The sequence below is a fragment of the Bradyrhizobium sp. RDM12 genome (assembly GCF_051917485.1).
Classification (GTDB): Bacteria; Pseudomonadota; Alphaproteobacteria; order Rhizobiales; family Xanthobacteraceae; genus Bradyrhizobium.
Map to the genome: position 1 here is coordinate 7,329,661 of NZ_CM133064.1, position 115,343 is coordinate 7,445,003.

The 115,343-nt window shown below is 59.5% G+C and carries 89 protein-coding genes, 16 pseudogenes and 2 other annotated features (2 of these 107 only partly in view); of the genes and pseudogenes, 43 read left to right on the plus strand and 62 right to left on the minus strand.

Annotated elements, in window-relative coordinates; genetic code table 11:
• The 4 genes from ACTGJ9_RS35745 to ACTGJ9_RS35760 form a co-directional block, all read left to right on the plus strand.
• Window positions 1-1,179 carry the 3' portion of a lipopolysaccharide biosynthesis protein gene (locus tag ACTGJ9_RS35745; RefSeq protein WP_456674870.1) on the plus strand. It extends 528 nt beyond the left edge of the window, so the window shows 1,179 of its 1,707 coding nt (coding positions 529-1,707); the start codon falls outside the window, past its left edge; the stop codon is at window positions 1,177-1,179.
• Window positions 1,180-2,112: 933 nt separating this feature from the next.
• Window positions 2,113-3,645 carry a hypothetical protein gene (locus tag ACTGJ9_RS35750; RefSeq protein ID WP_456674871.1) on the plus strand — a complete coding sequence of 511 codons (1,533 nt, stop codon included), beginning with the start codon at window positions 2,113-2,115 and terminating at the stop codon, window positions 3,643-3,645.
• A 44-nt stretch (window positions 3,646-3,689) separates the two neighbouring features.
• Complete coding sequence (locus ACTGJ9_RS35755) at window positions 3,690-4,712, plus strand: TAXI family TRAP transporter solute-binding subunit (protein ID WP_456674872.1); 1,023 nt, start codon at window positions 3,690-3,692, stop codon at window positions 4,710-4,712.
• Window positions 4,709-5,326, plus strand: coding sequence for a hypothetical protein (locus ACTGJ9_RS35760; RefSeq protein ID WP_456674873.1), 618 nt, complete (start codon window positions 4,709-4,711; stop codon window positions 5,324-5,326). The genes ACTGJ9_RS35755 and ACTGJ9_RS35760 overlap by 4 nt, the downstream gene beginning before the upstream one ends.
• A 24-nt stretch (window positions 5,327-5,350) precedes the next feature.
• Here ACTGJ9_RS35760 and ACTGJ9_RS35765 read toward each other — a convergent pair whose 3' ends face one another.
• The 3 genes from ACTGJ9_RS35765 to ACTGJ9_RS35775 form a co-directional block, all read right to left on the minus strand.
• Complete coding sequence (locus ACTGJ9_RS35765) at window positions 5,351-6,838, minus strand: HlyD family type I secretion periplasmic adaptor subunit (RefSeq protein WP_456674874.1); 1,488 nt, start codon at window positions 6,836-6,838, stop codon at window positions 5,351-5,353.
• 9 nt (window positions 6,839-6,847) lie between these two features.
• Entirely contained in the window at window positions 6,848-8,674 is a 1,827-nt protein-coding gene (locus ACTGJ9_RS35770) for a type I secretion system permease/ATPase (RefSeq protein ID WP_456674875.1), read from the minus strand.
• Window positions 8,675-8,878: 204 nt separating this feature from the next.
• Entirely contained in the window at window positions 8,879-10,069 is a 1,191-nt protein-coding gene (locus ACTGJ9_RS35775) for a calcium-binding protein (RefSeq protein ID WP_456674876.1), read from the minus strand.
• A gap of 1,287 nt (window positions 10,070-11,356) precedes the next feature.
• On the opposite strand from ACTGJ9_RS35775, the gene ACTGJ9_RS35780 reads away from it, so the two are divergent.
• The 3 genes from ACTGJ9_RS35780 to ACTGJ9_RS35790 all read left to right on the plus strand — a co-directional run bounded on the left by ACTGJ9_RS35780 (window position 11,357) and on the right by ACTGJ9_RS35790 (window position 13,624).
• The gene (locus ACTGJ9_RS35780) at window positions 11,357-12,187 is read left to right on the plus strand and encodes an outer membrane protein (RefSeq protein ID WP_456674877.1); all 831 of its coding nucleotides are present in this window, start codon (window positions 11,357-11,359) and stop codon (window positions 12,185-12,187) included.
• Between the two features lie 288 nt (window positions 12,188-12,475).
• Window positions 12,476-13,042: a hypothetical protein gene (locus ACTGJ9_RS35785; RefSeq protein ID WP_456674878.1), complete on the plus strand. Its 567-nt coding sequence runs from the start codon at window positions 12,476-12,478 to the stop codon at window positions 13,040-13,042.
• A 294-nt stretch (window positions 13,043-13,336) separates the two neighbouring features.
• Window positions 13,337-13,624, plus strand: coding sequence for a hypothetical protein (locus ACTGJ9_RS35790; RefSeq protein WP_456674879.1), 288 nt, complete (start codon window positions 13,337-13,339; stop codon window positions 13,622-13,624).
• Window positions 13,625-14,633: 1,009 nt separating this feature from the next.
• On the opposite strand, the gene ACTGJ9_RS35795 is transcribed toward ACTGJ9_RS35790, so the two are convergent.
• On the minus strand, window positions 14,634-15,464 hold the full coding sequence (locus ACTGJ9_RS35795; protein ID WP_456674880.1) for a tetratricopeptide repeat protein: 831 nt from the start codon (window positions 15,462-15,464) through the stop codon (window positions 14,634-14,636).
• Entirely contained in the window at window positions 15,458-16,093 is a 636-nt protein-coding gene (locus tag ACTGJ9_RS35800; protein ID WP_456674881.1) for a FecR family protein, read from the minus strand. The genes ACTGJ9_RS35795 and ACTGJ9_RS35800 overlap by 7 nt, the downstream gene beginning before the upstream one ends.
• A 241-nt stretch (window positions 16,094-16,334) precedes the next feature.
• On the opposite strand from ACTGJ9_RS35800, the gene ACTGJ9_RS35805 reads away from it, so the two are divergent.
• Complete coding sequence (locus ACTGJ9_RS35805) at window positions 16,335-18,461, plus strand: VCBS domain-containing protein (RefSeq protein WP_456678733.1); 2,127 nt, start codon at window positions 16,335-16,337, stop codon at window positions 18,459-18,461.
• A gap of 1,353 nt (window positions 18,462-19,814) precedes the next feature.
• On the opposite strand, the pseudogene ACTGJ9_RS35810 reads toward ACTGJ9_RS35805, so the two are convergent.
• From ACTGJ9_RS35810 to ACTGJ9_RS35820, 3 genes and pseudogenes are all read right to left on the minus strand, one after another.
• Window positions 19,815-20,678 (minus strand): annotated as a pseudogene (locus ACTGJ9_RS35810) (IS3 family transposase); the annotation flags it as partial.
• 15 nt (window positions 20,679-20,693) lie between these two features.
• A pseudogene (locus ACTGJ9_RS35815) lies at window positions 20,694-21,389 on the minus strand (transposase); the annotation flags it as partial.
• A complete protein-coding gene (locus ACTGJ9_RS35820) occupies window positions 21,325-22,287 on the minus strand; it encodes an IS110 family RNA-guided transposase (protein WP_456674882.1) in 963 nt (320 codons plus the stop codon). The gene ACTGJ9_RS35820 and the pseudogene ACTGJ9_RS35815, both read right to left, overlap by 65 nt.
• A gap of 592 nt (window positions 22,288-22,879) precedes the next feature.
• On the opposite strand from ACTGJ9_RS35820, the pseudogene ACTGJ9_RS35825 reads away from it, so the two are divergent.
• Window positions 22,880-24,056 (plus strand): annotated as a pseudogene (locus ACTGJ9_RS35825) (IS3 family transposase).
• Window positions 23,107-23,223 (plus strand) — a sequence feature (AL1L pseudoknot). (Overlaps the previous pseudogene by 117 nt.)
• Window positions 24,057-24,636: 580 nt before the next feature.
• Here ACTGJ9_RS35825 and ACTGJ9_RS35830 read toward each other — a convergent pair.
• Window positions 24,637-24,771 carry a hypothetical protein gene (locus ACTGJ9_RS35830; RefSeq protein ID WP_456674883.1) on the minus strand — a complete coding sequence of 45 codons (135 nt, stop codon included), beginning with the start codon at window positions 24,769-24,771 and terminating at the stop codon, window positions 24,637-24,639.
• A gap of 22 nt (window positions 24,772-24,793) precedes the next feature.
• Between ACTGJ9_RS35830 and ACTGJ9_RS35835 the strand changes: the two genes are divergently transcribed.
• The 7 genes from ACTGJ9_RS35835 to ACTGJ9_RS35865 all read left to right on the plus strand — a co-directional run bounded on the left by ACTGJ9_RS35835 (window position 24,794) and on the right by ACTGJ9_RS35865 (window position 29,601).
• A complete protein-coding gene (locus ACTGJ9_RS35835; RefSeq protein WP_456674884.1) occupies window positions 24,794-24,955 on the plus strand; it encodes a hypothetical protein in 162 nt (53 codons plus the stop codon).
• A complete protein-coding gene (locus ACTGJ9_RS35840; protein WP_456674885.1) occupies window positions 24,955-25,239 on the plus strand; it encodes a hypothetical protein in 285 nt (94 codons plus the stop codon). Before ACTGJ9_RS35835 ends, ACTGJ9_RS35840 begins: the two co-directional genes overlap by 1 nt.
• 714 nt (window positions 25,240-25,953) lie before the next feature.
• Window positions 25,954-26,175, plus strand: a complete 222-nt coding sequence (locus ACTGJ9_RS35845) for a hypothetical protein (protein ID WP_456674886.1) — start codon at window positions 25,954-25,956, stop codon at window positions 26,173-26,175.
• Between the two features lie 775 nt (window positions 26,176-26,950).
• Window positions 26,951-27,808 carry a YqaJ viral recombinase family protein gene (locus ACTGJ9_RS35850; protein ID WP_456678734.1) on the plus strand — a complete coding sequence of 286 codons (858 nt, stop codon included), beginning with the start codon at window positions 26,951-26,953 and terminating at the stop codon, window positions 27,806-27,808.
• Complete coding sequence (locus tag ACTGJ9_RS35855) at window positions 27,795-28,979, plus strand: ERF family protein (RefSeq protein WP_456674887.1); 1,185 nt, start codon at window positions 27,795-27,797, stop codon at window positions 28,977-28,979. Before ACTGJ9_RS35850 ends, ACTGJ9_RS35855 begins: the two co-directional genes overlap by 14 nt.
• Window positions 28,980-29,005: 26 nt before the next feature.
• Window positions 29,006-29,329, plus strand: coding sequence for a hypothetical protein (locus ACTGJ9_RS35860; protein WP_456674888.1), 324 nt, complete (start codon window positions 29,006-29,008; stop codon window positions 29,327-29,329).
• Between the two features lie 80 nt (window positions 29,330-29,409).
• Window positions 29,410-29,601, plus strand: coding sequence for a hypothetical protein (locus ACTGJ9_RS35865; RefSeq protein WP_456674889.1), 192 nt, complete (start codon window positions 29,410-29,412; stop codon window positions 29,599-29,601).
• A 348-nt stretch (window positions 29,602-29,949) separates the two neighbouring features.
• Here the strand turns inward: ACTGJ9_RS35865 and ACTGJ9_RS35870 are convergent.
• The 6 genes and pseudogenes from ACTGJ9_RS35870 to tnpA (ACTGJ9_RS35895) form a co-directional block, all read right to left on the minus strand.
• Window positions 29,950-31,343, minus strand: a pseudogene (locus ACTGJ9_RS35870) (mannose-1-phosphate guanylyltransferase/mannose-6-phosphate isomerase).
• 63 nt (window positions 31,344-31,406) lie between these two features.
• Complete coding sequence (locus ACTGJ9_RS35875; protein ID WP_456674890.1) at window positions 31,407-32,729, minus strand: UDP-glucose dehydrogenase family protein; 1,323 nt, start codon at window positions 32,727-32,729, stop codon at window positions 31,407-31,409.
• A 159-nt stretch (window positions 32,730-32,888) separates the two neighbouring features.
• The gene (locus ACTGJ9_RS35880; RefSeq protein WP_456678735.1) at window positions 32,889-33,908 is read right to left on the minus strand and encodes an NAD-dependent epimerase/dehydratase family protein; all 1,020 of its coding nucleotides are present in this window, start codon (window positions 33,906-33,908) and stop codon (window positions 32,889-32,891) included.
• A 715-nt stretch (window positions 33,909-34,623) separates the two neighbouring features.
• Window positions 34,624-36,213, minus strand: a complete 1,590-nt coding sequence (tnpC, locus tag ACTGJ9_RS35885) for an IS66 family transposase (RefSeq protein WP_456674891.1) — start codon at window positions 36,211-36,213, stop codon at window positions 34,624-34,626.
• Between the two features lie 69 nt (window positions 36,214-36,282).
• Entirely contained in the window at window positions 36,283-36,636 is a 354-nt protein-coding gene (gene tnpB, locus ACTGJ9_RS35890) for an IS66 family insertion sequence element accessory protein TnpB (RefSeq protein ID WP_456674892.1), read from the minus strand.
• A complete protein-coding gene (tnpA, locus tag ACTGJ9_RS35895) occupies window positions 36,633-37,055 on the minus strand; it encodes an IS66-like element accessory protein TnpA (RefSeq protein ID WP_456674893.1) in 423 nt (140 codons plus the stop codon). Before tnpA (ACTGJ9_RS35895) ends, tnpB (ACTGJ9_RS35890) begins: the two co-directional genes overlap by 4 nt.
• Window positions 37,056-37,532: 477 nt before the next feature.
• Between tnpA (ACTGJ9_RS35895) and ACTGJ9_RS35900 the strand changes: the two genes are divergently transcribed.
• On the plus strand, window positions 37,533-37,751 hold the full coding sequence (locus ACTGJ9_RS35900) for a hypothetical protein (protein WP_456674894.1): 219 nt from the start codon (window positions 37,533-37,535) through the stop codon (window positions 37,749-37,751).
• A gap of 85 nt (window positions 37,752-37,836) precedes the next feature.
• On the opposite strand, the gene ACTGJ9_RS35905 is transcribed toward ACTGJ9_RS35900, so the two are convergent.
• Entirely contained in the window at window positions 37,837-38,688 is an 852-nt protein-coding gene (locus ACTGJ9_RS35905; protein ID WP_456674895.1) for an SGNH hydrolase domain-containing protein, read from the minus strand.
• Window positions 38,616-39,776: an acyltransferase family protein gene (locus ACTGJ9_RS35910; RefSeq protein WP_456674896.1), complete on the minus strand. Its 1,161-nt coding sequence runs from the start codon at window positions 39,774-39,776 to the stop codon at window positions 38,616-38,618. The genes ACTGJ9_RS35905 and ACTGJ9_RS35910 overlap by 73 nt, the downstream gene beginning before the upstream one ends.
• Before the next feature lie 723 nt (window positions 39,777-40,499).
• Between ACTGJ9_RS35910 and ACTGJ9_RS35915 the strand changes: the two genes are divergently transcribed.
• The 6 genes and pseudogenes from ACTGJ9_RS35915 (at window position 40,500) to ACTGJ9_RS35940 (ending at window position 45,729) form a co-directional block, all read left to right on the plus strand.
• Complete coding sequence (locus ACTGJ9_RS35915; protein WP_456674897.1) at window positions 40,500-41,885, plus strand: hypothetical protein; 1,386 nt, start codon at window positions 40,500-40,502, stop codon at window positions 41,883-41,885.
• A gap of 70 nt (window positions 41,886-41,955) precedes the next feature.
• Window positions 41,956-42,264: a DUF393 domain-containing protein gene (locus tag ACTGJ9_RS35920; RefSeq protein ID WP_456678736.1), complete on the plus strand. Its 309-nt coding sequence runs from the start codon at window positions 41,956-41,958 to the stop codon at window positions 42,262-42,264.
• Window positions 42,265-42,886: 622 nt separating this feature from the next.
• A complete protein-coding gene (locus ACTGJ9_RS35925) occupies window positions 42,887-43,933 on the plus strand; it encodes a glycosyltransferase (protein ID WP_456674898.1) in 1,047 nt (348 codons plus the stop codon).
• Between the two features lie 336 nt (window positions 43,934-44,269).
• A pseudogene (locus ACTGJ9_RS35930) lies at window positions 44,270-44,976 on the plus strand (IS21 family transposase); the annotation flags it as partial.
• An 88-nt stretch (window positions 44,977-45,064) separates the two neighbouring features.
• Window positions 45,065-45,376, plus strand: coding sequence for a transposase (locus tag ACTGJ9_RS35935; RefSeq protein ID WP_456674899.1), 312 nt, complete (start codon window positions 45,065-45,067; stop codon window positions 45,374-45,376).
• The gene (locus tag ACTGJ9_RS35940; protein ID WP_456674900.1) at window positions 45,373-45,729 is read left to right on the plus strand and encodes an IS3 family transposase; all 357 of its coding nucleotides are present in this window, start codon (window positions 45,373-45,375) and stop codon (window positions 45,727-45,729) included. Before ACTGJ9_RS35935 ends, ACTGJ9_RS35940 begins: the two co-directional genes overlap by 4 nt.
• A gap of 8 nt (window positions 45,730-45,737) precedes the next feature.
• Here the strand turns inward: ACTGJ9_RS35940 and ACTGJ9_RS35945 are convergent.
• Window positions 45,738-46,142 (minus strand): annotated as a pseudogene (locus ACTGJ9_RS35945) (ATP-binding protein); the annotation flags it as partial.
• A 77-nt stretch (window positions 46,143-46,219) separates the two neighbouring features.
• Here ACTGJ9_RS35945 and ACTGJ9_RS35950 point away from each other — a divergent pair.
• Together ACTGJ9_RS35950 and ACTGJ9_RS35955 are read left to right on the plus strand one after the other, a co-directional pair.
• Complete coding sequence (locus ACTGJ9_RS35950) at window positions 46,220-46,654, plus strand: hypothetical protein (protein ID WP_456674901.1); 435 nt, start codon at window positions 46,220-46,222, stop codon at window positions 46,652-46,654.
• Window positions 46,635-48,701: a recombinase family protein gene (locus ACTGJ9_RS35955; protein WP_456674902.1), complete on the plus strand. Its 2,067-nt coding sequence runs from the start codon at window positions 46,635-46,637 to the stop codon at window positions 48,699-48,701. The genes ACTGJ9_RS35950 and ACTGJ9_RS35955 overlap by 20 nt, the downstream gene beginning before the upstream one ends.
• A 34-nt stretch (window positions 48,702-48,735) precedes the next feature.
• Here the strand turns inward: ACTGJ9_RS35955 and ACTGJ9_RS35960 are convergent.
• From ACTGJ9_RS35960 to ACTGJ9_RS35975, 4 genes and pseudogenes are all read right to left on the minus strand, one after another.
• Window positions 48,736-49,056, minus strand: a pseudogene (locus ACTGJ9_RS35960) (ATP-binding protein); the annotation flags it as partial.
• Window positions 49,034-50,555: pseudogene (gene istA / locus ACTGJ9_RS35965) on the minus strand (IS21 family transposase). The pseudogenes istA and ACTGJ9_RS35960, both read right to left, overlap by 23 nt.
• 144 nt (window positions 50,556-50,699) lie before the next feature.
• Window positions 50,700-51,931, minus strand: a protein-coding gene (locus ACTGJ9_RS35970; RefSeq protein WP_456674903.1) for an IS3 family transposase whose coding sequence is annotated in 2 segments (ribosomal slippage) — window positions 50,700-51,640 and window positions 51,640-51,931 — 1,233 coding nt in all. Because the reading frame shifts where the segments join, the coding sequence is not laid out codon by codon here.
• Window positions 51,531-51,647, minus strand: a sequence feature (AL1L pseudoknot). Its footprint overlaps the gene before it by 117 nt.
• Window positions 51,932-53,941: 2,010 nt before the next feature.
• Window positions 53,942-54,625, minus strand: a complete 684-nt coding sequence (locus ACTGJ9_RS35975; protein WP_456674904.1) for a hypothetical protein — start codon at window positions 54,623-54,625, stop codon at window positions 53,942-53,944.
• A gap of 990 nt (window positions 54,626-55,615) precedes the next feature.
• Between ACTGJ9_RS35975 and ACTGJ9_RS35980 the strand changes: the two genes are divergently transcribed.
• The 7 genes and pseudogenes from ACTGJ9_RS35980 to ACTGJ9_RS36010 all read left to right on the plus strand — a co-directional run bounded on the left by ACTGJ9_RS35980 (window position 55,616) and on the right by ACTGJ9_RS36010 (window position 60,897).
• Window positions 55,616-56,332, plus strand: a complete 717-nt coding sequence (locus ACTGJ9_RS35980) for a class I SAM-dependent methyltransferase (RefSeq protein WP_456674905.1) — start codon at window positions 55,616-55,618, stop codon at window positions 56,330-56,332.
• Window positions 56,333-57,387: 1,055 nt separating this feature from the next.
• Complete coding sequence (gene tnpA / locus ACTGJ9_RS35985; RefSeq protein WP_456673958.1) at window positions 57,388-57,810, plus strand: IS66-like element accessory protein TnpA; 423 nt, start codon at window positions 57,388-57,390, stop codon at window positions 57,808-57,810.
• The gene (tnpB, locus tag ACTGJ9_RS35990; RefSeq protein ID WP_456673959.1) at window positions 57,804-58,157 is read left to right on the plus strand and encodes an IS66 family insertion sequence element accessory protein TnpB; all 354 of its coding nucleotides are present in this window, start codon (window positions 57,804-57,806) and stop codon (window positions 58,155-58,157) included. Before tnpA (ACTGJ9_RS35985) ends, tnpB (ACTGJ9_RS35990) begins: the two co-directional genes overlap by 7 nt.
• Window positions 58,158-58,208: 51 nt before the next feature.
• Window positions 58,209-59,772, plus strand: a pseudogene (gene tnpC / locus ACTGJ9_RS35995) (IS66 family transposase).
• On the plus strand, window positions 59,769-60,371 hold the full coding sequence (locus ACTGJ9_RS36000) for a plasmid pRiA4b ORF-3 family protein (RefSeq protein ID WP_456674906.1): 603 nt from the start codon (window positions 59,769-59,771) through the stop codon (window positions 60,369-60,371). Before tnpC (ACTGJ9_RS35995) ends, ACTGJ9_RS36000 begins: the two are co-directional and overlap by 4 nt.
• Window positions 60,372-60,557: 186 nt before the next feature.
• A pseudogene (locus ACTGJ9_RS36005) lies at window positions 60,558-60,614 on the plus strand (hypothetical protein); the annotation flags it as partial.
• A gap of 115 nt (window positions 60,615-60,729) precedes the next feature.
• Window positions 60,730-60,897: a hypothetical protein gene (locus ACTGJ9_RS36010; protein WP_456678737.1), complete on the plus strand. Its 168-nt coding sequence runs from the start codon at window positions 60,730-60,732 to the stop codon at window positions 60,895-60,897.
• A 308-nt stretch (window positions 60,898-61,205) separates the two neighbouring features.
• Here the strand turns inward: ACTGJ9_RS36010 and ACTGJ9_RS36015 are convergent, their stop codons facing one another.
• The 5 genes from ACTGJ9_RS36015 to ACTGJ9_RS36035 form a co-directional block, all read right to left on the minus strand.
• Window positions 61,206-61,457 carry a hypothetical protein gene (locus ACTGJ9_RS36015; protein WP_354133149.1) on the minus strand — a complete coding sequence of 84 codons (252 nt, stop codon included), beginning with the start codon at window positions 61,455-61,457 and terminating at the stop codon, window positions 61,206-61,208.
• Window positions 61,454-63,103, minus strand: a complete 1,650-nt coding sequence (gene tnpC, locus ACTGJ9_RS36020) for an IS66 family transposase (protein WP_456674907.1) — start codon at window positions 63,101-63,103, stop codon at window positions 61,454-61,456. Before tnpC (ACTGJ9_RS36020) ends, ACTGJ9_RS36015 begins: the two co-directional genes overlap by 4 nt.
• A 69-nt stretch (window positions 63,104-63,172) precedes the next feature.
• The gene (gene tnpB / locus ACTGJ9_RS36025; RefSeq protein WP_027564512.1) at window positions 63,173-63,520 is read right to left on the minus strand and encodes an IS66 family insertion sequence element accessory protein TnpB; all 348 of its coding nucleotides are present in this window, start codon (window positions 63,518-63,520) and stop codon (window positions 63,173-63,175) included.
• Complete coding sequence (tnpA, locus tag ACTGJ9_RS36030; RefSeq protein WP_456674908.1) at window positions 63,517-63,924, minus strand: IS66-like element accessory protein TnpA; 408 nt, start codon at window positions 63,922-63,924, stop codon at window positions 63,517-63,519. The genes tnpB (ACTGJ9_RS36025) and tnpA (ACTGJ9_RS36030) overlap by 4 nt, the downstream gene beginning before the upstream one ends.
• A gap of 161 nt (window positions 63,925-64,085) precedes the next feature.
• The gene (locus ACTGJ9_RS36035) at window positions 64,086-64,499 is read right to left on the minus strand and encodes a hypothetical protein (protein WP_456674909.1); all 414 of its coding nucleotides are present in this window, start codon (window positions 64,497-64,499) and stop codon (window positions 64,086-64,088) included.
• 2,060 nt (window positions 64,500-66,559) lie between these two features.
• On the opposite strand from ACTGJ9_RS36035, the pseudogene ACTGJ9_RS36040 reads away from it, so the two are divergent.
• A pseudogene (locus tag ACTGJ9_RS36040) lies at window positions 66,560-66,946 on the plus strand (hypothetical protein).
• 79 nt (window positions 66,947-67,025) lie between these two features.
• On the opposite strand, the gene ACTGJ9_RS36045 reads toward ACTGJ9_RS36040, so the two are convergent.
• Window positions 67,026-67,202, minus strand: coding sequence for a hypothetical protein (locus ACTGJ9_RS36045; protein WP_456674910.1), 177 nt, complete (start codon window positions 67,200-67,202; stop codon window positions 67,026-67,028).
• A gap of 1,865 nt (window positions 67,203-69,067) precedes the next feature.
• Here ACTGJ9_RS36045 and tnpA (ACTGJ9_RS36050) point away from each other — a divergent pair.
• From tnpA (ACTGJ9_RS36050) to ACTGJ9_RS36070, 5 genes and pseudogenes are all read left to right on the plus strand, one after another.
• Window positions 69,068-69,490 (plus strand): IS66-like element accessory protein TnpA, encoded by a 423-nt coding sequence (tnpA, locus tag ACTGJ9_RS36050; RefSeq protein WP_456673958.1) that lies wholly within the window; start codon window positions 69,068-69,070, stop codon window positions 69,488-69,490.
• Window positions 69,484-69,837, plus strand: a complete 354-nt coding sequence (tnpB, locus tag ACTGJ9_RS36055) for an IS66 family insertion sequence element accessory protein TnpB (protein WP_456673959.1) — start codon at window positions 69,484-69,486, stop codon at window positions 69,835-69,837. The genes tnpA (ACTGJ9_RS36050) and tnpB (ACTGJ9_RS36055) overlap by 7 nt, the downstream gene beginning before the upstream one ends.
• A 51-nt stretch (window positions 69,838-69,888) precedes the next feature.
• Window positions 69,889-71,452: pseudogene (gene tnpC, locus ACTGJ9_RS36060) on the plus strand (IS66 family transposase).
• Window positions 71,449-72,051, plus strand: a complete 603-nt coding sequence (locus ACTGJ9_RS36065; RefSeq protein ID WP_456674906.1) for a plasmid pRiA4b ORF-3 family protein — start codon at window positions 71,449-71,451, stop codon at window positions 72,049-72,051. The pseudogene tnpC (ACTGJ9_RS36060) and the gene ACTGJ9_RS36065 overlap by 4 nt, the downstream one beginning before the upstream one ends.
• A 403-nt stretch (window positions 72,052-72,454) precedes the next feature.
• A complete protein-coding gene (locus tag ACTGJ9_RS36070; protein ID WP_456674911.1) occupies window positions 72,455-72,643 on the plus strand; it encodes a hypothetical protein in 189 nt (62 codons plus the stop codon).
• A gap of 66 nt (window positions 72,644-72,709) precedes the next feature.
• Here ACTGJ9_RS36070 and ACTGJ9_RS36075 read toward each other — a convergent pair whose 3' ends face one another.
• Together ACTGJ9_RS36075 and ACTGJ9_RS36080 are read right to left on the minus strand one after the other, a co-directional pair.
• Window positions 72,710-72,997, minus strand: coding sequence for a transglutaminase-like cysteine peptidase (locus ACTGJ9_RS36075; protein ID WP_456674912.1), 288 nt, complete (start codon window positions 72,995-72,997; stop codon window positions 72,710-72,712).
• The gene (locus ACTGJ9_RS36080; RefSeq protein WP_456674913.1) at window positions 72,952-73,314 is read right to left on the minus strand and encodes a transglutaminase-like cysteine peptidase; all 363 of its coding nucleotides are present in this window, start codon (window positions 73,312-73,314) and stop codon (window positions 72,952-72,954) included. The genes ACTGJ9_RS36075 and ACTGJ9_RS36080 overlap by 46 nt, the downstream gene beginning before the upstream one ends.
• 424 nt (window positions 73,315-73,738) lie before the next feature.
• Between ACTGJ9_RS36080 and ACTGJ9_RS36085 the strand changes: the two genes are divergently transcribed.
• Together ACTGJ9_RS36085 and ACTGJ9_RS36090 are read left to right on the plus strand one after the other, a co-directional pair.
• Window positions 73,739-73,888, plus strand: coding sequence for a hypothetical protein (locus tag ACTGJ9_RS36085; protein ID WP_456674914.1), 150 nt, complete (start codon window positions 73,739-73,741; stop codon window positions 73,886-73,888).
• Between the two features lie 406 nt (window positions 73,889-74,294).
• On the plus strand, window positions 74,295-74,495 hold the full coding sequence (locus ACTGJ9_RS36090) for a hypothetical protein (RefSeq protein ID WP_456674915.1): 201 nt from the start codon (window positions 74,295-74,297) through the stop codon (window positions 74,493-74,495).
• A 563-nt stretch (window positions 74,496-75,058) separates the two neighbouring features.
• Here the strand turns inward: ACTGJ9_RS36090 and ACTGJ9_RS36095 are convergent.
• The 21 genes and pseudogenes from ACTGJ9_RS36095 to ACTGJ9_RS36195 all read right to left on the minus strand — a co-directional run.
• Window positions 75,059-75,604, minus strand: coding sequence for a hypothetical protein (locus tag ACTGJ9_RS36095; RefSeq protein ID WP_456674916.1), 546 nt, complete (start codon window positions 75,602-75,604; stop codon window positions 75,059-75,061).
• Window positions 75,605-75,660: 56 nt separating this feature from the next.
• The gene (locus ACTGJ9_RS36100; RefSeq protein WP_456674917.1) at window positions 75,661-75,798 is read right to left on the minus strand and encodes a hypothetical protein; all 138 of its coding nucleotides are present in this window, start codon (window positions 75,796-75,798) and stop codon (window positions 75,661-75,663) included.
• A gap of 1,274 nt (window positions 75,799-77,072) precedes the next feature.
• A complete protein-coding gene (locus ACTGJ9_RS36105; protein WP_456674918.1) occupies window positions 77,073-79,280 on the minus strand; it encodes an Ig-like domain-containing protein in 2,208 nt (735 codons plus the stop codon).
• Window positions 79,241-79,666 carry a hypothetical protein gene (locus ACTGJ9_RS36110; protein ID WP_456674919.1) on the minus strand — a complete coding sequence of 142 codons (426 nt, stop codon included), beginning with the start codon at window positions 79,664-79,666 and terminating at the stop codon, window positions 79,241-79,243. The genes ACTGJ9_RS36105 and ACTGJ9_RS36110 overlap by 40 nt, the downstream gene beginning before the upstream one ends.
• Window positions 79,663-80,256, minus strand: a complete 594-nt coding sequence (locus ACTGJ9_RS36115) for a hypothetical protein (protein ID WP_456674920.1) — start codon at window positions 80,254-80,256, stop codon at window positions 79,663-79,665. Before ACTGJ9_RS36115 ends, ACTGJ9_RS36110 begins: the two co-directional genes overlap by 4 nt.
• Before the next feature lie 280 nt (window positions 80,257-80,536).
• A complete protein-coding gene (locus ACTGJ9_RS36120) occupies window positions 80,537-83,260 on the minus strand; it encodes an Ig-like domain-containing protein (protein WP_456674921.1) in 2,724 nt (907 codons plus the stop codon).
• Between the two features lie 1,152 nt (window positions 83,261-84,412).
• Window positions 84,413-85,345 (minus strand): annotated as a pseudogene (locus ACTGJ9_RS36125) (IS256 family transposase); the annotation flags it as partial.
• A 90-nt stretch (window positions 85,346-85,435) separates the two neighbouring features.
• Entirely contained in the window at window positions 85,436-87,109 is a 1,674-nt protein-coding gene (gene tnpC, locus ACTGJ9_RS36130; RefSeq protein WP_456674922.1) for an IS66 family transposase, read from the minus strand.
• Window positions 87,110-87,156: 47 nt separating this feature from the next.
• Window positions 87,157-87,483, minus strand: a complete 327-nt coding sequence (gene tnpB, locus ACTGJ9_RS36135) for an IS66 family insertion sequence element accessory protein TnpB (protein WP_456678738.1) — start codon at window positions 87,481-87,483, stop codon at window positions 87,157-87,159.
• A gap of 17 nt (window positions 87,484-87,500) precedes the next feature.
• The gene (gene tnpA, locus ACTGJ9_RS36140; RefSeq protein ID WP_456674923.1) at window positions 87,501-87,902 is read right to left on the minus strand and encodes an IS66-like element accessory protein TnpA; all 402 of its coding nucleotides are present in this window, start codon (window positions 87,900-87,902) and stop codon (window positions 87,501-87,503) included.
• A 67-nt stretch (window positions 87,903-87,969) separates the two neighbouring features.
• On the minus strand, window positions 87,970-89,559 hold the full coding sequence (gene tnpC, locus ACTGJ9_RS36145) for an IS66 family transposase (protein ID WP_456674891.1): 1,590 nt from the start codon (window positions 89,557-89,559) through the stop codon (window positions 87,970-87,972).
• Between the two features lie 69 nt (window positions 89,560-89,628).
• Entirely contained in the window at window positions 89,629-89,982 is a 354-nt protein-coding gene (gene tnpB / locus ACTGJ9_RS36150; RefSeq protein ID WP_456673989.1) for an IS66 family insertion sequence element accessory protein TnpB, read from the minus strand.
• The gene (gene tnpA / locus ACTGJ9_RS36155) at window positions 89,979-90,401 is read right to left on the minus strand and encodes an IS66-like element accessory protein TnpA (RefSeq protein WP_456674893.1); all 423 of its coding nucleotides are present in this window, start codon (window positions 90,399-90,401) and stop codon (window positions 89,979-89,981) included. Before tnpA (ACTGJ9_RS36155) ends, tnpB (ACTGJ9_RS36150) begins: the two co-directional genes overlap by 4 nt.
• Window positions 90,402-90,480: 79 nt before the next feature.
• Window positions 90,481-90,846 (minus strand): annotated as a pseudogene (locus ACTGJ9_RS36160) (transposase); the annotation flags it as partial.
• A 100-nt stretch (window positions 90,847-90,946) separates the two neighbouring features.
• Window positions 90,947-92,227, minus strand: a complete 1,281-nt coding sequence (locus ACTGJ9_RS36165; protein ID WP_456674924.1) for a hypothetical protein — start codon at window positions 92,225-92,227, stop codon at window positions 90,947-90,949.
• A gap of 37 nt (window positions 92,228-92,264) precedes the next feature.
• Window positions 92,265-93,341, minus strand: coding sequence for an Ig-like domain-containing protein (locus ACTGJ9_RS36170; RefSeq protein WP_456674925.1), 1,077 nt, complete (start codon window positions 93,339-93,341; stop codon window positions 92,265-92,267).
• A complete protein-coding gene (locus tag ACTGJ9_RS36175; protein WP_456674926.1) occupies window positions 93,323-94,369 on the minus strand; it encodes a hypothetical protein in 1,047 nt (348 codons plus the stop codon). Before ACTGJ9_RS36175 ends, ACTGJ9_RS36170 begins: the two co-directional genes overlap by 19 nt.
• 758 nt (window positions 94,370-95,127) lie before the next feature.
• Window positions 95,128-95,271, minus strand: coding sequence for a transposase (locus ACTGJ9_RS36180; RefSeq protein WP_456674927.1), 144 nt, complete (start codon window positions 95,269-95,271; stop codon window positions 95,128-95,130).
• Window positions 95,272-96,898: 1,627 nt separating this feature from the next.
• A complete protein-coding gene (locus ACTGJ9_RS36185) occupies window positions 96,899-97,810 on the minus strand; it encodes an acyltransferase family protein (RefSeq protein WP_456674928.1) in 912 nt (303 codons plus the stop codon).
• 1,437 nt (window positions 97,811-99,247) lie between these two features.
• Window positions 99,248-100,657 carry a group II intron reverse transcriptase/maturase gene (ltrA, locus tag ACTGJ9_RS36190; RefSeq protein ID WP_456674929.1) on the minus strand — a complete coding sequence of 470 codons (1,410 nt, stop codon included), beginning with the start codon at window positions 100,655-100,657 and terminating at the stop codon, window positions 99,248-99,250.
• 458 nt (window positions 100,658-101,115) lie between these two features.
• Window positions 101,116-101,304: pseudogene (locus ACTGJ9_RS36195) on the minus strand (transposase); the annotation flags it as partial.
• Window positions 101,305-101,907: 603 nt separating this feature from the next.
• On the opposite strand from ACTGJ9_RS36195, the gene ACTGJ9_RS36200 reads away from it, so the two are divergent.
• Complete coding sequence (locus ACTGJ9_RS36200; RefSeq protein ID WP_456674930.1) at window positions 101,908-102,912, plus strand: glycosyltransferase family 4 protein; 1,005 nt, start codon at window positions 101,908-101,910, stop codon at window positions 102,910-102,912.
• Entirely contained in the window at window positions 102,912-103,715 is an 804-nt protein-coding gene (locus ACTGJ9_RS36205; protein ID WP_456674931.1) for a WecB/TagA/CpsF family glycosyltransferase, read from the plus strand. Before ACTGJ9_RS36200 ends, ACTGJ9_RS36205 begins: the two co-directional genes overlap by 1 nt.
• Window positions 103,716-103,749: 34 nt before the next feature.
• On the opposite strand, the gene ACTGJ9_RS36210 is transcribed toward ACTGJ9_RS36205, so the two are convergent.
• Window positions 103,750-104,526 carry a hypothetical protein gene (locus tag ACTGJ9_RS36210; protein WP_456674932.1) on the minus strand — a complete coding sequence of 259 codons (777 nt, stop codon included), beginning with the start codon at window positions 104,524-104,526 and terminating at the stop codon, window positions 103,750-103,752.
• Window positions 104,527-104,691: 165 nt separating this feature from the next.
• On the opposite strand from ACTGJ9_RS36210, the gene ACTGJ9_RS36215 reads away from it, so the two are divergent.
• Window positions 104,692-105,861, plus strand: a complete 1,170-nt coding sequence (locus ACTGJ9_RS36215) for a glycosyltransferase (RefSeq protein WP_456674933.1) — start codon at window positions 104,692-104,694, stop codon at window positions 105,859-105,861.
• On the opposite strand, the gene ACTGJ9_RS36220 is transcribed toward ACTGJ9_RS36215, so the two are convergent.
• The 10 genes and pseudogenes from ACTGJ9_RS36220 to ACTGJ9_RS36265 form a co-directional block, all read right to left on the minus strand.
• Window positions 105,858-106,880, minus strand: a complete 1,023-nt coding sequence (locus ACTGJ9_RS36220; protein WP_456674934.1) for a glycosyltransferase family 2 protein — start codon at window positions 106,878-106,880, stop codon at window positions 105,858-105,860. The genes ACTGJ9_RS36215 and ACTGJ9_RS36220 overlap by 4 nt on opposite strands.
• A gap of 31 nt (window positions 106,881-106,911) precedes the next feature.
• Entirely contained in the window at window positions 106,912-107,868 is a 957-nt protein-coding gene (locus tag ACTGJ9_RS36225) for a hypothetical protein (RefSeq protein WP_456674935.1), read from the minus strand.
• 382 nt (window positions 107,869-108,250) lie between these two features.
• Complete coding sequence (locus tag ACTGJ9_RS36230; RefSeq protein ID WP_456673553.1) at window positions 108,251-109,450, minus strand: IS91 family transposase; 1,200 nt, start codon at window positions 109,448-109,450, stop codon at window positions 108,251-108,253.
• A 10-nt stretch (window positions 109,451-109,460) separates the two neighbouring features.
• Entirely contained in the window at window positions 109,461-110,336 is an 876-nt protein-coding gene (locus ACTGJ9_RS36235) for a tyrosine-type recombinase/integrase (RefSeq protein WP_456673554.1), read from the minus strand.
• A gap of 115 nt (window positions 110,337-110,451) precedes the next feature.
• Window positions 110,452-110,913 carry a hypothetical protein gene (locus tag ACTGJ9_RS36240; RefSeq protein WP_456674936.1) on the minus strand — a complete coding sequence of 154 codons (462 nt, stop codon included), beginning with the start codon at window positions 110,911-110,913 and terminating at the stop codon, window positions 110,452-110,454.
• A 315-nt stretch (window positions 110,914-111,228) separates the two neighbouring features.
• A pseudogene (locus tag ACTGJ9_RS36245) lies at window positions 111,229-112,283 on the minus strand (SGNH hydrolase domain-containing protein).
• 131 nt (window positions 112,284-112,414) lie between these two features.
• Window positions 112,415-113,296, minus strand: a complete 882-nt coding sequence (locus tag ACTGJ9_RS36250) for an acyltransferase family protein (protein WP_456674937.1) — start codon at window positions 113,294-113,296, stop codon at window positions 112,415-112,417.
• A gap of 165 nt (window positions 113,297-113,461) precedes the next feature.
• A complete protein-coding gene (locus ACTGJ9_RS36255) occupies window positions 113,462-113,929 on the minus strand; it encodes a glycosyltransferase (RefSeq protein WP_456674938.1) in 468 nt (155 codons plus the stop codon).
• On the minus strand, window positions 113,911-114,573 hold the full coding sequence (locus ACTGJ9_RS36260; protein ID WP_456674939.1) for a hypothetical protein: 663 nt from the start codon (window positions 114,571-114,573) through the stop codon (window positions 113,911-113,913). The genes ACTGJ9_RS36255 and ACTGJ9_RS36260 overlap by 19 nt, the downstream gene beginning before the upstream one ends.
• Window positions 114,574-114,708: 135 nt before the next feature.
• Window positions 114,709-115,343: the 3' portion of a lipopolysaccharide biosynthesis protein gene (locus tag ACTGJ9_RS36265; protein WP_456674940.1), read on the minus strand. Its footprint extends 34 nt past the window's final position; the window shows 635 of its 669 coding nt (coding positions 35-669); its start codon lies beyond the right edge, outside the window — the gene reads right to left on this strand; the stop codon is at window positions 114,709-114,711.

Below are 115,343 nucleotides of genomic sequence, written 5' to 3' on the forward strand. Positions count from 1 at the left end.
GTCGTCATCGCCGGTCTTTTCCTCGGATCGCGCATCGAGGCACAGGGGATCATGATGGCAACCGTCGCCGGCGCCGGCGTTGGACTCGTGCTCGCCAGCCAAGCCGTTCGGAGATTGTGTCCAGACCCGATCAGGGCGGCAGAGCCTCAATATGCGCCCGCAAGTTGGCGGCAGACTGCCATCCCGTTCATGATCATCGCAGGGGCGGAAGCCCTTCTCAATCGCGCCGGCGTGGTGCTGCTCGGATGGTTCGGAGAAACCAGGGAAGCCGGAATATATAGCCTGGTCTTCAACATCGCGTTCCTTGTGGCATTGCCTCGCACTGCGATCAACACCCTGTTCGCACCGACCATCTCGAGCCTGTTCACAAGGAACGATCGGGCGACCTTGCAGGCGCTCGTGACCAAGGCCGCTTTATGGACCCTCTGTACGTCGGTGTGCATCGCGCTCGGGTTGGCGATCCTGGCCGAGCCACTTCTCTCCTGGTTCGGCGGGGATTTTGTGACCGGCGCCACCGCTCTGCGCATCCTGCTCTTTGGGCAGGTGATCGCAGCCGCCTTCGGATCTTTGCTGCTCATCATGACGATGACCGAGCACGAACGGGGGGCTGCCGTTCTGCTGACCCTGAGCGCTATCATCAACGTTCTCGCCAGCATCGCATTCATCTACTGGCTCGGATTGACCGGCGCTGCGATCGCCAGCGCAGCCGCGCTGATCATCTGGCACATCGCCATGGCCTTCTTCATTTTCCGGCATCTGCGGCTGCTGCCGGGGCTGCTAGGGCTGTTCGTGCCGAGCCGCAGGGAAAGCGCCGCGGCAGCCCGAACGCTCGCGTCAAAGCGTCGTCCGTTTGAGAGTTCGTACCCCGCCGACGCATCACGCCAACGCCCGGCCGGCAGTGTTTCAGGGGCGCAGGTAGCTCCAACCCTGCTCCTGCAGTTCCATCAGCCGGACCACGCCGGATGTGGTGACCTTCGCCTGCGAGATCAGAGGAATCTCCTTGGCTTCGGCCCTCGCCATATTTTCCTTGGTGTTTCCGCATGCGGAGAATGCAACTTCGGGCATGGTCTCGCTCATGGATTTGATGCGTGCCTTCACCGGCGAGGTGTCGTCTCGCAGCATGTGCAACCCTGGTCCGAACGCCACCAGTTCGACCTCGACCTTCTGACCGATTTCTGAATAGTGCTGAACCGTGTTGCTGACGTTGTTCAACGCGAGGTTCATGAGCGCCGGATCATTGACGTCCACCTGGACGACGAGCCGATGCGACTGCACACGCTTGGGACTGACGATCATCTTGGCGTTGTCGTTGAGCTTAGGGCTTGCAGCTTGAGCGGCATGAGTTGTCTGGAGTGCGCTCACCAGAAACGCGCCAGTAAAAGTCAGACTCGCGAAAACGACGATTGTCTTGTTCATTCTGCCTTCCCCTGAATTGTGTGGACACTGCGCAGCCTGGGCTGGCGCTCCAATCTGTTGCGCGCGGCTGCGTTGGTCAAGGAAGGCGCAGCAGCAGCATAGACGATCTACTTTATTCCCGGAGCGGCGCGCCTCTACCTCCTTGTGGCTACCTATACTGCCACATCGACAGAGCACCGACCAAGGCGGTGTCATTGATGAGGCGGAACGACAAGGTGCCCAGGGCCAGGTCTGAGCTATCACGATGAAGTCACAGGCTATCGCGCACGAAATGATCGCTTCGCTGAGCGGCGTTCCCCGTCCTCTCCGACAGGATCGATCGCTTGGCGGAGATCTCGTGCGGACAGCCGCCGCGGCAACGTTCCTCCTGGGACTCCTTGTCGGATTCGCGCATGGCGGCCCGCGGACGCTATCGAGTTCGGCATCCCGGCGGTTGAAGCCGAACAGATCAGGCAGCACGAGGCACTTGAACAGGAGCGTGATCGAGCCGACAGGCTCGCACGTGAGCTGGCAAGTGTCCGAGCAGAGCTCAACGCTGTCCAGCTCGAGCGGGCGCACGCGATGGGGGCCATTGAGCTGGGGATCAGGCAGACCCACGCCCTTGAGCTGGAACGGGACAAGGTGAACGATCTGGCGCGAGACCTCTCATTCCTCGCGGCGGAGCTCGCCGCGGCCCGGATCGCGGCCTCAAAGGCGATGCAGATCTCCGCAGCAGAACCCAAGCAAGAACCGATAGTGGCACCTGGAAGCGGCACAGAGACCGCCGCGGCCGAGCTTGCATCGCTCCGATCGGACCTCGACGTCGCGCGGAGCGCCGCGGCTGAAGCCACAACGGCCCTCGCCGCAGAAGTTGCAGAGAAGCAAGCACTCGAAGTCGAGCTGAAGCAGCGACGCGACAAATCCGAGGGGGCCGTCACCGAGCTGACTTCCCTCAGGGCCGAGCTCAAGACCGCACGGACCGCCGCCAGCGACTCCTCCAAAGCCGCCGCTGCAGAAGCCACGCAAAAGCAGGACGTGGAGCAAAAACTGAAGCTACAACGCGACAGGGCGGATGCCGCAGCAACGGAACTGGTCACCCTCCGGACAGCGGCCGTCACAGCTCAAGCCGAGACCTCCGACGTCGCAAAGGCGGCCGCTGCAAAGTCGGAGCGAAGTCTCGCCCTGGAGAAAGAACTGGCGCAACAGCGAGATCGAGCAGATTACGCCGTGAAGCGGCTCACCTCCGTTCAGGCCGAATTCGAGGCCGCGCAGACCGCCGCTATGAAAGCCCGCAAAGCCGAGGCCCAGCAGAGAGAGACACTGGAACGCGAGCTAGGCCAGCAGCGAGACAGAGCAGACGCGCTCGCACGCGAAACGGTATCGCTGACGAACCAACGTGATGACGCGCGTTCCGCAGCCGGAGAGGCCGCCCGGGCCACCGATGCCGCCCAGGCCGAGAACAAGAAGGCAGCGGTCAGACAGAGGGACAAGAGCGAAGCGCTCCTTCGCGAACTGGCCTCCGCGCGGAAAGAGGTTGAGGACCGTTCCGCGGCCCTCGCCGCTGCCTATGCCGAGATCCTCAGGGCCACGGAACTCAACGCGACGGCTGCGAAGCAGAACGATGCCCTCGTCGGCGAGCGCAAGCGCGCCGACGGTCTCGCACGCGAGCTTGCATCGGCCAGGGCCCAGCTCGCCGATGCGAATGGAAAATTGGCCGCAGCGATTTCCACCGCAAATCGGCCGCCGGAGCGGACCGCACAGGAGCGTGCGCCCGATCTCGCTCCTAACGGCGAAGGAGGAGAGCGCTCACGCGAGCAAGACACCGCCCGGACGGTCGCCTCCAACCCACAAGCTACCTCGAAACCTGGCTCATCGACATCGCAGGCGCAAACGACAAATCGCGCCCCGCCCGCGGATCCCGGTCCGAAAGTCGCCGCGGCATCGGAGCGCTCCGCTCCGGCGAGCGCGACGCCCCGCGCCCCCGCAGACGAGCAGAGGCTGCTTGCACGGGCGACTGCGTTGCTCCGGCAGGTCAACATCACCAGCGCTCGCCAGCTGCTAGAGTTGGCTGTTGCACGGGGCAGCGCGCAGGCCGCCTTCATGCTTGCGGAGACCTATGATCCGCCCGTGCTGGAATCGTGGCGTGCGCGCGGAGTAGCGGGCGATCGGACCAAAGCGCGCGACTTGTATCAAAGAGCAAAGGCCGGCGGCATTGACGATGCAGAGGAGCGCATCAAGGCGCTGAAGTAGCGTCGCACCAGATCCCGAAGCAGCCAGACGACGGAGAACGACACATGCGCATGATCAAGTTGGCGTCCGCAATTTTAGCGGCGCTGGTCGGGTTGCAAATAGCGGCGAACGCCCAGTCTGGCAGGCCCCCCGCAGCGCCAGCCGCGGCGCCGGCAAAGAACGCCGACATAATCGCAAAAGAGCGCATTAATGCTTGGACCGTGGGGCTCGCGGGCGGTCTCATCGAGGGTGCTCCGCTTCGACTTGCGGCGGAGATCGCCCGCGTCGTCAACGAGGAAGACAGGCTCCACGTCATCCCGATCGTGACGACCGGCGCGACGGAGAACGTCAATTCGCTGCTCTATCTGCGGGGGGTGGATGCGGCGATCATCAATACGGACGCCCTCGACGAGTACAAGGCCCAGGTCCCGTCGATCGACCGTCGCATCGTCTACATTCTCAACCTTTTCCCAGCCGAACTGCACGTCTTCGTGCGTCCCGAGATCAAGACGCTCGATGACCTCAAGGGTAAGAAGGTCAACTTCAACACGCAAGGTACAGCAGCCGCTTATTCCGGTCCCCTGATCTTCAGCCGGCTAGGGTTGAATGTCGAGAAGATGTTCATTCCCCATCAGGTCGCATTGCAGCAAATGAAGAGCGGGGAAATCGCGGCGGTTGTGTTCATCACGTCGAAGCCGGTCGATGCGTTTCTCAAGGGGCGTTGGGAGCCCGGATACAAGTTTCTGCCGGTCGAATACGATTCGCGATTCGAAGACTACTATCTGCCGTCCGTGATCAGCTCGGCTGACTATCCTAGCCTCGTGCCGCAGGGGGAACGTATCTCGACTATTGCGGTTCCTACCATTCTCGCGGGCTACAACTGGCCAAAACAATCCGACCGCTATGTGCGCATGGCCCGCTTCGTGGATCAGTTGTTGGGCCGGCTCGACCGGCTGCAGTCGCCGGGCTTTGATCCGAAATGGAAGGACGTGAGCCTCCGCGCCAACGTGCCCGGCCTCGCCCGGTTCGGCCCAGCACAGGAATGGCTCGATCGCTCACAGGGCGCGACGGTGGGACTGTCTCGATGAAGGGCGTAGGTGCGGTGGCTTTGATTACGTCAGCAATCCTGGGCCTGCCGACCTGCGCACGGGCGGACGATGCAGCCGACCGGTTGAAGAAATGTGCCCGGCTTGAGGGCATGGAACGCTTGAAATGCCTCGATGAGTTGCTTGGAGATGCAACGGGACCGACCACCCCGGCACCGCCGGGGCAGAGCTGGGTCATTAGCGAGACGACTTCACCAGTGGACTACAAGCCGCAGATCGAGGCGCAGACCATGGGACGCCCAGCGACAAAGGAGGCGCCCTCCTCGTTTTCCATCCGCTGTCGCGCCAGTCGGACCGAGCTGATGATATCCACCTCGCCGTCCTGGAAGCCATCTCCGGACAGCGTCGTGAAGGTCGAGTACCAGATCAATGACTGGCCATCCATCCAAGAGCGCTGGCGCAGTGCAGAAGGCGGCAAAAGCCTTGCCTTTCAGGGTGACGTCGTTCGACTGTTGCGGTCGATGCCGGAGGGCGGCCAGCTCCTGATCAAGGTTTACGCCGGAAAGGCTCTGCCGTACGAAAGTACCTTTCAGCTGGCCGGCCTGGATTCGGTTCGACGCAAGCTCGCGAAAGCCTGCAACTGGCCGAACTCCTGAGCAACCTCCCTATCTGACCAAACACTAGTTCTCCCGCATGCCGCGCCGTACCGCGTCCGTCATCGGTTGCGTCAGATAGGCCAGAACCGTGCGCTCGCCGGTGGCGATCAGGACGTCGGCCATCATCCCGGGCTTGAGCTTTTCGCGTATCTTCTCGGGAAATTGCGCCACCTGCACCGAGACCTTGACCTCATAGTAAGGTTGATGCGTCGCTTCATCGCGAACCGCATCGGCTGAGATCGAGAGGACCTCGCCTACCGCGATCGGGGTGGAGCGCGCCTTGAACGAGGGGAGTCGGATTTCCGTGGGCAGACCGACTTGCACATGATTGATGTCGAGAGACGACACCCTTGCCGCAACCACGAGCACGTCGTTGTCGGGAACGACCTCCATCAGAACCTCGCCGGCCTTAACCACCGCTCCCACCGTATGCACTTTCAAATTCACAATGCGGCCGGAGCGCGGTGCACGCACCTCCATCCGAGCCAGAACATCGTCGGCGGCCCGCAGCTTCTCGCGCGCATCGGCAAGTTGCGCCCTCGTCTCGGTCAGCTTGCCGGTCGCTTCCTCCAGGACTTTCTGTCCGACCTGCTCGATCTGCAACCGCGACTCGTCGATCACGCGCCCGTACCGCGCGATATCGGCCTCGTAGGCGCCGATCTTGCCATCGAGTTCGGACTTGCTGCGCTCGAGGGTGGCGACACGGGCGAACGCAACGATCCCCTGATCGGCGAGCGGCTTGAGCTTGGCATATTCCTGGCTCACGCTATCGAACTGCGCCCGTGTCGCCCTGCTTTGCGCATCATTTCCCTGAATCTGCCGCTGCGCCTGCGCAATGCGCTCTTCAAGAATCGATACCTCGAGTTTTCGCGCGGCGCGGCGTTCGTCAAAACGCCGCTTCTGGTCGCTCATCGCGCGCTGCGCCGATGGATCAGAAGCATTCTGAGTCAGTTCAGCGGGAAACGTGATCTTATCGCTTCCTTCGGCTTCAGCCTGTAGGCGCGCCTCCTCGCCGATCGCCGAATAAACGGCCGAGCGCGCGATCCCCTCCTTCGCCTGTTCCTGGGTTGAATCGAGCCGCAACAGGACTTGCCCTTCTTCGACATGGGCGTCGCCGGTCACCATCAGACTTTGAACGATGCCGCCTTCAAGGTGCTGCACGGCCTTCTTGTCGCTCTCGACCACGACCGACCCCGTCGCCACCACGGCGCCATCGATCGAGGCCAGGGCGGCCCAACCGCCAAACACGACGAATGTGAAGAACACGATGGCGAAGCCCCGCCTCGCTGGAGTGCGCCAATCGCCGGACGGGCCCCCAGCGGCTTGCCTCGAGCCCCGAAGCGAAAGCAACGGTCCAATGGCCATCGCCAGACGGGGAAGCCGCCTTGCCAGTAATTGCAAGTTGGCGATGGCATCGGGCAGGATTTGGCGCGCGCGAGGCCTACCGCTCGCGCTCAAGCGCTTCAGAAGCTCTGTGAATTCACTTTGGGGCGTGTTCTCTTTGACCGACATCAGTGTCCATTATTGCCTCGTCGCATGAGCTGGACGCGCCGGCTTCGAAAGAGGCACGTTGAGGGGAGCGCCGTCGGCGCGATGATGGGCTTCGGCTTGGAGATGGCGCTCACCCGGCGCTCGCGCACCGCGATGTATCGGCGTGACCGCTTGCCCCAGCAGCACGGGAAGAAGTTCGTCGCGTGTTCCGACCCGCCCGAGGCGTCCTTCATGCATGAAGACGATCTTATCGACCAGGGCAAGCAGGTTGGGGCGGTGATTGATGATCACGACCGTCACGCGCTGCTTCCGGAGCGTCTGGATCGCATCTGCGAGTGCGCGGTCGCCATCGCCGTCCAAATTGGCATTCGGCTCGTCGAGCACGACCAGCACGGGCCTGCCGAACAGCGCGCGCGCCAACCCGATGCGCTGCCGCTGACCGCCGGAGAGACCGGCCCCGTTATCGCCGATGACGGTATCATAGCCCTTCGGAAGCCGCTGAATCATGGCATGCGCGGACGCCAGTTGCGCAGCCTCGACGACCGCTTCATCCGTCGCCTCCTCGCGGAAGCGAGCGATATTGTCGCGCACCGTGCCGGCGAACAGCTCGACGTCCTGCGGAAGATACCCGAGGCGTTGCCCAAGGAAGTTGGGATCGAAATGCCTTGTGTCGTTCCCATCGATGCGCACGCAACCGCGAACGACGGGCCAGGAGCCGACAAGAGCCCGTGCCAGCGACGATTTCCCTGAGCCAGACTGTCCCACTACTGCAACGATCTCACCGGGGGCCAAGTGGAAAGAAACATCTGCGACCGCCGGCATTTGGGATCCGGGTACGAGCACCGTGACGGCTTCGACCGAAACCTCACCAGCCAGTGGCGGCAACCTGGTTGGCGGGCGCTCTGAGGCCCGAGTCCGAAGCGCAGCGTCGAGCCGCGCATACGACGTACGCGCGACGACGAGCGCCTTCCACTGCGATACGGCTGCTTCCACCGGTGCGAGCGCCCGCCCCATGATGAGCGATGCCGCGAACAAAACGCCTCCCGATATCTCCTGCTGGATCGCGAGGTAGGCGCCGACTCCCATGATCGACACCTGAAGAGCCATGCGCAGGAATTTGGAGATAGCAAGGAGCGTGCCTCCGCGTTCACCCGCCCGGGCGCCGTCGAGAAGTGCCTCGCCATGTGTTGAGCTCCAGGCGGTGCGCACGGCAGGTCCCATTCCAAGCGCTCGGATGGCCTCGGCGTTGCGCAGCGAGGATGTCAATCGGTCCAGAGCAAGAAGGTTTTTCGACGCGGCCGCGATGAGCGGCGCCTTGGTGGCGCGCTCATTGAGGAAGGCTAGAAAAAGAATGGCAACTGCACCGGTCAGAGCGACTAAGCCAATCAAAGGATGAAGCAGGAAGCATATTGCCAGGAATATTGGTGTCCACGGCACGTCCATCAACGACGTGATCACACCACCCGACAAGACCTCGCGCAGAGTGTCCACATCACGAAGCAGTTGGACGTGATGCGAGCTGCTCGTGCTCAGGGAATGGCCGAGCGCGGTCTCGAAGACTTCGCCGGAAAGGAGCTGGTCGAACTGGAGGCCGACTTGCACCAGGACCCGGCTGCGAAAATGCTCGAGTGCCGCGTAGCTGACAAATACCGCGAGCGCGATCAGCGAGAGCAGCAGAAGGGTCATTCCGTTCCGGCTGGTCAGCACGCGGTCGTAGATCTGCATCGTGTAGAGCGGCGAAACGAACACCAGCAGGTTTATGAAGATAGATAGTCCACCGGCCGCAAGCAGGCCAGGACGTATCTGACGGAATCCATCCGCGAGCGCGGAAACCTTTGTCGAAGCGTACATGTGCATATCCGGGCGGCCCTTGGACGGGCAGCGGCAAGCAGTTGAAATATTGCATGTGATCGAGCGCGAGCGCTCGCATTCCAACATTCCGCCTTGCGCAGAATGGCACCCCGGCTCGCGGCCACTGCGGCAGCAAGCGATCCCCTAAGCTATTCTCATACGCGGGGCGTGCCCCGCGTATGTCTCTGTTGATGAAAACGATCTTTCAGATCAGAAGTGCCACGCGTGATGGTCGGTGTGATGATTGATCAGATCCGCAAGATGACTTGCGGCATCCGTGTGGGTGAAAGTGGCATCCGTTGCGCCGCTTCCGCTCGCAGCCGCAGTCGGCGTTGTGGCCGTCGGAACGATTGCCGACGAGGCTGTCGTTGCGCTCGTCGCAAGCTGCGAAAAATCGAGCCCGTGATGATGATGGTGATTGTGCTCACCACTATCGCTCGTCGTCGATGTCGAACCACCGGACGAAGTACCGCTGGTCGAGCCCGCGGTCGTGCCACCGGTGGTCGTACCACCACCCGCAGTGGTACCCGTGCCGCCGCTCGAGCCGGTCGTGGTGCCGCCGCTCGAACCCGTCACGGGTGTCGTGCTACCGCCCGAACTGCCCGTCGAGCTTCCGCTGGTGCCTCCGGCCGGCGTCGTGCTCGTGCCGGTGTTGTGATGCAGAAACACGCTCTGTAGCGCTGACGAGCTCCCGAGTGCCGTGTCGCCGTTCTGCGAACCCCACGCATAGGCGTAGTCGAAGGCCGGATGTGGAACGGCCGCCGCCCAATGAGCGAGCATCGTCTGTTCCTGCGCGGCCGTCGGCATCACGTAGTGGCCTCCGCTGTCGTCGGCCCAGTTGCCGCCGCCGAAGGTCTGGAACACCGGGACGATGTGGTCCGCCGAAATCCCCGCGGACTCGGCGGCGGCCACGGCCTTGTCGATCATGCTGTAATCGACCGTGCTCATGTCCGACCGCACCGGATACGGATCGATACCGAACAGATCAATGTGGGTGTTGGTCGGGTTGTAAGTGTTCGCGAAAGTCGGATTTTCCGAAGACCCCATGTTCATCATTGTGATAAAGGTCTTTGCGCCGGGAACGTTGGCGTGGATGTAGTCCGACTCGGCCTTGAGGTTGGCCGCCGTCACCAGCGTATTGTACTGTCCCGTGGGATCCGGCTCATCCTTGAGGTAGAAGCCGTAGACTTTCGGATTTCCGATGTAGGGCTTCACTGCATCCATGAAGCTCTGGGTGACGCCGCTGCCCTGATCAAGATAGATCATGCCCTGGACGCCGGTCGGCAATGCATTCAGCTCGCTCACCGACGAGACGTCGGCCAGGTTGAAGCCTGCCGCAGCTGGAGCGTAGGTGCCCTGCGCACTGATGTTGTTGCCTGCTGTATAGTGTAGTGTTGCCAAATCGATTCCCCTATTGGGTTGAATGCCCCCAGCACCCCAAAAGTCTGAGCGCAACCGACGTCTCATTGCGGGTGAACGTATGTTTACGTTTGAGGCAGGAATCTCGGTTCGATTAGGCGGAACCAAGGGATTATTGTGCCGAAAAGTTGGGCGCCCAATTGCGCCGCAATTTGCCGGAGGTATCTTATCGGGGGTTTCTTCAACAGCGTCAGTACTCTCAGGCGAGATACGCATGTGAGATGCGCGCTGCTAGGTGTGTGGCTGACGTTCACAACCTCGCTCAGCCGCTCCGAGCGCGGCCGTCGGCGGCAACAAGCCGCCAAAGCGAAGTACCCCAGACGAAGCATTCGCATGTACGATCATACCGTTCAATCGAGCGATTCACGAAGCGATTCGCCGCGCATGACCTGCGCCGCTCTTTTCATGGAGAGCAATCGTGCGCTCGGTTGAAGGCGAACCATGCTGATTTATTGCTCCGGATTACTCCCGACGAAGGGTGTTTTCACCGAAGCGTTTCCGTGATTCAGTCGGGGACATGGGGTGTCGGATGTGACTTCATCGCGCGGATTGGTGTTGGGTCGGTATTCTGGGGCCGAAGCCGAGTACCCTTTGACAACATTGAGTATTGCGAAACTTCGGCACGGAAAATTTGGTCTTTTTGAACACTGTTGTCCAAGACGCTCTTTGCGTCGCCGAAATGCGACAGCTGCTATTTTCGCTTCGCGCGCGCAATCGAACTTCCCGCCTGCCCGCGCACCCATCGTCGCTCCGCACGCGTTAGCGAACTTTCGAATAGAACTAGCTTGTTCGTCGTCGAGGAAGTCATGTCAGGATCGGCCCAAACCAACCTCAACTTTCCGCCGGGCTCACAAGTTCGGGTGAAGCCCACAGCCGGTCCTCGCTTAGCCGGAAGGACAGGGACCGTGATCGGGGCCGGACAATACTCGAAGAGCCTCCGCGTGATTTTGGAGGGATCGAAGGGACCAATCACTCTTCATATGGTCTACGTGGCCATGATCGGCAGCTGAAGCGGACGCAACCACTCGCTATGGTTTAGGCGCAAAGGGCATCCTCAGCTGATCGGCACGTTGCGAGTTACCCCTTAAGGATAGTCTGGCTCGAATCCAGAATGCAGCCGCTCTTCAAACCCACTTAACGGAAAGCCGGGTCGGTTAGTCAGAGCAATCAATCTCCGTCACTTGCAGCACTATTCGACAAAGTGTTGCCTGAAGTACACACGCATCGTCTCGCAGTTGTGATTAGATGGGCGCGCGTATGGCAAGGGAGATGGCTTTGCAGAAGTGGTTTCTTGCTGCGATCGGCGCAATCGTGATCACCGGTTCTGTAAACGCGGCAGATCTCGCGCCCGTGTACAAAGCGGCGCCTGCGGGAGCAGCACCGGTCACCTACAACTGGTCTGGGTTCTACCTCGGCGGGAACGTGGGGGTCATATGGAGCGACAGGCGGGCGGACCCAGTGTCATTTACGACCACCGGCGTTGACTTTTCCGGACGCCAGGCCGTTGGCCAATTTCCGAGCTTCGACGTCGGCGATACCGCTTTCACCGGCGGGGGTCAGGTGGGATACAATTTCCGATTCGCGCCCAATTGGGTGGCAGGCATTGAAACCGATATCAACTTCAGCGGTCTGAAGAAGACCGACACGCGCGTGTTCCCGGCGACTCCTTTCATCGGCGGCGGCGTCATCGACGCCAATACCGAATCCGCGACACAAAAGCTGGGCTGGCTCGGGACCGTACGCGGTCGCCTTGGGTTTACAACCCTGGACAACAGGTTGCTTGCGTTCGTGACCGGCGGCCTGGCCTATGGCAAGGTCGATGACAGCCTCTATACCATTGGCGTGCCCAACGGCGCTGGCCCATTTCTGATCGGCGCCAGTTCGGCGGCGGTTCGCATCGGGTGGACGGCGGGCGGCGGCCTGGAATACGCATTTGCCGGTAACTGGAGGGCCAAGTTCGAATACCTCTACTATGATCTTGGCACGCAAAACCTCACCCTGGATTACGCCCCGGTTCCGGGCGATGCAGGCAATACGATCACGTACAGATTTCGCAATAATGGCAATCTGGCGCGCGTGGGCCTGAACTACCGCTTCTAGAGGGGCCGCCGTGCCTCAGAAGCGCTTAATGCCGGTCTCGGTGTCATTCGGCCCGCAATACTGGCTCTGACGCATATTCCATGATCGTGTTTGTTTTTAATGCTCCGATGAGTCTGGCCTGAAAGGAGGTCGAGCTTAGCGCGCACGCACATCTGCCGTTTGACCAGCTTGAGCCTGGTGATCTGAGCTTCCACTTCTCGATTGGACCATGGTTGCGTGAGCCGCGTGCACCGCGGCCCTTATCGTTCGCGATGTCATTCGCGGCATCGGCCAGCAATAGCGGCAACCGTGACGGTCTCGGCGATCGAAGATCTCTGGACGATTGAGCAAATCGCAGGAGTTCAGGGGCCTGTCAGGTGCCTCTCAATCCTCCTGTCGCAAGTGTTATCTCCGCCATTCTCTTCTGCCGCAGACGCGCGAGGCGGCTGCGAAGATGCGAGCCGAATCCGCGCTGCGAAGCTGCTCGGCCTGGCCGAGCCCGCGCGCGAACTCGACAGCAATTGCCACGGCCTCATCGATCGGCAAGCTGGAGTTACGAGCATTCTACAACTAGGCGAAATCGGCTCGCGGCCATCATATGGCGCTCTCGATGATAGCAACGCTCTCAGCGCCGTTCACCTGGGGGCAGGAAAGCCGTTCATCTGTTACGATGCCAAAGACGATGGGAGCTGGGCAGTGACGGTACATCGTGTTTTTCAGAATCTTCCGTTGCAGCCGGAAGACATCAGACTGCTCGAATGTGCCTTTGAACGTGCGCTCAACGCCCTGGAGCTGGTGGATCGCGCAGCCCCTGCGACCAACGTAGTCGCGAAAATTGTCATCGAAAGTCTACCAGACGGGCATCCGCGATCCTGAGCAGGTGTCGGAGCTGACGGTAAGACGTCTCGGACCGGAGCGACAGGGCGCGCATTGCAGTTGATGGTCAGAGCTCCCGGCCAACGCTCATACCGGGATCCTCCCCGGCAACGCTTCTGCTCGCCATAGGCGTGTTCAACAGTTCAACAGCGCATCGATTGAGAATTAAGGGAGCACAAACCTCACGGTCGTGATCAGGCTTCCATACACCACGACTAGCAGTAACTTGCGCCCGGTCCGGACTACTAGTAATCGATAATTTGACTCTCGCCGGCACGGCGCTTCGATGGCGTCATGCCTCGCCCTGCCCGCCGCCACACGCCTACGCAGGCCGACGGCCGGCCCATGAAGATCACATTCGGCGAGATGCGGGACATGGGCTTGCGCGGCGTGCTGATCTATTGCCATTGCGGCCATCACGTTGCCCTGGATGCGGATCGCTGGCCTGACAGTATGAGGCTTTCGGACCTCGAACCGCGGTTTGTTTGCCAGTGCTGCGGTAGTCGCGGCGCTGATGTTCGGCCAGACTTTGAGCGAGGCAATCCGGAGCTTGCAATCGCGGCCTACCAAAACAAGGGATGATTAGGACGCGGAAAGAGACTGCCAAGTGAGGCGGCCTCACTGTTTTTCGAGCGCGCGGAGGTCGTCCAGAAGCTCCGCTTCGATCTCGCGAATATGCTTTGCCGTGGGGCCGTCCGGAAATTCTTTGGCGAGCTTCCGGCAGCATTCCAGCCGCTCCCGCAATGTCCGCCTGTGTCGTTCCGGGTCCATTGCCGACGATATCTAAATCTCCAGCTTCAGTTTGTGAACGAGTGCACACATGCCAAAATGGGCCAGTGCGAAATTCATCTTAAGCCACACGAGGCAGGCTAGTACTCGAATTTTCCTCCCGGACGGAACGGAGCCTGGGGCCGGTTCGCTGGAACTGAATGCACGAAAACAACATTTCGGGTCCTGCGAAATTCAGCTTGCAACTCAGAAAAGGTTAACGCTATATTTTCCGAGCCGGGGCCGGCTGCATATTTCACTTAGACATTTTTTAGGAATTTTTTGACCGCGCTGGGCCGCAGCAGTATGCCCTACGGCGGCCTTGCTGTTTTCCCTCATGAACCGGCGGGCCTCGATCTTATCGCCTCAGCCGTTGGCGGCGCGTCATCAGCCGCTGACGGTCGCGCTTCCGGTGCAGTTGGTGAAGGTACGCCTCAGTCGTCCCAGAAGCGCTTTCCGCACGCGCATTCGAACATGTGAGTGATGCCTCCGCTCGCGGAGTCCACCACCGCTCGCACAAGCTTCATTTTCTGGCCGCAGATTTGACAGACTCTGCTTGAGTTGTCCTCGACAACGAGAACCTGCTCAGCGCGAAATATTTCCATGACTTCGCCCCCCTTCCGAGGCATCGCGCTGAACACTTTGGTGCGATTTCTTTGGCCTTCTTGCGAACGCGCGTCACTGCTGAGCAAGCCGCTCCTCTCGAGCTTTGGGCGTCAAAGGCGCATTCTTGTGGACGTTCGTCTGGCCTTGGAACACTGAAGCTTCGCAACCTCAGCTTCCTCGGTTCAGACCAGATGGACAATCTCCTGAGAGAGCACACCTAGTGCACGCCATAGCGCACGAATTCTTCCGCGATATCGGCCCGGACGGCCCTCGCGGCCGCGACATCGGCATCGCCGGCCGCGATGTCGCCGCGGCGGGTCTTCGCCAGGCCCCGGCCGTATAGCGCGGCCGCCAACTTCGGGTCGATGCGGAGCGCGGAATCGTAGTCGGCGATCGCCGCCGCGAGACGTCCGGCCCTGAGGTTCGCCAGCGCGCGGGAATCGTAGGTCGCCGAGGTGTGGGCGCCGGCGCCGATTGCCCTGTCGCAGGCCTCCATGGCGTCCCGCGCCTCCGTCGAACTTGCCCGGATCCAGCAAAGGCCGCTCCAAGCCCCTTCTAGGTCGGGGTCGAGACGCACCGCTTCGGCATAGTCGCGCTCCGCGCGCGTCGGATCGCCCTTCTTCAGCCGGGCCTCGGCGCGGTTGGCGAAGGCCCGCGCATAGGTCGGAGCGAGGTCGACGGCCCGGTCGAAATCCTCGATGGCGGCGTCGTAGTCGCCCTTTCTCAGTCTGGCTGCTCCGAGGTTGTTGACGGGCTTGACGAAGGCCGGATCGACCGCGATGGCGCTTTCGAAGTCGGCCACGGCATGGTCGTAGTCGGCCTTCTCGGCGTAGGCGACGCCGCGGTTGTTGTAGGCGATGGCGAGGGAGGACCGGCCACCCTGGTTCGCCTCGATAAAGGCCGAGCAGGCCACGATCCGCGTCTCGGGGGCGGCGGCGCCGTTGCACAGCTCGACGTTCCGGAACTGGCCTTCGTTCGGCTTCTGCGCGGCGGCCGGCACGAGTAGCAGGATCACGACCGACGCCGCCGCGAGGCGCACGTTCAGCATCCGCGGCAGATGCCGGGGGTACGCTCGGCCCTCCCCTCCCGCGCCGGAGCGGCCGCCCTGCGCTTCGGAACGCCGCTCTTGTCCAGCACCCGGTCCTTGCCCTCCTCGATCAGGGTGGAGAACCTGGCGGTGCCGTCGTCGGAGACCTCGATGTGGGGCGTGGTGCCCCGGATGCCCATGGTCGCCACTGGAGTGTCGACCTTCATGTCGCCGCTCTTGGCGACGGCACCGGCCACGAAGGTGGCCGTCCCCCTGGTCAGGTTGAACAGACTCGCATTGGATTTGGCGCCCGGGTCGTAGACGAATTCGTTCATCTCCATGCTGGCGTTGCTGGACAGGTTGAACGAAGAGCCGTCGGCGAAATTGATGCCGAGCTTGCCGTCGGCGCCGGTCTTGACCACGTCGCCCTGGTAGACCGGGTCGCCGACCTTGACGGCGGCCTTGTCGTCGGAAAGGGCGGTCTGGACGACAGCCGCGCCGACGTGCTCGATCGCCACCTTGCCGACGATCATCACGATCTTGCCGATCGGTTTGACATCGGATGGCGGCGCGTTCTGCGCCGACGCGCTCCGGGATGCGGTCAAGCCGAGACACAGCAAGCCGAGACACAGGGCCGCGAGGCCCGCCATCGTCCGTCGCCCGTCCATGCCGCTTCTCCCTTCGCGAGAAGAGCCCCATCATCGCCCCCGCGAATGATGGCAGAGCCGCGCGAGACGGGCCAGATCGGGCTTTGGACTACCACTTAATAGTCAGTCGGGCCCGGGCTGATGCTGCGCGGCGTTCCCTGAAATGGCGTATTTCCGAGCGCGCAATGCGGGTAGATGCGGCGGCATCGGCGCGATCCGAAACGACAACATGCGAGATGTGGCGATGTCGCCGGCACGGGTCTTCGACGGTCTACGACGCACGCCGCTCGGCGGCCGGCTCGGCGTCGCGTCCCTGACCGCCGGGATTTCCTTCGTAGGCCTGATCCTTTCCGCGCTGAAGGAGGCGTGGGGCGCCGATCCGGACGTCGCGCTGTTCGACCACGACAGCATCACTTACAAGGATTTCGCGCACGGCTCCTTCGAACTCGTCACGAAGGAGGCTGTGCCGCGCCACATCATCGTCGACGATCCCGGACAGACCGTCATCCTGAGCAAGACAGGGTCCTCGGTCAGCTTCGCCCAGGTCGCCAACAACGCGTCGCAGATGGGCGACCTGCAGGCCCAGCAACAGGACGTGCTCGCGAACTATTCGCGGGAGCACGGGCCGCGCGGCTCCAGCACGCCGCCCGGCGAGACCGATCCGTCGCCGCAGCCGATCAATTTCGAAGCTCCGGACGGACCGACGGCGCCGCATGCCCTTCAGGCACTGGTTGTGCCGGCGAGCTTCGTCGCGGACGCGCCGTTGATCCATTCGGTGCCGATCCTGAACCTCGGCTCGGCTCCCGTCGAGATCGACACGGTCGTGTTCGACGACTTCTCCGTGTCCAGCGGCAGCTTCTGGGCCTCGAGCTTCGGCTCCGGCGGCGCGCCGACCTTCGGCATCGCCGGCGGGATCGGCGGCCCCTTCACGGTGGCGGGCGCGAGCTTTGACATCGAGAAGCCGGGCTCGTTCGGAATCCTCTACGTGAACAGCCAAACCGGCGCCTACACCTACGTACCCGACAACGACGCCATCAACGCGCTGAAGGCTCCCAGCGCCGACAGCTTCACGATCACCGCCTCCGACGGCTTCGCCTCGGCGAGCCAAAGCTTCACCATCGACATCAACGGGACGGACGACGCGTCCGTGATCTCCGGGGCCACGGCCGGATCGGTTGCCGCCGCCGCCATGGCCTTCGCGGCCGGTCACGACGTCCATGCCGCGCCAACCGCGAACGGCACGCTGACCGACGCCGACGTGGACGATCCCGCCAACACGTTCACCGCCGTGAGCACGCCCCACGCCAGCGATCACGGCTACGGTAGCTTCACCATGACGGCCGACGGGCACTGGACCTACACGCTCGACGACGCCAATCCGGCCGTGCTCGCACTGAAGGCCTGCGACACGACCACGGACACTTTCACCGTGACCACGATCGGCGGCACGCCGCAGACGATCACCGTGACGATCCAGGGCGCGGACGATCCGTCCGTCGTCTCTGGTGACACGCATGGACACGTGGTCGAGGCCGGCGGGGTCCACAACGCCGACCACGGCGTCCCGACCGCCAGCGGCGTGCTGACCGCCGTCGACGTCGACGGACCTTCGAACGACTTCGACCCGGTCGCCTGTCCCGAGACCAGCGACAACGGCTACGGCACCTTCACGATGACGCCCGACGGGCACTGGATCTTCGCGCTCGACAACGGCAATTGCGCGGTCCAGGCGCTCAACGTCGGTCAGAGCCTCACCGATAGCTTCACAGTGAAGACGGCGGACGAGACCGCGCAATCTGTGAGCGTCACGATCGAGGGCAGCAACGACGCGGCAACGATCTGCGGGGTTACCCAAGGATGCGTGAGCGAACCGAGCAACTCCTGCCTGCCGCCGCCCAGCGCCACCGGCACGTTGAGCGACAGGGACGTGGACAATCCCGACGATACTTTCATGGCGACGACGGGCCCTCAGGCCGCCGAACACGGCTACGGTAGCTTCATCATGGCGGCCGACGGCACCTGGACCTACACGCTCGAGCCGGGCAACCCGGCGGTGGAGGCCCTGCGGTCCTGCGATACGCTGACCGACTGCTTCACCGTGACCACGATCGACGGGACGCCCCAGACGGTGAGCGTGACCATCCAGGGCGCGGCGGAGGCCGATTCGTTCAGGTTCAAGGAAAGCTTCGGCTCCGCCCATGCGGCCCGCACGCTGGTATCGTCCGCCGAGGTCGTCCATGCGGCTTTCGCCGACGCCGCTCATCCGATGGCACTTCCGCCGGACGACCTGCACTCCGTCGGGCACGACGCGGGCCCATCCGAGGCCGCGGTTGTCGGGTTCCATCCGCCGCAGCACGATCTGATCGTCTGAGAGCACAGTTTCCGGGTAACGGGGAAAGTCTGGCATCCTTGGGGTGGTTCGGAATTAAAGCATGAGGGGCCGTTGTCTCAGAACAGCGGCCCTTTGCTTTGACCGTTGGATGAGCGGAGTCACAAAGCGCCGATCACGCCGAGGGTGGGAGCTTCCGCTTTGCCTTGGTCCGCCGACATTTATGAGTACAGTCTGTTCTAGCGGCCCACTTTCGTGGGTGCTCGCGGTAGCGCCTCACGAGTGCAGGAGACACGGATTTGCGCGGCTTACTGGCGGTACTTCCCCATCTAGCCATTGCTGCTCTTCGGCCAGAGCGCGCCAGGCCGTTTCCATCCGGTGGTAGCGCCGCGCGGCGCGGGCAGTTTCCGCCTGCTCTGCGAGGCTGGCGCAGTTCTCGGCGTTGTCCAGGTACTCTCGGGTGCGATACATGGCGCCTCTTCTTCCTGTCTATTGCGTGCCACTCCTGCCATGCAGCTGGGTGGCCGGCCTCTGCGTGCGCCCGAGCGCGTTTCGCGCAGATGTAACGGAAAGGGAAGCCCTCCGTTCCTATTCGACCCCAGCAACGACAAGTTCTCAAGGGCGTTAACCGGCCATGCAGCGCGTAGCCATATTCGCCTTCATGGTCGCTGTCGCCAAAATGTTCGCTCGCTGGGTCAGGGACAGCAGCGAGCGCACAGCGCAGCACGTCGAGCCCGGCAGAGCAATGACTGTCGGACGAGGGCACTAGCGAGGCCCCGGAAGCCCGACAGGCCATGCGCCACAGGCTAGCCCGCGCCGAGAACTTCTGACTCAATAACGCCGATAGTATCGATGGGCATAAGGCCGACGAACGACGACTACGCCGCGCCGATAGGCAGGACGATAGACGGGGCGAGTTCGGACGCATCCGTGCCGGCCGCACACCAGGGCTACTGTCTCAACGTTCGCGACGTTGTTGGATTGTCCCAGCGGAGCAACTGGCATTGCCGACGCCGTTGCAATTGAGAATGCCGTCCCACCGAGAACAGTCAGGGCGGCAAGAGTTAGTTTGAATGTCATCCATGCTACTCCAGCGGAGCCTATCCCCGCTAACCAAGCTTAGACGTTCCTTCCTGAACCTTGAATGACCAAGCGGCCGTAGCCCGCGCGGTACACGTTGGGCAAATCGGCTCCCGTACTGCGGAGGTCCGCACCTGATCCGTAGCACTGGAGCCGAGCGTCGGCACTGCCGTCGACTGCGAGCCCACCGTGCATGCGCTTTCGTGAGACGCAATAAACTATGTGGGGGGCGGCCTGGTTGCTAGCCCGCCCGGGAGAGCCTCCGGGTCGCTTTGATCTTCCCCCGAAAAAGTGGACGGGTTTAGACGGCTTTAGCTCCATCTCGATCGGGGCGATATATCCGATGGCGGAATGGAGCCTGGTTCGGTTGTAGAAGCCCTCGATGAAGGCGAAGATATCGCGCTGTGCCTCGGCGCGGGTGTTGTAGTCGCGATGATGGACGAGCTCGGTCTTCAAGGTATGGAAGAAGCTCTCCATCGGGGCATTGTCGTAGCAATCAGCCTTGCGACTCATGGATGCGGTGATGTCGGCGCCGGCAAGAGCATCGCGATAGGCATGTGAGGCGTACTGCACACCGCGATCGGAGTGGTGGATCAACCCGGCCTGGGGCCGTTGCTGCTGGATTGCCATCGTCAGGGCTGAGGATGCGAGTTCGACCTGCATGTGATCCCGCATGGCCCAGCCGACGATCTTTCGGCTGAACAGATCCATGACGGCCGCGAGGTACAGCCATCCCTCCGCGGTCGGGATGTAGGTGATATCAGCGAGCCAGACCCGGTTCGGGGCCTCCGCCGTGAAGTTCCGCGCGATCAGGTTCGGTGCGATCGGCAGGTCGTGACGGCTGTCGGTGGTGCGCACCCGGCGCGGCGGCGCCATGATGGCGCGGATACCGTGTCGTTGCATCATCCGCTCGACCCGGCCGCGGCTGGTATCGCGTCCCTGCGCCCGCAGGACGGCGTGGACGCGGGGGCTGCCGTAGCGTCCGCTGCTGTCCCGATGGACCTGCCGGATCACGGCCAGGAGCGTGGCATTCGATTTTGCCCGCTCGCTCACCGGACGCTCGCGCCAGGCGTAATAGCCGGCCGGTGAGACCTCGAGCACGGCGCACATCATGCGGACCGGATAGGTCTCGCGGTGATCCTCGATGAAGCGAAAGCTCATGTCCGGGTTCCGGCGAAGATCGCGATCGACTTCCTAAGAAACAGCCGGATTGGCGTCCCCCGGAATGGTTTGCAACACGAAGCCCAACGATTTGGCCCGGCGCTGAAGGTTTGCGAGGACGCGGTTGCGATATTGTTGCTCATAGTGGTCGGCGCCCGGATCCCTGTAGCTCATGCCGTGCCGAAGTGTGTTGTAGAACAAGACCGCAATCTTGCGGGCGGTCGCCGTCACCGCCTTCGACTTGCCCGCACGTGAGGATAGCCGGCGATAGAATGCGCCAAGTGCCGTATCGCTCCGCCCCACGGTTGTGGCTGCCAACCGCAACAGCGCAGCCGCCCTACTGGACGATCTCCGTGTGCGCGAAGACAGCACCTTGCCGCCCGAGATCTTGTTGCCCGGTGCGAGGCAGAGCCAGGAAGTGAAGTGCTTGGCGCTCGGCCATGCCCTTAAATCCGTGCCGCACTCGCCGATGAGCTTCAATGCGAGCGACGGACTCAACCCATGGATCTCAGTCAAATCGACGCCAAGCACGCCGTACAGCGCGGTCCGGACATCGAAGGTGGGTGTGTTGACCTGCTTGGTCTTGATGCGTGGCTTGGATACCTTTCCCACCGGTCGAGCTCCTTTGTTGTTCAATGCACTGATCAGGACTTCGAGCTTGCGATCACAGTCGAGCATCTTTGCCTGGTAAACGTCGTAGAGCTCCAGCGACTGAGTCAACGCGAAGACAAGGCCGATGGCTCGTGCCATGGATCTTGGCATAGCGGATCACGGCGAGTGCGCCCGCTGTGAACAGGCTGCGTAAATAGCGATCGCCTTGCTTGCCGATACGGCCAAGCTTGTCCTTGCCCCCACTAGAGTTCTGCTTCGGCACGAGCCCGACCCAGGCCGAAAAGTCCCGCCCCGATCGGAAGATTGTGGCATCGGCAACGCTTGCGACTAGCGCCGTTGCCAGTGCTGGACCGACGCCAGGGATCACATCCAGTCGCCTGCTCGTTGCGTTTGATCGATGCCAGGCAATAATGCGCTTATCGAACTCCAGGATCTGAGCCTTCAGTACCCGCAACTGACCGCCGAGAGCCGCAAGACACGCGCGGGCCACCTCCGGGACCCGGCGGTCAGTTGGATCGGCGACGAGTTCCAACAGCTGTTCGACACCCCTGCGCCCGACGGGGGCAACAATCCCGAACTCGGCCAGATATGCACGGATCGAGTTGATGACAGCAGTCTGCTGGCGAATGAAGAGATGGCGTACGCGATGAAGCATCAGACAGCTCTGTTGCTCGTTCGTCTTGGTCGGCACGAGCCGCATGTTGGGCCTTGTGACCGCCTCGCAAATAGCCTCCGCGTCGGTGCTGTCGTTCTTCTGCCGCTTGACGTAGGGCTTCACATAGGCCGGAGGCATCAGACGCACCGTATGCCCCAACGCCTGCAGCTCGCGGGACCAATGGTGCGATGAAGCGCAAGCCTCGATCCCAACTAGACACGGCGGCAACTTCTCAAAGAAGGACAGCACGAAGCGGCGCTTGAGCTGACGGCGTATGACCACCTGGCCGGCTGCATCGACCCCATGTACTTGGAAGACCGACTTCGCGATATCCAGACCAATTGTTGAAACTGACTGCATAGGTTGCTCCTCCGAATCGTGGGAGCCTTAAACGGCGCCCAGTCTTTGGCACTCTCGTGCCCGTGGAGGAGCCGTCCACAGCATCAGAAGCGGAAGTGACAATCCTCATTCGATTACATCGTCAGTGATGGCAACCCACGTCGGCGGGGCGCCGCCTGCCCGATGACGCTCTGCGGATCGTCGCCCGCGCGCGGCGAAAGAAGATCAGGCCGCGGCATGAAGAACTTCGCGGACGCTCGTCCCTACGCCGAGCCCTTTTCTGCAAATCACTGGATTTAACACTCACTGAGATTCCATGGCTTTTGACTCCCAGTGCAAACCGGATCTCGACCGTCAGCCAGACTACCCTAAATAGACATATCTAGGCTATTTCATTTTTTGGTAGCGTCGCCGGATTGCACTCAATGACTTGGAGAATGATATGACGCACCGAACAGGGCGATTTCTATCTCTCCCAGGGCTTGCCGCAATCATCGCACTTGCAACTGAACCGCCCCGGGTTTGCCGGAGGCTCCAACTCCTGAGAGGATGGAGCCATGACGAGCAAGACGAGAACAAGTTCTCATCCGAGGTCCGGACCCGAGCGGTTCGGATGGTTCTGGATCACGCCGGCGAGCACCCGTCGCGGTGGGCGGCAGTGACGTCAATCGCGGCCAAGATCGGCTGCACGCCGCAGACGCTGCATGACTGGGTCAAGAAGGCCGAGGTCGATAGCGGGCAGCGGGCCGGCGTTCCGACGGACACGGCCGAGAGGCTGAAGGCCCTGGAGCGAGAGAACCGCGAGCTTCGGCAGGCCAACGAGATCTTGCGCAAGGCAAGCGCATATTTTGCGATGGCGGAGCTCGACCGCCGGTCCAAGCCATGATCGCCTTCATTGACGATCATCGTGGGGCGCATGGGGTCGAGCCGATCTGCAAGGTCTTGCCGATCGCCCCCTCGACCTACCACGCCCATGTGGCCAAACGGCGCGATCCGGCCAAGCTGTCGGCGCGCGCCAGGCAGGATGTCAGGTTGAAGATTGAAGTCCGGCGCGTGTTCGATGAGAACTTCTCCGTCTATGGCGTGCGCAAGGTCTGGCGGCAGCTCAAGCGCGAAGGCTTCGATGTTGCCCGTTGCACCGTGTCGCGACTAATGAGGGACATGGGTTTGCAAGGTGTTATCCGCGGCAAGCCGGTCAAAACCACGATCAGCGACAAGGCCGCGCCATGCCCGCTGGATCACGTCAACCGCCAATTCAAGGCGCCAAGGCCGAACGTCCTCTGGCTCTCCGACTTCACCTATGTCGCGACCTGGACGGGCTTTGTCTACGTCGCCTTTGTGATCGACGCCTATGCCCGCAGGATCGTGGGCTGGCGAGCCTCGCGCACGGCGCATGCAGGCTTCGTGCTCGATGCGCTGGAGCAGGCATTGCATGATCGTCGGCCGGTCCATTGCGGCGGGCTCGTCCACCACAGCGACAGGGGGCAGCCAATACGTCTCAATCAAATACACCGAGCGCCTGGCTGAAGCAGGCGTCGAGCCTTCTGTCGGCAGCGTCGGAGATTCCCTATGACAACGCTCTCGCCGAAACCATCAACGGGCTCTACAAGGCCGAGGTGATCCATCGGCGCGGACCATGGCGCAGCTTCGAGGCCGTCGAGTTCGCGACGCTGGAATGGGTCGACTGGTTCAACAACCGGCGGCTCCTGGAGCCCATCGGCAACATACCGCCCGCCGAAGCCGAGCAACGCTACTACGCCATGCTGGAACAACCGGCCATGGCGGCATAACTTAAACCAAATGGCCTCCGGCAAACCCGGGGCGGTTCACAACCATATCCGCTTCGCCGCCTGCCCAAGCGGCTTGCCTGCAACTTATGGACAACGGTCAAAACGCCTACTGGCTGAACAATTGCCATTTCACTGTCTCCGTTCGGTGGACATCAGACGATCCTTGCGACAACTGGAGTTGCTCAGACGTTGTCGGTGGCGGTCGCCGATCCTCCATCAACCAGGGCCAAGAGAACGTCAGGTGGAGAGAGTGTCGAGGGAATAGTTGCACGCCAGGTTGCAACGACGCGCGCAACTGCTAAGGCAACCTGGCCGCGCGTTTTCCCGAGGGGCCGCTCCGCGAATCGCGTGACGATGTTTGATAGATCAGGTACGGCTTCTCATTGCAAAAGGGGCACGGATCACACCGGGCCGTACCTAGTCATAGTAACCCGCGCCATGCCCGCCCTCACCCGCCGCCGCTCAGACAATCCGCACCACCAGACCTGGCACGTCTATTTCGATGACGTCCACGTCGGTACGATCGGCGAGCGCGCCGGCGTGCCGGGCCCCGCCGCGCAGTGGGGCTGGTCCTGCGGGTCTATCGTGCCTTCATCCCGGCCAACGCCGGACCGGCATCGGCGGGACCGTCGTGGAAGCCCGCGAGGCCTTCGAGGCGGCCTGGACCGCGTTGCTGGCCGCCATCTCCGAGAACGCCTTCCACGAGTGGCGCCACGATTCGCGATCGCCGCGCCGAGATGGCGGCCAAGCGGGCGCTGGGCGAGAAGCTCGACAGCGAGATCCACAGCACGGTGAGGCGATGCGTCTGCGGTGCGACGTTCGACGAATGGAAGCCGGACGAGAGCGCGCCGCATCGCACCCACATTTACGCCGCGCAGGCGGCAGGAAAGGTTCGCTGATGAAACACGTCGAGGGGCGGCCGTTCGCAGATCCGGAAGCCGCCGCGCGCAAGCTCCTCGAGCTCGCCGCCGGTGTCGAGCGGATCAACGACCACATTCACATCGAGAAGATCAATGGCCGTTCCTCTCGAAAGGCGGATGCAATGCGAGCGGTCCGGAGTTCGGCGCGGGTATCCGCTAGGATTTCAGAGAAAAAGGCGCACGGTAGCTCGGGAATGGGACCGCGGCGTGGACTGGAGAATCAACGCGAACTGAACCTTTACACTCCACGGCCATACTCATGAGTATCCGGGATTTTTGCTGATCCCAATCTCGGGGCTGGATTGGACAAACGCCGCTGGGACGAAGGTACTGTGTGCCCGGCGGCGGTATTTTTTAGAAGTGGCTTCTACCGTTTGTGTGACCGAAAACCTCAGGTGATCGGGGCGTCGAACCATCTCCGCCGCCGCTTTTTGATGGGTTTCATCTCGCCTGTGCTTTCGACCTGCGCGGTCTCTTCATGACCACACCTCGCGCACCGAAACTCAATTTGCGACTGGTTTGGCCATCGCGAGCGGATGAAATTGGCCGGCATCGGCCAAGCACGACAGCTCGGGCAAGCACGTAGGACATGATCTGGAGACAGCACGGGCAGTCATCTCCCAGCTGCAGCCCGCCGGTGACTGCCAACGATGCATTTTTCGGATCGTTCCGATTTGGATGCGCGGAAGCCAAATCCGGAGGGGCTTCTTGTGTGTCGAAATAAAAAAAGGCCCCTGCGTCGGGGAGGCGCAGGAGCCGGGGGTCAAATACTCCGGTTTGCAGGGGGGCTTGAAGCCGGAGCACATGGAGAACGGTGTGCATTGCCATTTGTTCCTGGTCGGAAAAGTGCGGCTCACTCCTATCTTCCGCGCATGCGTATGGCGTACGAGCTCTGCCTGGCAACCTCCGACAAGCCGACGCCAGAGCCCGAGCCAAGTACTCCGGAACGATCGTCGATGCCGACGCTTCGGAGAAGAATGACCGACAAGTCCATTATTGTCTTTCCCGCGATGATCAAGCCGCTGCGGCTGGCGCGCGTCTACGGGTTTTTGATCCAGCGCGGAGACAGCCTCTACCAACCTGGCGGCAGTCAGCCAGCATGCACGATGGCTCTGGCGCGGAAGATCGAAGGCGGTTGGCTAGAACAGCACGGCCGGCGGTATGAGCCGACAGAGCAAGGGCTGCGAGCGGCGGAATGACCTCATCGCATCGCAGCGTGTGCGCCTCAAGCCCAACGAAACGGCCCCAGGCCAAGGTGGCACGCCCCAGGGCTGAGGCCGCTTCCAGCTACCGAACAGATAGCCTCATGCGTCTGAAACGCATGCAGAAGCAAGGTGGGCTGATGGGCATCGTTCCTATTTGCCGGCCTCGCTCCGACAAATTAGGACAGTGCCGATTCACCAATGATGACGAAGCGTGTCCCAGGACGGGCCAAGTTATTCCTCAGCGGATGAGGAGCGTAATGGAGAGGGTTGAATATGGTTTCGCGTAACACGGATGCGCCAGAGATCTACCTGAGCGTTGGCTCCCGTTATCTCTTCTTCCTGTATTCGCTGACCTCCTAGCAAGTGTTCGACCGCACGAAGGATGCGTTCGTCATTTTCGCTCATTGCTTTGCGCGCAGAGGCAAGGCTATGACGTCTTGCGTTTTGACTGGACATCGCCTTTCCCGCCGCGGTCCTCGGACCGGTGCTACGTTTCGCGTTGGCGCGATTGGCTTCGATTTGTCGTTTTGAGGCCATTGCCCTGTCTCCGGCTAGAACGTCCCGCCTGGTCGGCTGCAACATCAAGAACATTCAAGTCCGCGGCGAAAAGAGCAACAAACTTGCTGCAGAAAGGACTGGCTTTGCCGTGCGATCGGAGCGTTACTGATTGAACGGGCGCTCGGACGGCACCGGTATCTCGCCTCGCAGCTGCCGGGCTCGCAGCAGTGCAGCCACGAGCTGCAATTGCAACGCGACAAGGGAGATGCCGGTGGTTTTCGTCCGAGCAAACGGCGCCGATGCGCCACATCATTTCATTCGATTCAATCCCAACGACCGACGTCATTTCATCGGCGGTTCGGACGCCCGCATCATCATGGGCAACGATCAGGATGCCCTCACGCGGCTATGGGCCGAGAAGCGCGGCGAGATCGAGCCGGAAGATCTTTCGGATAACCTCATTGTCCAACTTGGCACCGTGACCGAGGTTTTGAACCGGGCCTGGTACCAGCGCTGCTCTGGCCAGACCATCAAGGATATCCAGAAGCGCGTTCGCCATCCCGTACACAAATGGATGGCGGCAACGCTTGACGGCGTCGTCGAGCAGACCGGGGCCGTCTTCGAAGCCAAGTACATGCTGCCCTGGGCCTTCACGGAAGAAGCCGCGGCCGACAAGCACATGGCGCAGTTGCAGCACAACATGTGGGTGGTAGCGGCGCGTGTGGCCGTGCTGTCGATCATCACCGGCGGGGGCAAATGGGTCGAGATCAAGATCCACGCCGACCCGCTCTATCAGCACCTTCTGCTCACGGCCGAGAAGAAGTTCTGGCGCTGCGTCCAGACCGGAGACCCGCCTGTCTTATTCAACATCGAGACACCACGCCCCCGGCTCGAGGCCATCAAGATTGTGGACATGTCCTCCTCCAATCAGTGGGCAGAGTTGGCGGCCACATATCTGCGCACCCGAGGAGCGCATGGGGAGCACGAGACGGCCAAGGCCGATCTAAAGAAGCTCATGCCGGAGGATGCCAAGGAGGCAACCGGCCACGGGATCAAGGCCAAGCGCTCGAAGTCGGGGGCAATCAGCTTTGACGCGCAGGTAGCGGAGGGCGGCCATGCACCAATCTAGTGAGCGGATTGGGGCAATTGCAGGCGCCCTCGCTCGGGCCCAGGCCGAGCTAATGAACCCTGAGAAGACCCTCACCGCCACGATTCGCTCGCCCTTCCCGCGAGAGGAAGATCGCACCTTCCGCTACGCTTCTCTGGCCTCCGGCCTGGACATCGTCCGGAAGACGCTGAGCCAGCAGGAGATCGCCACCGTCCAGACCACCCGGATCGAGACGGTCACCGGCACCATTCACCTCACCACCTTGCTCGCCCATGCCTCCGGCGAATGGATCTCCTCGGACTGGCCGGTCTGCGACGCCAAGGATGCCGAGGCGCCGCACCGGATGGGGGCGGCGTTGACCTATGCCCGCCGCTACGCCCTTTTTGCGCTGGTCGGGATCGCGGGGGAAGACGATCTGGACGCTCCCGATGCGATCGCCGGGCCTGCTGCAGGGGCCGAAACACAAACGGCTGGGAAATCAAAAGGACAGCCGTCCAAGGGCGTTTTGAACCGAGCGCCTGTCTTGTCGCCCCAATGGTCTACCGAGCTACTGGATCGGCTTCTTGACCAGCTCGCTTCCCGAGACGCCGGCGACGGCCTCCTCGCATGGGCCAAAGCCAGCCTCCCCCTCAAGAACACTCTCCTTGAGGCTGACGCACGCATCCTCGAGGCCGCCTACCAGAACAAACTCGAAATCGCCCATTCCGAAGCCGACCAGGCTAGGCAGGAGTTGGCAGTTCACCGAGAACACGGATCAAACGACCGGCCTCTTCCGGCAGATGTCGGAGCCCATGGCGGGGGTAATAGTCTGCCTGCCCTGGATCAACCGGTTGGTCTTGCCTTTCCGAAGGAGGCCCCCCGGAAGCGTAGCAAGGCGCACCTCGCGTTCGTCCGCGCGCAGCCTTGTCTTGTCTGCAAACAGGCGCCCTCCGATGCCCACCACGTCAAGTTCGCTCAACCGAGAACTCTCGGTCGCAAAGTCAGCGATGAGTTCACAGTGCCTTTATGCCGCCCGCATCACCAACAGCTGCATCACCACGGGAACGAGAAAGCTTGGTGGGCGGACTTGCAGATCTTACCTCTGCCCGTCGCAAAAGAGTTATGGGCGGCAAGCCCGATCCACCAAACAAACACACCCCCCGAAGGAGCGGCTTCTCGAACGAGCGCAGGCATGGAGGCCACAGTTCCATGAATGGGCCTTTCCAACCGACCAACCCAATGCCCGCGGTCGTCATGCCGGGCGAGTTCGACAGCCTTTCACCACCTCCTCTGCTCCTCCCTGGCGAAGATCCCGAACGCTACCGCACGCTGCGACAGGCCATCTTCGACGATCTCGCTCCCCAATTAGCCATCGAATGGCTTTTGGCGATCGATGTCGCAGAACTCTCCTGGGAAATGCAACGTTATCGTATGCTGCGACACAAGCTCCTGGGCATCTACCGTCAAAAGGCGATCGAGGCCTCGCTCCGCCGCATCGATGTTGAGGGAATAGCCCCGAATTCCGGGCCGCAGCAGAGTTCTACACGGTCCGCAACGCCCTAGACTGGCAATTCGATCCGACCGCTGCTCATGATATCGAGGCCCGTCTTGCTTCATACGGCTTTGACCAACATGTCATCAACATGGAGGTCTATGTTCAGGCGCGCGAGGTCTTCTCCCTCTTTGAATCACTGCTGAATGGCGCGCAGCTTCGACGCATGATGCTGCTAAAAGAGCTCTTTGGCCTTCGACAAACAAAAACCTTGCGCCGAAAAAATGAAGCGATCAGCGAAGGATCTAACGCCTCCTACGCTGCCGTAAAAGGGCGCACTTAATGGATAGGACCCGTCATCGAGGGTTCCGTTCGTCGTCATCGGCGAATTGGCGATCTTCTTTTGCTAATTGCTTTCTTCATCACCGTTGGTGTCGTGATGACCGCATGGATTGCCGCAATAGGCTGGGCCATTTGGTGCTTGATCGCATGGATATTAACTTAGGAGATGGAGTTGGGACAGTTTGACGGCCCTTCTGGACATTTCATTCTTCGAATGTATGAGCTTATTCTAAAGGAGGTTATTAGATCGACGCTTCGGCTCTTACGCCTGAATGGCCTGGGCCGCGGCCGAGTTCTTAGTTCGAGCGCTTGTCGATACGCTCGTGTTCAAGCAGACCAATGTTGCTGATTAGGACCTTTGATAGTCGTCTTCAATCCGGATGATGTCGTCTTCCCCGAGATAGGAGCCGGTCTGGACCTCGATCAGTTCCAGCATGATCTTGCCGGGATTCTTCCATCCGGTGGACCGCGCCCATCGGGATGTAGATGGACTCGTTCTCATGCACCGTCTTCACGGTCTCGTTCACGGTGACGCGGGCGGCGCCACGGACCACGATCCAGTGCTCGGCGCGATGATGATGCTTCTGCGACAGACGCCCGCCCGGCTTCACCACGATGCGCTTGACCTGATGGCGCTCGCCATTGTCGACCGACTGGTAGCTGCCCCAGGGGCGATGCACCTTGAGATGCTCCCTCGGTGACCTTCGGCGCGACAGTCTTGAGTTTTGTGACCAGCCGCTTGAGTCCGTTGGCGTCCTTCTGGCGCGAGACGAGGACTGCATCCGCGGTCGCAACAACGATAAGATCATCGACGCCTTCGAGAGCAACCAGCGCGGAATCCGTTGTGATGTTGCAATTGCGCGAGTCCTCGAAGACCGCGGCGCCATGCGAGGCATTGCCTTGCGCGTCCTTGTTCGACAATTCCCACACCGCGTGCCAGGAGCCGACGTCGGACCAACCGCAGGACACCGGCACCACGGCTGCGCGCGAGGTCTTCTCCATCACCGCATAGTCGATCGAGATCGCCTTCGCCGCACCGAAAGCCTGCGCCTCCAGCGTCACGAAGCCGAGATCGCGGCCGGCGTTAGTGACCGCGTTGGACACAGCCTCCACGCTTGCCGCATCAACCTTGCGATATTCGTCGAGCAGCAGGGCCGCGGGAAACATGACGTTGCCGCTGTTCCAGAGATAGCCCGAATTGACGTAGTCGGCCGCCTTCACGGCATCCGGCTTCTCGACGAAGCGCGCGACCGCGTGCACCTCACCGGAGATCACCTCACCCGGGCTGATATAGCCGTATTCGGTCGCCGGCCGCTCCGGCTTGACGCCGAAGGTGACGATGCGCCCGGTGCTCGCGGCAGTGAGGCCCTCGCGGCACGCGGCGACGAAGGCGGCATTGTCCTGCACCACGTGGTCGGCAGCGAGCGCGAGCACGATCGCTTCACTGGTGCGGTTTTGCGCGAACGCCGCGCCGGCAGCGATCGCGGGACCGGAGTCGCGCCGCATCGGCTCGAGGATCAGGTCGGCCTCGATGCCGATCTCGGCGAGCTGCTCCAGCACCATGAAGCGATAGGACGCCTTGGTGATGACGATGGGGCGATCGAACAGCGAAGCGTCAGAGACGCGCAACAGCGTGTCCTGGAAGGTCGAGCGCGCGCCGAACAGCGGCAAACACTGCTTCGGGCGCACCTCGCGCGAAGCCGGCCACAGCCGCGTGCCGGCGCCCCAGACCCTGGATACAATCGGCCCCCGGGGCGATGGTCATTGACCATTGATCGAAGACCCTTTTGACGGAGGTTGGCAGCGCTAGGTTGTATTTGAAGGCGAAGATCGCCCGACGCTCTGATAGACAAAGCCGGCCGCGGCCATGTCCTCCGGGCGATAGATGTTGCGGAGGTCGACGATGGTGGGCTGCGCCATGACGCTCTTCAGGCGGTCGAGATCGAGCCCGCGGAACTGCACCCATTCGGTGACGACGACCAGCGCATCGGCGCCTTGCGCGCACGAATATGCATCTTCGCAATAGGTGATGCTGGGCAACTCTTGCTTGGCCTGCTCCATGCCGACGGGATCAAACGCCTTAACTTTCGCACCCATGTCGAGCAGGCCTGTGACCAGCGGAATCGACGGTGCATCGCGCATGTCATCGGTGTCGGGCTTGAAGGTGAGACCGAGCACGGCAATGGTCTTGCCGCGCAGCGAGCCGCCGAGCGCCTGACTCACTTTCCGCGCCATCGCGCGCTTGCGGTTTTCGTTGACCGCCAGCACGGATTCAACGATGCGCAAGCTCACGTCGTAATCCTGAGCGATCTTGATCAGCGCCTTGGTGTCCTTCGGGAAGCAGGAGCCGCCGAAGCCCGGACCGGCGTGCAGGAACTTGGTGCCGATGCGGTTGTCCAAGCCAATGCCGCGCGCGACTTCCTGCACGTTGGCGCCGACCTTTTCAGAGAGATCCGCAATCTCGTTAATGAAGGTGATCTTGGTCGCGAGGAACGCATTCGCCGCGTATTTGATCATCTCGGCGGTGCGACGTTCCGTGAACATCAGCGGCGCCTGGTTCAGCGACAGCGGGCGATAGATGTCGCCCATCACCTTGCGGCCGCGTTCATCGGACGTGCCGACGACGACGCGATCAGGGAATTTGAAGTCGCGGATCGCGGCGCCTTCGCGCAGGAACTCGGGGTTGGAAGCGACGACGACGTCGGCCTTGGGATTGGCCTCGCAGATGATGCGCTCGACCTCGTCACCGGTGCCGACCGGCACGGTCGACTTCGTCACCACGACGGTGAAGCCGGACAGTGATTGTGCGATCTCTTTCGCGGCCGCGTAGACGTAGGAGAGATCGGCATGGCCGTCGCCGCGACGCGACGGCGTGCCGACCGCGATGAACACGGCATCGGCATCGGCGACCGGCTTCGACAGGTCGGTGGCAAAGCTCAGGCGCTTGGCCTTCACGTTGGTCGCGACCAGCTCGTCGAGGCCCGGCTCGTAGATCGGAATCTCACCGCGGTGAAGCGCCGCGATCTTCTTCTCGTCCTTGTCGACGCAGGTGACGTCGTGACCGAAATCCGCAAAGCAGGCTCCGGACACCAGTCCCACATAACCGGTGCCGATCATCGCAATTCGCATGAAAAACTCTTTCCGTTGACGACGGATGTTCCACCGAGCACCCTAGACCATTTCTCTATCCGGCCGCATGCCCAACATTAGGGCAGGCTGCTTCGGGAGCCGAACAAACCTTAACCGTCGCCACCCGGATTTTTTGTGTCTTGCCGTTCGCTTCGGCGATCACACGCCGTGGTACTTTCGATACCATTCGACGAAACGCGCGAGGCCTTCCGCGATTGGCGTCGACGGCGCGAAACCGACGTCGCGCTGGAGGGCGGAAATGTCGGCGCGCGTCTCCAGGACGTCGCCGGCCTGCATCGGCAGCAGCTTGCGGATCGCAGGCTTGCCGATGATCTTCTCGAGCGTCTCGACGAACTCGAGCAGCTTGACCGACCTATTGTTGCCGATGTTGTAGACCCGATACGGCGCGTAGCTCGACGAATTTTCCGGCCGCTCCGCGTTCCACGCGGGATCTGGAGCTGCGGGCCGATCGAGAGTGCGGATCACGCCCTCGACGATGTCATCGACATAGGTGAAGTCGCGCCACATGTCGCCATTATTGAAGATCTTGATCGGCTCATTCGCGAAGATCGCGCGCGTGAACAGATAGGCGGCCATGTCGGGCCGGCCCCATGGACCGTAGACCGTGAAGAAGCGAAGACCGGTCACCGGCAGCTTGTGAACATGAGCAAAGGTGTGCGCCATCAGCTCGTTGGCCTTCTTGCTCGCGGCGTAAAGGCTGACCGGATGATTCACCGATTGCTCAGTCGAATACGGCAGGGTTCGATTGGCGCCATAAACCGAGCTCGACGAGGCGTAGACCAGATGCGCTAGACCGTGGCGCCGGCCGGACTCGAGCACGGTGACAAAGCCGTCACAATTGGCACGGATGCTGGTGATGGGATCGTCGATCGAGGCGCGGACGCCCGGTTGCGCCGCAAGGTGGAGCACCTGATCGGGCGCGACCTCATCGAATACGCGGATCACCGCGGTAAAATCGGCAAGGTCGATCTCCCGGAAGCCGAAGCCGGGAAGGTGCTTGAGCTTTTCCAGGCGCGCACGCTTCAGTGCCGGATCGTAATACGGCGTGAACGCATCAATACCGACGACCTGTTCGCCACGCGCCAACAGCCGTTCACAGACATGCATTCCGATAAAGCCGGCAGCGCCGGTCACGATCACTGGTCGCAAAGTTGTCATCTTGTTCATTCAGCGAATGCAATGCCAGACCAGGCAAGAGAGGCAAGGTTCCCCGAGTGGACCGGCTAAATACAACGCCCGACTGCAGCAAATCGGGGCCGGGAATGTCTCCTCAATGGCGTTCAGGCGCGAGTGCCGAATCAAGACTTGTGTCATCGCGAGAACAAGACTTGTGTCATCGCGAGAATAAGCCGCCGACAACCGAAACGTAACGGATAAGGCGCGTGTCGTCTTGCTGCTATCGAGTACAAACAGCATGCAGTCTAAGTAGTCACCCATACTGCGAAATCTGATCTCGCCACGCGCAAGCCCTGGCGCAATATGCGACCAAAATCCTCTTTTTGTGAGCACTATAAGCGGCCTTCAATGCGCTTTGGACGACGGTTCTCTCTCAGGGCCTTGAGGCGTTGCTAGGCTTCGCTGTTACGTCCCAGGGCCGTTTGCCATCGCCGTCGCGATCCCACGGCCGCGCAGAAGAACCGCTTTTCATATCTTCGGCTTGTTTGGCGCGGGCCGCCTTAATTTGATCGCGGGTTGAGATTTCAGGCGTGACTTGTTCCGGAGTTTCGGGCTGCGCAGCTGAGGCGGGCGCTAACAGCATGACCGCGATAATCGCAAAATATACCTTCATTCTCGTCAATAGCACATCCGATGCCCCACGTCCGATTTTGTTCTGCCTCTGCTGTCGAAAGTGGGTAAGCGCTTAGCCGCAACCCTATTGAGGCTGGCTTGACGTTTTGCGGAATCGCCACGGCATAAGGTCTTCGATGCGGCTATGGGGATGGCCGTCGATGATCGTCTCGAGTGTTTCGGCGATGTAGGCGGCCGGGTTGATGTCGTTGAGCTTGCAGGTGGCGACGATCGACGCGAGCAAGGCCCAGTTTTCGGCTCCGACCTCATGACCGGCGAAGAGCGCATTTTTTCTAGTCAGGCAGACTGGCCGGATGGCGTTCTCGACCGGGTTCGTGTCAAGCTCGAGGCGCCCGTCTTCGAGGAAGCGGGTCAGCCCTTGCCAGTGATTGAGCGCGTAGCGGATGTCCTCGGCGAGCGTCGAACCACTGGAGATCATCGACAGCTGTTTTTCGAACCATGGCTTTAGCGCGGCGACGATTGGCAGCGAGTGCTCCTTGCGCGCGGCCAGCCGGATGTCCGGCGATGAACCGCGTACCATGGCTTCGATGGCGTAAAGCTGTGCGATGTGCCGAACCGCAGCCTCGGCGATCGGCGATTTGCTGTTGCGGGCCAATTTGACGAAGCGCCGCCGCAAATGGCTCCAGCAATGCACAAGCGTCCACGGCCCCTGCGGTCGAGCGACTTCGGTCAGCCGGTCATAACCGTCATAGGCATCGCATTGCAGGAAGCGTCCGTTAAAGCCATGCAGGAACTGCTCCGCGAAGGCGCCGCTGCGACCGGGGGCATATCGGAACAGCACGATCGGAGGACTTGGGCCGCTGTGGCCGCGGTCGTCGGAGACGATCGCCCAGAAGTAGCCTTTCTTCGTTTGGCCACGCCCGGGATCGAGCACCGGTGCCGTGGTTTCGTCCATGAACAGACGATCTGCCCTCTCCAGATGGCGACGCATGTGGTCCGCTACGGGTTGGAGATGGAAGCAGGCGCGGCCGGACCAGTTGCCCAGTGTCGCCCGATCAAGCCGGATCCCCTGCCGAGCATAGATCTCGGCCTGACGGTAAAACGGCGTATGGTCGCCGAACTTGGAGACGATCACGTGCGCAATGGCCGCTTCGGTCGGCAGCCCACCAGGCACGACGTGCTCCGGCGCGTGGGCCTGCACGACAGGGCCCGAGCAGCGGCGACAGATGTATTTCGGGCGGCGCGTGACCAGCACGCGCCATTGCGCCGGGATCACGTCGAGGCGTTTGCTGACGTCCTCGCCGATCTTTGTCATGGCGCCGCAACCGCACGGACAGAGCGTGCTCGCAGGCTCGATGATCCGTTCCACCCGAGGCAAATGGGCAGGCAAGCAGCCGCGATTGCGATGAGAACCTTGATCCGGCGCGCTCCGCGATCGGCCCTGGATCACAGCCTCGGCTCTCTCCTGAGCCGCGTCCAGGATGCCTTGCGCGATCTCCACGTCTTCCAGCGGCAAGTGATACTGATCTGGCCGTAGCTTCTCGGACTTCGCGCCGAACTTCTCGCGTCTCAATTCCCCGAGAATGACCTCCAGCCGACGTCGCGCTTCCTCCGATGCCGCCAATGCCCCCTGATGCTCGCTCAAGGCTGCCTGCGTTTGCGCCAAAAGCGCCTTCAGGCGTTCGTTTTCGTTGCGCAGCGCCGCAATGCTCATGCGCTATTTCGAGCACGTCGCCACCGCGCCTGCCACGTTCAAAATAGCTCCCGAGTCAATCTGCCGCAGTTATCCAGCCGCCTGGGGACGCCGCGCTTCTTTCGGGCGGACTAACCTCCAATCCAGCCCTTCGAACAGGGCTGCGAACATCGCTGGCGATATGCGCATCACGCCGTCTGCGATCGTTGGCCAAACGAACTTGCAGCCTTCGAGGCGCTTATGAACTAACACCAGGCCCGTTCGATCCCAGACCAAAATCTTGATCCGGTCCGCTCGTTTCGATCGGAACACGAAGGCTGCGCCGCTGAACGGGTCGAGGCCAAGCATCTCCTGCACCTTCGCCGCAACTCCATCGTGGCCACAGCGGAAGTCGATCGGCCGCGTCGCGATGTAAATCTTCAGATCGGCACCGGCCGCGATCATCGTGACGCTCGCACTGCGCGGATCACCCGGGACAGCTGCTCGCCATCTATTGCTGTGTCCGTCCGCAGCACGACATCGCCGATCGCGATCTCAAGCTTGATCGCCGGAACGTGACCCTCCTCCAACGCGCTTTCCACGACCAGCGGCGCGAATGTCGACTGCGACGCCTCGCACGGCGCCAACAGGCCTCGCTGTCGAAAGCGTCGTCGCCAATCGTAAATCTGCCAGCGCGTCGCCCCGTGCTTGCGCGCCACCTCGGAGACCTGGGCACCGGGTAGCAGACTCTCGGCGACGATCCGAGCTCTCTCAGCCTCCGAACGCACGCGGCGTCCCGACGGTCCTTCAAGGACCTCCAGCCGGCTCACCGGCCCTACCGATGAGCCGTCCAAATGGACGTCCTTTTTGCTGTCCAATCCCATCCCAAACCTCCGTCCAAGCCGGAGGCTTCTTCGCACGTTCATTCGAATTCTGAAGCAAGGGTATCGGCTTCGCGCTTACGAAAGTGGGGCCGCGTTTCGGCGCTCGCATTCAACAACTGAGCCTTCGGTCAAGATTGGCTCCCTTGGGACAATGGGGCAGCACCACTTTCAGTAGTATTTACCTCGCTCCGCTAGGGCAGCTCTCGAGCGCAGAACCATGCAAGGTCATTCGGTAGGTCTTACCGGTGTCGCAATTCATGTGAATGGGCCGAACGGCGAGACGCTCCACCCACAGTAGCATTCGCACTACCGGCGCCGGCCTCGCCGAGAATGAAAAAACCGGCGGCTATCTACTGATATGCGCCGGCTATGGGAGCTTGGCAGAGTAACCGCGATCACTTAGAGCGAGTCAGCCGCTTGCCTTTTTATTACAATCTACAGTACCTTGCACCGATATTGCGTACAGGAGTAAAGTTAATGCGTTATGTTTTAGAGCTTGATTGCGATCGTCGAAATGCTGGTTGGGGACAGCATTTCTGGATCATCGATGGTGTCACAGGGGAACGCTTACATCTCTGTCCGTCGGATGTCGCTTTCCATTACGAACTCCAGCAGCGAGAGTTGCTACGCGTCGGCGCCACACTGAATTTGAGGAGGATGCAAAGCGTCGAAGTGCGCGAAGACGCTGTTGCGTGAACCCTGATTAATTGTTCACAACCCTTGAAGTCCGCAACAATCGGCGGAAGGCTTGCTGGCGTCGTTCTCGGGCCCTCCGGCAGATTTACGGCAGTGAGCTTCTTTTCTCTGACTCCAGCAAGAGCTTAGCGAAAAATTCACTCTGACTCAAGGCAATATGGTTTTGATCGGCATAAAGAGGCGCGCCATTGCGGCTCGCGATACATGTTCCTGAGCTACACATGGAACGTCCAATCTCAATTGTCGCAAAAAATTCAGATCGATAGCGATCGAAAAGTGAAAACACAATTCTAGTTCGATCGAAATACTCCTCCCGCGAAAAACTAAGATTAGATGCCCTGGAAAAAAAAGAATCCTTCGCCAAAGTAGAAGGCACGTCGTAACGGGCTTGCGGTAGCGGCTCCATTATCCAAACTCTGGTGCCCAGAGATTTCAACTGCCACAGGGTCGTGACGAAGCTTCGGGTCAAAGCGGCGCGCGACTGTTCGACCGTCGTCGACACTGCTTCACTGTCCGAGAAATCACGATGGTCACCGAACCAATTGGCCCAACTAGACACAAGGACGACGTTTTTGATGTTGCGCGACTTGATCAAATCAAGCGCAGCACTGCCCATGCTGTTGCAGGGTGGCGAGTAGCGCTCCCTCACATAGCCTATCAACGGCGGACACCCCAGTCCGGAGAGCAAAAAGCCGCGCCCTCCATGGGCGCGGAGCCATTGATTAAAGCTTTCCTGCATCGCCCAAGCGTGACTGTCACCCCAGACAATCCAGTCGATAGGCCCGTTTTCGCTCCCGATCTGACAGAGCTCGCCGTTGCGGATGGTCTCCGGTGATGGGTTCGCGCACGCGGGGCTGGGAACATCTAGTGCATGATTTGCGATCGCGACGACATCCGGGGGAAACGGCCGGCTAGCCCGTTGCTTGCGTACATCCACGCCCCTAGTATGCCAATCGCTGCCAACGCCGCGAGGCCAGCTAGAGGCCCAGCATAAATCTGCATCGCAGGCGACCTTCGACGTAGCGGTTGTTCGATCCACCGAAACGATGCAGCCGAGACTAGGGTGGTCACTGACAGAAGGATGGCACCTTCGTAAGGCGACAAATCTCGCGCCAGAATGTAGCGGGCCCCAGCAAGAACCGGCCAGTGCCACAAGTATAGTGAATAGGACCAAAGACCGGTCAGGTGCACCGGGCGGAGCTTGGCGAGATCCTCAACGAATGTTTCTCTTCCACAGACAATGATCAGAACAGCCCCTAGTACTGACGGGACTGCCGCCATTCCGGGAAAGGGCGTCATGGGATCGAGCCACAATGCGGATGATAGAATTAGGACGAGCCCGCACACCGAGATCAATTTTCGATAAAGCGGTCTCTTGATTTGGATCGCTGTCATGCTGACGACACCGCCAGCCAGTAGCTCCCAAGCACGCGAGGGCAAACTATAGAAGGTTTGATTCGGATGGGTGGGAAGATAATAACAACTCAACCCGAATGATACGAGCGCGACAACAATCAAAAGAGATCTTTTGAACTTCCTTAGTTTGACCTGAGCTGCCGCAACCAATAGCGGGAAAATAATGTAGAATTGCTCTTCGACGCCTAAAGACCACGTATGCAGAAGCAGGTTCTGCTCCGATTGAGCGTCGAAATAACCAGACAAGCGTGCCAGGTGAACGTTAGAAAGAAAGCCTGCCGTCGCCACCAGCATCTGTGCATAGTTTTTTAGATCGATCGGCAGCAGGACCAACAAAGCGAAAGCGCTGGTCGCGAGCATCATCGCAACTAAGGCAGGTACGATTCGACGCGATCGATGATCATAGAAGTTCATCAGGGACCAACGACCCTCGTCCATCGCGTTAACGATTGATCTCGTGATCAAAAAGCCGGAGATGACGAAAAATACGTCCACGCCAATGTAGCCCCCGGGAAAGCCAAGGCCGGCATGGAAAAGCAGAATAAGCGTAACGGCTAATGCGCGTAAGCCGTTTACCTCAAACCGAAATTCAGCATTCTTCGTGAACAATCACCACGGTCCCCATAAAGCAAGCACTGACTTAAGCCACTCCAAATCGCAGACTCCGTCAACGTCGAGATTGGATGGTCTGGACGGCGCAAATATGATGCCTACCAACGATTTGGACTACGCATCTGCCGGCAAGACTGGAGCCTAGGGCCGGTCTTTATCTCGGCAGGCTGTCTCCAAATGAACTTAGACCTTTTAAGGCGCTCGTAGCTCACCAAAGTCCAAATTTGAGATACTCGTTCAAAATTTGGTCACAAAATGTGACGCCCGCGGACAGGAACAAACGTCGGCGAACCGCTCATCGAAAGGAGTTGCAGCCCGGTCAAATTGGCCATAATGTTGGTCACAATGATAAAGTCCAGAGCGTCGTGGCGCTAAACGAAGCCGTCTACTTCTGAACTGGAACGTCAGACTAATTTGCAACGGCGTCATTTTGAAACATAGTTTTTGATCGCAGTGCTGTGCGGGGAAGCCATTGTCCGTCGCCACTTCAGGGCAAGCAGTCCAACCCCGTACGTTCTCGCTAAGGGGCCCCTTACAATCCTCGTCATATCGATCGTGTTGTCCGCCGCGTCGCGGCGAGCGGTGACGCATATCGCAGCTTGGTCCGAGATCGCCATTCTCCTTATAATCTGCGCCGCCTTTGCGGGCGCAATTACATTCAGATACGTTCGCTATTCAGACTTTTCTCCGCAGCTACGGATCGTCGCGTTCGGAATCGGAATGATGGTGTTCGTCCAGCAGGTATTCGATCTGCTTGGTCCTTTTCCTGGCCCTCCTAATGTTCTGTTCGGTTCCGGCGACCACGTCCTATTCTTTCGTTACGGTGGGATGTTAGCGATCATAGCGGGTGCGGCATCAATCCGGCGCCCATCGTTCCTCATCCCGTTGTTTTTCTACTACCTTGCATGGCGCCAGATGGTGAGCGTTGTCTCAGGCATCTACGTTACCGAAACTGATTATCTCGGTAAGCTTGACGTCGGCATTCTTATCGTGCTGGGCGTCCTGATCACAATTGTGCTTACCAGCCCACGGACTATAAAGCGCGCTCCTTGGATCGAATGGTCGTCGAATTCTTATGACCTTAAGGGTCTGCGCCAGTGCTCCTATGATCTGATCTGGGCTTGCGCGGTCGGCGCTCACCTCGGTAGCTATTTCTGGTCCGGGATCGCCAAGCTGCAGGCAGGCGGCGCGAAGCCGTGGACCTGGCTGTTCGAAAATCCGACGCAGACATCCATATTGATGGGTCTTGAGCGTGGCGATGCTCCGCTCGCGATGTGGCCCAGCGCGTTGCAATTCATGTGGGACGCCATCGTTCAAAATCAGCTGCTATTTAATATCCTGGTGTTGGGTGCGCAGTTACTCTCGCCGCTCGCGTCACTGTCGACACGCGCGCTGTCAATTTTCTGTCTTCTCTTCGACGCCTTCCATATTGGTGTCTGGTTTACCCTCGGGGCGTTATTCTTTTTCTGGATCGCGTTGAACCTCTTCATCGTTGCAGCCGCAAATAGCCTCCCTCGCGGCGGGTTTACGCTGCCGATGAAACTTGTGATGATTACGACCGTAGTTTGCGGCCGTTTCTTCTTCTATACTAATTACCTTGGATGGTTGGATGGTCCAAAGCTAGCGAGCCAACTGTTCTATGCTGAGACCAGAGATGGCCAAGAAGTCCGGGCGCCCTCAACCTACTTCGGGATTTACTCGTATATGATTGGGGCCGGCACCCTGTACATTCCAGAAAATCACTTCAGAAATCGAGTTGGCGGCAACAACAGAAATACTGAGACCTGGCACGACGCGATAACGTGCGGGCCAGAAGTCCTAACGCGGCAGGAAACCGGCGTTACCTTAAATGCTGTCGAGAACCTGATTGATCAAACTGATATATTCTTCCGCTCCCATCCCTGGGTGAAAGAAAGCAACAGTTTCTACCTCTATCCGCACCACTTGCTCTCCAACCCTTGGATGTTCCCAGAATTCAACAAGCTGCGCATGGACGACATTGTAGCGTATCACTACGTCGTGGAATCGGTTTGCCTCAATCTCGTGCAAGGCAAGCTTGTCCGCGACCTGCGCAAACGAACGGACCACCGAATTGAGCCCCGATAACAACAACGAGATCTTTGTCATCTACGATGGCGAATGCCCGTTCTGCAGTCGATACGTTTTGCTATATCGAATGCGTGAGCAGGGTTTGCGTGTTCACCTTATAGATGCACGTTCCTCAGATCCCATAGTCGACGACATTCGAGCACAGAAGCTTGATCTTAATGATGGGATGGTCGTACGGTGGCGAGAACAATTTTATTATGGCGCCGATGCGATGCACCTTTTGACAGCTCTTGGTGGAAGAAATTCGTTTTTTGCGAGGTTAAATCTACTTATGTTTTCGCAGCCGCGTCTTGCACGTATGCTGTACCCGCTCTTGGTGCGCGGAAGAAAGATTACCCTTCGTCTGCTGGGTCGCAAACTGATTGGTGAATCTTAAGCGTCCCCGCAAGGCGCAGTGACCGCACGCGTTGTCGCGCCCAACATGAACGACGCTCAACACCAGCGGCTGGAGCGCAGTCACTTTCTTTGGTCGAGCCCGCTGACGGAGTGGTGACGTTCACCTCGGCCCAGCTGGCTATTTGCTCGAGGGAATTGACCGGCGAGTGGCGCGAGAGACGTGGCAGCTGCTAGACCAAGCTCACTTACGGCTTGCCGATCTAGAGAAGAACACGGCGCAAGCCGAGACGGCGGCGTAGATGACCATTAAGAAGATTACGGGACCATCGTTCCAGCACCGCAAGCCAGCCCGCCAGGTCATTGCTCGACGCCGGACTGTCTTGTCTAGCTGTTGCCCGCGACTCCCCTGTGTTGCGGGGGATACTCGGTTGCACAAAATCGACGAAGACGCATCGGTACTTTGGAGCTCCTTCCGCAGCAGTCGACACTAGATCAGCCCAGAAGCCTTCCATTATCCCGGGCTGGTAGTATAATTTCAGGCAACTACTCGGTAACACTTGATTTTCAAAGAGGAATTAAGATGCCGCCAAAAGAGCTTTAGTCGGCCGGGTCGCCAATAAGATGACGGCAGTAGATTTTATAAATGTGTATGGAGATCTTTTGTGCCCGTGCTTTTCCGTCGCCGTGGACGCTCAAAGGAAGGCCATGCGAGTGTCTTATATTCCGGCTTCCGCTGGCCCCATCACGACAAAGATTCTGGCTACGATCACGTCGTAATGTCAGCCGCAGATTATGTAAACGGAAACCTCCTGCTTTGGGGCGACGCTCCAATAGGATCGGTCAAGCGACGCTTCAACTTTCTGCTAATTGATTTGATGACGATCTTCAGGTCGTGGCGCTATTCGGCAGTCGTCATTTTCTATCCCGAGCAGACAGTCTTTGTATCTCCAATATGCTTGAGGATTATGCGCAAGCGCGTCGTTTGCGTTCTGCACCTTGGTATAGATTTCTGGTCCCAGCGAGAAAATACCGTCGCTCAACGCCTTAAGCTTATAAGCTTCCGTTGCGTGTCGTGCTTTATCACGCTGTCTCGCCATCAACAGGTTCAATTGAGCAAACTGTTTAACTCGGAAATGGTCGTTATTCCACACGGGATGTTGTGCGACGGCGCAATCAATCTCAACGCGAAGCGCGAAGCGCGAATCACAATCATCGGCGACAATTATCGAGACTACGCGGCTATCGAAGAAATCATCGGCTTGACTTGCAGAAGCCATCCCAAAGTTAAGTTCGACATGATTGGCGTGGATCGGGAGAAACTGATCTCATTGAAAGAGAGCGCGAACGCGGTGTTTTACCCACACCTTTCGTCGTCAGAATACAAAGCAATCGTTCAAAGGTCTCTTTTCATACTGCTTCCGCTGACGTTTGCCTCGGCTAACAACGCCCTGCTGGAGGGAATGTCGTGCGGCATCCCGGTTTACTGCTCCAACATCGAAGGTGTGCGCGACTACTTGCTGGGGGACGAATACCTTTTTGGCAGTCCAACAGATGTAGCTCGGATCATAACCGAGAGACTGCAGCAAGACGAGCCCGCCAGGCTCGCCGAGAGAAAATTGCTTGTTGAATTTGTGCAGAGCAACTTCGAATGGTCAAAGGTTCAGCGCGCTGTCATCGGGGTTGCGCTATCTCCCAATCTACAAAACTAAGCTTTCGGCCGAGCCTTCACTGACGCAAACCTTAAAATCCTAAAGCTCGTTCGTGAAATAGCTGCGTGGTTCGTGCGGCCTATCAATGATCCAATGTTGCCGTGCGATCCCGTCTTACACAAACAAGAGCACTGAGAACCGCAATCGTGGGTTTGGTCCGGAGCGTCGCGAAACCTCGATCTTCACGCTGCTCCAGTTGGGCTGACTTAACGACCTATGTACGCGACCTCGCCCGATTGTTGTCCGCCTAGAACCCACGGTGCCATTCGGCATACAAGATTGCCCCACTATTCGGCTATTGCGCTGCTTGCTTGGGACTAAAACAGGTGGTTGGGGTTGCTGGTTATGGACACCATTGCGCGCATACGGCGAGAGCACTTCATCAAGTGCAAGACGATCAAGGAGATCGCCCGTTACATAAAGATGTCGCGGAACACGATTCGGAAGGTGCTGAGGTCGGGGAGACCTCCTTCGAGTACGAGCGGTTGGTGCAGCCGCGTATCAGGCTGGGACGATGGGCATCCGAGCCCGACGTGCTGCCCGCAGCGAACGCGGCTAAATCCGCGCGTGAACAGCAGACGCTGATCCGGATCTTCAAAGAGCTACGCGGACGCGGGTATGATGGCGCTTACGACGCAGTGCGGCGTTTCGCCAGGCGGTGGAGCAAGAAACGTGAGCAATCGACTGCAGCCGCTTATGTCCCGCTGAGTTTTGCCCTAGAGGAAGCCTACCAGTTTCCACGGGAGCCATGAGGTGATTCCACTGAGCGGCTCCACAGTAGCCATGAAGCCCGCCCATGTCGGGCTTTGTCACAGCCGCATGCTGTTCGTGCGGGCACACCCGCGAGAGACCCAGATGGTATTCGACGCCCACGACTGGGCGTTCGCCCAGTTCAAAGGCACCTGCAGGCGCTAAAGACCGTCGTTACAATCGTCGCTTCCTAATAGGCAGTCACTATCTAGTCGATCCAGTTGCTGTACCCCACAGGCTGGAAGAAGGGGCAAGTAGAGAATCAGGTCGAGCTGGTGCGAGAATGCTTCTACGCCGTGACTGCGCTTCACCAGCGTGTCGGTGAACCTCCTCCGAATGAGTGGACACCTGTAGTAGGCTCGTTGAGCCCGGAGGTGTCGAATGGAACGTCAACGTCGGTCGTTTACTGAGGAGTACAAGCGCCAGGCCGCCGAACTGGTAGTGTCGAGCGGTCGCTCGATCGGGTCGGTTGCCAAGGAGCTCGGTCTGCGCGACTCGGTGTTGCGACGCTGGGTCGATAAGCTCCGGCAGGAGCAGGCATCGGCGGCGTGGCGCCCCACCACGCAGGCGACGCCGATGCCGGCGGACCAGGCTTCGGAGATCGCCCGCCTGCGCCAGGAGAACGAACGGCTGCGGATGGAGCGCGACATTTTAAAAAAGTCGATCGCGATCTTCGCCGGAACCCGGACATGAGCTTTCGCTTCATCGAGGATCACCGCGAGACCTATCCGGTCCGCATGATGTGCGCCGTGCTCGAGGTCTCGCCGGCCGGCTATTACGCCTGGCGCGAGCGTCCGGTGAGCGAGCGGGCAAAATCGAATGCCACGCTCCTGGCCGTGATCCGGCAGGTCCATCGGGACAGCAGCGGACGCTACGGCAGCCCCCGCGTCCACGCCGTCCTGCGGGCGCAGGGTGTCAATCGGCGTTCGACTGGGACCCCCTATCGGCATCAAAGGGACCCCTTTGAGCGGCGTGCTCTGCTGGTAGCGCTCGGGTCGTCGGAGCTGGTCGGGGTTGCGGAGACGGCGCGAGCGCGGGTTGTTTGAACATCGTCGCGGCTTTTGAATCGCCAGCTGTCGTTGCCGGTCTCGACGATGTCGCAGTGATGGGTCAATCGGTCGAGTAGCGCGGTGGTCATTTTGGCATCGCCGAACACGCTCGGCCATTCGCCGAACGCAAGATTGGTGGTGACAATGATCGAGGTGCGCTCGTAGAGCCGGCTGATGAGATGGAACAGGAGCTGACCGCCGGATTGCGCGAACGGCAGATAGCCCAGCTCGTCGAGAACGATGAAGTCCATGCGGGTCAGATGCTCGGCGAGCCGTCCCTGCCGACCGTTGCGGGTCTCGGTCTCGAGCCGGTTGACGAGGTCGACGACGTTATAGAAGCGGCCACGGGCGCCGGATCGGATGCAGCTTCGCGCGATAGCGATGGCCAGATGGGTCTTGCCGGTGCCCGTCGAGACAGCGTCACAATGCCGGGTGTCTGGCGTTCGAGGTTTTGATCCTCTATCCGTTCCATCCTCGGGCCGGGCAGATGGTGCAGGTCGAGCACCGCAAGCGCTTCGCCGGCGAGGACCATTTGGTCGTGGTGCAGCCCGACGGGACACTCGCCCTAATCCCGGCCTGGATGAGCGAGGATATTGCTCGCTCTGCAACGCTCACAGCAAGCCCTCGGTTGGCTGTCGAAAGGCTCGTCGAGCTGCGGGCGCGAATCGATGTGCTTATCGCCTCTCGAGGCGGGGCGCGGCCCCTGCGTGAAGGAGGGGATCATGCAACCAAGACGCTACTTGCAACGAAGCCTGTTCGAGGAGGATCGCCAGACGCCCGCGATTCCGGCGTCGCAGAGAAGCACTCTCGTCCGCCTGATCGAGAGGCTGCTGGTCGAGGCCCTCGCCGACGGCGCCAATATCGAGACGGGCACGCCAACCGCAGAGACGAGGAGGCCGCTCATGAGCAAGGTCACGCCTGAGCACCTCGCCCGTCAGGCCGTCGTCTACATCCGTCAGTCGACGCCTGATCAGGTCGCCCACAACCTGGAAAGTAAGCGCCGTCAGTACAATTTGCCGGAGCGCGCGCGACAGCTGGGCTGGAGCGATGTTGCCGTCATTGATGACGATCTCGGTCGCTCCGGTGGTGGCGTCGCGAGGCCCGGCTTCGAGAAGCTGCTGGCCGCCATCTGTGAGGTGCGCGTCGGAGTCGTGGTCTCGATCGAAGCGTCGCGGCTCGCACGCAACGGCGACTGGCACACCCTGCTCGAGTTCTGCGGTCTCGTCGGCACACTGATCGCCGACGAGGACGGCGTCTACGATCCGCGACAGCCCAACGATCGCCTACTGCTCGGCATGAAGGGTACCATGAGCGAGATGGAGTTGTCGGTACTGCGCCAGCGTTCGCTCGAAGCGCTGAAGCAGAAGGCGCGCCGGGGCGAGCTGTTCATGACGGTCGCCGTCGGCTACGTGCGGGTCGGCCACAACCGTATCGAGAAGGACCCGGATCGGCGCGTCGGCGAGGCGATTGCGCTCGTCTTTGCCAAGTTCACCGAGATGCAGTCGGTGCGTCAGGTGCACCTCTGGTTCAGACACGAGCGCGTTCCGCTGCCGGCCGTCACCTATGGCGCCGAAGGCCGCCTGGTCGAGTGGAAGCTGCCGGTCTACAACACGATCCTGCACATTCTGACCAACCCAATCTATGCGGGCGCGTATGCATTCGGGCGCACTGGCAGCCGCATCAGCATCGAGGCCGGCCGCAAGAAGGTGGTTCGCGGCTTCAAGAGGGAGCGCAAGGATTGGGAGGTGTTGATTCCGAACCATCATGAGGGTTATCTGAGCTGGGCGGACCATGAGAGGAACCTCGGCCTGATTGCGGATAACGCCAACGGCAAGAACCCGATGAGCCGCGGTGCCCTGCGCCGAGGTGAGGCTCTGCTCGCCGGCCTGCTGCGCTGTGGCCATTGTGGGCGCAAACTTCACGTCGCCTACTCCGGCAAGGACGGCAACACCGGTCGCTACCATTGTCGGGGCGGCGCCAACAATCATGGCGGTGACCCTTGCATCTCGTTCGGCGGCATGCGGATCGATCGTGACGTGGCCGCCGAGGTGGTCGAGCGCCTGCAGCCGCTCGGTATCGAGGCGGCACTCGCCGCGCAGGCTGCGCGCAGCCGTGCGAACGAAGACAAACGCGGCCAAGTCGAACTGGCGCTGGAGCAGGCTCGCTATGAGGTCGGGCGGGCGCGCCGCCAATACGATGCCGTCGATCCCGCCAATCGTCTCGTCGCCGCCGAGCTGGAAAAGCGATGGAATGACCGGCTGGCGGTCGCGCGCAATCTGGAGACCGAGCTGGACGCACTGACGGCTTCGCCCGCTGTTGATCTCACACCTGCCGACCGGGAGCGGCTGATGACGCTAGGCGCCGACCTGGAGCGTGCTTGGTCGAGTGCCAGCGTGGCCCCCGAGACGCGCAAGCGGATCGTGCGAACGCTGATCGACGAGATCGTCGTCCGCGTCGAGGACACCACGCTCGATCTGGTGATCCGCTGGCACGGCGGTGACCACTCCGCTCTCAAGGTCAAGAAGAATCGCTCCGGCCAGCACCGCTGGAGCGCAGCGGGAGAGACAGTCGATCTCGTGCGCGTGCTGGCGCGGCAGATGCCGGACAAAGCGATCGCGTCGGTGCTAAACCGCTCCGGCAAGACCACGGGGCGCGGCAATGGCTGGACCAAGTCGCGAGTGTGCAGCTTGCGCAGCCACAACGACGTCGCAGCCTATCGTGAAGGCGAGCGCCACGACCGCGGCGAGGTCACTCTGGACGAGGCGGCCGCGGCCCTCTCCGTCAGCCCATCAACCGTGCGACGTCTGATCAAGGACGACCAGCTCGCGGCGGGCCAGCTTTGCAAAGGGGCACCTTGGATCATCAAAGCAGCCGATCTTGAGCGTGCTGACGTCAAACGAGCCGCCACCGCGCGGCGCCTCAGACGTCCGCCGTCCGGCACTCCGCTACAAAAAGAACTGGAACTCTAACGAGATAGAAAGGTGAGCATTATGAAGCGGGCTCGGTTCCGCCGACCAGGACGACGTTGCGTTGCTGGGCGATGAAGCCGCCGCCAGCGAGATCATTGACGAGAGTCTGATTGATCGGCGTCCCGTCGAACTGGAAGTCGGCGATGTCCTTGGCAAGCGGCAGCTTGGCGATGGTGAGCTGGTACTTGATCGAGCGGGCCTGCTTCTCGTTGATCTCGGCGTTGAGCAGGTCGCCGACAATGCGCTGGGGTTCGTGCTGGCGCTTGACCGCAGTTGCCATGATCTCATCGAAGGCGGCCTTCATGCCGTAGAGCTTGAGCTCGCCCATGAGGTCAAAGATTTGGGTTCGTTCCATCAGATGGTCCTCCGGAGGTTGTCGTAGCGGGCACAATCGGCGATCGGTGCATGGCGCAGCGTCAGTGCGGCCGGCGTCATGATGTTGGCCGGTGGGGCGGGTTCACGTTGACGGGCCAGGATATTGAGCACGACATCGGCGGAATGGACGCTGTGACTGAGCGCTTCGGCACAGGCCGCTTCCACCGCGGACAGACCGTCAGTCAGCACCGCGTTGAGGATGTCGACCATCTGCCGATTGCCATCGTCGGTGCTGGCCAGCTTGCGCCGGACCCGCTCGATCGCGGCCGGCAGCACCCAGTCTTTGAAGGGAGCACCGTTGCGCAAGGCGCCGGGTTTGCGAGCGAGCACCGGCACATAATGCCAGGGGTCGTAGACGGTATCGCCGCGGCCAAAGGATCGCGGATGCTCGGCAACGATCCGGCCGTCCTGACGGATCACGATGCGATCGGCATAGGCTTGAACCTCGACCGGTCGTCCGACTGCGCTGGCTGCGACCGAGTACTTGTTGTTGTCGAAGCGCACCAGGCAGGTCTTCGAGACAGATGCTGTCACTGCATGGAAGCCGTCGAAACGGCCGGCATAGGGAACGAGTTTGGGGCGTTCGGCTTCGAACACGTCCCAGATCGTCTGATCGGCCAGCTCCGGATGACGATGAGCCTTGGCGTAGGCGATGCATTTGTCGAGCAGCCAGGCGTTTAACTCGTCGAGGTTTTTGAACCGCAGCCGCGGCGTGAAGAAGCGTTCCCGGACCAGCCCGACCTGGTTCTCGACCTGCCCCTTCTCCCACCCCGACGCTGGCGTACAGGCGACCGGATCGACCAGATAGTGGCTGCACATCTGCAGGAAGCGGCGATTGTAGAGACGGCCTTTACCGACGAAGATCGTCTCTACGGCGGTCTTCATGTTGTCGTAGATGCCGCGGGTGCAGGTGCCTTTGAACAGGGCGAACGCCCGGTCGTGGGCGTCGAACACCATCTCCTGCGTCTCCCGCGGATAGGCCCGCACGAACAGCATGCGGCTGTGACAGAGCCGGACATGAGCAGCCTTCACCATCACCGTGGTGCCGCTCAGCAGGACGACCTCGTGGCTCCAGTCGAACTGGTAGGCTTCACCTGGTGCAAAGCTGAGCGGCACATAGGCCGACGCTGTCGAGCTGCCGCGTTCCTTGCTCCACCGTCGTGCGTATCGACGAACCGCATCATAGCCGCCGGCGTAACCCAGGCCGCGAAGCTCTTCGAATAGCCGGATCAGCGTCAGCCGTTCCCGCGCCGCCTTGCTCTCATTCCCTGCCAGCAACCGGTCAAGCTCGGCACTCCAGGCACCCATCTTCGGGAGCGGCTGCGTCTCGCGCTCATACCGGAACTCCGTCGCTTGAGAACGAATGACCTTGCGAACCACCTTCCGCGATACGCCAAGTTCTCGGCAGATCGCCTTGATCGGACGACCATCAACAAAGTAGGCGCGACGGATCTTACCAATCGTCTCCACCACCAGCATCCCAACCTCGGCTTCCATGACTCGATGGAAGCCACTGTGGACCCTTATCCCGGGGTCCCGATTGGATGCCGATCACCCCGAAAACGGGGTCCTTATTCCATGCCGAAACACACCCCGGGTTTGCCGGAGGCCATTTGGTTTAAGTTATGCCGCCATGGCCGGTTGTTCCAGCATGGCGTAGTAGCGTTGCTCGGCTTCGGCCGGCGGTATGTTGCCGATGGGCTCCAGGAGCCGCCGGTTGTTGAACCAGTCGACCCATTCCAGCGTCGCGAACTCGACGGCCTCGAAGCTGCGCCATGGTCCGCGCCGATGGATCACCTCGGCCTTGTAGAGCCCGTTGATGGTTTCGGCGAGAGCGTTGTCATAGGAATCTCCGACGCTGCCGACAGAAGGCTCGACGCCTGCTTCAGCCAGGCGCTCGGTGTATTTGATTGAGACGTATTGGCTGCCCCTGTCGCTGTGGTGGACGAGCCCGCCGCAATGGACCGGCCGACGATCATGCAATGCCTGCTCCAGCGCATCGAGCACGAAGCCTGCATGCGCCGTGCGCGAGGCTCGCCAGCCCACGATCCTGCGGGCATAGGCGTCGATCACAAAGGCGACGTAGACAAAGCCCGTCCAGGTCGCGACATAGGTGAAGTCGGAGAGCCAGAGGACGTTCGGCCTTGGCGCCTTGAATTGGCGGTTGACGTGATCCAGCGGGCATGGCGCGGCCTTGTCGCTGATCGTGGTTTTGACCGGCTTGCCGCGGATAACACCTTGCAAACCCATGTCCCTCATTAGTCGCGACACGGTGCAACGGGCAACATCGAAGCCTTCGCGCTTGAGCTGCCGCCAGACCTTGCGCACGCCATAGACGGAGAAGTTCTCATCGAACACGCGCCGGACTTCAATCTTCAACCTGACATCCTGCCTGGCGCGCGCCGACAGCTTGGCCGGATCGCGCCGTTTGGCCACATGGGCGTGGTAGGTCGAGGGGGCGATCGGCAAGACCTTGCAGATCGGCTCGACCCCATGCGCCCCACGATGATCGTCAATGAAGGCGATCATGGCTTGGACCGGCGGTCGAGCTCCGCCATCGCAAAATATGCGCTTGCCTTGCGCAAGATCTCGTTGGCCTGCCGAAGCTCGCGGTTCTCTCGCTCCAGGGCCTTCAGCCTCTCGGCCGTGTCCGTCGGAACGCCGGCCCGCTGCCCGCTATCGACCTCGGCCTTCTTGACCCAGTCATGCAGCGTCTGCGGCGTGCAGCCGATCTTGGCCGCGATTGACGTCACTGCCGCCCACCACGACGGGTGCTCGCCGGCGTGATCCAGAACCATCCGAACCGCTCGGGTCCGGACCTCGGATGAGAACTTGTTCGTCGTCTTGCTCGTCATGGCTCCATCCTCTCAGGAGTTGGAGCCTCCGGCAAACCCGGGGCGGTTCATCCGCGCGGTCTTTCTTTTCCATGACATAGACGACTGCCCCCATGCCGCGCGCTTCCAAAGGAAAATGCGGTGAAGCGTGTCACCGTGCCTTGCCCCACAATCTCTTGGACTAACGCCGATCTTCGTATTGATCGCAACGCGGGTCGCCGCGCTTCAAGCCATCTGTTATCTCGTTGAGGGGTGGCCCACATTTCAACAACGCGTAGTCGGAATAGGGAGCAGGCGATAGCCAGCAAAGGTGCTTGCCGACAGGCACCTCATAAACTCTCTCGCCAATTGTATAGGAGCATTTAGTCGGTTGGTCTTTCTTCTCTTCAGTCGGAGGCCGATCTTGAGCTTGGGCATGGCCTGCCAGGATGACTGCGATCAGGCCAACGTGACGGATTATGGGCATAGGGATAACTCCCGATCTAGCTCGTCCCGCCGTGCGCGCGACGGCGCTCTCTCAATTCTAGCGCCGCCTGGCGGCTACGCAACATCGTTTGGGAGTGAAATTCTCTCTGAGGAATTAGATGGACCATCAAGATTAAAGGCCCCCAACAGGAGCAGAACCGGCTATCCGCTCTCCGGATCCCCGCTTCGTCGAGAGGTACGGACACCGCTGACCTTCTCAATCACCTTCGCAGCAGCTCCTGAAACAGCCAGCAGGCTAGACACCAAACTTAATGTGCGAGTTCGGTTGCGACCGCCCCCGCGAGCACTAGCCTGAATGCTCCGGACCCGATTCTACTGGCGCTATCATACTCAGCGCGCCGGCTTCGTTCTGTGACGTGAGGCCATACGCGCAAATGCTGATGGTTATCCTCGGCGTCTGCATATAGATCGCATTGCTTGCGGCAGTGTCACGACGATTGCGCGCCTTGGCACCGAGGCAAAAGAGCCTCGTGAACAGAGTGTGGCGGCTCAGCACTCGAAGGCCCGCTGAACTTCGTTCGGCGGCGAAAAGCAACGCAGGCCGCTGAGATTGATGAGGTTCCCTTCGCTTCTATGAAAAGCTACAATCACCTTCACCACTAGTTGTTGCGGTGCTTCCCCCATGGTGAGGCGTTCCGCGTAAGGACGCTGCCCGCGGCCGGCGCTATCAGCGCTCCAAAAGTTGGCGAGGGCACTCGGCAATCGGCTCAACAGTGGGTTCGCCGGGTTCGGCCCCGGCTCCCCGGAGCACCGATTGACATCCAGAAATAGCACCGCGACGCGCCCGTTTGCAGCCACGCCCCGGTCGCGCTTTCGGCGTCCTGATCTGGTGGGCTTCCTAACTTTCTTTGTAGTTGGCAAGTGCCGCTGAAGTCGAGGAGTGCGCCGCCCAGCCTTTAGCGAATTAGCAGATCCGTGACTGCAAACGATAACAATGAGGAAGGCCTCGGCTGCTAATTCCATTTCCTGACGATTGGTACGTGACGTATTGAAACACGGTCCATATCGGCGCTAAGCGCCTTAGCGGGGGTTGCGTGGCGGGCGCCAGCCGTTCGCGATCGGCCGCTTCTGGCGGCAGTATCGTCAACGAACGCTTCCTGTTTCAAGTCCCAACTTGGGATTCTGGCTGGCGGTCGCCGACCTTCAGCGTCTCAGGATGCACTGCCGCATAGGCTGGCTTCTGCTTGACACAATGCCGATCCCAAGCCGTTCCCATGGACGAAGTGCGCCGAAGACATCCTTGCTTCCATCGAGCGCTTCTGCCGATACAATGCGCCGACAAAACACGACTCTATGTCTAAGAACTTCTGGTTCGAAACCCTAACTTTCTGTTGCGATCGTCGAGATCGCCGGCATGAAAATGGCGGAGGCCTATCCCAACCAGCAGCATCACGCCGCGCAAACTGCTCGATGTCAGCGCGTCTCGAAGAGCTCGGCTGGCGGCCGGCGACGTCGATCGAGGACGGATTGAAACCCGCATGCGCGGCACATCTGCCGTACACCGACGGCCGTGCGCAAGCGTGCGAGCGGCTTGATACCTGCGGCCTAGGCACGGTCATAGACAAAAAAATCTGCGAATGACGTGTTGTCTTGATCGGCGGGGTCGAACGGGTATCGGTTCGCTATCTTCTCGCTGAGGGTCCAGCCCACGATATGTTCTGAAATCCACCGCGTGAAATTACGGTGACGGACGTGCTTGCTTGACCAACTTTCGTCCTTGTCGCTGGCGTAGATGATCACGTATCGAGTGGCGGCCGCGAAAAGTGTATGCATATAGAGTTCGAAGACAGCATCTTCGACAAGATGATAAATTACGTCGAGCGAGAGGGCGAGTTCAGCGTTGGCCGCCGAATGCTCTCCCAAAACGTAGAAGTGTTTTGTGGGATCGCTCGAGAATCTCGCTCGGCAGTGCTCTACAACGGTCTTCGAAACGTCAATTCCCACAAACGATGGATATTCTGCCAACGCGAGCTGCGCACCATCCCCGACACCAAATTCGATGACGGACGAAACATGATGATCGCGGACAAACTGATTAATGATCTCCGCCTTGAAGCTGGCCAGCCGGTTGTAGGAGCCGGCCCCGGAGTTCCCGCCCAGGGCATACCGATCTTCCCAATACTGCTCAGAACTACGGAACTCGAGCCGTTTGGAAAACGCGCCCTTTGCCGCAACTAAGACATCTCCAAGCACTGGAACAGAGCGTAGGTACCGCTTCAGGGTTTGCATTAAACGTCACCTCGCACTTTCTCTTGGCGCAGAATAACCGCAAGTTCGAGCGCGAAAAAGCCTTTTCGTTGCCATCTTTCATGGGGCGCCAAAATCTTCATGTATGCAACTTTTACGGTGTCTCCCGTTGTTGCTCGGAAGGGCCGGGATTCCGACAGCATCCGCGCCAAAATTGCAACATTCCTCCGCAGAAATACTTGTCCAGCACAGAGACCTGGGGAGCTGAGCGAGAGTCTTCTGGGCTTTCGTGATTGAAGCGCCGGGATTGGACGTTAGCGCCCGCTCCCCGATCGAGATTGTCTCTGCATCGCCTTGGAAGAGGTCTGCGTGTTTTTCACGAGAAAGGAAGGGACTCGCCGTTGTGGCCGAACATACGGTTCATACAGGCGGAATTGCTTCCGGCGTCGTCTGGACATTGAATCGCGCAGCGAGTACCCGGCGGCAAAAGATGCGACGGAAGTAGCGATCATAAGGAAGAGCAAGAGCAGCATGATAAACTCTCGTCGCGAGGGTTCCGGGCGTCATTTGGTTGGATGAGGGGTCATGGCAGCGATTTGTGATTCGCCACGCACCACATCAGTTGAGCACAACCTCGATGTGACCAGACTTTGTTGATGTTGGGGCGATGACATGCAATCTGCGCGCCCTTGGAACTGTTGCAATGACGATATGCTTCCATTGCACGCGAAATGCTCGAAATCTAAGCTAACCTCTGGATCTTCTCCGACTTTCCTACTTTCCGAAAGTTAGCTGAAGGCGCATCACCGACGATCGATGCGTGCAATATTAAGTGCTGGCGGACATAACCGAGGGTGGCGAGATCGCACATCGCCAAAGCGTTCGCCGAAAATGCGGTCTGATTAAAGTTGACGGCGTAACAGCTGGTGGTGGAATATCGCGTCGGCAAGCGCCATACCCTAAAAGGCGCAAGTCGATCTGAGGCACCCATCCCAGAAAGGAAACGAATCTCAGGTTCGGGATTATGCACACATGCGAAATCAAGATCAGTGGAAGCCCACCAAGTTCGTTCTGACCGGCCCAGGATGGCGCGCGTCAAGAGACCCTGCGCAGGTATCACCTGCTTCGCGACTGGTCGCTGACATTGTCGCGCGCCGGTACGAGGACCTTATCCCAAAGCATGTGAGAGGGCGGCTCCTCGATCACGGATGCGGCCGGCTTCCCCTTTACGGCATGTACAAGGATCTCGCGTCGGAAGTAATTGCGGTCGATTGGGGCAACTCGTTGCATCCTACGGAGCATATGGATGAGACTCACGATCTTAACCAGCCGATGCCTTTCGCAAGCGGAAGCTTCGATACCATCATCAGCTCGGATGTAGTTGAACACCTATGGAATCCGGTTGGGGTCATGAGCGAACTTGCCCGTGTCTTGAAACCCGGCGGCAAGATCATCTTGAACACACCCTTTAACTACTGGGTGCATGAGGCCCCTCACGACTATTTTCGCTGGAGTCGATATGCTATCGAAGAACTTGCGGAGCGCGCAGGTCTGCATGTCGTAGAACGGCTCTCTTGTGGTGGCCCTAAGGAGGTGCTGGCCGATGTTGCATTCAAGATCCTTTTGAGAGTTTCGATCAAGGCCGTATCGTTCGTCGACATGATTGCTCGGCCCATTCTCTCGACCGAAGAGACCGGCGATAGTCCATTTACTCTTGGCAACATCGCCGTTCTCGAAAAAATGAGGTAGGTGCGACGATGGGACGATCGGGTTGCGGGAGAACGCACGCCCGGGGACGCAACGCGCTTCCAGAATAGACCAATTCAAGCGGCGATTATTGGAACGACGCGAATGCACCGGCGGCCGGCTCTAGCGCGTTCAGCACTCCGGACATCTCATCCCTCTTCCTTCCAAGCCGACAGCGACGGCCAAGCCAGAACATAGAAAACGAAGGAGAATACAGCGATCGCGACAAATGAGATGGACAATTATTGCAGCAAGAACGCCTCCATTTTAGGGAACGCTAGCAGACGCCCGTGAGTATCGAATTGAGTTGAGTTAATCGACTACTTTACTTGCGCGCCAGTCATTAAGTGTTAAATTCGCTGAGCAGAAGTGCACAAATAACCGGTGCCTCCAGGTGCGCCGACAGAATTGGCTATCGTGCATTTAGGTAATCAACCATGCAACGATCCCAACTTATCTATCCGATCGCAACGGTCCACGCGATCGTGGCAACACCAGCCAATAAATAACACCAGCCAGTGCAAGAAATACGAGCGGGAGAAGATGGCGCCAAGCTTTCGGCGATGAGTTTGCACAACCGGTTCGATCAGGCATCTCGGGTTGCCGTCAGGAGCGAGCAAATATCCGCACCGCGCGCGATCGGCAATCAATCGGCCCGCAATTGACCTCACCTATCAACGTAAGTGCTTCGCTCTCGGAGGCGTTTGACCGTCCGCGGAGGCCGGCAGGCCCGGTGCCCAGACACATGGCGGACCGAAGCTGTCACGTGGTCGAAAGATGATGGCGTCCTCAACAGGGATAAAGCGTAGTCTCGCGCTTTTGATGGGGCTTGGCTCTCTCCGCCGCAACATACATCGTCGGGACAATGGACATGAGATGGCTCCCGCCCCTCGTAGCGCTTCTTCGCCAATCCCGGCTGAAGGGACAGCGGCAACAAATTTCGCGGACTTCACGGCGGGCGACCTGAAGCGTAAGCGTGGCGTTGAGGCCCTTGAGAATTGTTGTACTCAATCCTGAGAGCACCGCTAGAAGAGTCATCTTCTGCAAGGGTGCTCATAATGGACGACCATTCGGACGACATAAGACGACCGTTGTCACCGCGTATCGAAGTGTACGCAGGCGCAGGTCGAAAGCGCTGGCCGGACGATTTGAAGGCACAGATTGCCGCGGAAAGCCTTGAGCCGGGGGCGATTGTCACAGATGTCGCGCGTCGCCATGGGTGCCGGCCCCAGCAGGTGCACGACTGGCGGCGCCGGGCGCGTTTGGGCCAGTTGGTGCTGCCGGCTTCGGCGGACACGCTGTCGTTCGTGCCGGTGGTATCGGAATCGGCGCGACCGGCGGCCGCAGAGCCCACCGGGTCGCCGGAAGCAGCCGTTGTAACGGTTGAACTCCAGGGGGCACGCGTGGAGGTGCGAGGGACGCCTGGCCTTGCTGTGTTGAGTGATGTGTTCTTGGCGCTTCGACGGACACGTTCATGCTGATGCCGCCCGCGAGCCTCATGATTTACGTGGCGACGCAACCTGTGGACTTCAGAAAAGGTGCGGAGGGCTTGGCGCTGTTGGCGAAGGAGACGCTGGGCCATGACCCGATGAAGGGCGTGGCGGTGGTGTTCCGTGCGAAGCGCGCCGATCGGGTGAAGATTGTCGTCTGGGATGGCAGCGGCCTTGTGATGTATTGGAAGCGGCTCGATGGCAGCGGCTTCAAATGGCCACCCATCGTAGCCGGCGTGATGCGGATGAATGCCGCCCAGCTGTCCGCGCTTCTGGCCGGCATGGATTGGACGCGGATGCACGCGCCTCGAATCCCGCAGCCGAAAGCACTTGCGTAGGAGATAAAAACTTCGCTGCATCGGGGCGCGAAGCATGGCAGAGTTGGGCCAATGAGTGATTTGCCTGATGAGCTGCCGAGCGATCCAACCGAGCTGCGTGTCTTTGCCGCGGCTCTGCTGGATCGCTGCGCCAGGCTCGAGCGGTTGCTCAAGCTTGCGAAAGATGCGCAGTTCGGTCGATCCTCGGAAAAGCTGGACGCTGATCAGCTACAGCTTGTTCTGGAGGACATCGAAGAGGCCGTCGCGGCTCTCGAAGCAGCTGAGGATCGCGCCAATCCCAGAGCCCGCGAGAAGAGAACTACCAAGCGCAGAGCCAACCGTGGTCAGCTTCCGGAGCATTTGCCGCGCATCGTCGAAACCCTGATGCCGGCTGCAACCTGCTGCCCGTGCTGCAAAGGCGATCTCGTTGAGATTGGTCACGATGAGAGCCAGAGGCTGGACGTCGTTCCGGTGCAATACAGGGTGATCGTCACCCGCCGGCCCAAGCTGGCCTGCCGCGCCTGTCATGGCGTCGTCCTCCAGCACGCTGCGCCCGAGCGATTGATCAAGGGGGACTGCCCACCGAGCGTCTCGTCGCGCATGTAATTGACGCCAAGTATCATTGGCATTTGCCGCTCTATCGTCAGGCGCAGATGCTGGCGACCCACGGTATCGCCATCGACCGTTCCACGCTCGCCTTCTGGGTCGGCTACGCCGCCCAGGAATTGAAGCCCTTGTGGCATCGTCTGCGCCAGCTTCTGCTCGCCTCTTCGAAGCTCTGTGTCGATGAGACCCCGGCGCCGGTGCTGGATCCGGGGCGCGGCAGGACCAAAACCGGCTACTTCTGGGCGCTGTCACGCGATGACAGGCCCTGGGCCGGACCTGACCCACCTGGCGTGGTTTACGCCTATGCACCGGGCCGTGGGGCCGTTCATGGCTTGAGGCTGCTCGAGGGCTATCGCGGCATCATCCACTGCGACGGCTATCAGGCTTACAAGACCATGACCCGAGAGACGCGTGCGGACGCCTTGTCCGGAACGCTCGCCTTCTGCTGGTCGCATCTGAGGCGCCAGTTTGTGAAGATCGAGCGCGAGGCTGCTCCGGCGCCAGCTCCGGTTGCCCGCGAGGCTCTTGAGCGCATCGCCCAACTTTACGCGGTCGAGAAGGCGCTCCGCGGCCGATCGGAGGCCGAGCGCCGTGCTGGCAGGCAGGCGCATGCCCGACCTCTGGCTACAGCCTTGAAGCAGTGGTTTGAGGCCAAGCTTGATTACCTTGCACAAAAGAGCGACACGGCGAAGGCCTTGCGTTACGCGTTGCGTCATTGGGACGGCCTGACGCTCTACCTTGATGACGGGCGCATCGAGATGGACACGAATGCTGTCGAGCGTGCGATGCGGCCGATCAAGCTCAACGCGAAGAACTCCTTTTTGCCGGTTGCGACGAGGGCGCCGAGAATTGGGCAGTTCTGGCATCGTTAATCGAGACCTGTAAGCTCAATGGCGTCAGTGCCGAGCACTGGCTCGCTGATGTTCTCGCGAAGCTCGTCAATGGTTGGCCTGCGGCGCGACTGGACGAACTGCTCCCTTGGGCGTCGATCTACACGATGCATGCACACGATCCGAGGCTGGCGGCATGAGCCTGAACACGACCGCGGTCCGGATCAAGGTGACCCTCAAGGACGTGAAACCGGAGGTGATGCGATGCCTTGTCGTGCCGCTCACGCTGCGTCTTGATCGGCTGCATCTGACGCTTCAGGCGGCGTTTGGCTGGACGAACAGCCATCTCTTCGAGTTCCTGGCCGGCGAAGGACGTTGGGGTATCCCTGATCCCGAAGGTGATTTTGGCCCCCAGCCCATCGATGCCCGCAAGGCGCGGCTCTGCGATATCGTTCAAGAGAGTGGCGCCAAGACGATCCATTATCTCTACGACTTCGGCGACAGCTGGGATCACGTGATCAAGCTCGAAAAGTGGTTCGATAACACGACAACGGAGGGACTTCCGTTCTTGCTCGAGGCCGCCGGCCGTTGTCCTCCGGAAGATGTCGGCGGTGCGCCAGGCTATGCCGAATACCTCGACGCCATCAGCGACCCCGCCCATCCGGAGCACGAACATATGCGCCTCTGGGGCCCGGAGCAGTTCGATCCCAACGTCGTCGACCGGAAGGCGCTTGAGGCCGCTGTCAATGCGTTGTCCGACATATGGAAGCCGCGCCGGCGCACCACGCGCTCAAAATAGACGTTAAGCGCCAATCAAATGGGCCTCAGAGCTACGCTTACCCTGAAGCTGCCTCGACTGCTGGTCATGGTTGCGGTGGGGATCTTGTTGGCCGGCTCTTTGTTGGCGTGCCGGCGGTTCGCGTGGCAGCATCTTTCCGATAAGGAAAACGGCGTGGCCCGCGCCGACTTTGGCTATTGGATTTGCATGTTTCTCGCTGGCACCTTGGGTACCGATATCGGCGACTATTGCTCGCACAACCTCAAACTGGGCAACGCCGGTGCCGCACTTCTGCTGACGCCTGTTGTTGCTGCGCTCCTCCTGGTAGGTCGGGGTGGTCGAGATCCCGCTGCTGCCTATGTATTGGATAACGGTGGTAATGATTCGGGCCACGGGTACCGCGATAGGAGATTATTCAGCTGGGCTCCAAGTTCTTGGACTCCCGCTGAGCACGGCCGTCACCGGGATAGTCTTTGTTGGGTTTTTGATAGCCTGGCGCGACACCATACTCGACACGCAGTCTGCACGAACCGATCGTGCAGGTTGAGTGATGTCCACGCCAAGTTTGACATAGAACGGCCGATACGTCTGCTCTTGCTCCCTTATGCAACGCACGCCGAAATGACGGAGGCGGGCCGCATGCTCCTCGTCGTCATGCCGGCTGATCTGAAGGCGCTAGCCTACTTCCTGAAACTGGAGAAGTGGCATCGTGAGTGGTGCGATCGTCCCTGACAAGATGGTCGTCGAGTTCACGGCCGAGCCGGTCAGCCCTGCGAAAGCCCAAAATAGTTTCCTTGAGCGCTCGCATGGCCGGACCATTCGTAAGCATCCGGCGTAGGCCGCGACCTGATTGGATTATTCTGGTGGCCAGCGCTTAAGCAACCTCGGATTTTCTTTATAGATTTGGATGAGCTCGATGAGGCGCTCAATGCCGAAGTCGGTGAAGGCTTGAACGCCGTCTTCGCCAACGCCGAACACCCAAATGGCGCCGTCCTCGATCTCCATTTCGTTGGCGACGTCTCGTAGCCAATCTTCATCTTCGCCGAGGTCTTTCGCGACCTGGGTGATGGTGGTGACGTGATGGACCTTGTTGACGTGGGTGGTCATGCCGCTCGAGCGGAGTTCGCTGACGCCGGCGTCCAATTCCAGGGCAGCAGTTCGTCAAGCCGATGCGACGGATGGGCGGCGATCCGCGCGAGGACGTCGGTCAGCCAGGCTTGCGGGTCGATGCCGTTCATTTTCGCGGTGATGATGAGGCTGTACATAGCTGCCGCGCGCCGCCCTCCGCGATCAGAGCCGCAGAACAGCCAGGACTTCCGTCCAAGGGCGATGCCTCTTAGGCATCGTTCTGCGGCATTGTTGGACAGGCATACCCGCCCCTCCTCGAGGAACAGGGTGAAGCTCGCCCAACGCTTCAGGATATAGTTGAACGCCTTGGCCAGGTCGTGTCCCCGGGACAGCTTGGCGAGCTGCTCCCGCATGTAGACTTGAAGCTCCTCGACCAGAGGCCGGCTCAGCGCCTGCCGCACCTGAAGACGCCCTTCGGGGCTCCTGCCGTTGATGGAGCGTTCGATCTCGAACAACGCATCGATCCGCCTCACGACCTCGATCGCAATCGGCGAGAGCGGGATCTCCTTCTTGCCGGTGGCCTTGCGCCGGGCATTCTCTTCGATGTCGGCCATGGCAAAGAACGGACGCCGTCGGTGCGACCAGCAGGCAGCCTCCCGGATCGGTCCAGGCTGGCGTCCCGCCAGATAGAGCTGGTTATACCCGTCATAGGCGTCGGCCTGCAGGATGCCGGCATACCGGGCCAAATGCCCCTGAGGATGCTCGCCCTTGCGGTCGCGTGAGTAATAGAACATCGCCGCCGGCGGGTCCGTGCCCCCAAACGGCCGGTCGTCCCGAACGTAGATCCAGCATCGTCCCGTATCGGTTTTGCCCTTGGCCAGCACCGGCACGGTCGTGTCATCGGCATGAAGGCGCTCGGCCCCCATGACATGGGCTTCCAGCAGGCGCAGCAGGGGATCCAGCGAGGCACAGACCGCCCCAACGGCATCTGCCATGCTCGACAGTGCTATTGGCACGCCTTCCAGCACATAGCGCTCGGCTTGGCGGTTCAAAGGCTGATGCTGACCGAACTTCTCGAACATGATCATCGCCAAGAGGCTCGGGCCAGCCCATCCCCGGGGGACGGCATGGAACGGTGCAGATGCCTGGCTGATCTTTTCGCAGTCGCGACAGGAGAACTTCTCCCGAACCGTCTCGATCACCTTCCACTGGCGCGGCACCACGTCCAGCGTGCGCGTCACATCCTCGCCAAGCTTGCGCAGGCGATTGGAACCGCAGCACTCGCACGCCGTCGGCGGATCAACCACCACCCGTTCCCAGGGCAAATGCTCGGGGAAGGTCTGGCGCTCGGCGCGCTTGCGGGTAAATCCGCGCACCGTCGTCGTCTTCGCCACGGCCCGCTCCGAGGCGAGCTCGTCCTCGGTGGCGTCGGCTTCCAGCTCCTCGAACGTCAGCGCCAACTGCTCGATCAGGCGCGACGAACGCTCCGACCGCTGGCCGTAGATCTGATGCCTTAGCTTGGCGATCTGCAGCTTCCGCTGCGCGATCAGCACTTCATCTTCCGACGCTTTCGCGCGGGCGACCGCGAGTTCGGCGGCGATCTCCAAACCCTTCGCGCGCTCGACTGCCAGCGCCTTCTTCAGGGCGGCAATGTCATCCGGAACAGCGTCGCGGTCGGCATCCATGAGACGCAGTGAATCACAGATTGGATGCGATGGGACTCCCCACAATGCAAAAAGCTGCGGATTTTGCGCTCAGCCCGCGCTCCGCGGCCGCCAGCTCAGCTGCGGATTCCGCCAGTCGATTCCTTCCAGCATATAGGCCATCTGCGCCGCCGAGATTGATACCGCGCCGTCCGACGCCGACGGCCAGATGAACTTGCCTCGATCCAGGCGCTTGGCGTAGAGCGACATGCCAAGCCCGTCATGCCAGAGGATCTTGACCAGATCGCCGCGGCGACCGCGGAAGATGTAGAGATCACCAGCATGAGGATCGCGCTTCAGGCTCTCCTGGACCGCAAGCGCCAGGCTTTGCATGCCGCGGCGCATGTCGGTGTGGCCGGTGGCAATCCAGACCCTGACGCCGCTCGGGATCGGGATCATCGCCGTCTCAGAAGCTCAAGAACCCGCTGCAGCGCCTCCGTGTCCACGTCCCGGTCAACGCGCACGCGACAGCCGCCGCCAAGCTCGATCTCGATAATGCCGGTCCTTGGACGCTGCGCAGGTGGTGAAGACACTGGTTGTGGCACGTCACTCGAGATCGGAGCCGCCCCAGGCGTGATCTCAACCGGAACAAGCGCCGGCGCGGTATCCCCGCTCAACTTGCCGTCGCGCGCCAACCGGCGCCACGTGAACAATTGGCTTGTCGACAGCCCGTTGCGTCGTGCCGTCACCGACACCAGACGCGGCCCGCCATAGCTCTCGGTGACGATCCGCTGCTTTTCTTTCAATGTCCAACGGCGTCGAGCGCCCGTCGAGACGACTTCAAGTCGGGAAACCTTCGGCATAGGCATATGATCAGTCATACGCCTATGTCTTCATCCTCCATCGAACCGCGCAAGGCGGTCCCCGCCGGAGCGATACGACCATTCCGCCGGCTTGCCCGAACGAGTCGCCAAGAGAGAAATCGCCCCCTTTTACATATGTTAAGGACCCCGCGAGGGGATTGCTATTTGGGGTTCGTAACGGCAGTCACGACCAAAGGTGTATCAGGACGCGAGATTGTTATTTGGACGGTTGAGACGCCGATGTCATGACGGCTCTTGCCGTTAATGACGATCGTAAAGGTGTCGGTGCCGTTAAAATCGGGTTTAGCGAAATAGCGGAAGCCAGGGCCGACGAGGACGAGATCGCCCATTTTCGGTTTCTCGGATACCGAAATACTGTAGATCTGCATTGTAGACCAGCGTAAGCCCTGGATGCAGTCAGCGCCTGGCTTGATCGTCATTGACCATTGCATGTTGTCGCCTGCAAGCCTGTATGGCTGAATATCGCGCATGCAATTTGGGGTGGCTGCGGCAGCACATACCGATCCTAAAACGATCACCGCAGCGACAACTGCCGAAAAAAATGCTCGTGACATGTCTGACCTCACCAAGGGATTTGGGCTAGCCTATATCGGCGAGCCTGAAAGTTTGGTAAGGGCTGACAAGCGCCTGCCCGCTTGGTTAAGCTTCTGCAAACGTCGCAATAACCGCGCCAAGGAGCCCAAGCGAGTGGGAATTTCGCCTACAGAGTTGAAGGCTTAATGCTGAGTGACAAAAAGCATAGAGGACGACCTTTCTGTAGCGCCGCGCATCTCGGCCTCCTAGATTTACATACCATGCTATCCCGAGCAGGACGAAAAGCATTGCCAAAGACAGTCCTCGGAGGAACTCTGGTCGTTCTGATGGCTAGGTTATTGACGGGAGAAGCGATAGCAGGACCAAACGCGGAGGTCGCCAGGAAGTGCATGTGCTTCTCGTATTTGGCTTATCCGTACAAGCGGCCAGGCTCGGTCAGGATGAGCGGCGATCGCCAATCCTATTTCAAGGATTGCATGACCAAGCAGGGCAATGTCTCAGAGCCGCTCCCGCCAAAGGATCCATGACGGCTAGAGGTTCGCTATCGGACCCGACCTCTATTTGTTGCCGCCGTAATCGACCTTACCTTGGTTTGCGACGCACTTATCGTAATATGCAAGCTGATCGCGGCCCGACCCTTTCGCACTTCCGGCCGCCGGATTAGCGGGCTGGCGCGGCGGAAATTGTTTGGCTGTAAGCGCCCGACATGCCTTGGCCAATTCCGCAGTGATCGCCCACGCGGGCACCGGGAATGCCACGCTGGAGATGTAAAGAAACCCGGTTGCAGCGGCTACCCATCTGACGACCATCTTGTCTCCCTCTCACACGCGGCACATATGCACCTGTAGTAAGCCGTATGGAACTCGCCGGGAAGCCTCAATTTGAGGTCCTGCGCAATCATACCCTCCTCGCCTTCGATACTCGATTTGGAGGCTGTGATCTTTCGGAACCCACTGCACCGACTGTAAAAATATTGCCTGTTACCCATTCTAAATCGTGAGCGAAGCTCCCAGATTAAGAATGGCACCCGGCGGCCAGGACGCTTCGCGTGGAGGAACCAATGTTAGGTATTCGTTTGGCGATTGTCGCACTTCTGGTTACGACGCCTGCGACGAACGCGCTGGCGCAAGGCACGCGCCAGCCCGCTAAACCATCGGCGTACAATTCTCAGGTACGCCCTCCAGTGGCCACCCAACCGAGCAACAACCCATTCAGCAATCCCATTGGGCAAGGCGTTGCGCCGGCAGTCTCGGCTAATCCGAACATAAACAGCAGTCGAACAAACGTGCCGCGGTGATACAATCTCCTCAACATCCCGCTCGTTAATTTGAAGTTTGCCGAATCGTCCCGGTAGAATTTCCCGCACCGGGGCTAGCTCTAGATTTCAGTTAGACCTTTTCACCCGGCATTTTTTGGCACGGCTAGGCCGCGGCGATTCACTCGCTGCGGCTTTCGCCTTCAAGCGCCCAGATAACGGCTCGGTGAAATGAAGCCATTTATCGCTCCCCTCGAAGCAATCCGCAAACGGTCAAAGCTCACAGTATCTACCTGAACGGGGAGAATTCAGATGATCGCTCTCAAAGTGGTGCTCTTGCGCTTGGTCTTGGGATTACCTGGTCAATCTATTCGGGTGATTTTGGCGCCGATGTAGTCCTCGCTATCCTCGCTTGCCTTTCATAACGAGAAGGGCCCGCCAGCTCGATTTGTTGACGATCCGTGTGGAACACCTTGCGCAACATGCCGATGGGATCGCCGCTGATCCTGGAGGAGCGGCCCCGGTCTACTTGCCCCAAAGCCCCCAGCCGGGGCCGTCTCTCCGCCAAGCGACCGACGATGAAATGCGAGATCTGCGACGATATCGGTCGGGTCTGCGAAGCGCATCCCGGCTGGCCTTCGGGAGGTCCGCGAGCCCGCCCTTGCGGCGCTACAACATTCCCGACGATGGCGAGCCGCCGCGGATGCCGGCGGGCTTCAGGACGGAGGTCGACAAGGACGGGTGGCGACATTGACACGCCCGACCTGAAAGGGAACGATCGGCCCTCACCCGCAATTGGATCAGCGCCGTTTGTGGAGTTTGCGTATGAGTTCCTCGCCCTCGATCGTCCCGACCGACCGTCTCGACCGCGACATCTATCTGGTGCTTGAAGATTTCGCGCGCGCACGGCTGCGCCTGGCGTGAGACCCAGAGACCGAACTAGCGTGAGACCGACGAGACCGAAACAGATCTCGAAACAGTCATCCGTTTCATCCTCTCCGGCCAGTACAGCTATCCCGTCCGCCTTGTCGCCTTCCACGCGATCGAAGGGTGGTCTCAAGGGATGTGACCTCCGATGTTGCGGACGCGGTCGCTCAACGCGCAGTCGATACAGACGGTGAAATCTCGGCAGCGCTAGAAGTCTTCATCGCCGAGAATTCCACCAAGGCATTCGACCTTCAGCTATCACTGCCGCTGCGAGGCACGGCCTGACAACAGTTCCCGCCCCGGAACAGCAGCGAGCCCCAGCGCCAGCGCGGGGACATTCCGGAGACATGGGGGACGTCGAAGACTAGCCGGCATCAAAACAGCCAAGACGCCAGCCTGAGGCGCCCCATCCCAGCGCGGCGACCCATCCGAACATGGCGGCAACGATCGCCAAGACAAACGCGCCCAAAAACATGAAATCCTTAATCCGGGTGAACCGAGTGGCCGGCGGCGTTCGAAGGGCTAACGCGGTGTTGATCATTTTGGCCGTCTCGCTAGGGTCCATGAAGGGCACCGGGAAAACTTGGCAACCCAACTTCCGTTCCTGTCGCGCAGTGAGCGAAATTTAGTGCGGAGGCGCTGCCTCTGCCGCGCAACCGTCGACGTGTGGAAGCCGGATGAGAGATACCCGCATCGCGCCCACACGTACGCCGCAAATGCGACAGGCAAATGAAACACGCCAGGGGCGCCCCTACGCCAATCCGGAGGCCGCGGCCCGCAAGCCTCTCGAGCTCGCCCCGGCATTCAGCCGATCAACGGCCACATCCACATCGAGAAGATCAACGGCCCCTCCCAATCTAAGGAAGGGTGCAAAGCCAGCGGGCCTGAGTTCGGCGCCGGCATCAGATACGCGATCGAGAAAGGCTGGCTCGACCTGCATGAAAGCGGCACCTACGTGCGGGTGCTCGCCCCCGGTGCCGAGCTGTTCCCGCGTCAGCAACGTAACGACGAAAGTCGAAAATTGGTAGCTCGATCGAAACCATGACTCTGCAAGTCAGCCGCGAGTGTTCACAAGTGAACAGCGCGGAAAGCAAGGGCAGCTTCACAATCGGCCGGTAATTGCGGACGCGAACCGAGCGTCCAACACACACTCAGACCAGACATGACTGGCTTCAACCACCACCACAGACAGTTTCTGCAGTACCTGCGACATGACGAATGGGTTCGGGCCAAGACGCTTCCTCCTGCGAGAACGACCAGACAACAGCTTCTCGAGCATGGCTGGATCGAGCGGCGAACTCTTGAGACTGGAGCTTATTCTCGCATCACCGAAGCAGGGCTAGGGAGATGAAAAAACCGGCAACACTCTGCCCTTAATCCCACAGGAACTCTCGAAATAGAGCGCGATTGTCCTCGAAACCGATCGCGGCCGCATTGTTAGCCCAGACTTCAACCGCCTTCCGGGGCGACGAGCCTACTGACCACTAGCTAGGCAGGTGCGCGCAAATTTCAGCATTGCCTGCAAATCGTACTCACCATTAGGATTGAGCCTGCTAATTCCTTCTCGGGCACAGTTTTTTCTGGCCTGTCCATTTTTCTGCCGGTTTGGCTTTTCCGAACCTGCACAGTTTTTCTTGCAGTAAATTTGTCGGTGAGTGCTCCACATATGACCGCAGAATACTTCCATTTCGGAACCGACCGGCACGGCAGGGTTGTTTTGGAGGGGGCTCACGCCAGAGGAGACGCTTGAGTTCGAAGAACTTCAGAATCAATGCGACGCATTTCGAAGTGCACTCCATCAGGGACGGCTTGATGAGTTGTGCGCGAAGCACTGTCGGTCGTTACAATGAGCGGGCGACAGTCCCGGCATATTCCAAGAACGACTTGCTTCGGTTTTGATAGGTGATGATCAATGAGTGGCCTGTGGATCCTGCTCGCTATAGCGGTATCTTTCGCTACTGGCTATGGCACCCGCGATGTCATCTCTCGTCGACGACGAGCAGTGTATCTTAGACATAAGCGCCACGTGCGGCCGCCAATCCGAACGCCGACACTTAACTCGCCTCTGAGTCGACAGAGTAGTCATTGAGAACGCCGAGCTATTCCTGCGAAAAAAGCAACATCACCGACCGCGGCCAGTACGGCCTGAAGATCGAACAGTGGGCTGGCAGTCAAGCGCGTCAACGACCTCGCAAAAACTAGGTCGCGACTTCGAGATCTCAGCAACGGGACTTCGGGAAGCGAGAAGGCTGCCTGTCGCTGCGTCAACCGCGCCCTGATAGACGAAGCTGCTCTAGTCCTTCCTCGATCACTCGAACGTAAGCGTGGCGTTGAGGCCCTTGAGAATTGTTGTACTCAATCCTGAGAGCACCGCTAGAAGAGTCATCTTCTGCAAGGGTGCTCATAATGGACGACCATTCGGACGACATAAGACGACCGTTGTCACCGCGTATCGAAGTGTACGCAGGCGCAGGTCGAAAGCGCTGGCCGGACGATTTGAAGGCACAGATTGCCGCGGAAAGCCTTGAGCCGGGGGCGATTGTCACAGATGTCGCGCGTCGCCATGGGTGCCGGCCCCAGCAGGTGCACGACTGGCGGCGCCGGGCGCGTTTGGGCCAGTTGGTGCTGCCGGCTTCGGCGGACACGCTGTCGTTCGTGCCGGTGGTATCGGAATCGGCGCGACCGGCGGCCGCAGAGCCCACCGGGTCGCCGGAAGCAGCCGTTGTAACGGTTGAACTCCAGGGGGCACGCGTGGAGGTGCGAGGGACGCCTGGCCTTGCTGTGTTGAGTGATGTGTTCTTGGCGCTTCGACGGACACGTTCATGCTGATGCCGCCCGCGAGCCTCATGATTTACGTGGCGACGCAACCTGTGGACTTCAGAAAAGGTGCGGAGGGCTTGGCGCTGTTGGCGAAGGAGACGCTGGGCCATGACCCGATGAAGGGCGTGGCGGTGGTGTTCCGTGCGAAGCGCGCCGATCGGGTGAAGATTGTCGTCTGGGATGGCAGCGGCCTTGTGATGTATTGGAAGCGGCTCGATGGCAGCGGCTTCAAATGGCCACCCATCGTAGCCGGCGTGATGCGGATGAATGCCGCCCAGCTGTCCGCGCTTCTGGCCGGCATGGATTGGACGCGGATGCACGCGCCTCGAATCCCGCAGCCGAAAGCACTTGCGTAGGAGATAAAAACTTCGCTGCATCGGGGCGCGAAGCATGGCAGAGTTGGGCCAATGAGTGATTTGCCTGATGAGCTGCCGAGCGATCCAACCGAGCTGCGTGTCTTTGCCGCGGCTCTGCTGGATCGCTGCGCCAGGCTCGAGCGGTTGCTCAAGCTTGCGAAAGATGCGCAGTTCGGTCGATCCTCGGAAAAGCTGGACGCTGATCAGCTACAGCTTGTTCTGGAGGACATCGAAGAGGCCGTCGCGGCTCTCGAAGCAGCTGAGGATCGCGCCAATCCCAGAGCCCGCGAGAAGAGAACTACCAAGCGCAGAGCCAACCGTGGTCAGCTTCCGGAGCATTTGCCGCGCATCGTCGAAACCCTGATGCCGGCTGCAACCTGCTGCCCGTGCTGCAAAGGCGATCTCGTTGAGATTGGTCACGATGAGAGCCAGAGGCTGGACGTCGTTCCGGTGCAATACAGGGTGATCGTCACCCGCCGGCCCAAGCTGGCCTGCCGCGCCTGTCATGGCGTCGTCCTCCAGCACGCTGCGCCCGAGCGATTGATCAAGGGGGACTGCCCACCGAGCGTCTCGTCGCGCATGTAATTGACGCCAAGTATCATTGGCATTTGCCGCTCTATCGTCAGGCGCAGATGCTGGCGACCCACGGTATCGCCATCGACCGTTCCACGCTCGCCTTCTGGGTCGGCTACGCCGCCCAGGAATTGAAGCCCTTGTGGCATCGTCTGCGCCAGCTTCTGCTCGCCTCTTCGAAGCTCTGTGTCGATGAGACCCCGGCGCCGGTGCTGGATCCGGGGCGCGGCAGGACCAAAACCGGCTACTTCTGGGCGCTGTCACGCGATGACAGGCCCTGGGCCGGACCTGACCCACCTGGCGTGGTTTACGCCTATGCACCGGGCCGTGGGGCCGTTCATGGCTTGAGGCTGCTCGAGGGCTATCGCGGCATCATCCACTGCGACGGCTATCAGGCTTACAAGACCATGACCCGAGAGACGCGTGCGGACGCCTTGTCCGGAACGCTCGCCTTCTGCTGGTCGCATCTGAGGCGCCAGTTTGTGAAGATCGAGCGCGAGGCTGCTCCGGCGCCAGCTCCGGTTGCCCGCGAGGCTCTTGAGCGCATCGCCCAACTTTACGCGGTCGAGAAGGCGCTCCGCGGCCGATCGGAGGCCGAGCGCCGTGCTGGCAGGCAGGCGCATGCCCGACCTCTGGCTACAGCCTTGAAGCAGTGGTTTGAGGCCAAGCTTGATTACCTTGCACAAAAGAGCGACACGGCGAAGGCCTTGCGTTACGCGTTGCGTCATTGGGACGGCCTGACGCTCTACCTTGATGACGGGCGCATCGAGATGGACACGAATGCTGTCGAGCGTGCGATGCGGCCGATCAAGCTCAACGCGAAGAACTCCTTTTTGCCGGTTGCGACGAGGGCGCCGAGAATTGGGCAGTTCTGGCATCGTTAATCGAGACCTGTAAGCTCAATGGCGTCAGTGCCGAGCACTGGCTCGCTGATGTTCTCGCGAAGCTCGTCAATGGTTGGCCTGCGGCGCGACTGGACGAACTGCTCCCTTGGGCGTCGATCTACACGATGCATGCACACGATCCGAGGCTGGCGGCATGAGCCTGAACACGACCGCGGTCCGGATCAAGGTGACCCTCAAGGACGTGAAACCGGAGGTGATGCGATGCCTTGTCGTGCCGCTCACGCTGCGTCTTGATCGGCTGCATCTGACGCTTCAGGCGGCGTTTGGCTGGACGAACAGCCATCTCTTCGAGTTCCTGGCCGGCGAAGGACGTTGGGGTATCCCTGATCCCGAAGGTGATTTTGGCCCCCAGCCCATCGATGCCCGCAAGGCGCGGCTCTGCGATATCGTTCAAGAGAGTGGCGCCAAGACGATCCATTATCTCTACGACTTCGGCGACAGCTGGGATCACGTGATCAAGCTCGAAAAGTGGTTCGATAACACGACAACGGAGGGACTTCCGTTCTTGCTCGAGGCCGCCGGCCGTTGTCCTCCGGAAGATGTCGGCGGTGCGCCAGGCTATGCCGAATACCTCGACGCCATCAGCGACCCCGCCCATCCGGAGCACGAACATATGCGCCTCTGGGGCCCGGAGCAGTTCGATCCCAACGTCGTCGACCGGAAGGCGCTTGAGGCCGCTGTCAATGCGTTGTCCGACATATGGAAGCCGCGCCGGCGCACCACGCGCTCAAAATAGACGTTAAGCGCCAATCAAATGGGCCTCAGAGCTACGCTTACACTCGAACGTCCTCGAGGATAGAATCTCTAGACAGTGCAGCGTGGATGCTAGATGTGGATTGGAGCGGTTCGAGCAACTGGCGCCGAAGGAGCTCCCCGTCTCTGCCTGGACGGGGAGAATGCAATGCGTGGGGCAGCATGAAAAAGCCCACCGTAGGGGCGGGCTTTGTCGCCTCATCAACGGCTTTTAACGTCGATAGGCTGCTCCGGGGAGCCGGGGCCTGACCCTGGCGTGCCGATCGGCAATCCGTTTGCCGCATGGCCAACACCCACTCCCGGAGCGCTTACCGCGCCGGCGCCAGCGGCGCTGCTTGGAGAGGCTGTATTTAGTCGTTCGGGATCTGCGGCCGCTGCCGCTGACTATGCGCAAGACCAATCTGGCGCCGACGCTGCGCGGCCGGCCGGACGGCATGTTCGTGGCGCCATTCGAGGCCGCCGAGATCGGGCCCGAGTTGTTCGGTGCCGCCTGCCGCATGGGCCTCGAGGCCTCGTCTCAAAACGACGCGACCGACGCTATGGCGCCGGCCGGTCGAAGGACTGGATCAAGGTGAAGAACCGGACGCATCCAGCACTGACGCGGGTGATGGATGCCCACGCCTAAAGACCGGTGCAGATAGTCACTCTCCGCGGTCGGCGATTCTAGTCCACAGCCGGGATTGGCTCGGCATTTGTATTCGAACCCAGCGATACGGCACCCGCGCCCACGGCTTGATCAGCGGCGTCAGATTGTCGAGAACCAGATCTCCGCTTCGGGTACGCACGACGAGAATGAGGTGATGCTTTCCCCAACCCGTCACGACCTCGCTCAGCAGGAGGGCGGCGGAGGGCCAGCCTCGATCAAGCAATACGTGGCGCTTTGTCACTGCGTAATCAGAGCAATCGCACGATCCGGATTGATCAGCCACGCCTCAACGCCCGAGCTCGATTCCGCGAGGTCCGGAATGATGCTGCGATTGACGGTTTGATTGATCTGCTTGAGAATGGTCCAGCGTTCCGTAGTCAGGCGAACCAGAGTTCCGCGAAACATCGGACGTGCGCGACATTCGTCGGGATAGCGCAGGCAAAACCTAGTGTAGGCCATTGGCGGCAGCGTTGGCGCCTCAAACCGCACGTGAGGCAACGTTGCCAGTTGTGGCATGTCTTGCCACCCTGCGTTGACAGCCTCAAGTCCAACCATCAGCCCCGCGACCGCGAGCGCAACCTTTCGAAAGAAAGGGAGCATTTCAAGCCTCCCACCTAATTACCCAAAAGTGGGGACGCAGCGCTTTCGCCCAAATCGCCAAAGTTGTACTTTGCGTTAGGACAACTTGGAGCAATTTTTGGTTGCACCCCTGGGGCGCAACCCCCTTCTCGCGAAAGGTTCCTGGGATGCCTATATTTGTCGCGCTTGCGTCTCGGAGCAGATGGCACCGAATATAATTCATGGTGGCTCCAGCTGAGCACTACCTGAAGCCCAATAACAGTCTCAGAGTTCCAGAAAACCTCACGCCGCGACATCAAGCTTAATTCGCGAGTTCGATTGCAGCCGACTCCGCCAGCGCTAGGCTGCATGGACCGGACATTGCCCCTGTCCGGCTCGACCATGGCGAAGTTGGCGCGCCATCATATTCGGCGCGTCGGCTCCGTTCATCGCCGCGAGAAGCGATATGCGCAAGTTGCTTTTGATCATCTTTGGCGTGTGTTTCTGGACCGCCCTGCTCGCCGCGATCGTCACGACGGTTGCGCGCCTCGGCACCGAAGCGAAAGAGCGGCGAAGCCAGAGCTTGGCTGCCCATGTCTCAAAGGCCAAACGTTGAATCTGTTCGTGACGCTTACGCCCTGGTCTGCTCGATCCGATGAAACGGCGACCCGCCATTCTGCTCCGACAGCGCCTCACCCTCGTCCTGGTCGGTCAGGAGGATACCGACCGGTTTGGCATCATCGATCACCGTCTCAGGCGCGAGCTCCGAGATCCGGGAGTCGTAGAACCGCCCCTCGGCAATGGTCGGCCGCGCGTGTGCCGACCCTTTGAGGGCCGCCGAGACGCAGCGAAGTGCGGGCGAGGGTCATGAGTTAAGTCTCGGAGGTAAAAAGACGGCGAGAAATTACGCTCCCTGAGGAAGCGGACGGTTCAGAGGCCCCTTCAAAAGCTACCTCGGAAGAGTACATCGGGCACACTTTTGAGGGACTTGCCCCGGTACACACCGGGCCGAATAGTACTGCATGAAAACGGTCGATCTCAGCCGCAGGCGCGACCATCAAAAATCGACTGTTCGCCACGCCGCCGATTCGAGGGGCGCTGACGAGGATAACGGGATGCGCTTTTTTCGTGGCCTGTTAATTGGCGGTCCGGTCGGCCTACTGCTCTGGGCCGGCCTCTTTTTTGCGTCAAAATACTCATCCAAGACTGATCTGCTTTCTTGAAGAGAGCAGTGCGCTGCCCCTGAGGGAGTGGACGCAGTACATAGACGCACCTATTTTACGGCGGGTAGATCGAGGAATCTCAACATGAAGAGACTTGCCGCGGCCGCCCTAATCGTTGCGCTATGGGCAAGCAGCGCGCCCGCAATAACGGTCGAGGTCGCGAGAAAATGCGATGCAGCCCTCGCTAAGGCCTTCCCGCCTCGCCTTCCGGGCAATCCTGCTGCAGGCAGCGCGAAAGGATCAGGACGCGATGAAATCGCATTCTATAAACAGTGCGTCGCAAATGGCGGGAATCCGCCTGTGAAACCTGACGTCCCAAAATAGGCCCCGAGGCAGCGAGCTTGAGGCCTGTTGTGCCCGACGCGGCCAGTCACGCATGCGGTGTCGGGTTTATCGCGTCGCCGCTGATCCATCGGCAACGTTGCGTGCCGTTTCAGCCGCTAATGCCGGGACCAATCGGTGCGATAAGCGACCCAACCGAGCAGCACCCACCTGTATCGGCTTCTCCCAGCCACCATGACGCGACCGCAACAAGTATCGCGCACGGTATGGCGATCAAGATGTTATAATACCACGCCTTCACCCCGGATCGCTACGACCGATTGCTGAATCGGATAGCCGTACAAGAGAAGCCCGTACGAATAGTCTCCGCTGAGAATGATTTTGTTTCGCGGAGGATTGAACAGACCAAGGTAGACCGTGACGTAGGCGACCGGGATCGCCGCAAAGCGATCACCATTCGGAACGCTCAATAGCACCAGCGATGCGACGAGAGATGCATTGAAGAAATACCAATTCGAGACAATACGAGTCCGGAGCTTGTGGGCGACTGCGCCGGCCAAGAACATCAAGACCAGTGATGGGCCGCTGCCAATACCGATAGGATGTGGACGCAGCACGGTATTGATCACTTGGGCCATATAGAACAGCAGCAGGACAATTAGGAGAAGGTTTGGTCTTGCGTAAAGACCGAAAACCGCCAGCGCGGACAGAAGGACGTAGCAGAGCAATTCAAACGGGACCGTCCAGAGCTGCCCGTTGACGAAATGGTTGGGATTGTTCTCGAACACCCCCGGGAGGTAGTAGTGGATTTCACCGACGACGTTCAAGAAGTAAGCGAGAAAACGTCGGATGCGTGAAATATTCTCTCTGCGAGAGCGTCTCGTCAGCAGTGGTCCAGGATCAACGCCGAGAGGAACACCTCGACGGCGAGCGCCGGCACAATCCTGAACGCGCGCAGCCCCAAGAACATGATCAGCGTATTCGAACGGTCAAGGCTTCCCGCCACCAGGAAGCCGCTCAACGCAAAGAATTGGAAGCACCAATGCAACAGGCGCGCAATATCCGCTTCTTAGAAGCTGATTTTGAAATTCGTCTCCGTAGCCGGTCATAATGACGTGCCAGCCAAGCACTGTGGATGCCAACACCACACGGAGATAATCGAACTCCGGTAGGCCTGCGATCAGCCGCGCGCAAACGGCCCTCGAATGTATCATTCAACAAAATATGCCTCGAACAAAAAATAAACTCTTAGTTGAAGCCCGTTTTGCATCCAGAAACCAGCCGCGCAAGCACAAATGCAGAACCCCGGCTTCTAGGTTTTAGATACCTGGCTTCCAGTTTTTAGGCATCGCCAGCGATTGATGGACACCAACATTTTAGTGCCCGCTTCGGCGGATCGGATAGCGATGCTTCACCCGCACGCGTCTTAAGGTTGATCGGTGAAGTTAATTCCAGGGCATGTTTGTCGACCTTCGCGGCGCAGGGTATGCCACTCGAACAGAGGAAGGTCCTAGTGTCCTAGAGCACCGTAGAGCAAATGGCAGAGCCTCCAGCCTCAAGAAAGCTTGTTGATCTGGTTTTCCAGCTCACGTTTTGCTTCTTAGCAGGCCTAGCGACAATTGCATGGCTTGCGGCGATCGGATGGGTCGTCTGGCAACCCCTTGACTATCTGATCGCCTGCCTCTTTGAATGAATGAGTGCTCGACATCCTTGAAACAGCGGCAACCTGAGGTATACACCTCAGGAACTTCGTTCAACTGGCGTCAATCAGGCTGTGGCTGCGCCTTAATGAATCCGCATCCTGGATCCAAGATTCATTCAGAGTTAACGTCAACCTCGATCAGGGAGGTACCGCTTATATGAAGAGATGTACCCGTTATCTCGATTTTGAAGGAGTCGGCGCCTCGCGCATCGTCGTTTGACTGGTATCGAAAAGATGGCCCTTGAATAAGCAGGTGCCCCTGTTTCGGCGGCGCCTCAATCCCGACCTTGTCAATGATGATCGTCGACCACCGCAGGCCCTGTATGCACTCGTCGCCTGGTCTTATCCTGATGGACCAACGCACTGTGTCGGAGCGCAGAGTGAATGGCTTCGGATGCAGAATGCAAGTTCCCCCAGCGAATGCTGGATGCGGCTCGAACAGGAAGAAGAGCAAGACCGCCGAGAGCAGAATAACCTTCATGATCGACCAGGCCCAGACATTGGAGGATAAGGCAGGACTCACGTTAACTTTATCGGCGCAGCGCTGGCAACAGTATGTGCCAACGTCACCTCGCGATCGCTCTCGGCTGCCCTTATCTGAGGATGAAGTGATGGGTGTCCTGGATGTGAGCCTCCTGGGTGATGACGGCTTGGTCGGGCAGGACGTGGTGGTCGTCGACCACCGGCTGCGGGCCGACCAGAACGCCGGACGTAGCCTGCACGTGGAAGTCCCCCTCCCCGGTATAGGTGTCGTGCTGGGCCGGGGGTGTCGCTGCTGACGCAGCCGCCGGCGCAGGAGCAAATTTGAAGCCGCTCATCGGCGGATCGATGACGAGTGTGCCGCCGGCGCCGTCGCTAGTGAGATTGAACGTCGAGTGGGTGTAGTCCCCCGCCAGCGCGAGATGGGCGCTGTGGTTCTGCGCATCGGTGACGGTTAGCACGCCCCCTGAGGTATCACCGGAGAACGAGACCTTCGTCCCGGTCCCATATGCGATGTCCCTGAGATCGAGGATGTCCGAGCTGTTCGGATTGCCATCGCCCGACAGTCCGTAGATTTTCCCTGTGAACTGCGCCGACTTGTCGAGGATCAGCGTGCCGGTCACCGCCTTGAACGTGATCGAGCCGGAGACGGCCCCCGTAAGCTCGAGAGACGCTCCGGCCGCGATGGTCGCAGCCTGGCTCATATTGCCCAGATTCAGGGCGAGCTTGCCGGTGACGTCGATAACGGTCGAGGCGGTATTGATCACGCCGTCGCCGTTGAGATCTTGATGGAACAACGTTTCCATCGCCTTGAACGCAGCACTGCTTCCCGACACGTTGCTGAGCAGATCGCTGGCCCAGTTGCCGTTCTTGTCGACACCCCAGACCGTGTACAGACCAGTCGAGCTGTTCTTCCAGGCAACGTCGTACCCGGTCGCCGTCGTCTCGACACCAAGCGGATTCCAAGCGCCGAACTGCCCGGCCACGAACACGTTGCCACCGTACTTCAGCAGCAACCCCGCGCCACCCGACGCCGGGGTAAGGAGATAGTTGCTGCCGGCCTGCGACAGGCTGGTGTCGCCGATGGCCTCGATCATCTTGGTCGCGGTGCCACCGGACTGCGCCACGGGAGCTCCGATGGTGCCGTCACCATTGAGGTCCTGGTTAAGAAGGCTCTCAATCGCCTTCAACGCAGTATTGCTTCCCGACACGTTGCTGAGCAGGTCGCTGGCCCAGTTGCCGCTCTTGTCGACGCTCCAGACCGTGTACAGACCGGTCGAGCTGTTCTTCCAGGCGACATCGTATCCGGTCGAGGTTGCCTCGACGCCGAGCGGATTCCAGGCGCCAAACTGCCCGGCCACGAATACGTTGCCGCCGTACTTCAGCACGAGATCCGTGCCGTCGCCTGACAAATAATAGTTCTTGCCGACCTGCACCAGGCTTACCGACCCGACCGATTCGATCACCGTTCCGATCACCGGATCGAAGACTTTCGAAAGCTGGCTGACATTGCCGGCGGCATCGGTCGCCGTCGCTACGAAATTGTGCACGCCGGCGGCCAGCGAAATCGTCTTGATCGTCCAGTTCCCCTGAGCATCCGCGACGCCGGAGCCGAGCAGCGTCGCGCCTTCGTACACCGCGATCTTGCTGCCTGCCTCCGCCGTACCGGAAACAACCATCGTGTTGCCGGATCCAAGCGCATCCGACACGATCTTCGGGGCGGTCGGCGCAACCGTATCGATCGTCACCAGCAGCGCCGCCGAAGCCGCACTCGCATTCCCGACGGCATTGACCGCCTTGGAAGAGAACGAGTGATCGCCGTCGGTCAGAATGCCGGTCGCAAACGACCATGCACCATTGTCATCGGCAACAACCGTTCCGATCAGCTTCGCACCGTCAAATATCTGAACGGTACCGCCTGACGAAGCCGTCCCGTTCAGCGTGAGATTTTTCGCCGCCGTAATGTGGTCACCAGGAACACCAGTGTCAGGAACAAACGAAACGACTGATGGCGCCGAACCGTTTGAAGACGCAATCGCAGCGGTTGCAGCACGGATAGCCGGTACTGAAAGGACCGCCGGTATTTCGATGATGATTGGCTCGGATCCCAAAGAGAAGGTAACCGAAGTCGCGTTGTTAACTGTCTGAAGAGCGCTTGAGCTAACGATCGGATCGTACAGATTGACGTACTGCTGCGCCGCCCTGAACGTGACCTTCACGGTTGACATAGCCGGCTTGATATCCGCCTTGCCATTCGAGATCGTGGCGTCTCCATTCCAGATCACGAGCTCGAACGTTTCGTCCGACTTTTGCAGGAGCATCGAAGACGCGGTGCTCGGCAACCCCGAAATGTCATAGGCCAACTTGCCGGGGAGGCATTGCCCTTCCCGGGATCCGCCAGAATGGTCGTTAGATTGTGAACGTAGACCGCCACCGGCTTGGCTGTGCCATCTGCACGAAAGAGACCAAAATGAGATTCCTGATCGGTCGCTGAGCCAGCCTCATCCATCAGGTCATAAAGGAAGGTCTTCGATACACCGTTCTTGAACGCATCCAGAAGAGCGTTGGTGTCGACGATGCCTTGTGTGTACTCCGAAGCAACGCCCCACGTCGAGCTGCCATAGCCCGAGCTGGAGATGCCCGCTTCGGTGATGTAGACTTTTCCGTTAGGATCAGTCGTCTTGGCCAGCGCAATTCCCGCCATCATCGTGTCATGCAAATTCTCGCCCACACCCGCATAGACGTGCCAGTTCGAACTGCTGACATAGCTGCTCTCATTAGGGAGCGCTCCATTGAGAGACCATGCGCCCCCGTAGAAGAGGCAACGATGTCGACTCCGGCGAGCACGGGAGTTGCCAAAACAGCCTTGCTGATGGCGGCATCGACCGCGACGCTCCAGTTCAGGTTTCCGTAAGAGCTCTGCCCGTTGAAGTACCAGTTGTTAATATTGTATTCGTTGGCGCCTTCGATGGCGAAGACGCTGCCAGGAACTGCTTTTTGCAACAGCGCCGCGTTGTTTATGTCGGTAGTGACGTTGATCGTCCCGTGAGCCGCAGGGACGTATTGATTTGCAATCTGCAGATCAAACCTGATTCCAGCCTGGGCGAGAGTGACGAATGCAGACATCGTCCAAGCGAACGGCGTACCGTCGCGCACCTGATTGATACCGAGATAAGACAGTTCGCTTAGGATCGCCTTCGTATCCATCCAGTTTGCCGCGCCGGAATCGACGTGAGTTGCTACTCCGATCGAGTCAAGAAAGCTTTGCGTGCTCTGAGCCTGAACCTGCGACACCATTTCTCTCTTCCAAATTACACTGAGTGCAGTGGAACATCTGGAAGTGGAAAATCCGGTTCCGCAAAGGTTAGAACTTTAGTGGCCGCTACTGGACCTTTCTTAGGAAGGGCGATTTGTTAGTTTCTGTGAAACCAAACCCGGCGAAGGAGCGTCAAATTTCTCAGGAAATACTGTGATGGCAGCGCCGCGAGCGTACGGACGAACGAACGCGGCCAGCCAAACACCGGACAACTACGGAGCTGCTTCAATCGGACATTGCCGGAGGAATCGTGCTTAGCGGTCACTTAATAATGAAGTGATGGGTGTCCTGGATGTGAGCCTCCTGGGTGATGACGGCTTGGTCGGGCAGGACGTGGTGGTCGTCGACCACCGGCTGCGGGCCGACCAGAACGCCGGACGTAGCCTGCACGTGGAAGTCCCCCTCCCCGGTATAGGTGTCGTGCTGGGCCGGGGGTGTCGCTGCTGACGCAGCCGCCGGCGCAGGAGCAAATTTGAAGCCGCTCATCGGCGGATCGATGACGAGTGTGCCGCCGGCGCCGTCGCTAGTGAGATTGAACGTCGAGTGGGTGTAGTCCCCCGCCAGCGCGAGATGGGCGCTGTGGTTCTGCGCATCGGTGACGGTTAGCACGCCCCCTGAGGTATCACCGGAGAACGAGACCTTCGTCCCGGTCCCATATGCGATGTCCCTGAGATCGAGGATGTCCGAGCTGTTCGGATTGCCATCGCCCGACAGTCCGTAGATTTTCCCTGTGAACTGCGCCGACTTGTCGAGGATCAGCGCGCCGGTCACCGCCTTGAACGTGATCGAGCCGGAGACGGCCCCCGTAAGCTCGAGAGACGCTCCGGCCGCGATGGTCGCAGCCTGGCTCATATTGCCCAGATTCAGGGCGAGCTTGCCGGTGACGTCGATAACGGTCGAGGCGGTATTGATCACGCCGTCGCCGTTGAGATCTTGATGGAACAACGTTTCCATCGCCTTGAACGCAGCACTGCTTCCCGACACGTTGCTGAGCAGATCGCTGGCCCAGTTGCCGTTCTTGTCGACACCCCAGACCGTGTACAGACCAGTCGAGCTGTTCTTCCAGGCAACGTCGTACCCGGTCGCCGTCGTCTCGACACCAAGCGGATTCCAAGCGCCGAACTGCCCGGCCACGAACACGTTGCCACCGTACTTCAGCAGCAACCCCGCGCCACCCGACGCCGGGGTAAGGAGATAGTTGCTGCCGGCCTGCGACAGGCTGGTGTCGCCGATGGCCTCGATCATCTTGGTCGCGGTGCCACCGGACTGCGCCACGGGAGCTCCGATGGTGCCGTCACCATTGAGGTCCTGGTTAAGAAGGCTCTCAATCGCCTTCAACGCAGTATTGCTTCCCGACACGTTGCTGAGCAGGTCGCTGGCCCAGTCGACGCTCCAGACCGTGTACAGACCGGTCGAGCTGTTCTTCCAGGCGACATCGTATCCGGTCGAGGTTGCCTCGACGCCGAGCGGATTCCAGGCGCCAAACTGCCCGGCCACGAATACGTTGCCGCCGTACTTCAGCACGAGATCCGTGCCGTCGCCTGACAAATAATAGTTCTTGCCGACCTGCACCAGGCTTACCGACCCGACCGATTCGATCACCGTTCCGATCACCGGATCGAAGACTTTCGAAAGCTGGCTGACATTGCCGGCGGCATCGGTCGCCGTCGCTACGAAATTGTGCACGCCGGCGGCCAGCGAAATCGTCTTGATCGTCCAGTTCCCCTGAGCATCCGCGACGCCGGAGCCGAGCAGCGTCGCGCCTTCGTACACCGCGATCTTGCTGCCTGCCTCCGCCGTACCGGAAACAACCATCGTGTTGCCGGATCCAAGCGCATCCGACACGATCTTCGGGGCGGTCGGCGCAACCGTATCGATCGTCACCAGCAGCGCCGCCGAAGCCGCACTCGCATTCCCGACGGCATTGACCGCCTTGGAAGAGAACGAATGCTTGCCATCCACTAATTTGGCCGTCGTGTACGACCAATTGCCGTCGGCCCCCACGACGGCCGCGCCTAGCTTCGTGTTTCCATCATAGACTTGCACTGTGCTAGTGGGCCGAGCTTTACCAGCAATCACGACCTGTTTGGCATTCGTTATATGGTCACCGGGCAGCGCAGAATCTGGTGATACCGAAATGATTGTTGGCGCCTTAGGAACCGGCGGCACCTCGATGATGATGGGATCGGCTCCGAGATAGAACGAGACCGATTGGGTGGCCCCCATCGTCTTTAGCGCGTTTGAGCTCACGATTGGGTCGTACAATCTGACTAGCTGCTGGCTGTTTCCGAATGCAACCGTAATAAGAGACTTTTGAACAGCGAGATCAGCTTTTCCATCTGAAATCGCCGCACTGCCATTCCAGATGATAATCTCAAACGTACCATCGGATTTTTGAAGCAACATCGACGAAGCGGTCTTTGGCAAACCGGAAATTGAATAATTCAGCGACCCGAGCGGAGACAGATCCGCACCTGGATCAGCCACTATGCTTGTCAGATTGTGAATATCGACTGCTATAGGCTTCGCACTTCCGTCAGCGCGAAAAAGACCAAAATGTGCCTCGCGATCGTCAGCCTCACCCGACTCGTCCATGAGGTCGTAAAGGAACGTCTTGACGACGCCACTCTTGAAGGCATCCAGCAGGAGATTTGTATCGATGACTCCTTGGGCATATTCTGAAGCTACGCTGGCATGCGAGCTGCCATATCCGGAGCTGGAGATGCCTCCTTCAGTGATATAGATGTCTCCGTTTGAATTCGCTTGTCGAGCGAGCGCGACCTCGGTCACAAGCGTGGTCTGCAGTTGTTCGCCGACGCCGGCGTAAACATGCAGATTGGACGCATTGATATATCGGCTCTCGTTCGGTAACGCGCCGCTGACCGACCATAGGCCCGCCGTCGAGGACGCGACTGCCGCAACCCCTTCAAGATGGAATTGGACTGAACTGACGCATTGAGCGCAGAATCTACTGCTGCGCTCCATTGAAGATTCCCGTAAGAGTCCCGGCCATTGTAAAGCCAATGATTGATGTTGTACTCGTTTGCCCCTTCCAAAGCGAAGACGCTGCCGGGAACGAGCTTTTGCAATTGCGCGGCATTCTTGACGTCGGAGGCAACGTCGATGACGCCGGCAGCCGCCCATGTGTATTGGTTAGCCAACTGGAGATCAAATTTTATGCCCGCTTTCGCGAGAGTTACGAAAGCCGAGAGCGTCCAATCGAACGGCGTTCCGTCTCGGACTTGATTGACACCAAGATAGGATAGCTCGCGAAGTATCGACTTAGTGTTAGTCCAGTTTGCAGCACCAGAGTCGACGTGGGTCGCAACGCCGATTGAATGTAGAAAATCGAACGCACTGCCGGCTTGAATACTAGGCATAACACGGATTCCGATGACCTGACCGGCGGCTCTATTGAAGAACGTGGTTAATATTGGTTAATAGGCCGTCAACGTTCCGAAATCAATTGCAAGGGCGATGGATCACTATTAGCGATCAGGCGCCCTCGCATCGATCCAATAGGTGGGGTTTCACCGCCTTGTAATAAGGCGGCCACAACAACGACTGCTTTCATCGTTCGTCCAGCCAGCATTCTGTGACCACCCGCAGAGGTCTAATATTGCCAAACTAAACGGCTGAATGCGGGGTAAAAAACTTGCTATATACCTAGACTTTGTGCAGCGATATGCTTCAAAGTTGTTCAGAGTATTTCCAAGTTGTGGTCTTTCCATGAGGCAATCGCTGGTCCTCGCCCTGATCCTGGTGAGCCTGACAGTATCGGGATGCTGCAATATTGGCGGATGTCCAGCATCAAGTTTCGCCACGGGAACGGAAGACAATCCAGACGGGCTTATTTCGACTGAAACAACCGAGATCCAATCGGTTGCACCTCCCGTTTCAACCGCCGTGTCTCAAGAGAAACATAACTCGATGTCGTCACGAAAGCGCTCGGCCAAGATCGAACCCTATTCGTGGAACTGGCTAGCACAGGAAAATGCAAGAAAGCGTGCAGAATCAGCGCGAATTTCGCGCCTGCTTACAATTTGCCAAGATTGCAGGTCCGACGCTTCCAGCAGATAGCTGTTAGCACCCGATCACCTCGAGCTATCGCCAAATCTTGGTGACGGCCGGGGCCGGTCAGGCGGCTTCGGTTGTGGGCTGACGGTCGGTCGGCTTTGCGATGACCTCGATCCCGTTGTTGAATGTCACACCGAGAACGAGTTTTGGCAACTGGTTGTGGCCATCGAGACGACGCCAATTTTTCTGGGCGCCCTCGACCAGTTTGAAGACCATCGCGAGCGCGGTCTTGTTGGATAGACAGCCCTTCGATCGGATCGTGCGGTGGCGCACGGTGGCGAAGGTGCTTTCGATGGGGTTGGTCGTGCGCAGGTGTTTCCAATGCTCGGCCGGGAAGTCGTAGAAAGCCAGCAGCGTGTCTCGATCTTTGCGCAGGCAGTCGGCCGCCTTCTCGTATTTCAGCGTGTAGCTCTCGATGAAGGCGTCGAACGCCAGCTCGGCTGTGGCCTTGGTTTCGGCCATCCAGATCTCCTGCAGCGCGCGTTTGGCTTTCGGGTGCTGGCTCTTCGGCAGCTTGGCAAGTACGTTGGCGGTCTTGTGCACCCGGCAGCGCTGCTCGCGCGTTTTCGGCCAGACCTCACCGGCGGCCTTCCAGAACCCGAGTGCGCCATCGGCGATGACGAGCCGCGGGGAAGCATCGAGCCCGCGCCGCTTCAGATCGAGCAGCAGATCGCGCCAGTCGTGCGCGCTCTCGCGGGCGCCATCGGTGAAGCCGACCAGTTCCTTGCGGCCTTCCGGCGTCGCGCCGATCAGCACCAGGATGCACTGCTTTTCGTCCTCGAGGCGGGCTTCGAGATGGATGCCGTCGGCCCAGATGTAGACGTAGCGTTTCGCCGACAGATCGCGCTTCTGCCACGCGGCGTGCTCGTCGAACCAGCCGTCCTTCAGGCGGCCGATGGCGGATGCCGACAACCCGGCAGCATCCTTGCCGAGCAGCGCCGCCAGCGCCTCGGAGAAATCGCCGGTCGAGATACCCTTCAGATAAAGGTAAGCGCTTAGCCGCAACGTACGCATACGACGAAGGCCGCCTGGTTGGCGCATGCGCGCGAACACAGCGAGAGCTATGATGGCGTTTGGTGAAGGTCAGGCAGCCTGCTGATCGGCGGCCTTGTCGACCTGACGCAGGAGCTTCCATTCCCAGGGCAGCAGCTCGTGCAGACGCGATGCGGGATGATCGGCGATACGGGCCAAGACGTCGGCGAGCCAAGCCTTTGGATCGACGTCGTTGAGGCGGCAGGTCGTGATCATCGTCAGCATGATGGCGGCACGGTCGGCACCACGCTCGCTACCGGCGAAGGTCCAGTTCCGCCTTCCCAATGCGATGCCTCTCAGGGCGCGCTCAGCGCAATTATTGGTCAAGCAGATCCTGCCATCGTCGAGGAAGCCGGCGAAGCCGTCCCAGCGCCTGAGCATGTAATTCATGGGCTTCAGAACCTCGGCAGAGCGCGAGAGGGTTTCGCGCTCGCGGAGCAACCAGGAATGCATGTCGTCGAGAAGCGGCTTGCTCTTCTCCTGGCGCACGGCGCGCCGCTCGTCGCCGCTAAGGCCATTGACGGCGCGCTCGATCTCGAACAGAGCGTCGAGGCGCCTGACCGCCTCCAGCGCGATCGGGGAGACCGGTTTGCCCTTCTTGCCTTCCCGAGCATTTTTCTCGATATCAGCCAGCTCGAAGAAGCCCCGCCGCGCATGGGCCAGGCAAAATGCCGGTGTAATCGGCAGCGCCTTCTTCTGCGGGTCGAACAGCGGCTCGAAGCCGCTATAGCAATCGGCCTGCAGGATGCCGGCGAAGGCGGCCAGATGTCTCTGCGGATGCTCGCCTCGTCGGTCGCTTGAGGCGTAATAGACCGCCGCAGGCGGCGCAGGCCCGGCGAACGGCCGGTCATCCCGCACATATGTCCAGATCCGGCCAGTCCTGCACTTGCCCTTCGCCAGGATACGGATGGTGGTGTCATCGCCATGAAGGCGTTCGGCGGCGAGCACATGGCGTTCGATCAAGTGGAACAGCGGCATGACGGCGAAGGTCCCGTGGCCGACCTGGTCGGCCAGCGTCGATAACGACAGCTCGATCCCCTCGCACTTGAAGCGCGCGCTCTGGCGATTGAGCGGGATATGCATGCCGAACTTGTCGAACAGGATGGTCGCCAGCAATTGTGGGCCGATGAAGCCGCGCGGCGTGGCATGGAACGGCGCCGGTGGCTGGCTGATCTTCTCGCAATCGCGGCAGGTGAACTTCTCGCGCACCGTCTCAATGACCTTGAAGCGGCGCGGGATCTCCTCCAGCGTCTTGGTCACATCTTCGCCGACCTTCGCCAGCCGCGATCCACCACAGCAGGCACAGGTCGTTGGTGCCTCGATGACGACGCGCTCGTGTTCGATATCGTCCGGCCACGGCTTGCGCACCGGTCGCTTGCGCACGAAGGGACGGACGTTCTGCGTCTTCGCCGCTGCGGCCTGTGCGGCAAGCTCATCCTCGCTCGCTGTGGTGACGAGTTCTTCGAGTTCCAACTCCAACTGCTCAAGCAGGCGTGCCGAGCGCTCGGATCGTTGCCCGTGCAGTTCGCGTTTGAGCTTCTCGATCCGCAGCTCGAGATGCGCGATCAGCGCCTCGGTATCCGACAGTTTCGCCTGCGCATTCGCGGCTTGCGCCTGCCAGTTGGCGGCCTTCGCCTCGGCTTTCTGTCGCGCCTCACGTTCGGCCTGCAGCGCCGCCAGGGCACTGACAAGGTCCGATGGAAGATCGTCCGGCTTCGATATCATGAAGCCATTGAATCAGATCGAGCCGCAGATTCAAACCGTAAAAACGGTTATCCCACTCGCGTCGGACGCTGGGTTTCTTGAGGGTTGCGCCAGTCGATCCCGGACAGCAGATAGGAGAGCTGCGCCGGCGAGATCATCACCGGTTCACCGGCTACCGATGGCCAGATGAACCTTCCTCTCTCGAGCCTTTTTGTAAAAAGGCATGCTCCCTGGCCATCGTGCCAAATCACCTTCAAAAGATCGCCGCGTTTGCCCCTGAAGCAGAAAAGACCACCGCCCATAGCATCGTGCTTGAGCACTTCCTGCACGCGCAGAGCCAGGCTCGGAAAGCCACACCGCATGTCCGTATGGCCCGTCGCCAGCCACACTCGCACGCCCGTCGGGAGCGGGATCAACGTAGTGTCTCCAGCCCTCGCATGATCCGTAGCAAAACCGCGACATCGACGTTGTGGTCCACGATCACGCGTCGGCCATTCGCGGTCACGATCTCCAAAGTGCCCGTCATCGCCGGCGCGGTCGCAGGCGTCGTCGACTGGATCTCCGGCACAATCTGGGCTGGCACAAATCCATCGGCCTGACTGCCGCCAAGCTGTCCTTCGCGATAGGCCTTACGCCATGAAAACAGAAGCTGTTTCGCAACCCCATGGTGCCGTGCTGTCGCCGACACCATCCGTGGCGCCGAAAAACTTTCCTCGACAATTCGGAGTTTCTCCGCTTCCGACCAGCGCCGACGCCGACCAGTCTCCACAATCTCAAGGCGGCTCACTTGGCGACTATCAGTAAGGATATCCATACTGACAGTCAGCTACAGGTCGGAAAAACCCGCAAGACGGCCGTCCTCGGACGAATACGCCGCAACCCTATTGAGGCTGGCTTGACGTTTTGCGGAATCGCCACGGCATAAGGTCTTCGATGCGGCTATGGGGATGGCCGTCGATGATCGTCTCGAGTGTTTCGGCGATGTAGGCGGCCGGGTTGATGTCGTTGAGCTTGCAGGTGGCGACGATCGACGCGAGCAGGGCCCAATTTTCCGCGCCGACCTCATGACCGGCGAAGAGCGCGTTTTTTCTGGTCAGGCAGACTGGCCGGATGGCGTTCTCGACCGGGTTCGTGTCAAGCTCGAGGCGCCCGTCTTCGAGGAAGCGGGTCAGCCCTTGCCAGTGATTGAGCGCGTAGCGGATGTCCTCGGCGAGCGTCGAACCACTGGAGATCATCGACAGCTGTTTCTCGAACCATGGCTTTAGCGCGGCGACGATTGGCAGCGAGTGCTCCTTGCGCGCGGCCAGCCGGATGTCCGGCGATGAACCGCGTACCATGGCTTCGATGGCGTAAAGCTGTGCGATGTGCCGAACCGCAGCCTCGGCGATCGGCGATTTGCTGTTGCGGGCCAATTTGACGAAGCGCCGCCGCAAATGGCTCCAGCAATGCACAAGCGTCCACGGCCCCTGCGGTCGAGCGACTTCGGTCAGCCGGTCATAACCGTCATAGGCATCGCATTGCAGGAAGCGTCCGTTAAAGCCATGCAGGAACTGCTCCGCGAAGGCGCCGCTGCGACCGGGGGCATATCGGAACAGCACGATCGGAGGACTTGGGCCGCTGTGGCCGCGGTCGTCGGAGACGATCGCCCAGAAGTAGCCTTTCTTCGTTTGGCCACGCCCGGGATCGAGCACCGGTGCCGTGGTTTCGTCCATGAACAGACGATCTGCCCTCTCCAGATGGCGACGCATGTGGTCCGCTACGGGTTGGAGATGGAAGCAGGCGCGGCCGGACCAGTTGCCCAGTGTCGCCCGATCAAGCCGGATCCCCTGCCGAGCATAGATCTCGGCCTGACGGTAAAACGGCGTATGGTCGCCGAACTTGGAGACGATCACGTGCGCAATGGCCGCTTCGGTCGGCAGCCCACCAGGCACGACGTGCTCCGGCGCGTGGGCCTGCACGACAGGGCCCGAGCAGCGGCGACAGATGTATTTCGGGCGGCGCGTGACCAGCACGCGCCATTGCGCCGGGATCACGTCGAGGCGTTTGCTGACGTCCTCGCCGATCTTTGTCATGGCGCCGCAACCGCACGGACAGAGCGTGCTCGCAGGCTCGATGATCCGTTCCACCCGAGGCAAATGGGCAGGCAAGCAGCCGCGATTGCGATGAGAACCTTGATCCGGCGCGCTCCGCGATCGGCCCTGGATCACAGCCTCGGCTCTCTCCTGAGCCGCGTCCAGGATGCCTTGCGCGATCTCCACGTCTTCCAGCGGCAAGTGATACTGATCTGGCCGTAGCTTCTCGGACTTCGCGCCGAACTTCTCGCGTCTCAATTCCCCGAGAATGACCTCCAGCCGACGTCGCGCTTCCTCCGATGCCGCCAATGCCCCCTGATGCTCGCTCAAGGCTGCCTGCGTTTGCGCCAAAAGCGCCTTCAGGCGTTCGTTTTCGTTGCGCAGCGCCGCAATGCTCATGCGCTATTTCGAGCACGTCGCCACCGCGCCTGCCACGTTCAAAATAGCTCCCGAGTCAATCTGCCGCAGTTATCCAGCCGCCTGGGGACGCCGCGCTTCTTTCGGGCGGACTAACCTCCAATCCAGCCCTTCGAACAGGGCTGCGAACATCGCTGGCGATATGCGCATCACGCCGTCTGCGATCGTTGGCCAAACGAACTTGCAGCCTTCGAGGCGCTTATGAACTAACACCAGGCCCGTTCGATCCCAGACCAAAATCTTGATCCGGTCCGCTCGTTTCGATCGGAACACGAAGGCTGCGCCGCTGAACGGGTCGAGGCCAAGCATCTCCTGCACCTTCGCCGCAAGTCCATCGTGGCCACAGCGGAAGTCGATCGGCCGCGTCGCGATGTAAATCTTCAGATCGGCACCGGCCGCGATCATCGTGACGCTCGCACTGCGCGGATCACCCGGGACAGCTGCTCGCCATCTATTGCTGTGTCCGTCCGCAGCACGACATCGCCGATCGCGATCTCAAGCTTGATCGCCGGAACGTGACCCTCCTCCAACGCGCTTTCCACGACCAGCGGCGCGAATGTCGACTGCGACGCCTCGCACGGCGCCAACAGGCCTCGCTGTCGAAAGCGTCGTCGCCAATCGTAAATCTGCCAGCGCGTCGCCCCGTGCTTGCGCGCCACCTCGGAGACCTGGGCACCGGGTAGCAGACTCTCGGCGACGATCCGAGCTCTCTCAGCCTCCGAACGCACGCGGCGTCCCGACGGTCCTTCAAGGACCTCCAGCCGGCTCACCGGCCCTACCGATGAGCCGTCCAAATGGACGTCCTTTTTGCTGTCCAATCCCATCCCAAACCTCCGTCCAGAGCCGGAGGCTTCTTCGCACGTTCATTCGAATTCTGAAGCAAGGGTATCGGCTTCGCGCTTACAGATAAAGGATCGGCAGCAGCGTCTCGATCGACTTCGACCGGCGCATGTAGGGCGGCAGGATCGACGGTGAGAACCGGATGCGGCCGGGATCGCCGGCGGCGGCCGTGCGGTCGCGCACACGCGGCTGGTGAACGGTGACCGGACCGATACCGGTCATCACCTCGCGTTCCGGCAGGTGACCGTGGCGGACGACGCGCTGCTGACCGTCCTGGGTCTTTAAATCGGCATGCTTGTCGAGGAAGTCCGCGACCTCGGCCTCGACCGCCTTGGCAAGCAGCGCACGGGCTCCATTGCGTAAGATTTCGGTGAGTTGATCGTCGAAGAATCCTGGCTGAATCAGTCTGGTGACGTTATCGTTGGGCACGGCATATCGCTCCTTTGGTGGAGAAGTGGAGGCGTCAAGCACCCCCACGATATGCCGCCTTCCCGATTCCCGCCGTCACCAACTTTCGGCGATAACTCGATCACCTCAGGAAGAAGTGGTGCATGTCCGGGATGTGGGCGTATTGAGCGATGCTGGCCTGGTCCGGCAGGACGTGGTGATCATCGACCGTCGGCTGACGGCCAGCGAACGGGTTTGATGCGTTATTCGCGTGGAAGTCACCTGACCCGATCGTGTAGCTGTCGTGTTGGACGAGCGCTGTCGTAGTCGGCATGGCCGCCGGCGCAGGAGCAAATTTGAAGCCGCTCATCGGCGGATCGATGACGAGTGTGCCGCCGGCGCCGTCGCTAGTGAGATTGAACGTCGAGTGGGTGTAGTCCCCCGCCAGCGCGAGATGGGAGCTGTGGTTCTGCGCATCGGTGACGGTTAGCACGCCCCCTGAGGTATCACCGGAGAACGAGACCTTCGTCCCGGTCCCATATGCGATGTCCCTGAGATCGAGGATGTCCGAGCTGTTCGGATTGCCATCGCCCGACAGTCCGTAGATTTTCCCTGTGAACTGCGCCGACTTGTCGAGGATCAGCGCGCCGGTCACCGCCTTGAACGTGATCGAGCCGGAGACGGCCCCCGTAAGCTCGAGAGACGCTCCGGCCGCGATGGTCGCAGCCTGGCTCATATTGCCCAGATTCAGGGCGAGCTTGCCGGTGACGTCGATAACGGTCGAGGCGGTATTGATCACGCCGTCGCCGTTGAGATCTTGATGGAACAACGTTTCCATCGCCTTGAACGCAGCACTGCTTCCCGACACGTTGCTGAGCAGATCGCTGGCCCAGTTGCCGTTCTTGTCGACACCCCAGACCGTGTACAGACCAGTCGAGCTGTTCTTCCAGGCAACGTCGTACCCGGTCGCCGTCGTCTCGACACCAAGCGGATTCCAAGCGCCGAACTGCCCGGCCACGAACACGTTGCCACCGTACTTCAGCAGCAACCCCGCGCCACCCGACGCCGGGGTAAGGAGATAGTTGCTGCCGGCCTGCGACAGGCTGGTGTCGCCGATGGCCTCGATCATCTTGGTCGCGGTGCCACCGGACTGCGCCACGGGAGCTCCGATGGTGCCGTCACCATTGAGGTCCTGGTTAAGAAGGCTTTCGATCGACTGAAGCGCGGTGCTGCTTCCGGAGACGTTGCTCAGAAGGTTACCGGTGAATTTGCCGCTCTTGTCGACGCTCCAGACCGTATACAGACCGGTGGAGGTGTTCTTCCAGGCGACATCATAGCCGGTTGAGGTCGCCTCGACACCGAGCGGAACCCAGGCCCCGAACTGTCCAGCGACGAACACGTTGTCACCGTACTTCAGCAGCAATCCCGCATCGCCTGACGCCGGATTGAGAAGATAGTTGCTACCAACCTGAACCAGGCTGGTGTCGCCGATAGAACTCGATCGTCTTGGTGATGGTGGTGCCAGCAGACTGCGCTACGGGAGCCCCGATGGAGTCGTTACCATTGAGATCCTGTTGCAAGAGGTTCTCGATCGACTGAAGCGCGGTGCTGCTTCCGGAGACACTGCTGAGCAGGTCGCTGGCAAAGTTGCCGCTCTTGTCGACGCTCCAGACCGTATACAGACCGGTCGAGGTGTTCTTCCAGGCGACATCATAGCCGGTTGCGGTCGCCTCGACACCGAGCGGCACCCAGGCCCCGAACTGTCCCGCGACGAACACGTTGCCACCGTACTTCAACACGAGGTCCGTACCGAAGCTGGACAAATAGTAGTTCTTGCCGACTTGCACCAGGCTTACCGACCCGACCGATTCGATCACCGTTCCAATGACTGGATCAAAAACATTCGAGAGCTGGCTGACGTTACCGGCAGCGTCTGTGGCCGCCGCCACGAAATTGTGCACCCCGGCGGCCAGCGAGATGGTCTGCACGTTCCAGTTACCCTGAGCATCCGCGACGCCGGAGCCGAGCAGCGTCGCGCCTTCGTACACCACGATCTTGCTACCTGCCTCCGCTGTGCCTACGACAACCATCGTGTTGCTGGATCCACGAGTGTCTGAAACGATCTTTGGCGCGATCGGCGCGACCGTATCGATTGTCACCGCCAACGCACCTGAAGCCGCGCTCACATTGCCGACCGCGTTCACCGCCTTGGTGGAGAACGAATGCGCACCATCAGCCAGAACGCTGGTCGCAAACGACCACGCGCCATTCGCATCGGCGACAGCCGTCCCAATCAGCTTTGCACCGTCAAATACCTCAACCGTGTTGCCAGCCTCCGCGGTTCCGGACAGAGTGATTTGGTCCACATTCATTAAACCATTGTCGGTCGATAACGGGGCCAGTGACGGGATCGTCGGGGTTGCGCCAAAATACTTCGCCCATGCCGCCGCTTCTTGAGGCTTGCCATCAGACGCATTCGAGAATTCGTAACTCCCACCACCGTTCGAGTCCCAAATGCTTACAACGCTAATGGGCACCCCGATTGCTTGAGTGTTTGCGACAGCCATTGCACGAAGGTGGGATTGTCTGATAGGCCCGCGCCTTGCGAATTTCCAGCGCCGGCCTCTCCGATCGCCAAAGGCTTGCCTGTCGATTTGGCCAAATCAATAAGTTGCTGAAGCGTGGTCGCATGACCCACACTTCCGTCAAGAGAGTATTGAGTTGAAGCTGGATTGCTATAGTAGTGAAAGAGATTAACGGGATCTGAGGCCCATTGTGCAACGCTGCTATCGTAGACCGGATTAGACGAATTCAGCACCTGCCCGCTCTTATCCCAATCATAGAGGTGTGACGTCGAGCCGTACGGATATACATCGCCGTAGACGTCTGCACCAATTAGATCGACATATTGACTCCCAGGATATGCAGTTTGAATAACGTTACCTGCGGCGCTGTAGTTCTGAACATTTGCGTTCCACATGACTTGGACGTTAGTGCCATTCACCTGCCCCGCTGCGTGCAGCACATCGGAGATGTGTTGAAATGCCTTAACCCAATCCGCCTGCGTAGCGGCGTTGTCGCCGACATATGACGGCATCGAACTAACGTTCATCTCCCAGCCCGGCCGCCAAACTTGCGTTTTGAAGCCGTCGTCCGCCCATGCCTTAACCATGCCTTGCAGAATGGAATCATATGCACCTGAAGCGAAAGCTTGATAGAATTGATCAGCTGATCCTGATCCTGGCGCCGTCGAACTCATTGGTAGTGCGATGACCGGCGTAACATTTGCAAGTCCCGACGTTGCAGCAAAGGACGCGGCGTTCCATTTGGCTTGATCAATCCAGTGCGAGAGCGGATCGTTCTGGTTAACAAACTGATCGAGATATTGTGGTGTAGCACCCATCAACGACGAGAACGCCGCAAGGTTGGATTCGAATGACGCCTGCTCGCTAGAGCTAGCGTTATTGGGGTTCCCGACATAAACGCCTAGAGCAAATGGTGTCGCTGCAGAATTCGTGGGCATAACGCATGGCTCTCGGTTTGCTTGATGAGAGAGCTTTGCCATTGGTCTTGCCCCCTCTCTCGGAAATTACGATGAGAGCGCCCAAACGAAAATTCCGTTAAGAGCTCGGGCAAAACCACAGAAGCCGCCGCAGGCATACATCCGCATTTAGCGACCAACCCGCCGAGTTTTGTTGCACCAACGAAGAGCCAGATATCAATCTGAGAGGAACCTCAGCCTAGTCGTACATCTCCCCCGTCACATTTGCGTTCGGCCGACATTGATCGTTCCCTTCTTGTTTAGGTTATGCGGAAAGTGCTTCGATGTCTCGATCATCAATCGTTTGGTTAACAAGAACTCAATATCGCGAATGAGATATGAAGGATATCCGCAATTGCCCGTTTTCCGACGCAAAATTCAGCGACTTGTCCACCCGTGGCTCCAGAACGATAGATTGAATTAGTCGCGAATGAGCCGTTCGTGTAAGCATCCGTGGGCTACAGGCACGCAGTCGTCACGCAGCGTGATTAGCTAGTGAGCTCACCGAATACGCCGCCTGCGCAGCTATCGTTGATTGCGACGTCCGGTCCATGGCAGCAGCTCGTCGAGCCGACGAGCTGCTGGACGGCAATACGGGCAAGGATACTTGTGAGCCAGCCTACGGATCCACGGCGTTCATCTTGGCCGTGGAGCTGTACATGGAAGCCTGTGCTCTACCGCATTCGGAGCCGCAAAAGAAGCGTATCCATGCGTAGTAGGCCGCAGGATTACCGCCTGAGTAGTCCAGGATTCTCTCAACGGAACTTGATGGGCTCGATCAGTTAGTCGATGCCGAAGTCGGTGAACGCCGGAACCCCGTGGCGGCGAGCGACGCCGCAGACCGTCTCGCCAGACTGCAAGGTCTGTTCGACAAGGTGAACCTTCTCGACGTAACCATATCGTCGCCCACGCTCGGCGCCACACATCGGCCTGCATTCGCCAGTGACCTTAAAGCTAGATTTGAGGTCAAAGCTTCGGGCCGCCTCTCAAACTAAACAAGGCGGCCGACGCCGGGGAGAAACGCAGAGCCAGGATTTTCGCCCGACAGCTACCTGCCTTAATGCTCAACGGCGTTGTTTCGCGAGACAGACGCGGGCCGTCTTCCAGGATGAAGCTCGGCCACCGCTTCAACATGTATTTGAAGCCGCCGCATAGCCGTGCCCACTGGACAGCTCGGCGAATTGCACTCGCTTGTAGACCTGAAGTTTCCCGACCAGAGGCCGGATGAGCATTTGCCGAATCTGAACGCGTTGCTCGGCACGCCTGCGAGTAATGCAGCGCTCGATCTCGAACATCAATCCGTTGCACAAACTGGAGCGTAGTTCGAGAAAAAGGAGTTCATTTTTGCCGAAGGCCTTACGACGGGCATTTCTCTTCGATATCGACCATCGCAAAGAACGTGCGTCGCGTTCATAGGCATTCGCTTGCAGGGGTCCGGCATAGCCGCCACATGCGCCTGGGGACGTTCGCCCCTTGCGGTCTCACGAAAGTAATAGAACATCGCGGCTGGGGGCCGGTGCCGCCAAACGGCCGTCGTTCCGGAAGAATTTTAACCAGATCGCACAGCGGTCGCAGAAAGTATAGAGATCACCAGCACGCGGGTCACGAACTCTCCTCACTGCGACGTTCAGACTGTGCATCTTGCGCCGTCTTCCTTGTAACCGATGGCGATCCAAACCTCGAAGTTCTTGAATCGGAAGCGGCATCGTCTCAAAAGCCGCCACGGCGCTTCTGTGTCCACGCCACGGTCAACGCAGACCTCGGCAGCCGCCAACCTTGATCTCGACGTCTCGCCGCCTTCGCGCACTCTCTGGCCGGCGATGGGCCTTCCGCGCGACCAAGGTTGATGCTGAAGCTGGTGTCGAAGTTTTCTCTGCGGTAGTAGCCCGCTATCCCGCGCAGCCATCCCTCGCGCACCAACCAGTAGCTCTGGAGAACCCATTGCGCCGCGCCATGACCGACACCAGCCGGAAACGATCATAGCTCAGAGCAACGATCCGCGACTCGTCTAATCTCCAACGGCGTCGAGCTCAGTGAGAATAACGCCAATGGAGCCTATGGAAAAGCAAATGGTTAGCCACACGCCAATGTCTTCTTTCTCCGTGCTTAGCGTGCAAGGCAGCCCTCGCCGGTCGAAGACTCTTATGGGAGCATTTTTGTCAAGAATGTTTCGTACCATTATTATCGGCAGTCCCAAGAGCGGTCTTCTGCTTGAATCCAACAAGCAAAAGCAGCAGCCCAAGAACTGTATCGAGACAATCCAAATGGATTAAGGCCTCGGAGATTTAGATGCAACTTGCCCCCCCCCCGTCAGTCAGCTTGAACACGAATGGACGTATGAAGCGCGAGACATGCCGGTGATGCCGCTCGAAAGCAAAGTACATGGCGATAGAAGCCAAATGCGCAAGCGCGATGCTCCCACCATAGGATAGGTAAGTACTCGCGCTATGCTCCCTGACTAAAATGAGCACAGTATTATGAACGAGATAGAGGCTGTAGGAATAAGAAGCGAGCGCAAAAGCAGCTCGATGAAAGCCCGCTGGAAGCTTCGTCTCAGAAAGCAAAAAAGGTTGTGCCGAACAGGATGCACGCAATAAAAACAGCCGTCTGCAAATCATGGGGATCGAACGGTACCTTGGCGACTTTGCCAACGAGAGCAACACTCCCAAACGAAGCTAAAACCAGGCCCACCTTTGCGGCGCCACCGCAATATTTCTCGAGCGAAAGCCATAGCAAAGCAAACAGCGCGCCGACCATCCAGATGAGCGTCAGACACTTACCTCCTCCCGCGAAAGAGTTCCAGACGATGACCGGCAAGCACAAGGTCAATGCGATTAAGACAAACGGAGCTCTGAGCTTTTCTCTTCCCAACAAGCTGAAAGCAAATAGACCGGCGCCGACATAGATCCAGAACTCAATAGGTATCGTCCAGAATGGTTCAGCAGTATTGTAAGAGCGGATATAGAAATCCGCAACAAACCAGCGATTCGAGAGGGCTTGAAAAATCGGATAGTCATTCAGGAAAAGGGCATTTCCCAACAGCGCGTAAAGCCCGCGATTAATTCCGTACTGCCCCCAATTTCCGCTCACCAACCATACGTTGAGCAACGCAACGACAACCAGTATTGGCAGATAGGGAGTTGCAATTCGGGCAAAACGATCTGACAAGAAGACAGACAGCCGGGCTTGTCGCGAGTTCAGATGGTTTCTGATCGAGATCGTGATCAAAAAGCCACTTAAGAGAAAGAAGATGCTTACACCCAAAGCACCGGACAACCGGAAAACATGGATGTCGAATATCTCCTCGGCGTGAGAGATCACAACGACGGACGCTGCCAGGCCACGACAAAAATCTAGAAACGAAGATGCGCTTGGCTCGACGTTCTTTTTTATAGAACCGCCGCTCGCACCCGAGACTGGTGATTGAACGACACTTTTTTGTATATGCACATCGGAGTCGGTCAAGCGTCTACGGCGCCTCATCGGTATCACGGGAAACGTTGAACTGCGCGGGATGTACTTCGCGCGGGAGTGAAAACAACGTTACAATGTGCGGCCAATCCCGGCAAGCGGACGATTGCGGACCACCCGATTGACATCGCCACCAACGATGCTCACCCGTTCACTATCATGTGCAAGGCCAATCCACGACAGTACCACGCATTTGATGCCTGATGGCGAACCGGAATTCCAGTAGCTCAACCAATAGGATTTGTCGATATATCAGGAGCCCCACCGATTGATTGCCACAAGAAGGTCGACGATAGCGCGATAAATCAGCCAAACGCGGCGCGGTCGCCTAACCTCCAAACATCAGACGGATCAATAATTATTAGGGTGGTGACTTCCCGACGAAAATCGAAAGGCTTAACACGACGAAGGTCATCAGCCCGCCCAACGCCACCGGCGAAATTTGTGAAAGAACCAATATAGTTGGACCGTGGGGGAGGCCAAGGTTGCGCGTATCACTCCCGCAATATCGGTTCGGTTCGACAACTATCTCATCGGTGTGAAGTTCGGCGTCATCATCTATTTCGGGGCGTCCCGTGCCCATTCGCCAGGCCGAAGTCGGAGCCGCTAAGACCATGATCGAACGACCGGGGACGCTTCGGTCTCAAGCCGGAGCGTTCGGTTAGAGCGAACGAGGGCAAGACACTCCTAAGCTGGAGTGCGATGTTTGCCCACTCAATTGGCAATGCTGGTCAGAGGAACTATCGCGCAATATCGCGCGCGACATTCATGAGCAGGCCCATAAACTGCCGTTTACGGTGAGGCGCATCCCGAAACTCAGTCGGCTTCGGCTGGTTGGTCAAGGCTCAGGGCACGAGGTCCCAGCCCGCTATCGCTGCCCAAGACGTTCACTCTTCGACGGAAGATCTCGACTGCTCAAGAAGGCGGCAATCTCTATCGAATAAGCAAAGAGAACTGGAACGGGCAAAAGCGGGACTAGAGAAGGCTTCCATTTGAAAATTGCGGCGCACTGCGTGCATCTACCACCTTGAGAAGAGCTTGCCATGGAGCGCCGCTCGGCACCCAGGCGCATTTGCGGCTGGCAGCATTTTTCCTACAAGCTAATCCACAGGCTAGTGAGCTGTAGGGAGGTAAATCTGAAGTTGCCGAGAGAGCTAATGAAATGCCGCCGAAGGCGCTCTGCCGCGTGGCAGTACGTATCACATCAGCCCACTGTTCCTCCGGTATCACAATAGCGGGTCTCATTTGGTGAAGGCATCTACATGGCTGCGGTTTGCAGATCAATTTCGCGCTTTGGCGGGCTTGATCGCCTGCGCAGCAATAAGGCTCAATCAGGGATCGTGGTCGAGTAGCTCAGCCATTTGGCTTTCGCCCTCACAGATCCGGGCAGGCGGCTTTCCCGCACCCGGCTCTTCCCGAGGGTAACCCGCGTCATATCCGCGCCTGCGCCCAAGTGCGAGTGATGCGTGGAACGGGCAGACGGAAGCGTGCCGTCAGGGTCTCGAACTCCGACCAGCCCATGCGCCGACTTTTCTGACTGCGCCGTCTCAGACAGCGCAGCCAAGTCCGACGCACTTCGCGATAGAAGCCGTTGAGCGCTGGATAATTGTGCGGCCTGCCGTAGTAGCCGTAGTGTCCACGCAGCACTGCGGCGAACCACTCGTGCTGGGTGGCCAGTGACTCGTGCATGAGCCGCCAGGCCTCCTGGCGCAACGCCGTCAGCTTGCGCGTCAGGCGTTTCCCTTCCGTCTTGTGCTTCACGATGAACCGGCCGTCCCGAGTCCGCCCGCAATAGTGGGTGAAGCCGAGGAAGGCGAAGGTCTCGGGTCGCCGCTCGCCGCGCCGCTGACGCGAGAGGGCCGCAAATCGACCGAACTCGATCAGCCGCGTCTTGCCCTCATGAAGCATCAGGCCAAAGCTGGCCAGCCGCGCCTTGAGGGCCAAGAGCATCTCCTGCGCATCCGCCTTGCTCTCGAAGCCCATGACGAAGTCGTCCGCATAGCGCACGGCCACAACGCGACCGCGTGCGCGGTGACGGCGCCATTGGTGGACCCAGAGGTCAAGGACGTAGTGCAGAAAGATGTTGGCGAGGAGCGGACTGATGCCCGCCCCCTGCGGGGTACCCCTGTCCGTTTCTTGCTTCTCGCCGCTCTCAAGAACGCCGGCCCGCAGCCACAGCTCTATGAGCCGCAAGATGCGAGGATCGGCGATCCTGTGCGCCACCATCCGCAGCAGCCACTCGTGGTCGACCGAGTCGAAGAAGTTGCGTATGTCGGCATCGAGCACCCAGTTGACGCGCTGGCTCATGATCGCCGTGTGCAAGGCGTCAAGCGCCATATGAGGATTCCGCCCCGGCCGGAAGCCGTAGGAGAACCCGAGGAAGTCGGCCTCATAGACGGCGCTCAGCACCTCGGCGACTGCGCTTTGGACAATCTTGTCCTCTAGCGCCGGCACACCGAGAGGCCGCTTACCGCCATCGGCTTTGGGGATGTAGACTCGCCGTACCGGCTGTGGCCGGTAGCGACCCGTATGGACGCGTCGGCAGAGCTCGCGGAGGTTATCCGTGAGCCTCTCTTCGTACTTCGCCACCGTTACCCCATTGACCCCCGCGCTGGCCTGCCGCTTTTGTCGTCGAAACGCCCGAAGCAGAGCGTCCTCGTCGACGTGATGCAGCAAGGCTGTGAACCGGGTTTGGGCAGCCTGCTTGGCCGCCGCGTTCACCCGTTCGAGGTTCGGCGGCAAGGCAACCCGGCTCTGTGTCCGGACCCTGGCCTTCTCGCGCGGGCTCCCCTCGGGCTGGCCCCTTCCCTCCATGCGTCTCGTTTCCTTCGACGACTTCACAGGTACTATGAACCAGTCCGACTCCCGACCTCAGCTCGGACCGCGGCTCCGGCACTGCCTTGCCGCTGCCCCCCGTTGGAGACCAATCCAACGGACCCGGTCGGGCCTCTCATGTTCCGATGATTACCTTCCATACGTGATCCGGCCATCGACCCCGACGGAGTGGCATCGTCTCGCATAACGACGATGCTCATGCTGCCTTCGTGTTTAGGGAACACACTCGGCCTCCGCGAACATCCACCTTTCGAGGCTCATTCCCGCACCCCGCATGGCTCCTGTCTACACTTCGAACCCCGCGTTGCCGCGACGCCCGCAAGACTCGGTCCCGGCCTGCCTGCTTCGGCTTTGGCCGGATGGGACTTGCACCCACAAGCAGTCATCAGCTTGGCATGACGTACTCCCGTGGCGTGGTGTAGCTGGCGGTGGATCACCGCGTTCGCCGGCGAGCGCCGGGCTGGTCAGCTGGTGATAGCCGTGAGGCTGACACTCGGATCATCGCTCAACGGCGCGATTGTTTCCAGTGTCATGTAACGGGCGCGCTGGACGGCCCATTCATCGTTCTGTTCGAGCAGGATCGCGCCGATGAGGCGAACGATGGCGTCCTCATTGGGGAAGATGCCGACCACCTCGGTCCGCCGCTTGATCTCCTCGGTTGCGTTGGCGTGTCGCAACCCGATCCTACCGGAGAACTGCCGGTGACCACCGCAAAGCCGCCCGCCCGCTACGGCGCTATTTGAGGGCGCGCGTCCGGGCGGCTTTGCTCTACCGAGCTACACCACCACCGGGGACACGACCTCAATGAGTCGTTGACTGCTCCTCAGCTGAAACAGCACCCGTAGCGCCCGCATTTGGCGGCCCCCGCATGAGAATGGCCGTTCATCGCGGCTCTGAGATTGGCGCGATCCTGGCGCAAAGTACACCGCAGGGGCTGGAGGGACGCAGTCTCAAAGTGTTGAGGTGCCAGGTAACCGACAAACTTTTGGGAGTTACAAGAGGTCTTGGAGCGGAAATTTGAGAAATCTGATCCGAATCGGTTAGCTCAAGAATCCGTCTATAGCCCCTCGCGCAAAGGAAGCATCTGGTGTAAGTATAGTATGTTTGGAACGATCACATCTGCTCTAAGATTCAGTCGCTTACGCCCCCTTTAGTGCTTTTTTCGGTTTTGAGGTTCCATGAATATATTGGTGTTAGGCGGCAGCCCTTCGCACCGTGGTGGCGTGGAAGCATTTTGCAGGAGAGCCACGGAAGCCGTGAACGAGACAACCGGCCATCACGCCAAATGGCTCTCGACCGAAAGCGCTTATTTGAGACCCCGGCGTCTTCCTTTGTTCTTTCGCGCCGTTTTGCAATTCTATCAGACTCGACGGGAGCCTTACGACGTCGTCTGGCTGCAGTACGTCAACATCGCAGATCTCCTCTTCCTCCCCGTGGCTCGCATGATGGGAAAGAAGATCATCGTAACACCTCACCTTGGCCCGAACTGGACCTCCACCCGAAACAGGTTTCTAAGGTCTCTGAGCTCGCAGCTTCTCAAGTTATGTGATCGTGTTGCCTACCTTTCCGAAACACAGCTGACCGAACTCACAATCCTTAAATCAATACCGAAATCCCGAATTCGCACGCTGCTTCCACGTGCTTTGTTGCAGCCGCGTCAGCCCGCGCTCAAGTCGGGGGGGCATACGGATCGGATCCGGCTGATACACGCCAGCAGGCTATCGCACGCGAAGGGTACGTTTCGCTTTGTCGACGTTTGCAAAATTTTGGCGGAGAACGGAGTCAGCTTTGACGCTGAGATAATCGGCCCCTGCGATCCCGAAACCAAGAACACCCTCATTCAGCGTATCGACGACGAGAAGCTTTCTCCGCTCATTAGCGTGGTGGATGCACTCCCGGAAGACAAGCTGGCCGACCGCCTGGGTACGGCCGACTTTCTCGTTCATCTCTCTCAGCTGGACTCTTTCCCACTTATCGTTCTCGAGTCGCTGGCCGCCGGCGCCTTCCCGATTTGCATCGATCTACCGGGGGCTTCCGCTATGACGCGGGAATATTGCGGGGCCGTCGTCTCGGCGGAGCGCGCTACCGAAAGCACCGCAGCGTTGATCCTTAAGTCGGACGTTGCAGACATCCGGCAAGCCACGAAAGAAACCAGGAAAAAAGTCCAAAGCGACTATAGTTGGAACACTTGCGTCGCATGTCTTGAGGACTGCGTGAACTCTCTGAAGTACGAGAACCGTCGCACCCCAGAGACAGTCTGATGCGTCATCATAGATCCGGCAGCATTGTAAGCATTGGCGACATCAAGGTTCTCGCAACTACGGCGCGCGAGTTCGTAGATCGCTTCGACTCGTCCGTCTTGGCTGGGGCATCGATGAAAGTAGCGTTTTTGAATGCCAACCTGGCCAACATTGCACGATCAGATTCCGGTCTGACCAAGCAACTGGACGACTTCGTCGTACTAAACGATGGCATAGGTATAAGCATCGCAAGCACGATCTTGCACCGCGCCCTGTTCCCGGAGAACATGAACGGCACGGATTTCATCCCCGCGCTTCTCACGCAGACAAGGCACTCGCTTCGGATCTTCCTGCTCGGCGCGAAGGAGCACACGGTGGCCAAAGCTGCCGAGGTGGTGACCTCGTGCTGGCCCCGCCATCAGGTCGTCGGATTTCATCAGGGATATTTCGACGAGCACGACTGTGGCGACATTGCAGCGATGATCGCGAATGTTCGGCCCGACCTGCTGTTGGTTGCGCTAGGCAATCCCAAGCAGGAAGTTTGGACTGCCAATTACGTCCCAAGGGTATGCAATCACGCGTTCGCAGTCGGAGCTCTATTCGACTTCATGTCGGGCGAAATTCCGAGAGCGTCGCGTTTCGTGCGCAGCCTGCACCTCGAATGGCTATTCAGGATGTGGAACGAGCCCGGGCGCCTGTCGCGGCGCTACCTGATCGGAGTACCGAGTTACATTCTTCACATCCTTTTTTTCTGGCTCAATCAAAAAAAGACACTTGCGTCGTCCTTACGGGAGGCAAGAACACCATCAGTAACGGCGGAGTGATCGAAACTTCGATTTTGAATGTTTCCCGTACCGATCATTTGTATTCGACACGTATGGACTCGACGAACATTGATCCTGAGCCCTGTGCCGGCTCAACTCCGAGCGAGTGACCATTATAGTATTCGTTGCCAGTCAATATCTTTTGCGACACCAGATAGGAATACATCGCTTTCAAATCGATTGACGCCTCATATAGATCCTTGCCGTCAGCAGGCACGAAGAGAATATCCGGCGGCGAAGTCTTTCTATCGACTGCGACATTCCATGCGACACCATTCGATTCAAACCGACCAATTGGCGTAGATCTCCGAAAATACTTCATCGAGTATTGTGGCACATGGACGAACACCTCGACCTCGAAGAGATGAGTGTCGCCCCCATGCGGCGTTGCAGCCAAAAACCAGTCATAGATGATATCGTAGCCATTCTCGGTACCGCTGTGCTGAAGCTTGTGCGAAGCGGTGAGCACGGCGATTTCTTTGAGCCGGCGCGGAGGCACAGGGGCCTTTGGCACTGTATTGAAATAATCGCCAAAGCCCGCGACCTGAAGAAACCCCAGAACGTTCTTCGGCTCCCGGACGGGCCAATCCCATTTTAGGTGCGTGCCGTTTGGGAACTGCGCCGGGTCTACCTCGAAGCTCTGGGAAAAATCAACGCCGGCAGCGAACTTGCCGCGGTTGTAGGGATCCATGAAAGCGGTGTAAGGCCCGCGCGTGAACAACTCATGATCGCCATAACGCGTCTTTACCCCTGCATCGGAGGTGACGCTTTCTGCCGCAAATATCCGGTAATCCAGCAGCACCAACACCAAGGCGACCGCTCGCGTCGCGTGCCTTCCCCACAAGCCGCTCACGGCTGATTTTGTCCGCATACGAACATCCCCTCGAATTTGGATTGGCGCCGAGAATAGCTTACACCTCGACGGGCTGGTCCTATATAACTGGACTAAGCTTCGCTCACCCCCAGCAGACAACGCATGAACATAGCACTCATCGATCCGTCCTTGTTTACGTGGCCTTACGACTTTCAGCTAGCGGAAGCTTTGCATCAAGCAGGGCATGCTGTTCGCATCTTCGGCAGGAAACCAGATGCGGCAGAGACAGAAGAGCATCGGCGATTCTTGGTCCAGCATTTCTACAAGGGCCTCGAGCCAGGCCGCCTCAAGCGACTTCCCCGCAGAGTTGGTCTAGGGCTTAAGGGATTGAGTCACATAGGATCAATGTTTCAATTGCTGCGGCATTTGGCCCGAGAGCGACCTGACGTCATTCACTTTCAATGGACCCCGCTTGCGTCCATCGACAGCCGCTTCATTCCGCAATTCAGGCGAATAGCGCCAACAATCCTGACCGCCCATGATTCCAAACCCTACAACGACAATCCACGCTCGCGCCTGCAAAGGCTTGGCGCGACGGAAATCTTCAGGCGGTTCGACCATGTCATCGTACACACCAAGGCCGCACGCCAGAGGATGATCGACTATGGCATCAACACCAACCGGGTTTCCATTGTGCCGCACGGGCTCCTCCTGGAGCCATTCCGCGAGGACACAAAGGACGCCCGTCAGGATCGCCGCGTAGAAATCCTACTGTTCGGCCAGATCAAGCCCTACAAGGGCGCGGACGTCCTCATCCGTGCGATCGGAGAGCTGCCGGAACCGGCAAAACAACGTTGCCGGGTAAGAATCGTCGGCCGGCCGGAGATGAACATGCAGCCCCTGCTCGATCTGGTCAATCAGCTGGGCCTTCGAGACATCATCGAGTTTGATCTGCGCTTTGTACCCGATTCAGAGCTTCCCAAGCTAATGACGGACGCTGATATTCACGTATTTCCGTATCGAGAAATCGATGCTTCCGGTGTTCTTATGTTGGGATTGGCGGCAGGCCGACCCGTGGTTGCTTCGCGCATAGGGCTATTCGAAGAGCTGCTCGGCGACCTCAAACTCAACAAGCTAATTGAGCCAAATTCGCCGGCGGCATTGGCTTCGGCACTCGCGCCGTTGATTGCGGACGATACTTACCGATCCGGGGCCGCGCGAGAAATCATCCAGATGCGCGGCTCCATCTCGAATTGGGGCGAGATCGCAACCAGAACTATCTCAGTTTACGACAAGGCCAGTAATAATTACACTCGCCAAGCGGGCCATTAGCTCTGCAGGGCTAACGGATCAGCGCTTCCCGTCCAAGCTCGCTCCCGCACCGACATGAGTCCCCAGAAGAAGCCCATCGCCCACGACGTATGCATGACGAACGCAGCAGGAGCCGCCAGAAGACCACACTTCGACCGGTTTTCTATCGAGACATACGCCGAGTAAACTGCGAGTGCCGCTAAATAGACCAAGGGCCACGCGAGGAATCGCACATCCCCTACTGCGCCAACTGCCAACACAGAAGCCAACATAGCAACGACGTGTGCCGGCACCAGGAACTGGCGTAGCCGCAGGGATGCAGGATGCTTTCTTACAGTTCGAGAACGGCCCCGTCCGTAGTAGAAATATTGCTTCCAAAGCGAGGCTAAGCTGCTTCTTGGCTGATACTCGATCCGAATATTCGCATCCAAGTATATTCTGCCGCCGACGTGCCGAAGCCTGCAATCAAATTCAGCGTCCTCGTTGTGACTGAACGTCTCGTCGTAGCCGCCCACTTTCCGGAACGCGTCCATGTTCATCGCAGCATGATGACCGTGGTCTACAAACTCGCTTTTCCGTCCTGCGCGATGTGCCGATCCACCTGTTCCTACTTTGGAATTGGACACCCATGCAATGGCTTTTTGCAGGCAGCTTCCACCGACCGTATCCATCGGCACCACCACCGCGTCCGCATTGGTCCGAGCCATCGACGAAGCAAGGTCGCGAACGTAGTTGTCGGGATACCCAGAGTGCGCATCACACCGGATCAGGATGTCGGCGGCATGACCGAACTCCCTGACGGCGAGGTTGATCCCGCAGCTCTGAAGGCGTTTTGGATTGTGAATGAGGTGGATCCGACTATCTTCAGCGCTCATCCGGCGGACGATATTCGTGGTTCCGTCCGTGCTTCCCCCATCAGCGACAACTACTTGAACCTGGCCTCCTGGCAGGTCTTTTAGGAGATGATAGAGCAGTTGAGAGATGTGAGCAGATTCATTGAGGGTTGGGATGACAACTAGAATTTTTTGGTGCGAGTGCATACCGTGAGCTCTTGTTTCTCGGAACTGAAGTCTAGACGCCGCGTCGGTCATAGAGATGATCAGCTCGCCGTACGTAGTCGTGCGTGCCGTAGTCGGACTCATAATACTGCGCTTGATCGCGTGAGCCAGCATCGTGAGCTTGTTCGAACTCGCGATCCTTGCTCTGAATTCGAGAGAAAATCAGCGCACTCGCGATGCCTCCCAGCACGCCGAAGATCACAGCAAGAACGAACACTAGCCAGTAGTTCGGAAAGACCGGGCGAAACGGCACGCTTGCACTCTGGAGGACCTTCACAGAAGAGAACTTTGCAGCACTGGACTCCGCGGCAATCTGCTCCTCAACCATGCGACGCGAATAAAGATCAGAATTCGCGGCAGCTTGAGTGACCGCGCGCTTAAGCGTCGCGAAATCTCTCTCATTGATAGAGAGGCGGTTTAGATCCTCCGTTATCTTTGATATCTCCGTCGTCTGTTGCTTTTGAAGACTCTCCGCGCCGGCGAGGTCAGAGTTGATCTTGAAAAGCTCGACCATGGAGTCCTGGTAGACCTTGACAAGCAGGAGCGGGGGATCACCTGTGCGCTCCTCGACGCTCTTCGACTGTGGCGATGCCGGAGCGGTTCGATCGCCCCCACTAAGACTGTCCACCAGAGAAGACACGTAAGGCGATCTGGCTACCGGAGCCAGGCTGCGAAGCGTATTGGCGAGCGCCTGCCGTTGCGCGGTCTTTTCCGAAATCGATGACCGAGTATGGGCTACCGCCAGTGAAAGATCGTTCAACCGCTTCAAAAGCAGCTCACGCTGATCGTCCGCAGAATAAGTCTGCGTGGTTCTGGCAAACTGCTCGAAGCGCTCCGAAGCCATCTTGAAATCGTCCTCGAAGCGCTCCTTTTGACGCAAGAAGAACTCGGCGGCTCCCGGCCTGCTGAAGATATCAATCTGTCGATCAACGAACGACTGAGCAATCGCGTTGGCGAGCTGTGCAGCCACATCTGCGTCGCGATGTCTGACGGCGATCCGGATAATGTCCGAGTTTGTGAAGGTTTTCGGATGCCGGCCCCATGACGGTGTTGCCGCGCACACGAGGGCCGGCGTCCGAAAGCCTCAAGGGAGGAAACCGCGGGTGAGGCATGTGGGTGGCGCGGCGTGGGCTATGGGGATTTGCGTGCCGCGGATGATGTGTTTGATTGGAATTGAGCCGGTTCGGCGAGCTGGCCGAGGGCGGAGCAGCTCATGAATGAGGGGCCTGCCGCGTTGAACGGGGTGGATTGGCGGACGATTTGCGGCGGCTGGCGGATATCTGGGCGCGCTCTGCCATGGCCGGTCGAGAGGCAGCGCGCGCGATAAGCCGTTTTGCGGGATTGTGACGCGGTCATGAGGTGTCGATCCTGATGCGGTTCGTTGGAGCTGTTGGCCGATGTCGTGGCGTAGCACCGCGCTCGAAGACCTCGATGACGACCATGCGACCGCCGCAGCATGGGCAGCTCGGCTTGGTTTGATCGGCGGCGGCAGTGATGGGCTGACCTTCAGAATTTGCAGCGGCGAGCAGCTCACGCGCGCGAGCGATGTTATCGGCGCGGGTGCCACTGGCGAGCAGGCCGTAGTGACGGATGCGGTGGAAGCCTTGCGGCAGGACGTGGATGAGGAAGCGGCGGATGAACTCGCTGCTTGAGAGTGTCATGAGCTTCTGGCGGTCGCGACCCTCGGCGCGATAGTCCTTCCATCGGAAGGTGACGCCGGTGCGGTCGCAGGCGATCAGCCGGCTGTTTGCGATGGCGACGCGGTGGGTATAGCGCGATAGATAGGCCAGCACAGCCTGTGGCCCGCCGAACGGGCGCTTGGCATAGACCACCCATTCGGCTCGGCGCAGCGGCGCCAGATAGGCTGCGAACGCCTGCGGGTCGGCGAGAGCAGCATGGTTGCCGAAGAATTGGAGGCGGCCGGCGTTGTGGGCGGCGATCAGCTTCTCCAGCAACAACCGGCGGAACAGGCGCGAGAGCACGCGCACGGGGAGGAAGAAGCCCACCCGGCACGCCACCCAACGCTCGCCGTCGAGCGAGATGCCGCCGCCCGGCACGATCATGTGGACGTGCGGGTGATGGGTCATGGCCGAGCCCCAGGTATGGAGAACCGAGGTGACGCCGATGCGGGCGCCGAGGTGTTTTGGGTCGGCCGCGATCGTGGTCAAGGTCTCGGCCGAGGCTTTGAACAGCAGGTCGTAGATGGCGGCCTTGTTGTGATAGGCGATGTCGGCGATCGACGCCGGGAGCGTGAACACCACGTGATAGTACGGCACCGGCAACAGCTCCGCCTCGCGGTCGGTGAGCCAGTCCTTCGCGGCGGCGCCCTGGCACTTTGGGCAATGGCGGTTGCGACAGGAGTTGTAGGCGATGGTGGTATAGGCGCAGTCCGCACAGCGCGCGACATGGCCGCCGAGAGCGGCCGTGCGGCAGCGCTCGATTGCTGACATCACCTTCAATTGCTGGAGGCCGACATGACCGGCATGGGCTTTGCGCCATGCCGGGCCATGGTCGCGGAAGATATCCGCAACCTCCAAGGCCGGGCGCGACATGCGCGCCAGGTCAGCCGGGCGGCCGGTCCTCCTTCAGTTTGATCGCGATGTGCTCCAGCGGGCTCATGACCTCGCTGATCGTCTTGGTGGCGACGCGGGTATAGAGCGCCGTGGTGTCGAGCTTGGCGTGACCGAGCAGCACCTGGATCACGCGGACGTCGATGTTCTGCTCCAAGAGGTGGGTGGCGAAGCTGTGCCTCAGGGTATGCAGCGACACGCGCTTGTGGATCTCGGCCATTTGGGCGGCGGCATGACAGGCGCGATTGAGCTGCCGTGTCGTCATCGGCTGGGCCGGATCGCGGCCTGGAAATAGCCAACCCCGGGGCCGCGCCGCCCGCCACCAGGTGCGCAGCAGATCGAGCAGCAGTGGTGAGAGCATGACGTTACGGTCCTTGCCGCCTTTGCCCTGCTCGACGCGAATGATCATTTGCTTGCTGTCGATGTCGGCGACCTTGAGCGAGATGACCTCGGTGGCGCGCAGGCCGGCGCCGTAGGCCACGCTCAGCGCCGCCTTGTATTTGAGCCCGGGTGCGGCATCGAGCAGCCGCGCCACTTCCTCGGGGCTCAGCACCACCGGCAGCTTGCGAGGCTCGTGAATGACATGCGTATGCTCAACGATCTCGTGGCGCCTCAGCGTGACCCGGAAGAAGAACCGCAGTGTCGAAACCGTCTGATTGATGGTCGGCACACCAACGCCGCTCGCGGCCAGGTGCAGTTGATAGCGGCGCACGTCTTCGAAGCTCGCCGTATCCGGCGAGCGCTCGAGAAATGCGGCGAAGTTCTTGACCCTTTGCACGTAGTCATGTTGGGTCTTCGGGGCCAGCCTGCGGATCGTCATGTCTTCGATCATGCGCCGGCGCAACGGGCTCATTGCCTCGTCGGTCATGGGGATGCTCCTGTCTTGAGTGAGGTTGTTGCAACCCCTCATCTCAAGACAGGACGCCTCGTTGCGCTATCCCTCAGCCGTGCTGCCGGCCGTCGTGCCCTACCGCGCGAGCGGTTTAGTCCTGTGGCTCGGCTCTGACGTTGATCTGCTTCAAAAGCCGTGGCAACCAATACTCGGACGAGGGAGCGTCTGATTTCGCAGCCGTCCCCAATCCCAAATGGGACCGAAGCGTCAATAGCAGAGACGTCGGGGCACTATCAGGATTGGCAACGATCCGTTTTATACCAACCTGATCGGCCGCGCGCCGAACTACCTCATCGCTCTGAGCGATGCGGGCTAGCGATGCGTTGAATTCGGCGCCTCGTTGTGTTCCGTCGGCCGACTGATGAAGGCTCGTTTGACCAACAATAAGAAGCGTAGACCCCTCATAAACCGGCTCCATAAGCAGGAAGCCAACAAAGGTTGCGAAGAATAGCGTTGAGGAGGTGACGAGAAAGACAACTCTTTGCCGCCAAATCGCCGCAAGAATGGCAAGCGCATTCCGCTCTATTGAACGATCGACGGTTCTCATATCCATCTTAGGTTGCCTCAGAACGCTCGAAAGCCGTAGGTTATGCTGCGATGCCCCCAAACAAAAGGCCTTTTATCCCAGCGTCGCGGCACGGATTCAGCTCTCATCCCTTGCAGGTTAGGCCCCCTCTCGCAAGCACCGACGCCTCGCGGAATTGAGAGGTAGAAAGTTCGATGCTCCCGATCAGATCCAAAGGAAGCATGGAATTTAACCCTCATTGAGCTGGAAAGGGCAAAAACCAAATAAACTTAGTTCCAATTAAGCTTGTTTGTCGTCTTTCGCTAGAAAAAGCAGTTGGCGGAAACCACCCCGTCCTCACATTTACCAGTTGTAATGACACACCGAAACAGCGGTGAGACCGAGGAATTCACCCGCCAGACTCCAGCCCTGCATACTGCTCCAAACCGTGGCATAACATGGTCCGCATAGCGCCACTTCGATAGCCCGAGCACATGCAATCGGCGGCCGCTCTCTAGTTTTGCGATAGGTCCGCGCAGCGAGGAAAGAGAAATTTGCGATGACGGCAGTCGAACTGCACCAAGCGCTCGATGACCTGATCGCTTGCGGCGCGAACCAAATGTCCCCATCCAGCGTAAAGAGACCATACTCCTTTTTCAACACGCAATTCGTGCCGTCGCATAGGACGGGAGTAGGATCAAAATATTCTAGGTTGCCGGTAGTTTCGTCGGCAACCGAGGCCAAGTCGCGCGACAAATCCATCTGGGTCGAAAGCGTCGCCGTTACCGGTTCATGCGCCGCTCGGCGAAGGCTCCGGAAAATATAATCATACGAGTTTGGAAACTCGAATGATGGGCTCTGACCTATGACAATCAACTTGATATTCTCCGAGTTCAACAATTGTATCGTTTTCTGAAGACCACCGAGCATTCGTGCCTTGCTGTTAGCGTTGAGCGCATGGACGATCCATCGTGCCGACATGATCACAACCTCCGGCCGCAACTCGCGAATGCGGCGCAACGCATTATCGTTGAACGTCCGACAGCTCGGCTCGAGCGGGTGATCGAAGTCAAGTATCGGGGGCATCCCGATCTAGCTAAGAGCAGGGTTTGAAGATCGAGCTTGCCGGAAATATCCTGCAGGCCCGCTACGTAATGAAACGCAAACGAGTCACCCCAAAGGATCGCAAGATGACTGCCGGAAGTGATCTGGCAGGCGCGACCTCTCCACTCCGATCCAGTCGACCCCAATCCCATCCAACAGTTCGCGCCCAGCTTTATGTCTGCCTTGGCTTCGAGTGGAGGATCGTAGTTTCGAAGACGCGACGGTATTCCCTTCAGCAAATGAGTGGAAGTCCCGATGGTACAAACGATAATAACCGAAGCGCCGGCGAACTGAAACCAGGCAAGCCTGGGCATTCTCAGGTTTCTCACGGGCCGCTCGACCGCTACGAAACTCAACGCTGCGAAACCGAAAGACGCGACGAAGAGACCGACCTGCTCGCTCCAGGAGAGAGTAGAGGCAACATAGTAATATTTGTATAAAACAATTAAAGGCCAATGCCAAAGGTAGAGCGAATAGGACAGCCGACCAATGAGCACAAACAGCGGGATCGAAGCACATTGAACAGACTGACGTTTTCACCGCTCGCCAATATAAGCGCCGTGCCGAGTACAGGCGGGATCGCTGTAACCCCGGGAAACCGCGTATCCACCGAGTAGAAGAACATAGGTGTAAGCACCAATATTAGACCAAGGGCAGTCGCAATGTTAACTACTCGCTCAGACAGCCGAATTCGGCCAAACCGGACGGCGACTAACGAGCCGGCCAGCAATTCCCAGCACCTGCTCTGAGGAAGATAAAAGGCCGACGAGGGTCGCGTTCCCAGATACCATTGGCTCAAAGCGAATGACGCAGCCGATATCAGTACAAACAGAATTAAACGGCTTCGCTTGCCCTCGACCAACGCAAGAACTAACGGAAACACGATGTAGTACTGCTCTTCAACGGCGAGCGACCAGGTGTGAAGCAGTGGCTTTAGGTCGGCTGGACCATCGAAGTAGTCCATGCCCTGGAACCAGAACAAGAGATTGGATGAGAACAAAGCCGTCGCGGTCAAGCTTTGACCAAAGTTCTTGAACTCGGCCGGAAGAAGGACGACCCAGCCAGCCAAGGCAACCGCGATCATCATGACGAAAAGCGCCGGCAAAATTCGCCTTATTCTGCGCTCATAGAACTTCGCTAGAGAAAATGTCCGATGATCTAGCTCCTCATTGATAATCGTCGTGATCAAGAAGCCGGAGATAACGAAGAATACATCAACGCCAACGAACCCACCCTGAAGTATCGGTACCCCAAGGTGAAATAAGACAACCGGTACGACGGCCACGGCGCGAAGGCCGTCAATATCGGCTCTGTACTTGAACGTCATAAACGTCAGCCTCTTCCAAGTAACCGATCCGCTCGATTCTCAGATCGCGCACGTCCCACCATGCATGAAAGGAGCCACAAACATTCCTCAGCCTTCGCCCGACGGCACCTCACTAACCGCAAAATGGCCGGCGACCGTAGGATTGTCCTAATACATTTCTAACAATTAGCCACGCGCGTCATCAGCGGTTTGCGACCCGAAAAACGTTCTTGCAATTTCCGAAGCAATTACATCCCAGTTCAGATCCGTGGCCGCGCTTTTTTGCGCTCCGGCCATCAGAGATTCCCGCAGGGCCGAGTCTGCCGCAACCAGCTTGATTGCCTCGACCAGACTTAGGACGTCCCCGGCCTCGACCAGCAATCCATTTTTCATATTTGTCACGACGTCCACCAGTCCTCCGATACGACTGGCGATGACGAAGCGATGGTTCGCAAGCGCCGCGGCCGCAATACCGCTCTGCGTTGCACTCGTATAAGGCACTACCACGCAATGGGACTCTTGCAGCGAATTGATCACGTCGACGGGGGGAGCGAACCCGTTGAAAATACGAACTTCGGGCAATTTGCTAAAACGGCTCTGCAGACGATCGAGCTCGGGACCCTTTCCGGCGATGGTCAGGCGGAACGGAACCATCTGTTCGTGCAGAATCTCGACCGCTTCGCAAAAATCTCTATTCCCTTGTAGCTCTCCATTCGGCCAAACAGATACATCTGCAAAGGATCATCTGGAGGGCGTCGCTCGATGGCCGGCGAAAGTATCACCCCATGAGCGCTCAGGATGACCTTTTGGCGGACCGGCGGGCCGAGCTTCATGTATTGATCGAGACAATACTGCCCATGAACAACCACAAAATCTGACCTCCTCCGCACGTAATCCCGGAGAAATTGCGCGCGACGGCCCTTCTCGCCGTCACGCCCCGGATGGGGAGCTGGGTCGTGGACGGTAAGCGCGATCTTGCCAAATGGCTTCACGAGCGCTGCAAGCACGGCATTGAATAGCCTTCGCCGCGGACCAACCGCCTCCTGAAGATGAAGCACATCCGGCTTAACTCTGACGATAGTCCACGCAAGATGCAAAAGGTCGCCGAGCGTCTTGAAGTCGGAAGTAATTTTTTCTCCTGAGGACGCCAGTGCCGGAGTTTCCCTTCCCTCATACTCCGCGTCCAATTGAGCTCTGTCGACGCACACGAGCACCCTGCAGCTGCTGGAAAGAGCCGCCGCCAATCGCAGGGTGTATTCGGGGAAGTGAGGCGCTACAATTGCAACGGTTCGGATCATCTCACTCTCGCATAGGCAGCAACACGATTGTAGAGGCTAGATCTTTCAGATCCGCTCAGAGACAGGAACAAATACGTCACCGCAGAGAGACACGAATAGAGAGCACACTCGGCGACCAAAGAGACCAGCGATCGATCAAGCAACGTGCCGCCAAGTTCCTTCGAGACGAACGCTCCCATCAGAAAGAGAAGCGGGGTCGAGAGATCGCGCCAGGAAAAGCGGGTTTTTCTTCAAGATGCGAACGACATACGCACATCGGACGACATTGACTACGAGAAACGCGAGCAGAACGGACAACGCCGCACCGACATCGGCAAAGTAAGGTATGAAGACGAACAGGGATAGCAACAGACATCCGACTCCCAGACCTAGAATTCCGACTTCAGACCTGTGCCGGCCGGTCATTGAAAGCACATAACCGAACGGAGAGAGGATCGCACTGGCGTACCAACCTGTCGCAAGCAGCATCGGCAGTTGCCAAGAGAACTGAAATCCCTTTCCGAACACAAGGTCCAGCTGCGCTCCAAAGATGGCAACCCCTGCAAACATATAGCCACCAAGAAGCCTCGCACGGTGGAGATACCGCATCAGCTCTGAGATGATCTCAACCAGATTACCCTGCCGATAAAGCTCCGCGATGCGCGGGCCCATCATCTGGGAAGCGGCCATCGGATAAATTTGTATGATCTGCGCGATGCCGCTGATCGCATTGTACTGACCTGTGATCTGCGTATTGGTGAGCGCCCCTAGCACCAGGACATCCATAAAGC

Coding starts and splice junctions, on each gene's coding strand:
- ACTGJ9_RS35750 (WP_456674871.1), top strand. CDS start 2,113: ATGCAGATCTCCGCAGCAGAACCCAAGCAAGAACCGATAGTGGCACCT.
- ACTGJ9_RS35755 (WP_456674872.1), top strand. CDS start 3,690: ATGCGCATGATCAAGTTGGCGTCCGCAATTTTAGCGGCGCTGGTCGGG.
- ACTGJ9_RS35760 (WP_456674873.1), top strand. CDS start 4,709: ATGAAGGGCGTAGGTGCGGTGGCTTTGATTACGTCAGCAATCCTGGGC.
- ACTGJ9_RS35765 (WP_456674874.1), bottom strand. CDS start 6,838: ATGTCGGTCAAAGAGAACACGCCCCAAAGTGAATTCACAGAGCTTCTG.
- ACTGJ9_RS35770 (WP_456674875.1), bottom strand. CDS start 8,674: ATGCACATGTACGCTTCGACAAAGGTTTCCGCGCTCGCGGATGGATTC.
- ACTGJ9_RS35780 (WP_456674877.1), top strand. CDS start 11,357: ATGGCTTTGCAGAAGTGGTTTCTTGCTGCGATCGGCGCAATCGTGATC.
- ACTGJ9_RS35790 (WP_456674879.1), top strand. CDS start 13,337: ATGCCTCGCCCTGCCCGCCGCCACACGCCTACGCAGGCCGACGGCCGG.
- ACTGJ9_RS35795 (WP_456674880.1), bottom strand. CDS start 15,464: ATGCTGAACGTGCGCCTCGCGGCGGCGTCGGTCGTGATCCTGCTACTC.
- ACTGJ9_RS35800 (WP_456674881.1), bottom strand. CDS start 16,093: ATGGCGGGCCTCGCGGCCCTGTGTCTCGGCTTGCTGTGTCTCGGCTTG.
- ACTGJ9_RS35805 (WP_456678733.1), top strand. CDS start 16,335: ATGTCGCCGGCACGGGTCTTCGACGGTCTACGACGCACGCCGCTCGGC.
- ACTGJ9_RS35820 (WP_456674882.1), bottom strand. CDS start 22,287: ATGCAGTCAGTTTCAACAATTGGTCTGGATATCGCGAAGTCGGTCTTC.
- ACTGJ9_RS35835 (WP_456674884.1), top strand. CDS start 24,794: ATGGCGGCCAAGCGGGCGCTGGGCGAGAAGCTCGACAGCGAGATCCAC.
- ACTGJ9_RS35840 (WP_456674885.1), top strand. CDS start 24,955: ATGAAACACGTCGAGGGGCGGCCGTTCGCAGATCCGGAAGCCGCCGCG.
- ACTGJ9_RS35845 (WP_456674886.1), top strand. CDS start 25,954: ATGACCGACAAGTCCATTATTGTCTTTCCCGCGATGATCAAGCCGCTG.
- ACTGJ9_RS35855 (WP_456674887.1), top strand. CDS start 27,795: ATGCACCAATCTAGTGAGCGGATTGGGGCAATTGCAGGCGCCCTCGCT.
- ACTGJ9_RS35860 (WP_456674888.1), top strand. CDS start 29,006: ATGCCCGCGGTCGTCATGCCGGGCGAGTTCGACAGCCTTTCACCACCT.
- ACTGJ9_RS35865 (WP_456674889.1), top strand. CDS start 29,410: ATGGAGGTCTATGTTCAGGCGCGCGAGGTCTTCTCCCTCTTTGAATCA.
- ACTGJ9_RS35875 (WP_456674890.1), bottom strand. CDS start 32,729: ATGCGAATTGCGATGATCGGCACCGGTTATGTGGGACTGGTGTCCGGA.
- ACTGJ9_RS35880 (WP_456678735.1), bottom strand. CDS start 33,908: ATGACAACTTTGCGACCAGTGATCGTGACCGGCGCTGCCGGCTTTATC.
- tnpC (WP_456674891.1), bottom strand. CDS start 36,213: ATGAGCATTGCGGCGCTGCGCAACGAAAACGAACGCCTGAAGGCGCTT.
- tnpB (WP_456674892.1), bottom strand. CDS start 36,636: ATGATCGCGGCCGGTGCCGATCTGAAGATTTACATCGCGACGCGGCCG.
- tnpA (WP_456674893.1), bottom strand. CDS start 37,055: ATGGGATTGGACAGCAAAAAGGACGTCCATTTGGACGGCTCATCGGTA.
- ACTGJ9_RS35900 (WP_456674894.1), top strand. CDS start 37,533: ATGCGTTATGTTTTAGAGCTTGATTGCGATCGTCGAAATGCTGGTTGG.
- ACTGJ9_RS35915 (WP_456674897.1), top strand. CDS start 40,500: ATGATGGTGTTCGTCCAGCAGGTATTCGATCTGCTTGGTCCTTTTCCT.
- ACTGJ9_RS35920 (WP_456678736.1), top strand. CDS start 41,956: ATGCGTGAGCAGGGTTTGCGTGTTCACCTTATAGATGCACGTTCCTCA.
- ACTGJ9_RS35935 (WP_456674899.1), top strand. CDS start 45,065: ATGGAACGTCAACGTCGGTCGTTTACTGAGGAGTACAAGCGCCAGGCC.
- ACTGJ9_RS35940 (WP_456674900.1), top strand. CDS start 45,373: ATGAGCTTTCGCTTCATCGAGGATCACCGCGAGACCTATCCGGTCCGC.
- ACTGJ9_RS35950 (WP_456674901.1), top strand. CDS start 46,220: ATGGTGCAGGTCGAGCACCGCAAGCGCTTCGCCGGCGAGGACCATTTG.
- ACTGJ9_RS35955 (WP_456674902.1), top strand. CDS start 46,635: ATGAGCAAGGTCACGCCTGAGCACCTCGCCCGTCAGGCCGTCGTCTAC.
- ACTGJ9_RS35975 (WP_456674904.1), bottom strand. CDS start 54,625: ATGCAAACCCTGAAGCGGTACCTACGCTCTGTTCCAGTGCTTGGAGAT.
- ACTGJ9_RS35980 (WP_456674905.1), top strand. CDS start 55,616: ATGCGAAATCAAGATCAGTGGAAGCCCACCAAGTTCGTTCTGACCGGC.
- tnpA (WP_456673958.1), top strand. CDS start 57,388: ATGGACGACCATTCGGACGACATAAGACGACCGTTGTCACCGCGTATC.
- tnpB (WP_456673959.1), top strand. CDS start 57,804: ATGCTGATGCCGCCCGCGAGCCTCATGATTTACGTGGCGACGCAACCT.
- ACTGJ9_RS36000 (WP_456674906.1), top strand. CDS start 59,769: ATGAGCCTGAACACGACCGCGGTCCGGATCAAGGTGACCCTCAAGGAC.
- ACTGJ9_RS36010 (WP_456678737.1), top strand. CDS start 60,730: ATGATTCGGGCCACGGGTACCGCGATAGGAGATTATTCAGCTGGGCTC.
- ACTGJ9_RS36015 (WP_354133149.1), bottom strand. CDS start 61,457: ATGACCACCCACGTCAACAAGGTCCATCACGTCACCACCATCACCCAG.
- tnpC (WP_456674907.1), bottom strand. CDS start 63,103: ATGGATGCCGACCGCGACGCTGTTCCGGATGACATTGCCGCCCTGAAG.
- tnpB (WP_027564512.1), bottom strand. CDS start 63,520: ATGATCCCGATCCCGAGCGGCGTCAGGGTCTGGATTGCCACCGGCCAC.
- tnpA (WP_456674908.1), bottom strand. CDS start 63,924: ATGCCGAAGGTTTCCCGACTTGAAGTCGTCTCGACGGGCGCTCGACGC.
- ACTGJ9_RS36035 (WP_456674909.1), bottom strand. CDS start 64,499: ATGTCACGAGCATTTTTTTCGGCAGTTGTCGCTGCGGTGATCGTTTTA.
- ACTGJ9_RS36045 (WP_456674910.1), bottom strand. CDS start 67,202: ATGATCAACACCGCGTTAGCCCTTCGAACGCCGCCGGCCACTCGGTTC.
- tnpA (WP_456673958.1), top strand. CDS start 69,068: ATGGACGACCATTCGGACGACATAAGACGACCGTTGTCACCGCGTATC.
- tnpB (WP_456673959.1), top strand. CDS start 69,484: ATGCTGATGCCGCCCGCGAGCCTCATGATTTACGTGGCGACGCAACCT.
- ACTGJ9_RS36065 (WP_456674906.1), top strand. CDS start 71,449: ATGAGCCTGAACACGACCGCGGTCCGGATCAAGGTGACCCTCAAGGAC.
- ACTGJ9_RS36070 (WP_456674911.1), top strand. CDS start 72,455: ATGCGCAAGACCAATCTGGCGCCGACGCTGCGCGGCCGGCCGGACGGC.
- ACTGJ9_RS36080 (WP_456674913.1), bottom strand. CDS start 73,314: ATGCTCCCTTTCTTTCGAAAGGTTGCGCTCGCGGTCGCGGGGCTGATG.
- ACTGJ9_RS36085 (WP_456674914.1), top strand. CDS start 73,739: ATGCGCAAGTTGCTTTTGATCATCTTTGGCGTGTGTTTCTGGACCGCC.
- ACTGJ9_RS36090 (WP_456674915.1), top strand. CDS start 74,295: ATGAAAACGGTCGATCTCAGCCGCAGGCGCGACCATCAAAAATCGACT.
- ACTGJ9_RS36105 (WP_456674918.1), bottom strand. CDS start 79,280: ATGCTCCTGCAAAAGTCGGACGAAACGTTCGAGCTCGTGATCTGGAAT.
- ACTGJ9_RS36110 (WP_456674919.1), bottom strand. CDS start 79,666: ATGATGGCGGGAATTGCGCTGGCCAAGACGACTGATCCTAACGGAAAA.
- ACTGJ9_RS36115 (WP_456674920.1), bottom strand. CDS start 80,256: ATGGTGTCGCAGGTTCAGGCTCAGAGCACGCAAAGCTTTCTTGACTCG.
- ACTGJ9_RS36120 (WP_456674921.1), bottom strand. CDS start 83,260: ATGGAGCGCAGCAGTAGATTCTGCGCTCAATGCGTCAGTTCAGTCCAA.
- tnpC (WP_456674922.1), bottom strand. CDS start 87,109: ATGATATCGAAGCCGGACGATCTTCCATCGGACCTTGTCAGTGCCCTG.
- tnpA (WP_456674923.1), bottom strand. CDS start 87,902: ATGGATATCCTTACTGATAGTCGCCAAGTGAGCCGCCTTGAGATTGTG.
- tnpC (WP_456674891.1), bottom strand. CDS start 89,559: ATGAGCATTGCGGCGCTGCGCAACGAAAACGAACGCCTGAAGGCGCTT.
- tnpB (WP_456673989.1), bottom strand. CDS start 89,982: ATGATCGCGGCCGGTGCCGATCTGAAGATTTACATCGCGACGCGGCCG.
- tnpA (WP_456674893.1), bottom strand. CDS start 90,401: ATGGGATTGGACAGCAAAAAGGACGTCCATTTGGACGGCTCATCGGTA.
- ACTGJ9_RS36175 (WP_456674926.1), bottom strand. CDS start 94,369: ATGGCAAAGCTCTCTCATCAAGCAAACCGAGAGCCATGCGTTATGCCC.
- ACTGJ9_RS36180 (WP_456674927.1), bottom strand. CDS start 95,271: ATGTGTGGCGCCGAGCGTGGGCGACGATATGGTTACGTCGAGAAGGTT.
- ACTGJ9_RS36205 (WP_456674931.1), top strand. CDS start 102,912: ATGCGTCATCATAGATCCGGCAGCATTGTAAGCATTGGCGACATCAAG.
- ACTGJ9_RS36215 (WP_456674933.1), top strand. CDS start 104,692: ATGAACATAGCACTCATCGATCCGTCCTTGTTTACGTGGCCTTACGAC.
- ACTGJ9_RS36220 (WP_456674934.1), bottom strand. CDS start 106,880: ATGCACTCGCACCAAAAAATTCTAGTTGTCATCCCAACCCTCAATGAA.
- ACTGJ9_RS36230 (WP_456673553.1), bottom strand. CDS start 109,450: ATGTCGCGCCCGGCCTTGGAGGTTGCGGATATCTTCCGCGACCATGGC.
- ACTGJ9_RS36235 (WP_456673554.1), bottom strand. CDS start 110,336: ATGACCGACGAGGCAATGAGCCCGTTGCGCCGGCGCATGATCGAAGAC.
- ACTGJ9_RS36240 (WP_456674936.1), bottom strand. CDS start 110,913: ATGGATATGAGAACCGTCGATCGTTCAATAGAGCGGAATGCGCTTGCC.
- ACTGJ9_RS36250 (WP_456674937.1), bottom strand. CDS start 113,296: ATGACGTTCAAGTACAGAGCCGATATTGACGGCCTTCGCGCCGTGGCC.
- ACTGJ9_RS36255 (WP_456674938.1), bottom strand. CDS start 113,929: ATGGTTCCGTTCCGCCTGACCATCGCCGGAAAGGGTCCCGAGCTCGAT.
- ACTGJ9_RS36260 (WP_456674939.1), bottom strand. CDS start 114,573: ATGATCCGAACCGTTGCAATTGTAGCGCCTCACTTCCCCGAATACACC.